This window comes from Microcoleus sp. Pol14D4 (genome assembly GCF_036701245.1).
In the GTDB taxonomy this organism is placed as follows: Bacteria; Cyanobacteriota; Cyanobacteriia; order Cyanobacteriales; family Microcoleaceae; genus Microcoleus.
Window position 1 is genome coordinate 1 of the sequence record NZ_JAUBQM010000001.1, and the last position, 115,343, is coordinate 115,343.

Sequence of the window (115,343 nt, forward strand, 5' to 3'; positions counted from 1 at the left end):
ACATCTTAACTTCTACTTAGATCCACCTCCCTCATTATACATGATTTATGATTTACAAATCATTTGCGATCGCTATAGCAATATAATTAAATCAGAATTGGCGCCAATATTTGGTTTCTGATTTGAGCGGGCTGGTTTTGTTCGGAGGTTTTGTGCTGGTTGTCTCCACAGGAACAAAACCGTTTGCAAACAGCTACAGCAACTGTCGCTGATGGCGGGGCGGCTTTAGCGACAAAAACACAACTGTGTCTCAAGCCGATAAGTTTCCGTTTTGGAAGATTTTATCAAATTGACGCCAGCCATCGGGTCAAGGCGAGCGATTGGTGCTGTTTGCCACAATTTTAAGAGGACTTACCCACGTACTACGATTTTCTGTCGGAAGATAAAGTAGTGAAGCAATCTCAAACCCTTGATTTAACGGCCTTGAGTGCGTAAGTCCTGTTTAAGTAAGGTACGATCGACAGTGGAGATCGAAGAACTGTATCCGGCTTCCGACACCCCACTACGACGATGGGGTCGATCGCGCCAATCGCCTGTCACTCAGAATCTGGCAGCATCTCAAGCACCATCTCTGTCTCGAATCTGCCAAGAATTCACCTGGAAAGCAGCACAATATTACTCAACTGCAACAACTGACAGCTAAATAGTTTAACGAACACCTGACAAGATATTGGCGGACAACAGATGACTTGGATTCCTAGCAAACTGTGCCGCATTTAAACTGTTAACTGTTGAGTTTTGACTTTCCCGCTCTCCCATTCCCCGACTCGGACACTCTCGCCTTCTCCCTTCCCCGCTCTGCCATAATGAGTCATTTATAGGCGTAGCAGCTTTATTTGTCTTCGTTCAACTCACCAAACATTAAATAATATAAATAAAACTTGACTTGCGGTACTAAAAAAGTTATATAGAGCTTTTTGGTGGAAGACAAATCAATTTTTTTGCTATATTGACCTGCAATTAAGATAATGATTGTGGTTAAGTGAGGAGTTGAACGGATGAAAAACTTGAATTGCTGGAATAAACCCGCTGCATTGCTGGGCGCGATCGCGATCGTAGCCGGAAGTGTGCAGGCGAATGCCATCGGTGTTGCCGCCCCATCAACATCCACTGTCAGTCAAGATGCTGAAAATATTTCCTTTGAAGATAGCGCCACGTTTCAAATAGCCCAGGCTGGGAACCTTTGCCGTAAAGTCACTCCCAAAGAAGGTTTGACCGTTCGCCAGAACCCAGACCCCAAATCCCCTAGAGTGGGCGGGGTAGGACTTAACACTCAGGTAACGCTCTCCCAAGGCGCTACTTCGGTTAAAGCCTCCGACGGTCGCCTCTGGATTCAAATTACCGCTCCCGTCACAGGGTATGTAGCTAGCGGCTATCCCAACGACGAAAGTAATTTAGGTTCGTGCACCATTAGTCAAACCCCTTCCCCAAGTCCCGCACCGGCACCAGCACCAGCGCCAGCACCAGCACCAGCGCCAGCACCGGCACCCGCAGCAACACCGGCACCAGCACCAGCGCCTGCACCAGCACCAGCACCAGCACCGGCACCGGCACCGGCACCGGCACCAGCGCCCGCACCAGCACCAGCACCAGCACCAGCGCCAGCGCCCGCACCAGCGCCAGCACCAGCACCAGCACCAGCACCAGCACCAGCGCCTGCACCTGCAACGGGTCCTGTAAGTCTGTGCCGCCAAGTAGAACCTCGCGTAGCGCCGAGGGGTCTAGCTATCCGCACTGAGCCTTCAAAGACTTCTGCTGTTAAAGGCGGTGTACCGGCTAACGGTCAAGTAACGCTTGTACCGAATTTCCAGTTAGTGAAAGATAAGAATGGAGAAAATCGCAATTGGGTTGAGATTTCAGCCCCTGTGGCCGGATTCATCTCGGCGGGAAATTTAATCATGTGCAAGTAAACTTCTGAGTTCGATCGCTCTTTTTGACTAAAAGAGCGATCGACACCGAAAATAGTTTTAAGATTGTCGCGCAGCCAGGGAATAACGCGGAACCCACATTGCTTCCATGACTTACCCATGAATAACTTATTGCTGGCGCGAGTCAGCGGTAGCGAATCTTTCAGGGCCTCTGTTTTTCATCATCAGTTGCGTAAAGTCCTAGCTTCCTTCCTCGCAACGAAGGCGGGGTGAAGAAATTTAAGCAAAAAGCCGATCGACCTTTCTACCTACAGCGCCCGCTTGCCCAATTTTGGTGTCCGCGATTAGGCTGACACTTCGATTGTCGGCCAATCCAGACAATTTCCCACTTATTTTGCCTGAGTCTGAGTTCGATGCGGTGCCACATTCCGGCAACAGAATCGTCAGCTAAACCGACGACGGTTTGGACAATTACGGCTGTTTATCGCGTGGGATATTCAACCGAAATTCGGTCGCTTTTTCTGCCTTCAGATTCTCGGTCACTGCTAAAGAGTTTTACTGCGATATCTTTGGGGTTGGAGACGGTAATTTTGCGATCGGCAAGGAACTGTTTAGCGCTAATTGCTTCGTAGTTCGATCGGGCGGCGGGCTGCCCCATTGCTGCGATGGGAATTTGGATGGAGGTAAAAACAGCTAGAAAAAAAGCGATCGCTTGAGAGTTGATTTGTTCATGAGGCTTCAGATTGTGCCAGAAATTTTTGTCTTCGAGATGCGTAAGCCGCCAAATCTGCCTCGGTGAATTGAGTTTGCTGCCATGAGGGACGCGACATTAGTCGATCGCACCAAGCTTTAATTTTAGGATAGCTGTCTAGGGACACACCAACCCAAGATAGCAAGGGCACGACGGTGCCGGCAACGCACTCGGCAAAGGTGACACTGTTGCTAGCGAAAAAAGGGCGATCGTCCAGCAAGCCTTCAAAGAATTTCAGCACAGTATCGACTTTTTCCTTAGCCTTTTCGATTTCCTGCGGTTGGGGAGTTCCCCGTCCCATTTTTTCACTGCTTAGGGGGTAAAGTTGCGGTATAAGTTCGTTAACCGTGACCAATTCTACCATCCTCACAACTGCCAAATCTTTCGGTTCTTTTGGCAGCATTGCCGGTTCGGGATACTTCGTTTCTAGATAGTCAAGAATTGCTAGAGACTCGACGACAGTGAAGTCATCATCGACCAAAACAGGGATGCGGTGAAAAGGATTCATTGCCCCAAATTCAGGCTGTAAGTTATCCCCGGTTAAGTGGATTTCTACTAATTCAAAGTCGAGGTTTTTTTCTAAGAGAGCGATCCACACGCGGCGGGAGTTGGGGGAAATGGGAGTATGGTAAAGTTTCATAATTGGTGGGGGTGGTTATTCAAAGGTAATAAAAGCCACATTTAGATTATGCACTTAGGCGGATCAGTTTTTGCTGCCTTCTCTCAAAGTTATTCAAGAGCTTGATATGAAATTGCTCTGATCCGTTCACAAGCCTCCTCCGCCGTCATCGCCTCGCTAGTTTCCCACTCTGCAAAAGTCTCTTCTAGGGCTTCAGATAGCGCTTGTTCATAAGCGATATCTTCTCGTTCAGTTGTATTCTGCTCTAAACCTCTCTTCATGTCTGCTAGTAGAAGCTCTAAAAATTTAATATCGTTGCCTTGATCGGCAGCCTCATCCTCATCTACATCTTCAATTACTTGCAAACGTTCTTGATAGGCATTGATTTGATGTTCAATGGCTTCTATAATAAACTTTAAATCTTTAAATGATAGATTCATGTTAGCTTACTATCCTATAAATCACCTCTACAGGTAGTATGAGGGATCGATTTCAGAGTCATCGTCAGAGGTACGTTCGGCACGAATCTCGTCCATAATTTCCTGAAAATCTGGATCGTCTTTAAACACACCCGCAAATTGCATCCAGGCGGGTTCTGAAGTTTGAATCGGGACTTCCCAGGAAAGAGTTTCAATATGCTTAAGTCGTTCTAAAAATGTGGTTTGAATTTTGGTAATTGCTTCTTCTCGACTTGCTGCTTCAACTCGACATTGGGGAAACTCAAAAATAGAAGCAGAAACCTTTCCTGAAGAGAGGGTTTCTAACAGGAGTGTTACTTTCAATTGGCTAGATGGTTGGGAGTGCAATACATTTAAGCTTGTTAACCTATTGACATTTGCTTTAGGGATTTTATTAATTTCGCAGTACATATTACATTGCTGCACCAACTCTGATTTAACAGCGCAAAACTCCTTGCACACTATGAAAATTCTGCAAGCATCTCCAAATGCTGAATGAGGTTTCATCTTATTTTTATACTTTAATGGCAATTTATAGTTAAAATTCTTTGATCCAAAGCATTTATTTTTAGCATAAAATCCGATAATCAACGATATTTTGTCAAGAGAGAAGAGATAGCCTATCTCCTTTTCAATAACAAGTTGTATGTCAATAACTTGAATATTCGATATATTGACTTTTGCCATTTTCAAAATCTTGATATCCTCCCTCCCACCAAAAAACACAATCTGGTCAACTTGATGTATCTTAAACAGGTTGTGAATGTATTCGCGTAATTCATCTAGGCATTGGGAGCGTAGCTTTCTTGCTATAACTTGATCAGACTTTTCTAACCGATAGCTCGGATCGAATACTTTCTGATACTCTCCTCTTTTAAGGTTTGCCACTCTTTCCGAAAATCCAACAGTTTTACCAATGTCATTGATAATATTTTTCCTGATAACAAGGAATACATCATAGGATAATTTTTTACTCTCAAATAAAAGCTGATGGCGCTCTACATCATATATCACGGCCCCAATTTCTGTAGGAAAATAGTTTCCTCTAAAATAACCATAAATTGGCCCAAACTCCAAATCTAAAAATAGAGTATTCATCTACCTGCTACTTGCTAACTAGCTCAATTTTTTAATCCTACTATAATTGTGCAACGCCAAAGCACTTCCCAAATATAACAAACAGGGCGGGCCCTAAAGCCCGCCCCATCAAACTAGCTATTAGTAATCAAACTATCGATTAGTAATCGAAGTCGCCGCCGCCCATGCCGCCGCCAGCGCCAGCAGCAGCAGCGCCATCCTTCGGTTCAGGCTTGTCAACGACGATGCACTCGGTTGTCAGCACCATACCAGCAATAGATGCGGCATTTTGCAGAGCAGAACGAGTCACCTTCGCAGGGTCAACGATACCAGCTTCAAACATATCGACAAACTCATTTGTCGCTGCGTTGAAACCAACGTTAAACGGCTTTTCTTTGACGCGCTCAGCAATCACAGCGCCGTTCAAACCAGCATTTTCAGCAATCCGCTTCAGAGGAGCAGCCAGAGCCCGTGCCACAATCAAAGCACCGGTCAATTCTTCGCCCTTGAGGCTGCTGTTAGCCCACTCTTCCAATTGAGGAGTCAGGTGAGCCAAAGTTGTACCGCCACCAGGAACAATTCCTTCTTCAACTGCAGCTTTGGTAGCGTTGATCGCATCTTCAAGACGCAGTTTGCGATCCTTCATTTCTGTTTCGGTAGCCGCACCGACTTTGATGACTGCGACGCCGCCAGCCAATTTGGCCAAACGTTCTTGCAGCTTCTCTTTGTCGTAGGAAGACTCGGTTTCGTCCATTTGACGGCGAATTTGTTCGCAGCGGGACTTGACCGCGGCTTCGTTACCTTCGGCAACAATTGTGGTGCTGTCTTTGGTGATGGTGATGCGGCGGGCTTTGCCGATCATGTCGAGCTTGGTGTTTTCCAGTTTCAAACCGGCATCTTCGGTGATTAGTTGACCGCCGGTCAATACGGCGATATCTTCTAACATGGCTTTGCGCCGATCGCCAAAACCGGGTGCTTTCACAGCAGTCACGTTCAACACACCGCGCAGTTTGTTGACAACGAGAGTAGCTAAAGCTTCTTTCTCAATGTCTTCTGCAATGATCAACAGCGGGCGGCCGGAACGAGCTACTTGTTCGAGCACAGGTACTAAATCTTGTACCAGAGCGATTTTCTTGTCTGTCAGCAAGATGAAGGGTTCTTCTAGAATCGCTTCCATCCGCTCAGTATCGGTGACGAAATAGGGAGAAATGTAGCCTTTGTCGAAGCGCATCCCTTCGGTGATTTCCAATTCGGTGGTCATAGACTTCCCTTCTTCTAGGGAAATCACGCCTTCTTTGCCCACCTTGTCCATTGCGTTAGCAATCATTTGACCGACTTCATCGTCGTTACCAGCAGAGATGGAGCCGACTTGAGCGATGGCTTTGGAATCTTCTACTTGTTTGGCGTGTTCGGCAATTTTTTCTACCAAAAACGTCGTTGCTTTGTCAACACCGCGCTTGAGGGCGATCGCATTTGCACCGGCTGCTACGTTACGCAGGCCTTCTTTGACCATTGCGTGAGCCAAAACGGTAGCAGTTGTGGTACCGTCGCCTGCTGCGTCGTTGGTTTTGGAAGCTGCTTGACGGATCAGGGCAACGCCTGTATTTTCTACGTGGTCTTCTAGTTCGATTTCTTTGGCGATGGTAACGCCGTCATTGACGATCTGAGGAGCTCCGAATTTCTTTTCGAGAACCACGTTACGGCCTTTGGGGCCGAGGGTTACGGCCACTGCTTCGGCCAAAATGTCCATACCGCGTTCGAGGGCGCGACGTGCATTTTCGTTGTAGATGATACGCTTAGCCATAGTTTTTGGGGATTTGAGGGTTTGAGATTTTGGATTGGGGATTATGGATTTTAGTCATTTGTCCCGTGTCATTAGTTGTTTGGCGGCGTTCGCTTTAAACTAATGACTGATGACTAAGGACTGATGACTAATGATTAATTAGTTAACGATCGCCAGAATGTCTTTTTCTGCAAGCAAGACGTATTCGTCTGTGCCGAGTTTGATGTCGGTGCCGGCGTATTTCGAGTAGAGAACTTTGTCGCCGACTTTGACTTCCATTTCAGTGCGGCTGCCGTCGTCATTGCGCTTGCCGGGGCCCACGGCCGCGACTTCGCCTACTTGGGGCTTTTCTTTTGCTGTGTCGGGCAGAAGGATGCCGCCGGCGGTTTTTTCTTCGCTAGCGCTTACTTTTACGAACACGCGCTCGCCTAACGGTTTAACGGTAGAAACACTCAGTGATACTGCTGCCATAAATAAATCTCCAGATTACAGATTGTCGTGAGTCAGTCGTCAGGGGTCACGATGAAAGCAACAGCGGACTACTTACAACTGACATATTAGCACTCTCGACTCCTGAGTGCTAATTTAGCTTTAGTCAGGGGCGATCGCAACTTAGTTGTCAGTACGGGTTCCCGAACCGAGCATGAGTTGGAGGGAAGGAGAAGGGGGAGTGGGGGCTGTGGTGATGACTTTAGAGCGCTAACCAATTACTTTTGATTGATGAAGACAATGACAGAAAATAACGAGGAATCTTGCAGCCAAGGCTTGAGTGCTTGCGTCCAAAGCCTGGGAATCGATCGAATCGAGCGGCATATTTTTATCTGTGCCGACCAAACCGTGCCCAAGTGCTGCGATCGACAAACGAGTCTGGTGGCTTGGAATTACTTAAAAAAACGCTTGCAAGAATTGGGGTTGGACAAGCCAAGTGCCACTCGGCCAACCTGCGTTTTTCGCACGAAAGCCAATTGCCTGCGAGTGTGCGCGTCTGGCCCGATTATGGTAGTCTATCCAGACGGAGTGTGGTATCGCGACGTTACTCCACCCGTCATTGAGAGAATTATTCAGGAACATCTCCTAAACTCAAAGGTGGTTCAAGAATACGCTTTCTTGACTCATCCTTTGCCTGTGCCTTCTGAGGCCCAGCCAAACATTTAAGTATAGCGCTGTTTAAAGTACAGGGTTATAGGTAAAGTGTTAAATTTAAGGTTAAGGGTGAGAATTTGAGACAGTTTGGCGTCCGGGCGATCGCACCTGCTACAGTTCAATAAAACTGTAGTTAGGTTCTTGTCTTACTTGTGCGGCTTCCCGTGTTCCTGGTGTTTCTCAAAAGGTACAGTAAAAAAAATCTATCCGAGGAACTGTGAAATTTTGTGCAAAAATTTCTCAGTGGCAGACACTAAGCAGGTTGCCAAACTACACTAAAAGAAGTTAAATACGTAAGTAGGGAGTCTGCTTAAATTTCTCTATATCAGAAGTATCATTTAAAACCGGGGCATTAACCTGAAATTGAACCGATCGAGATTAACTATTTAACTTGGGCTCTGTTAGGGAGTCTCCAATCAATCAAGGCTGATCTTGGTAGGGCGATCGTCCATTACAGGTTTGGGCTGCATTCCAGGTCGTAAGACACTGACAAACAGCCGTCAATTATAGGTTGGAAAGCGGTAATACCCGCCCCGCTTTCCCTCACCGCCATCCCTTCAGCCGACCGTCGTCCTCCACTCCCAGCCTGGTGGCGGGGGACTGACGGAAAAAACAGAAGTGAAAACAAGGAAGTGTGCGGGATACTTTAGCGGGAATAAACATGACAAAGGACAATAATTCAGGAGAGCAAAAACGGCTGATGCTGGTTGACGACGACCCCAACTTGATCTTGCTCGTCAAGGACTACTTGGAGTTTCGGGGTTACAACGTCATTACAGCAGAAAACGGCAGAGACGCTCTGGAAAAACTAGAACAAGAAGTTCCCGACTTGATTATCTGCGACGTGATGATGCCGGAAATGGACGGCTACACTTTAGTCAAACACATCAGGGAAGACCCTCGCACTAGCTGGATTCCGGTTCTTTTCTTGTCCGCAAAAGGTCAAAGTTCAGACCGAGTAAAAGGCTTGAGCACTGGGGCTGACGTTTATATAGTCAAGCCTTTTGAACCAGAAGAACTGGTAGCCCAAGTGGAATCTTCTCTGAAAGCAGCATCCCGCTTGATTCGCCACTCAAATCCCGGTATGGAGAGTGGCCCAAAAATTAAGGCGCGCCGCAATGTCGAATTGACTCCCACTGAGTTAAAGGTGGTACAGTTGCTAGCGCAGGGCATGGCAAACCGCCAGATCGCAGACGTGATGAATGTAAGCCAGCGGACTATCGAAAGCCACGTCAGCAATATGCTGGGTAAAACAGGTCTGCACAACCGGACAGAGTTAGCTCGCTGGGCCCTTGAAAGCAAAAAGGCTTGAGCGGAGGTAGTCTGCGCTATGAAATCAGGGGAGCAAAATCTACTGCTATGCGTTTCGGTATGCCTGCTTGGTGGTAGGGCGGTGGGCGCGGTAGTTTGAAGGCGCCATTAACCTTGACACGGCAGCCGGTATTGAGTTACGAGGCGTATAGTTTGTGAGGGCCCCTCGCTCAAATGCAAGCAGGGTTAAAAGAACCCTCTGGCGGTAGAGCCGAAAATATGAAATACTGGGGAGATGGAGTTTTCTGAAGTCTAATCTATTGCCTCAGTTAGCTCCATGTTGCTAAAATGTGATATTTAGATTAACTTCTTTCTACAATTATTAGGTCTAAGTTTCTATGACAAACTTAATGAACCGCCTTTCTATTTTTGTGGACGGGAACAATATGTTCTACGCTCAACAAAAGAACGGCTGGTTTTTTGATCCTCGCAGGGTGCTCGAATATTTCAAAACTTCGCAGCCGAATGTCATCTTGATCAATGCTTTCTGGTATACGGGCCTAAAAGACCCCCAAGATCAAAGGGGATTTCGAGATGCTTTAATCAGTCTAGGTTACACGGTTCGCACTAAAATTCTTAAGGAATATTACGACGATGCTTCGGGCAGATATTCTCAAAAGGCTAATTTAGACATAGAAATTGTGGTTGATATGTTTAATACCGTGGATCAATACGACCAAGTTGTGCTCTTTAGCGGGGATGGAGATTTTGAGCGGGCGATCGAACTTCTCCGCTCGAAAAATACTCATATTACTGTGGTATCAACCGAAGGAATGATTGCTAGAGAGTTACGAAATGCTACAGATAGGTATATAGACCTAAATGAAATTAGGGAACATATCGAGAAGATGGATTATTAGTCAGTAGTTATTAGTCATTAGTCAGTAGTTAGTAGTTATTAGTCATTAGTCAGTAGTTATTAGTCAGCACTTATGGGTTATGGGTTATTAATTATTCGTTATTGGCGCGAAACACGGGACTGGTGCCCCCGCCCAAAAACGCATACTTGCTTTCCGATAGGAGCCGCCAGTAGCCCAAAATTTTAGACTAAGGTTCAAGTTCCCAGATTCATCTGTGGAGTAAATCTAAAATCTAAAATCTAAAATCTAAAATCGACTGACTGGAGGCTAAAAATCCAGAAAAACGGACAAGTAAAAATCAGGAAAACACTTTTTTAGAGCTATGAAAACTCAACCAAGTCAAGACCGAATTATTATTTTCGATACGACTTTGCGCGACGGAGAACAATCTCCGGGTGCATCTCTGAATGTGGATGAAAAGCTGACGATCGCTCGCCAGTTAGCGAGATTGGGCGTGGATGTGATTGAAGCGGGTTTCCCTTTCACCAGCACGGGAGATTTTGAGGCAGTCCAAAAAATAGCCCGATCGGTTGGCACAGAAAATGGGCCGACAATTTGCGGTTTAGCGAGGGCGAGAAAGGAGGATATTAAAACAGCAGCCGAGGCTCTCAAACCCGCAGTAAATTCGCGAATTCATACGTTTCTGGCTACGTCCGATATTCACTTGGAGTATAAGCTGAAAAAGACGCGGGCTGAGGTTCTGGAAATTGTGCCGGAAATGGTGGCTTACGCTAAGTCTTTTGTGGAGGATGTGGAGTTTTCGCCGGAAGATGCTTGTCGATCGGAACCGGAGTTTTTGTATCAGGTTCTAGAACGGGCGATCGCAGCCGGTGCGACTACTGTTAATATTCCCGATACAGTCGGTTACACGACTCCGAGCGAGTTTGGGGCTTTGATTCGGGGAATTAAGGAAAATGTGCCGAATATCGATCGCGCAATTATTTCGGTGCACGGTCACAATGACTTAGGATTGGCTGTTGCTAACTTTTTGGAAGCTGTGAAAAATGGCGCCAGACAGTTAGAATGCACGATTAACGGGATTGGCGAACGGGCGGGAAATGCGGCTCTGGAAGAGTTGGTAATGGCGCTTTACGTGCGGCGCAAATATTATAATCCGTTCTTGGGCCGGGCTGCGGATTCTGAGGAACCGCTGACAAATATTGACTCGCGCCAAATTTACAAAACTTCCCGCTTGGTTTCCAATTTGACGGGGATGTTGGTGCAGCCAAATAAGGCGATTGTCGGGGCAAATGCTTTCGCTCACGAGTCGGGAATTCACCAAGATGGGGTGCTGAAAAATAAGCGGACATACGAGATTATGGACGCTGAGTCGATCGGCTTAACTGAAAACCAAATCGTCTTGGGTAAATTATCCGGCCGCCACGCATTTCACACTCGCTTGAAAGAGTTGGGTTTTGAAATGGCAGACGATGAGCTAAATAAGGCTTTTGTCAAGTTTAAGGATTTGGCAGATAAGAAAAAAGAGATTACTGATTGGGATTTAGAGGCGATCGCCAATAACGAAGCGCACCAAGCACCGGAACTGTTCCGGTTAGAATTGGTACAGGTTTCTTGCGGCGACAAATCTCGGCCCACAGCAACCGTCACTGTACGAAATCCGGCGGGCGAAGAATTGACCGATGCTGCGATCGGCACTGGGCCTGTGGATGCGATTTACAGGGCAATTAACCGGGTGGTAAACGTACCCAACGAGTTGATCGAGTTTTCTGTACAGTCGGTGACAGCGGGCATAGATGCGATCGGCGAAGTAACAATTCGCTTGCGGCACGAAGGCAAAGTATTTTCCGGTCACTCAGCCAATACTGACATTATCGTAGCGTCCGCAGAAGCATACATCAGCGCTTTAAATCGCCTGTATCAGGCATTGCAGTCTAATCCTGAAAAAGCCTCGGAACAGCCAACTGCGATCGGAAATCAAGTTGTTGCAAAAGCACAGCGCTGATAAATTTAGTGTCAGCCATTTTTCTTGAAACAAACCGCAGACGAACCCAGATCGAAGCAGATAAATCTCAATTAATCTGCCTTAATCCCGGTTTATCTGCGGTTTAAAATTACTGTTTTTACTAATAACCAACTCTTGAAAAATGCAAGACGAAACTTTAAAAAAAGAACGACAATTCCACGATGCTTGGGCATCCACAATCGATATTGACGGCATTCGAGTCAATGATTACTTTGAAGCTTGTACCGCCCCAGAAAATAGATTTATCGTCCAGCAAATGGGCGATATTACAGGCAAACGCCTGTTAGATTTAGGCTGCGGCGCGGGAGAAAATAGCGTTTATTTTGCTAAAAAAGGTGCCAAGTGTGTGGCTGCTGACTATTCTCAGGGCATGGTAGAAGTTGCTCTGAAATTGGCTGAGAAAAACGGCGTCACAATAGACGGCTGCACGGTGAATGCAATGGCAATGGATTTCCCGGACAATAGTTTTGATATTGTTTATGCTTCTAATTTGTTGCACCATTTACCGGAACCAGAAAAGGCAATTCGCGAAATGCACCGCGTCCTAAAGCCTGGGGGTAAAGCTTGTTTTTGGGACCCGATGAAGCACAATCCTGTGATTAATGTTTACCGTAGGATGGCTACTGAGGTGCGGACGGAGGATGAAACTCCTCTGGATATTAATATTGTGAATTGTGTTAAGTCTTTGTTTTCTGAGACGGCTTACGATACGTTTTGGCTGACATCGCTTTGGATCTTTTTACGCTTTTATTTGATCGAAAAAGTGCATCCCAATGAGGAGCGTTATTGGAAAAAGATTATCATTGAACAAGAGAGATTGAAACCGGAATATTCTAGGTTAGAAGGGTGGGATGGCTTTTTGAAGAAGTTGCCTTTGATGAAGCGATTAGCTTGGAACTTGGCTGTGGTGGCAACGAAGTAATTAAAAGAAGTACAATAAGTCAAAGCATTTAATTAAGAGGCTAATTATGCCAGAAACTATTACTGCTATCTACGAAAACGGGGTTTTTCGTCCCTTGAGTTCTGTGTCTTTCAAAGATGGGGAAACTGTGCAGATTCAACTCTGGCCAGATGATCCAAAAAAGCAGGCAGAATTGGCAATCCAGTTTTTAGTTGACCGAGGGTTGGTGACTCCACTACCTAACGATCCCCATAACGTCGAGGCTGTCACTGATGAAGATGTGTATGAATTGGCTAAAAGGTTAGGGGCAAAACCGGGCAAGCCTCTGTCAGAAATTATTATCGAGGATCGCGGCCCGTGGTAAACATTTATTTTTTGGATAGCAGCGCCCTCATCAAAAGATATGTGGTTGAAATTGGCAGCCCTTGGATAAAAACGCTCACGGATTCCCAGACTGGTAACTCGCTGCTTGTAGTCCGCATCACCTGGGTGGAAGTTCTTAGTGCTTTTGCACGCAGACAACGTGAAGGCGGTATAACTGCTGCGGAAGTTGCTGCACTTATTGCAAAGTTTCGCTCCGAATTCAATAGTCGGTATAGAGTTATCGAAGTTGATCTGGCACTGGTTGAAAGGGCGGGTCAATTGATTGTTCAATATCCACTGCGGGCTTATGATGCTGTGCAATTGGCCTCTGCTTTGCGCGTTCAATCTGTTTTAACATCCATGCCAGAAACTCAACTAATTTTTGTTTCGGCGGACAACAGATTGCTGGATATTGCTCAGTCGGCAGGGTTGGCGATTGATAATCCTAATAATTATCAGTAATCAAGATCTTTGTAGTGAGGAATGCAAGTCTCCCTAAAAATCATAGGACTAAAGTCCTCACTAGAAACTAATTTTAGTGCGATCGTTATTTATAGGATTTCTTTCAAAGTTTTAACCAATATTTGATTTTGTTCCTCCGTACCTAGACTAATCCGCAATTTGTCTTCTAATCGCGGCTGATTGAAGTATCGAATCAATATTCCCCGTACTTTGAGTGTTTGATAAATTCTTTCTGCATCGCCGTTTGGTGGCCTAACTAACAAAAAGTTGGCTTGCGAGGGCCAAACGTCAAAGCCTAATTCCTTGAAGCTAACGGCTAGTTTTGCTCGCGAAGCCTTAATCTTTTCGGCGTTCGCTGTTTTGTGGTCTCGATCGGCGATCGCAGCCGCCCCCACTGCATAGGCTAAAGCATCCACATTATAGCTGTCTTTGATTTTATTTAATTCTGCCAGCAGCGCCGGATTGGCTATGGCAAAACCCAGCCTCAATCCTGCTAGGGAATAACCTTTTGAAAGCGTCCTCAAAACTATAACATTACTGTACTTTTTTGCCAAGTTCAAAGCATTGTCTTCGGCGAAATCTACATAAGCTTCGTCGATGACAAGAACGCCCGATAACTCTTTAGCCAGTTTCTCCAAATCTGCAACCGATATTGCTGTTCCCGATGGACTGTTTGGCGAAGCTACAAATGTCACTGCACCCTGGGCTGCTATTAGCAAATCGACTGGTAACTTGTAGTCGTCGGGATAAGGAACTTCAACAAATTCTGCATCTTGAATTGCTGCCAAAGTGCGGTACAATACATAGGTGGGCGCAGGACAAACAATCTGTTTCCCAGATTCGCCCACAGCGCGAACTATCAAGTTTAATAAATCGTCGCTGCCGTTACCTACAACAATCCAATCGTCAGCAACTCCCAAAACTTTACTAGCAGCAATGCGGAAAAGTTTGCCAGTTGGATCTGGATAGCGCCGCAGCATTTCTCCGTCTATTTCCTGAAGCACTTTTAAGGCTTTGGGAGAAGGCGGATAGGGATTTTCATTAGAATTTAGTTTAATAACTTTTGTGCCTATCGGTGGCTGTTCCCCCGGCACATAGCCAGACATTTCGTGGATGCTTTGGCGAAAGTAATTCATCTATTATCTGCGTTTATTTGCGTTCATCTGCGGTTAAGAAATTATATCAAACAATTAGTGACTATCCGCATTATACCCAAATCAATTAACTTTTGCATATCCGCTCGATCGTCCACCGTCCAGGCCACAATGTCAACTCCCTGACTCCGGCTTTCTTGAATTAGTGCGGGGTTTTCCAGCAACACGCGGTACTGGCTGCTAATCAAATTATCCCGATGCGCCACAGCTTGAGCTAATTGAGTTTTGTATGCTTCTAGATTAGCAACAATGTGTCCGATCGCCAAATCGCCAGATAGCCGCCGCACTTGTTCCAGAAATCCATCGTTAAAAGAGGTAATAACGCATTTGTGTTGGATGTCTTCGCCCTTCAAAGTGTTGACAAAATCCGCGACATCTGCATCCGACCACTCGCAGTGAGGTTTGACATCAAAGTAAAGAAATTTGTCAACATTTTTGAGGATAGCTAATGATTCTTTTAAGGTAGGAATTTTTTCTTGGGAAAATTCATCGCTAAACCATTTTCCGGCATTAAGTGTCTGCAATTCAAACAGGGTTGTTTCCCTAACTTTGCCAGAAACTCCAGTGATTCTATCTAATGTTGCGTCGTGAAAAATCACTGGTACGTTGTCGGCGGATAGCTGGATGTCAAATTCGATCGAATGAGCTCCACGGGCGATCGCCAGCTCAAAAGCTGCTAAAGTATTCTCGGGGGCGATCGCCGAAAATCCCCGATGTGCGATAATTTCTAAATTCACTGTCTAGTGCCCTCTAAAAAACCTGCCACAGTTTGATTAAAAGTTTCCGGTTCAGTCAAAAAAGACCAGTGATTCCCCGGTACTTTTGCAACAGTAAGATTTTTCAAGTATCTCTTGTATGGCTGCATTTGCCAAGCCATGCGATTTACGCCTTTTTCCGGCTGTACAAACAAAGTCGGTATCTCAATATTTTCAGTTAAACCCGCAACTTTCATTACTTCTACAAATATCTGATTTCTGGCTGCAATCGCAAATTTACTGCCCCAACTCCCGTCGGATTTTTGTTCGATTTGCTGTTGGAATACCATTTGCTGCACGTCACTCCAATCTGCGTATTCTCCCGATTGTTTTGCTGCTGCTTCTGCTTGGGATAAAGTCGCAAACGGGCCCACACATTTGAGACAGTCTAATTTTCGGTAAACAATTGGCAAGGTGAGTTTAATGGCGGCGGGCATTTTGGTGATGAAGATGGGGTCTACTAAAATCATACTGCAAAAGCGATCGGGATTTTGCCTCGCCCAAATCGGTGCTAGTTTGCCCGTCCAAGAATGTCCTAAAATGTGGGCGTCGGGCCAGTTGAGATGTGCCATCAAAGCTTCTAAATCTGCGATCGCACTTTTAAAAGTATAGCCTGTTTTCGGTTTGCTACTTTCTCCGTGACCGCGCATATCTGGCGCTACAATATGATAGCGGTTGGACAAGTAATTGCCGAAGTTAGTCCAGACAGGCGCACTATCTGCTAAACCGTGCAGCAGCAGCAAACGCGGAACTTTTTCTTTCGCTGTTTCTGGCTGCCATTCTAGGTAGGAAAGTTCTATTTCTGGTAATTGCAAAGTCTTACGAGTTGGCATAATTAGGGTATTTTATAGTTGGATAAATGTGATTTAACTTGTTGGTGAACAGGCAAGATGCCTGTTCCACAAAGAGTGAATTTTCTTGTACTGTTTTCATAAACAGGCAATCTCACTGTTTCACAAAGAATAAATCTTCTTGTGGGGTGGGGTGGGCTTCTAGCCCGCCCTTCTAACTTAACCTTTGCCCTTCAAACTCAACAAGATAAACTGAGTTTTCTGCGCTTCATCAAAATTGTCATCGCTGACCAAAACTAGACTCTGGCTGCCATCTGGCAAGCGCGGGCCGAGGGTCATCCCCTCTAAATTGTACAGCGGAATTCCGAGTTGGCTTAAGTCTAGCAGCAACTTTTTCTTAACAGGTTCGACTGCCACTTGTCCTTTAAAACTCTGGATTCTCGAAGTATCTGTAGCCGCCCCAACCGCTACTTGATAAATCCTAGCGCCGTATCCCGACAGCCCAAAAGAACGTTCTAAACTCAGAATCTGACCGCCACCTACAGTTACTAATTCTGTTAAACCGTTCAAAACTGTCATGGGAACTTGGTCTAACTTGTAAAGATTTTCCGATACTAATTGCGGCGTTTTATCGACGATGACATAATGTAAAAGACGGATTTTCTTTTCCTGTTCCGGGTCTAAATCTTGCATTAACGGCGCTTCCGTAGCTGCGAACAAACGAAACGGATCGAGACCGCCCGGACTAAAGGTTTCTGGGTCGATGGTTAAAGATTCAAAACCTAAATTGTCCACCACTCCTTGCTGCTGTTTTTCATCGCTGGCATCGGGAATATAGCGCTTGGGTATCGGCAAATTTCCCCGCATTTGCCCTGTTTTGAGGTCAAATTCTCCGAGAAAAGGAGGGATGCCCACATGAGTAACGCCTTCGCTGGCGACAAATACTGAGTTGCGGGGAGAAAGGGCGATGCCTTCGGGATTTATGGAACCCCAAGAAAAGGTTTCACCGTCTGCTTTTTTGAGGGAGGTAACGCCTTCCACGGTAACTTTTTTCAGTCGAATATTGCCGGGGTCACTTGATGTGAGGTCGAGTCTGAGACTGTAAAATCTGGCTTCTCCGTTTTCGCTGGGGTCGTCGGAAAGAGCGTAAAAGCGATAAGCTTTGGAAGTGACTGCGCTAATACCTTTGGGGTCGTAGGTAATTGCTGACAAACCGCCGACTGGTACTCCTTCAAAATTGATTTTTGGCAATTCGTACTCTCCCAAAAATTCTAGAGACATTTCTGGAAAAGAGCGGTCTTTTGCAACTGCGGGAGGGGGGGCGCAAGCTGTGCAAACAGTTAACAGAATTAGGGCTAGACTGAATAAGTGTAAAATACGTTGGCGAAGCCCGCCCCTACGGGGGCTACGCCAACGAAGAGGATCGCCCAACGCCTTTAAATCAAAAGAATTGCTCAGTGTGGTAAGTTTTATTTTGTTGCTCTTGTTGAACAGTTTGCTTTTGTGCCATCTTTGTGACATAATTTATACCGTTTTGTAGATATGCAAAACTTGATGTTTCCAGAAAAGATGCCGAATCGCGGCAAGCAAATTTTGAGAATGAGAAGTTCTGTGCCAATTGGGTGCTTGCTTTTCTTGTGGCTGTGTGCTGGTTCTATTGCTAGCGCCCAAACTAATCCACCAGGCCTCGATCAATTTTCTCCTAATCCTCTAGAAATTACCACACCCGATCCCCTAGCTCCCGCTAACGAATCTTTGAGCAGCACTCAGCGGGATGAACTGACAGCCGCTTTGGAGGAGTTAAACTTAGAAGCAGCCGCTAAACTGCAAGCTGGAGACGGCGCGGGTGCTTTTGAAATTTGGTTCCGAGAATTGCGGCTGCGGAGGTATTTGGGGCCGGCGGCGGAAATTGCTGCTTTGAGTCGGGTGGGAAGTGTTGCTTGGAGTAACGGTAAAAACCTCGAACTACAGCTTATTACTAAACGGTTGCAAGCAATTCAAAAAGAAGTCAAATCCCAAGTACCACTTAATACTGAGTTGCTCCCTGCCTTCGCTGCGGCTTTTCAGCAGGTGCGCGCTAAAGGCCCGACTGTAGAAGTTTACCAAGAAATTCTCGAAAAGGCGCGCCAAAACCAAGATATATTGGCTGAAGGTCAGATTTTGAAGGCGATCGGGCTAATTCACATCAATTGGTTGAGTTACGATAAAGCTGCTCCCGTGTATGAGGAATTGGCTACTTTAATTCAGGAAAACCGCGATTTATTTGCTGCTAATTCTGCTGTGCAAAATTCTGCTGTTGTTGCGGGAAACGGCGCACCTCCGCAGCCTGTAACCCCTCCAACTGAGGTAGATACCCTGAGACAGTTGGCCTACGTTTACCAGCAGTCGAAACAACCCCTAAAGGCGATCGCAGCCAGGGAAAAACTAGCATCGGTGTATTTAAACCTGCAAAATCCCAGCGCTATACCACCGCTCAAAATTGCGATCGCCAGTGATTACCAAACCATAGGTCAAATAAATTTAGCCGCTCAATACTATCAGGAAGCCTACAATTTAGCCGTCCCCATTCAACAGTATGCCCAAGCTAGCGAAGCTTTGGATAAATTAGCTTTACTTTATCGAGCGCAAAAGCAATGGGAGCCGACTTTGCGGATTTATCAAATGCAGTTGCTGTTAGAAGAGCGGGCTTACAATCTCTACGGATTGATGAATGCTTACGACAATATCGGTCAAGTTTATCAAGAGATGAAGGCTTACGATAAAGCTTTGGAATCCTATCAAAAAGGGTTGGACGTGGCTAAAAAATTGGGACACAGACAAGAGTATTTTGCTAAGAAAATTCAAAAAGTTAACAAGCAATTGCAAAGGACTTCGTAATTGTCAGCAGGCAATAATGACAAATTGCAATGTGAGTAATTTAAATACAGTAAGGTGTGCAACGCACACCCTACAAAACTACTTTTGACTCGTAGGTTTCTCGCGAGATAGAGTAATAGAGTACATCGGTTTCGTAATAACGAGCATTTTTTTCATATTTCATGCCCACTTTCTGTATCACCCGCTGCGAGGCGATATTTTCGGGGCGTGCGATCGCAACTATTCTCTCCAAGTTTAATATTTGAAATCCATAGTTAAGACTAGCCAAAGATGCTTCTGTAACCAATCCTTGATTCCAATAAACTTTGTCTAGCGCATAACCCAGCTCAACTTCCGGTGTCTGGTCCAGAAAAGCCAGTCCGCAGCGACCAATCATTTTACGGTCTATTTTATGTACTAAAGCCCACATTCCGAAGTTGTTTTCTGCCCAACGTTTGAGCATATTATGAATGGCGATTTCTGTTTCTTCTCTAGTTTTAACTCCTCTCAAGTATTTCATTATTTCTGCATCACTGTAAATACGGTACAACTCATCTAAGTCCTCTGGCGTAAATTGTCTCAGATACAATCTGGCTGTCTCTATTTCTTGCATAAGTTATAAGCAAAAAGTCTAATGCACATTCTTTGGGGCAACTGTTAAATGTAAAATCAATCTCTTCAATGCAGTTCACTGCATTTTGAAAACCCAGCATTTGACACAGTAACTAAAACCAGTGGCAAACTCTATGTCTAAAGGCATAAAGTGGCAAGTAGCGGGTATTCGCTGTTGTAATAAATATGGGCGACTGAGTGCTGTCGGGAGCCAGAATTTGCTGGATCTGTAGAATATTTCCTAATTTAACTGACTCTATTTGCTACAATTGCTAGTTGGATATATTGTACAGCTTTTGTGCTCAAAGCTGAGCGAACCGATCTCGCCAGCCCGCCCTACAAGCCACGCAGCGAAAAAAAAGCTCGATATCCTCAGCAAAAGCCGCCGAATTTAGCAGCATAATAGCTTTTGCAATCTAAAATCTAAAATCTAAAATCTAAAATCGGATGACAATTTCCTCACCAGTAGCAGAAACCAAAAACAAATCCGGCCAGGAAACAGACTGGCGGTTATTTCTGAGGTTGGCATCTTACGCAACCCGCAGCAAACGCTTGCTGATTATTTCGATCGCACTATTAGTACCGCTAGCAGTCTCAGGAGCAATTCAACCGATTCTCATCGGACAGGCAATTTCGGTAATTCGCTCGGAACCTACCTACGAATTCTTGCGGGGATTGTCTCTATCTGCTGCGTTGAATATTTTGGCTATTTTGCTGATGCTAACTATAACACTTAGATTAGCACTGCAATCAGTTCAAGGCTATTTAGTCACGAAAGTAGGGCAAATAATTACTACAGATATTAGAAATGATTTGTTCGCCCACGTCACATCGCTAGCAGTGAGATTTTTCGATCGCACTCCTGTCGGTAAATTGATGACTCGCCTCACCAGCGATGTAGAAGCTTTGGGAGAGGTTTTCTCTTCTGGGGCGATCGGCATTGTCAGCGATTTATTTTCCATTTTAGTAATTGCCATTTTCATGTTTACCATGCAGTGGCAACTAGCTTTAATGTTGGTGCTGATGATGATACCAATTACGGCAGTCATAATTTATTTCCAGTACCAATATCGCATAGCAAATTACAATACCAGAGAAGAACTTTCCGATCTCAACGCCCAACTGCAAGAAAACTTGACTGGTATTGGTGTAGTGCAGCTATTCCGCCGCGAAAGATTCAACTCAGAATTGTTTCGCGTCACCAATAAACGCTACATTAAAGCAGTTGACAAAACTATATTTTACGACTCAGCCGTATCTGCGACATTAGAATGGATTGCTTTAGTAGCGATCGCAGCCGTTTTGTGGATGGGGGGTCAAAGGGTTTTAGCCGGTAATCTCAACTTCGGTACTCTCTCGGCATTCATTTTATTTGCTCAGCGTCTATTCGATCCGCTGCGGCAATTTGCTGAGAAATTCACTGCAATTCAAGCAGGATTTACCGCTGTCGAACGGATTAGCGATATTCTCAACGAACCGATCGAAATTAAAGATCCAACTAGCGGCAAGAAGGAAGAGGAAAGAGGGAAGAAGGAAGAAGGAAGAGGAAAGAGGGAAGAAGGAAGAAGGGCAAGTTATTCACCGTTGTTGATAACTGGACATCCAGAGGCAACTGCTTATAATTTGTCTCCGTTCGATCGAGAAATGGCAGATAATCATCAAAGTCCAGCAAGTTCAGAATATCGTTTATTGCCTAACAATCCCCCATCACCCCCCGCCAACTCCCCCAAGCTTCGGGGGGGAGAAAATGCCAAATCGCAGAATTCTGAATCGGGAGAAATCCAATTTGACAACGTGTGGTTTGCTTACAAACAAGACGAATATGTCCTGCAAAACCTCAATTTCACCATCAAATCCGGCGAAAAAGTAGCATTAGTTGGCCCTACCGGTGCAGGCAAAAGTTCGATTATCCGTCTCCTGTGCCGCCTTTACGAACCTAGCCGAGGACGGATTCTGGTTAATAATGTGGATATTCGGGATTTGCCTCAAGCAGAGTTACGGAGGCACATAGGCGTAATTATCCAAGATGGCTTTCTATTTGCTGGTGACGTGAAGAGCAATATCAGCCTGGGAGAAAGTTACTCGATTGAGGAAATTCAAGCAGCAGCAGAAAAGACAAATGTTGCCCGGTTGATCGAACAGTTGCCTCAAGGTTATGACACGCAATTGCGGGAACGGGGAACCAATCTTTCGGGGGGACAAAAGCAATTATTAGCGTTTGCTCGCGCGGCCATTCGCAATCCCAGTATTTTAGTTCTAGACGAGGCAACTGCTAGTTTGGATGTGGGGACGGAAGCTTTAATTCAAGAAGCTTTAGAGCGTTTGATGGCGGACAGAACGGCGATAATTATTGCCCACAGGCTCTCGACTATCCGAAATGTCGATCGCATTTTAGTGCTCAAACGCGGGCAGTTAGTAGAGTCTGGCAGCCACGAAGAATTGTTGCAGCAAGAAGGGTTGTATGCCAGTTTGTACAAGTTGCAAATGCTGGGAAGTTAATATCTGAAGGAAGAAGGAAGTTCGGCAACGAGCAATGTACGGGATGTAACGGATGTAACGGATGTCAGTCCGATGGAAGTCGGAAGAGGGAAAATTCTCGGAATCCTAAGATACCCGGCTTCTGGAAGAAGTCGGGTATCTAAAAGAATCTCAAATCTCAAATCTTAAATCGGATCACTTGCCCGAAATCATTTTACCCAGGGTTTCCGGCAAGTGAATTATATGTTGGAAAAGCTGATTTGGGCCGATGCCAAACAATAACTGCATCGCCAGCACAATTGCTGCTAAAGCAATCGCTGTCCCGATGCTAGCTTTCAACACTTTAAAAGCCCAATTAAACACCAGCCAAGATACAAGTAACGAGGCAATTAAGATAATTAGTTCTATTGGCATATAACATTTTTAACTTTATTTTAACTATACATAACTTACGCATCAATACCAAAGAAACCGGCTTTTTTATCTGTATTAAGGGCTTAAATGCAATATTTCCGTAAAAACCTGGTTTCTGCGTCCAAGACTACTCTACTTATTACTTTAAGCAATACTGCCACGTTTCCGTGTTTCCTTATAAGAAATTCCCACATTTTTTAAGCCGGCTTTAATCATTTGCTGCTCTAACAAAGCGAAAAAGCGACTTCGATCGCCCCCCGTGACTACCGCTTGATTGTGAGCTTCTGCTAGCGTCACCGGATAGCCGCCGCCTTTGTGTACTTGAGCCAGCATCATTCCTAATGCTAAATCTAGCTGTGCTGTATCTTGTGCTACCCATTCCGGCACTTCTATTCTAGCAATTTCTGTCCCCACGTGAACGTAACAGAAATAGACGGAATTAACGCCGTACAAATCTAAAATTCGAGCTTGGGATTTCCACAAAGGGCTTCTTTGTCCCGGTGAGAGGATTGTTGCCCACAATATGGCATCCCGCAAAGGTTCAAATTCTTGACAAGGTGCTTTTTCGGCGAAAGACATTGTGGCGGCAAATCCGACGTTCGGGCAATTTGTCATGCAGTCTGGTACTTCGTGGGTGCAAGCTTCAAACCGCAAAAAAGATAAACTTTCGCTGCTGCGAGAAGCGCTTAAGTATCCTAACAGCGGAATTCCTGCTAAACGCAACTTGTCCCAAGCTTCTAAAATTGGCAGCAAAATTTGATCGCGCGCATCGGTGGGTAACTGTTCCAAAAACCAATAAATCAGGGAACCGTCTACCATTGCTAAAGCTGGCGCGGGCAATTTATTGTCGTTAACTTTTGCCCAATTGCAGCCCATTTCTGCTAAGGCAATTGCTTCGGAAACTGCCCGCCGATATCCCATCCATTCTTCGGTTCTAATTCCCCACTGCCGCGAACCGTACAAGTCTTCGGGTTTGTAGAAAACCTCGGGTACGCTGTCTAAAACTGGGTGGCGGCTTTGTCCGTAGTGCAGCATGACTGTGCCGACGTTTAGCAGGTAGCAGTAGGCTATTTCGTGATGGTTGGGGGAAATTTGCGATCCGTCTGTGGCAAAGACTGTGTGAGCTGCGGGGGGTGCGGTGATGTAGGTACGATCGGACAATGGCTCGATCGGCGTGGCAGCATTGAATAAAGTGCGATCGCGCCAATTCTCTTGCAATTCCACCAATTTTTCCTGTTCGCCTGCCGCCTTTACCAGCAAATTCTGAGCCACTTCCAAACGCTGGCGAGCGGCCTGAGCTTCCACATTCAAATGTTGGCTCATTCCCTGCATTGCCTTGGCTGCTTTAGTTAAATCGAGCATGGGTTTTAAGTCTCAATATTAGAAAGCTTTCAAGCTGAGAAATTATCAAAACACTTTTCATCTTTTTGGTTACGAAGCTTAGTTTTTGTCATACACGCAGTTCGATCGACTAAAACACTTCGTGTGCGCCCGCATAAATAGTAAAATAACCTGGTTTTTGAGGTCAAGATTACCTGCAATAGTCTATGAAAAAAAACATTTTTTTTGTCGATAGCCTTGCTTTTTTGAGGAGTTTCTGTTATACTTATCTTATAATCGGATGGTGGCAAAAATATTATTTTTGCCACCATCCGATTATATTAAAATACCATGCCTACTCCACAAAAGTCAACAAAAAAGATGTAAAATTTTGTGGTTTTTTGACTTTGAAAAGCGAAAAAAAACACAAGTGTAAATAAATTTAAAATTAACATTCGAGCGGCAGCCAATCGGCAAAATCTCCAGCAAACTGGGACAGAGAAAGCAATTGAACTGGTGGATTTTGAGCCACAGATTCCCGTTCGGGCGAAGTATTGTAACCCCAATCAGCCAAAAATAACCTCACCTGAGATAAATCCGGCTGCTGCTTCACCGACAGCAAAGTTTTTAACCTATCTTCCACAAACCAGATAGTCGAGTCTTTGCCAGACGCTGCCAAAAATTCCCGCAAAATTTGGTGTTTAGGCTTGTTGTATTCCTTACCAAAAATTAACTCAGACGGCATTTGTACTCCTGCTAGCTGCAAAAGTTCCCGCACAAAACGACCTTCCTTCGTAGTGACGATCGCCACTTTCACCGAACTATCCTGCAACGAGTGCAAGCGATCGGCAACCCCTGGATAAAAGCGGTGCAAAGACAGCCACCCAGCTAAATCCTCAGCAATCCAATTATCGCGCAATCCGTCTAACATAGCACCGACAGACTGCGCTTTTAAATTATTTTCGGTCAACAAATACGGTACTATATTGGGCCAATCTAGCAAAATTTGCTCTGGGGAAATTCCTGTCAGTAGTGCGCGGATCAGCAGCGGCATTTCCCAACCAGTTTCAATGGCAGGCCGCACTCGGTAAAAACTCAAAGCTAAATCTGAATCGGGTACTGTTTCGACTGGTTTCCAGATTTGACAGTAGGTACGCCAAGCTGTTTGGAAATATTCGATTAGTCCGTCACAAATCACACCGTCAAAATCAAGAGCTAGAATTGTCGGAAAGTTATTAGCCATCAATCGATTTTAGATTTTGGATTTTGGATTTTGGATTGAAGAATTGAAGGATTTGAGAATTGAACAAAGCGATATCACTGATGAATCTGGGGACTGGTTATCGGATACTATTTTTTGATGTTGCCAGGATAAAGACGGGGGCTTGTACCCTGGCTGCTTTCGGTTACTGGATTGAAGAATTGAAAAATTGACTGTGAAAACACTCAGCAATGATTGGTGAACAGTCGTTATTAAAAAGACTGAACTAGCGGTTGAGTGGCAATCGATTCTAGTCCTTGGGACTGCAACAATTGCGTCCATTCGGTCGTCAGCCGCGAATCATCGGGTGCGAGGCGCCGCATTTCGGCTAGAGTAGCAAGAGTCTCGTACCAAATCCCATTTTTAGCATAAGCAATCACCTTAGCCATAGGGTCGGGATTTGCCAAATCCTTCTTGAGATTTGCCTGGGGTTCAATTCGCTGCATCCATCCTTTAACAATATAATCTCCAGAACGCTCCAGCGGATCGCAGGCTAGTGCAAACGACCACACATATCGCTTACCAACCTCAATATTTTTTGTCTGGTCTTTCTCAGAAAGGCTAACTCCCACAATTCCGGCTTTGTCATTTTTGATAGTAGTTTCGTAGACTACTTCTGATTCATCTGCGTTTAGCAAAACAAACTCTACTTGAGCTGCGGGTTGAGAAACATATACAAAAAATGTTGGCGATTCTGTTAGCGTTAAACCAATATTGCTTTCAGGTATTAAGGGAGTAATGAATAAACCATCCCGTAACTTACAGCCTCGATGCGTCCCCCCTTGCCGGTTGTCGGGGGCTGTTACATCTGGGGGTGTGAAATTAACATTCTGACTTAGCAGAATGGGTGCAGGCACAGCCTGCATCGGTGTAAGCAAACTGGGGAGAGTAACGGCGATCGCCAATACAGTCATCGCCAGTGCAGTAAAATGTATAAAACGTTTCATTTTCCACCCACTTGTAGAAATATTTATAGATCGCATCTCTAATGTTAACCCGGAGTTTTAGCCCCGGGCGCGATCGAGTAAATGGGTCAATTTTCACATCGCCATCGGCAGACCGACAAAACTTCAAGAAATATCGAGATTTAAAGAGGCGCAACCAGTGGTTGAGCTGCAACTGATTCGAGTCCTTGGGACTGCAATAATTGCGTCCACTTGGCTGTCAGCTTCACATCCCCCGGCGTCTGACGCCGCATTTGGGCTAAAGTAGCGAGAGTTTCGTACCAAATCCCATTTTGAGCATAAACGTTGAGCCTAGTCATCGGGTCGGGATTTGCCAAATCGCTCTTGAGAGTTGCCTGCGGTTCAATTCGCTGCACGAACCCTTTAACAACTAAATCTCCAGATCGGTCTTCGGGGTCGCAAACGAGCGAAAATGACCACACGTATCGCTTACCAACTTCAAGGGATTTGTTGTTGTCCGTAGCAGGAATGGTAACTCCAACAATCCCAGATTTGTCCAGTTTAAATGTTTTTTCGTAGACCACTTCCTCTTCCTTGTCGTTGAGGACAGTAAACTCTATTTTTGCCGAGGTTTGAGGAACATAGACAAAAATTGTGGGAGACTCTGTTAGGGTTAAACCGATATTAGTTGGAGGCACTAAAGGAGTAATAGATAAACCCGCTGGACAAAGCTTGTTGCCGCGATGTGTCCCTCCTTGTCGGTTGGTGGGGGCTGTTACGTCGGGAGGTTTGAAATTAAAATTTTGACTCAGCAGAAGCGGCTGGGATTGTGCGCGCATCGGTGCAAGTGAACTGGGTACGGTAGCTGCGATCGCAGATACGGCGACCGCAAGTGTAGCCCGATGTAGAAAACGTTTCATTTTGTTGTACCTTTCACTATAATTCCAAACACAGGCATTCGCTGATGGCGACAAATATTTTTGAGCTGCTAGTCGAGGGCGCAGATACACAATTTATACCTTGACATATCATCAATAACATTTATTAATTCGAGCGGCAAGGGATTCTCTGTCGAAAAACTCAGGTTGCCTAAACCGCAAGTATCATTAGATACAGTTGCTCGCCACGTACTGTAAATTTTTGTAACAAAGCGGTCGGAGTTTCCGAGTGTTCTAAGATGGAGGAAGTCTCCAGCAGGGGGGAAATGTGAAACAACTGCTGTTCCAGAAACGAGTCAAACTTTTATGCTGGGATAATGAGTAAAATATCTAATAAAATTCGATCGGCAGCGACTCAATTGAGTCAAATGTATAAACCATCACTAGCATTGGCTAAGTCTGTATTAATTGCCAGCGCGGCAGTAACATTATCCTTGATGGGAGCCCGACAACTAGGAATACTCGAACCATTAGAATTAAGCGCTTACGACCAAATGGTGAGGTGGCGTCCCGAAGAACAGCCAGACTCGCGTTTGCTAGTTGTGGGGATTACGGAAGCAGACATTCAGAAACTGAAACAGTGGCCGATATCCGATCGCAAAATAGCTGAAACATTACAAAAAGTTGACAAAATGCAGCCGGCAGTCATCGGTTTAGATGTACTGCGAGACGTACCTTTAGGAGACGGGCGCGAGGAATTAACCAAAATTTTACAAAAAAGCGATCGAATTATCGGGGTATGTTTAGTCACCGACGGCAGCCCGGACAATCCCGGTTCTCCGCCTGCGCCGGGGCTACCACAAAACCGGGTGGGATTTGCAGATTTCGGAGTCGATCCGGGTGGCATACTCCGCAGGGCATTATTATTTATGAAACCCCCCACAATTAAGGGCAACTCCTCGGCCCAAAAACATCTTTGCAATGACGACTCTCAAGTTTTAGCTTCCTTCAACCTCCAGCTAGCACTCCGCTACCTGCAAGGGCAAAAAATCTCTCCTCAACTTGCGCCCGATCAATCTTTATGGCTGGGAAAAACCCAATTAAAACAACTAGCAAGCAATGACGGAGGATACACAAATACCGATGTCAGGGGATATCAAATATTAATTAACTATCGTTCCAGGCGGCAAGTTGCCAACCAAGTCAGAATTACGGATGTTTTAGAGGGGAAAGTTGACCCAAATTTAGTTAAAGATAAAATAGTGCTCATCGGTTATACCACAGAAACCGTTAAAGATTTCTTTTATACTCCTTACAGTGGGGGACAGCAAAGCAATCAATTCATGCCGGGGATCGTGGCACACGCACAAGTAGTCAGCCAAATTTTGAGTGCAGTTTTAGACAACAGACCGATGTTATGGTTTTGGCCGGAATGGGCCGAAATCCTATGGATTTCGGGATGGTCAATTGTGGGAGGAACGTTGGCATCGCGGATGGCTCACCCAGCGAAGTTGACGGTGACATTCGCAGCATTGCTGTCCGGGTGTTGCGCGATCGGCTTTGGGATTTTTCTGTTGGGAGGGTGGGTGCCTGTGGCAGCGCCAGCCTTAGCATTAATCTTAACTGGGGGTAGCATTGTATCAGCAGAGAGATTTAATAAAGCCGGATACGGGAAAGCAATTAGCGATCGAGTAAAACAAGTCTTCAAAATCGAAATAGACCAAGCCAAAAAAGAACAGCAAGTCGCAGAAATCACAGAATCTGATTTCTTTAAAGAATTGCAGCAAAAGAAAGATAAACTGAGAATTAGCAAACAAGACACCTCTGAAAAAGTACCTTCCGAACCCCAAGAAATAACTGCAAGTACCGCAGACCTTCCCAAGGTCGAAAGTCAGACAGACGACTACTTAGCTCAATTGCAGGAAAAAGCCAAACTGCAGAAGCAGCGCGCCCCTGTGACTGAATCGGAAAGCAGCTCACCGACGGGTGCGTGCGAGGCGGGTGGCGGTGCTATTTCAGCCGAAACCAAACCCCATGACGAGTTCAGCGATTTGCAAGCCAAAGCCAAACAGATGCGGCACCGCAGGGGCGCAGAAAAGAGGATAAAAGATGAAAAAATTGATAGTTTAGCAGACAAGGAGGATTTGGGGGGCAAGGAAGAATGACAGAGAACTCGACTGCATAGAGAATTGCATCATAATAGGTTCTCGCCGTTTCTTACCCTCATACGCAGATCATGTCCAAAATCATCTCTGTCCACTCTTACCGGGGCGGAACTGGCAAATCGAACACGACAGCAAACTTGGCATCTATTATCGCTCGTGGCGGAAATCGGGTCGCCATTGTGGACACCGACATTCAATCGCCTGGGATTCACGTGCTGTTCGGTTTCAGCGAGAGCAACATGGCTCGCTGCCTGAACGATTACCTGTGGGGCCGGTGTCCGATCGCGGATACGGCCTACAATGTGAGTTCGCTGCTGCCAAAATTAGCCAGTAACGGCAACCTCTACCTGATTCCTTCGAGCATTAAAGCAGGGGAAATAGCGCGAGTTTTGCGCGAAGGCTACGATGTCGGACTGCTTACCGACGGCTTTCAAGAACTGATCGAGTTTCTGGAATTAGACTACCTATTTATCGACACCCACCCGGGGCTCAACGAAGAAACCCTCCTCAGCATCACCATTTCCGACATCCTGCTGCTGATTCTGCGTCCGGATCAGCAAGATTTTCAGGGAACGGCTGTCACGGTAGATGTGGCCCGCAAATTAGAAGTTCCCAAGATTTTGATGACGATCAATAAAGCCCCAGAATCCCTGGATTTCGAGGATTTGAAGCAGCAAGTAGAGAGTATTTACAACATCCCAGTGGCAGGGGTACTGCCCCACAGCGACAAGATGATGCTGCTCGCCAGCAAGGGAGTGTTTGCGCTGCACTTCCCTAACGACCCTCTAACTAAGGTTGTGGAAGGGATTGCGAAACAGATTGTGGGATAATTGGTGCAGCGAATGCCGATCGCCCGCCCAGGAGTGAGTTTCGATCTCAATTCCTGCGGAGCGATGTCCTTCTGTCTATTCGGCTGCCAGCAGAGGAACTTTCTCAGCGACAATATTTGGTTAAAGAGTCAGGAGAATGGCGACAAAATGAGATACAAATAGATTATGAGAATTTGTTAAAAAACTTTAGGAGGAGAACTCATGGATTTTGACTTCCGCATACTAATAGTATTGATGCCCGTATTGTTGGCGGGCGGCTGGGCTGCCTACAACGTCGGCGCTATAGCTCTCAAACAAGTGCAGAAATTGTTGAACAAGCAAGCTTAAACTCAGCCTTTTTTCAGGTAATCCCGCAGCCGACTGTTTTTTTAGATACAAAACAGTCGGCTGATTTGTGCATTGGCTCTGCTTAAGTGATGGCTGATTTTGGGCGGGCAATTTACGACTGCAGAGAGATGGGGCGAAAGCCAAAGAAAAGTTAGATTTAAAAATTAAGCAGAAACTGATTACGCTCCAGCAAAATATTTTCTTGCAGCAAACGAGCCTGGGTAAAAAAACCTAGCTGTGAAAGCAGGGCGATCGTGTAACTCCAGATTTTGATGTTTTGAACTCTACTCATAACTTCTGAGTAGAGTTCCATAAAAATATTGGGTAAGCACGTTATCGCAGAAAATATGAGACAATCACAAAAGTATTTGCCCTAACAATCGCCCTAAAAACTACGAAGTTTAACTGATAGGGAAGATAGGTCAAATTGTCAATGTTAAATTCCTATATCTTTAGATAGATTATGCTTTTTCCCCGATCGAGCGGCATTCTACTCCATCCCACATCCTTTCCCAGTCGATTTGGCATTGGAGACATGGGAATAGAAGCATATCGCTTTATTGACTTTTTAGTAGAGAGCGACCAGCAATACTGGCAGGTATTGCCGCTGGGGCCGACAGGATACGGCAATTCTCCTTATTCGTGCTATTCAGCAATGGCGGGAAATCCCCTGCTGATCAACCCAGAACTGCTGCGGGACGATCAATTGCTCACAGATGAAGACTTCGCTAATTTACCTGAATTTCCGCTCGATTATGTAGACTTCGAGCGGGCGATCGCCTTGAAAGTGCCTTTGCTCAAAAAAGCTTGCGAAAATTTCAAAGCCAAAGCATCTCCTATCCAGCAAAAAGAATTCTCAGCTTTTTGCGAAAGCAAAGAGAATTGGCTGGAAGATTACGCCTTATTTATGGCACTAAAAGATCACTTTGGCGGTGTTAGCTGGAACAATTGGGAAACAGAAATTGCCCGTCGAAAACCAGAGTCGGTAGAGAAGTGGCGTCAGCAGCTAAATGCTGAGATTTATTACTACAAATACGTTCAGTTTGAGTTTTTTCGCCAGTGGACGGAGTTGAAACGCTATGCTAACCTGCGGGACATTAAAATTATTGGCGACATTCCGATTTATGTAGCTCACGACAGCGCGGATGTGTGGTCTCATCCAGAAACATTCTGCTTGGATGAAGCCACCGGAGAAGCAGCTTTAATGGCAGGAGTTCCCCCAGATTACTTCAGCAATACAGGTCAATTGTGGGGCAACCCCGTATACAATTGGGAGAAGTTGCAAGCAAATAATTTCGAGTGGTGGGTGGAGCGTTTTGAAGCGATTTTCGCTTATGTAGACGTGACTCGTATCGACCACTTTCGAGGATTTGAGGCTTACTGGGCGGTGAAGCGCGGACAAGAAACTGCGATCGAGGGAGAGTGGATTAAAGCGCCGGGAATAGCTTTGTTGGATCTAATTAATGAGAAGTTTGGCAACTTGCCGATTATCGCTGAAGATTTAGGGGTAATTACTCCTGAAGTGGAAGCTTTGCGCGATCGATACGAGTTTCCAGGAATGAAGATTTTGCAGTTTGCTTTCGGCGCGGGCCCTGGCGATCCTTTTTTGCCTTTCAACTACGAGCGCAACTCCGTAGTTTACACGGGTACCCACGACAACGACACGACTGTCGGCTGGTTCAATCAACTGCAAAACTACGAAAGAGATGAGGTTTTGCGTTATTTGGGCTGCATAGATCCCCAAGGAATTCACTGGTCTTTAATCCGCATGGGCTGGATTTCTATTGCTAATTTGGCAATTGTTCCGTATCAAGATTTGTTGGGTTTGGGTACAGACGCGCGGATGAATTTTCCGGGGAAAGCAGAGGGAAATTGGGGGTGGCGATATCGACCAGAAGCTTTGAATTGGGAAGTGCGCGATCGGCTCAAAACTATGACTTACATCTCCGGGCGCGCTCCTAATAAACATTGATAATGGAGAAGGGGTAGTTGGTAATGGGTAAGGGGTAATGGGTAAGAAGTCAATAAAGACCGACATTCTAATTAAAATCTGTGGACTGCCCGCTATTACCTATTTATTACCCATTAACAATTACCAATTAACACTCAACCTTCATTCTTGGGCGGTGCTGAAGGATTGAGTTCCTTTGCTTTAAAAACAACTTCTTTGGCGACTCCAGGATCTCCGAGTGGTTCGGCTTGTCCGTTATTAACGGCAACCATTACCCCGCCGGCGTTACCTGCTACCACTACCAATTGCTTTTGAGCCCCCCAGGTGCGAACAGTCCCTGAAGGCAAAGTTCCCTCAAACTCTGTTTTACCATCGACTTCAACCTGCATCCACGATTCTGCTTTAAAAGTGACGTTAACCATCACTGGTTTATTGCCAGATTTATCTAAACGCTGACCTGTTCTTACTGCTTCGACAGCCTCGTAACTATCCGGTTTCTGATTTTGTGAGGCTCTCGATGCCTCAGCAGCTAAACGAGCTTGTTCTTGCTGCCCAAGCGCTAGTTCTTCGGCTCCCGCACCGTTTTTTGCGGTAACAGAACCGCTCATCAACTGAGATAAGACATTGACCGAACAGATAATTAGAAATGTGTAAAAGAGGTAGAGGTGCATCGGCCGCAACTGAGGCCCATCTTGCCAGGATAGCTTGGTTCTCGATCGGGGCGGCGGTTCGATCGGGAAAAAGTCGGCAAACTGAGTTCCGTCCAAACCCATTGCTTCAGCGTAGCGCTTGATCAAACCCTGAGTGTAGACTGGTTCCGGAAGTTGGTCTAGTTCACCGTCCTCGATGGCTTGCAGCAGATTCCGCCGAATCATTGTTACCACGGCTACTTTGTCCAAACAAATAGACTGCTGTTCGCGGTACTGACGGAGTTGAGTTCCAATTTCCGCTAGCTTCTTCTGAGCTGTTTCTGGCTCTTGGGAGTGCCGTTTCTGCTTAGTGGTTTTGAAGAATAAAAACAATAAATTCTTTGTCATATGCTGTGCTCCTGGGAATTTACTGGCACGCTTATTGATGTTAGGTTGACTAGATTCCATAAATAAATAATTTCCGCATCTTCTAGGGGTCGGCAGCAGCCTGGTGGCAATATTGGCGAACCGGGCCGCTGCAATTGAATCGGGCCGATGGCTGTGCGGTGCAGGCGCACCACGGGATATCCCAACTGTTCGGCAGTTCGCCGAATCTGTCGGTTTCTGCCTTCTGATAGAATGACTTCTAACAGAGTTTGGTCTTGCGCGCGATCGATAACTTTTACTTTCGCGGGCAAAGTTTTTCTGCCGGACAAGATGATGCCCTGACGCCACGTTTGTAGTATGCGTTCCGGGGGATCGCCCCGTACCCAAACCTGATAAGTTTTGGCGATCGAGTGACGCGGATGGGTCAAACAAAATGTCAGCTTACCATCATTGGTGAGCAAGAGGGCGCCGGTGGAATCTGCATCTAAGCGTCCTACGGGGTGGATGCCTTGACCGGAGCGCAGTTGTGGTGGCAGCAAGTCGAGAACTTTCGATCTGGCTCTTGGATCGCTGCAAGTAGAAACTACGCCTGCCGGTTTGTTGAGCAACAGATAGACCTTTGCGGGTCGATCCGTTGGTTGCACCGGGACTCCATCGACTTGGATGAGATCGCGATCGGGATTCGCTTTTTCTCCTAAGCGAACAATATTGCCATTAACTCGGACTCGTCCAGCTACAATCATCTGTTCTGCAAGACGGCGAGAGGCAATGCCCCACTGGGCGAGGATTTTTTGCAGCCTTTCATCAGACATGACGGGAGTGTGGAAATCCCCAACGAGCCAGCGGTGGGGAGGAAACACGACACGGTTAATTGATTAACCGTACTAGCAATGCTCAATTCCTGGTTGGGAATAAATTATAATGCTGACCAATTATTACAGGACGCCCGGCAAGAGTGCAGATTGTCCTTGTGCCCGGTGCAGATTGTCCTGATGGCATTACCCTGAATGCTGTGCAAAAACTACGACGAAAAGACTCGCTGCAGGCACAGGTTTGCACCGTTGGTTTGCGGCTGGTTTGAAAGGTGTGGGTCTGACCCGACCATAAACCAACACTACCATAAATCCCGTACTGCTGGTTAAATTTATACGCTCGATCGCGAATTTTTCATCGGGATCGCACAACTCGTGAACTATCCAAAGATCCCAAGGGGGGAAAGGTAAGAATTTTTCTGCTTCTGGCGTTGCTGATGCCAGATTTCTGCTTGATTTTCGAGTCGATCGGACTTGTATTCATCAACCCGGTTTCTAAGGAAAATCAGAGGTTGACAGCGGTCTATCTGTTCATAAACCGGGTTTTTGAGGCCGGATGTGCCTGTTCTAGTTAAATTTCTGTGCTTGAATATTAAGGTTTATATTCTGAAATTGTTTATGACTGTCGATCGAAACTCTATTCAATTTGACAATAGAGATGCCGCTGCTGGCTCTGGTGAGACTGTTAATCTCGGCGAGGAGCCGGGGAGACCTTCGCCCAGTCAAGGCAGCCGGATCGCAAGCGCAGTGCTGTCTCCGGCGGTGCAGTTGTGGCTGCGATCGCAAGTTCAGCAGGTGGACGAGTTGAAGGTGAAAATTGAGGGGAGCGATCGACAAATCTTCGGCGGTGCGATCCCCAAAGTCACGGCTGCCGCTCGCGGTGCTGTGTATAAAGGATTACACCTAACTGAAGTTGCCATAGAGGGCTGTGGCATTCGCATCAACCTCGGTCAAGCTCTCAAAGGCCAACCCCTGCGCCTCCTGGAATCCGTTCCCGTGGCAGGCGTTTTGAGGCTTAGTCAGGCGGATTTGAATGCGTCGCTGAAAGCGCCTTTGCTTGCTGATGCTTTGAACGAATTTTTGCTGCCTATGCTGCCGCTGACAGATAGGGAAAAGTCGCTGAAGTTGCAAAATTCGCAGATTAGAATTGAGGCGGGTTTGTTGACGCTTTCGGCGACAATTTTGCGCGCTGGCGGTAGGCAAATTCTTTTGGTATTGCGGACGGGTTTGCGGATAGCCAGCGGTCGCGAATTGATGTTTGAATCACCAGAAATCGAAATGGATGGAGAATTAAAGAGCAGTGATTTCAATGGTTTTAAAATTGATTTTGGGCCGGAAGTTGAGATAGAAGAGTTGATTTTGAGTCCGGGGGAGATTGTTTGTCGGGGAGGAATTACAGTTTTGCCTTAGTTCGTTAACAGTTGACAGTTGACAGTTGACAGTTGACTTTAACCTGATTCCTCGGCAGATCCTGGGAATACATACCCCACGCCCATGCCCAATTCCCAATGCCCAATTCTCAATGCCCAATGCCCAATGCCCAATTCCCAATTCCCAATTACCGATTAATTAAAAAAGAGTCGATCGCGGGCAACAGTAAAGTGACAAAATAGTAGACTAGGGGCGCGGTAAAAACATAACTGTCGGTGCGATCGAGAATGCCGCCGTGACCGGGGATCAACTGCCCCGAATCCTTAACGCCGGCGTCTCGCTTCATCATCGACTCAGTTAAATCTCCCAACAAGCTAGCAACCCCAATCAAGAGACCAAAAGCAGCCCCAGTATACGGCCACCCCGGCCAGTGCAAATACCAAGACCCAGCCGCTGCCACGGCGATGCTGCCGCAAACTCCAAATACGGCACCTTCAACGGTTTTTTTGGGGCTGATGTGGGACAGGCTAGTGCGACCGAAGAATTTGCCGACAAAATAAGCCCCAATGTCAGCGGCCCAGATGCAGAAGAAAGCCAGCAGCAGCGAAGTCAATCCTAAAGATATATGGCTAGAAGTTGTCCAAGACGGGGACGGGTAAATGTTAACCGGCAAATTGCTTGCTACTGCTTGCGAAAGTTGGGTTGTAGCAAGATTGGCTGGGTCGAGGCCGACTCGCAGCCGTACCCAATAGCTGGGCAAATAACCGCCGTAGAACAATCCTAAAACTGAGGAGGCAATATCGGCGATCGTCGATAATTTAGGTTGGAATAACAGGTAGAAACAAATTAAGGTTCCCGCTAAGGGGAACATGGCATCTACGAGTTGCGGTGCTAGGGCAGCAGTAATTAACAGGCCTTGACTGACGGCTAAGGTAGTTTTGGCAGCGGGTGCAATGCCTTTAGCCCTGGCTAATTGAAAATATTCCAATTGACCTAGGTAGACGATGACTCCAAAGCCGAGGGTGAAGTACCATCCCCCCATAATAATCATTCCCAAAGCAAGGGCGATCGCAACTATTCCACTGAGGATACGAGACCAAGGCATAAATGAATTTCTCTTGCAGACGGCGGCGGGTCATTCGATTTTAGATTTTGGATTTTGGATTTTTCAAGAGCACGAGTTTCTCACTTGCACAGCTAACCCCCATCCCCAATCGGCGATCCAAAATCTCAAGTCAGGCGGTCAATCCAGCTATGGTCGCCCCTATTCTTAAGTATGAAGGTTAAGTGAACTTAAAAAAGATTAAGAATTACATAATTAATTCGTGTATCCGTGTCAAAACTCTTGTTATGCCTTCTTTTTCCTTCTAATCCAGCTTTTCGCCGCTGAGAATAAATATGGGATTGACGGCGGCAAAGGTTTGACTCAGGCCGCGAGTCTCCAGGCGGTTGACGGCGGACTGGACTACTTCGATGTTGCGGACTTGCAACTCGGCGAACCCTTCGGAAAGGGCGTAAAGATTCTCTAAATTCGAGGCTGTGGCGACAACTCTACCGTGGGGTTGCAAGTACCGCCAGACTTCTTGGAGAATGGCTTTGATGGGGCGACCTCCTTCGATGCAGACTCGGTGGGGGGGTTGGGGCAGGTTTTCCAGGCATTCCGGGGCACTGCCTTCTATGACTTCTACGTTGTTGAGCTCGAATCGATCGCAATTTCTGCGAATCAAGCTTGCTACTTCTTCGTCCCTTTCGACGGCAATAATCCGACCTTTGGGACACAGCAAACCTGTTTCTACGGCGATCGTACCAGTACCTGCACCGATGTCCCACACGACTGAATCTGCTTGCAGCCGCAGGTGGGAGATTAACAGCAGTCGGACTTCTCGCTTACTCATGGGAATTCCCGGTAAACGTTCAAATAAGTCATCGGGAATGCCTGGAGTGACGTAGGGCCAAAGCATAGTTCTATTTTTGATTTTTGATTTTTGATTGAAGCAAGACCGAAGTTGGAACTCGCGGAAGAAGTAGAAATTCTCCGCATTTCCCCCAAGCCTTAATATTTACTGTCGCACAACCTTGAGAGTTTGGAGGCCGCGATCGCTACAACCTGTAATTTTTCCGCCGGCGCCCAGGATTTGTTGCAGGTAGTCAACGGCTGCTGGGGTAATGATTTCACCGGGCATCAGGACTGGTATTCCTGGGGGATAGGGACAGATGAGTTCGGCGCTGAGTCGATCGACTGCTTTGTCTGCGGGTACTGTTTCCGCTGGGAAAAAGAATGCCTCGCGGGGGGAGACGAGAGGGGGAGAGGGGGAGAGTGGGAGATTGGGAGATTGGGCAAATCTTCCATCGGACATCGGACTTCTTCTCTCGGACTTCTTCTTTCGGACTTCTTCCTTCTTCCTGACATCCCTTACATCCGTTACATCCGTTACAGAATCCGTTGCCGAACTTCCTTCTTCCTTCTTCCTTCTTCCTTCTAAAAGAGTACAAGCTTTAACTAAATTGTCAATATCTAATTCTGTATTTCCCAAGCTGATAATAAATGTTAGATGTTGGGGCATGGGAAGTTCTGCGGTAACGCCGAGTTGAGAGTGCAGAATTTCATCTGCTGCAAATCCTGTGATTCCTAAATCTGATACTTTTAGGGTTAGCCTGGTGCGGTCTAATGCTGCAAAACCAGGTGTATTTAACGGTTCTAAAACAGATAAGCCGGGAATTTGACTGATGCGCGATCGCGCTTTTTCTGCTAGTTGTAAAGTTTGCGCCATTAATTCTTTGCCGTGGAGTGCGATTTGTTGGCGGGCTGCGTCTAGGGATGCTAATAGTATGTAACTCGGACTGGTAGATTGTACTAACTGCAATGCTTTATTTAATTTTTGGAGATCTATGCGATCGCCCTTGATGTGCAGCATCGATGCTTGTGTCATTGCACCCAGGGTTTTGTGGATGGATTGTACTGTTAAATCGGCGCCTGCTGATAGTGCTGGTTCTGGCAAGTTTGGGTGAAAGTTAAAGTGCGCGCCGTGGGCTTCGTCTACTAATAACGGTATGTTGTATTGATGGGTAATTTGGGCGATCGCCCGCAAATCTCCGCAGACGCCGTGATAGGTTGGGTAAACCATCATTACTGCTTTGGCGTCGGGATGTTGTTCTAATGCTGCGGCTGTGGCTTCAGGGGTGATGCTGTTGGCAATATCCCATTCCGGGTTGTACTCTGGATTGACAAAAATTGGAATTGCACCGGATAAAATTAAACCAGAAATTGCTGATGAGTGGATATTTCGAGGCAAGATAATTTTATCTCCTGGGCCGCAAGTCGCTAAGATAGCCGCGATAATTCCGCAAGTCGAACCGTTGGCCAAAAAGCGAGTTGATTGGGCTCCAAATGCTGCGGCGGCTAAGTCTTGAGCTTCGGCAATTGCACCTTCTGGGTTAAAGAGATTGTCTAATTCCGGCAATTCGGGCAAATCCGATCTAAATACTGCCGCACCGAATAAGTCAATTAGGGGTTGAGAGATTCCTTGTCCGCCTTTGTGTCCGGGGGCATAAAATGGGGCGTGTGGGTGATTTGTGCGATCGCGCAAGGCATCTAATAGAGGCGTTTGTTGTTGAGAGTTGGCTGCTGACACGCTTAATCCTGATTTGATTATTTGGAATTATAGCAACCGCTGAGGTTTCACTGGACGTTATTAATTGCTGAAACCATTGCTGGAAATTCCGCGATCGCATCGACTGCTTCCTGTTTCGTTGCAATCGCCCACAAGCAACACCGTCTCAATTTCAAACTTCTCTAAAATGACTTAACATCGACTGCTTAAGTATGATACTCCAACATTTGAAAATCCTGGCTACTGCTTTACTTATGGTTTGTCTAGGGGCTGTGGTTTCAGTTACAGCACAAAATCATACCACAGTCTGCGGCTTTTTTTTCAGCCAAGACCTGCTTTCGAGTCAATACAATCTGTTCGATAATATCGGCCTTTACTCCGCCCGATCGCCCCATCGCGTCTTGGAGGGCGATCGGCCTTTGTTTATACGACTCTTGGGTTAGAGGATGTTTTAAAAGAGTCGTTTGACCTCATAGTTGGCACAAAGAAGCATCTAAGTATGGGCCCAAACCTTGATTGATCGTCTCAGCTAAGCCCAATCAGAAGGGCTAAATTATACCTTCCTGGACTTTTAAAACATCCTCTAAGGGAGATAGAGAGTGCGATCGCTATTTCTATTGGTTGTGGTTGGGAAGGGCGATCGCACTCCTGCTCGTCTCATTGGCTGGAATAATGAATGTCCCTCTTAGAAAGCTTAATATTACTCTAAGGGCGAGAATTTTCGATCCCATCACACACATGACGATCGCTGTCTGTTTCATTAAAGGTTGCTAGATATTTGCGTACTCTAGTGCAACCTTTGGTTAATAAATTGTCAAATCCTCCCAAATGCCACAACTTAGCATTACCTTTTTCGTCAATAGTAGCTATGACACTACCGTCGGGGCTAATTTCGCCAAACTTTACTTGATTAGTATTGTCATCAGAGCTAGTTTCGTTAGAACTTAAATTAAAATCAACAGACTGATTGCTTTGCAAATCCCATAAGATCATAGTCTGTCCCGCTTTAATGGCGACTAAACTGCCATCATTGTTAAAGCTAATATTGTCAATATCTCTAACTCTCAATCTTCCCAGACGTAAAATTGCCAACTGTTTACGAGAAAAGAAATCCCAAATGGCAACACTACCGTAGGTGGACATAACATCAGCCATAGCTACTAACAGTTTTTCTCCCTTGGTATCGGATTTCCAAATTGCGCTTTGAATGAAGCCTTCATCCCAATTAAATTTTTTCTCTTGTTTGCGTTTAAAATCCAACACGCGCAAAGAATTTGGCGCGTCCGAAGTTCCCTCAAAAATTGCTAATTTTGTCCCATCAGGATTAAAACTTACGCTGTTTACTGATTCATCATGTTCTAGAAGCTTTTTTTCTTGGTTTGATGACAAATCCAATAAACGAATGTCTTTAGGTTGAATGATTGCCACTTGCTTAGCGTCAGGAGCTAAAATCAATTTACTTTCTGGGCTATACTTCGGAGATAAATTTTTCAAATCTTGGCCTGATGATAAATCTCGTAGGTGAATTTTCCCCTCTTCTAAAGTTGCTAATCTCTTACCATCAGGGCTAAAACTTATTGCCTGAACTAAGTTTTGCATTTCTTGTGGTTGGCTCAATGATTCACTCTCTAGGTTCCATAGACGGATAGTATTGTCATTTCCAGCCGTGAGGAATTGCTTACCATCAGGGCTAAAACTGAAACTAGAGACTAAGCCTTGATGACCTTTTAATTCAGTTACTCGGTTGCCAAACCCATCTAACAAGCGAACAGTGCCGTCATAATCTGTGATAGCTAATTGTTCGCCATTGAGGCTATAACTCACTCTAAAAACCTGACCTAATTCTTCTTTGGGAGTGCGTTTTCCTACATTCCAAAACTGACTAATTTGTCCTACTGTTCGTTCCGACCCAAAGGTAATTACCAAGTTCTCACCATTGGGATTAATGATGACATCATCAACTGGAAACTGAGAAAACTCACCTGTGAACTTACTTGGGCCTGTGAATTTATTGTATCGATAGTTCCAGTTCCATAAAAAGAGATCCGTCCCATTGGTATCCCTGGTAGCTACCAGTAAATTGCCATCCTTTTTAAAAGTAATCCCTTGAGCCTTTACTTGTGAGTCTGTTAATGGATATAGTTGATATGGTTGTGGATTGTTCCAAGTCCACAAGTACACGACATAATTACTAATGAAAGCCAGTGTTTTGCTACCTGGACTGAAACTGATGCTTGTTACAGCACCAGGAAGCCTTGATGATTGATAAAAATGTCCGTTTTCCCAGTCCCATAGATAGATTCCTCGAAAACTCTCACTGGTTAACGCTAGTTTTGTACCATCAGGGCTAAACTTGGCATCAATCACTGAGCCAAGAGTTGTTGGTATTTTGTTGCATTGCCTATTGTTTATGTCTCCGACACAGATAGTATCTTTGTTTTTTGTAGTAGCCCACAATAGCTTGCGATTCCGGCTGACAAGGGTATCCTGTACCACTTCATCGGGAGGGAGTTGCCAACGTTCTTGCTCTTTGTTGAGATAAACAGCCCTACGTAAGGTAGCAACGATTTGACTTTGTAGCTGTGAGTCAGGTGGCGCTACTCGCAACAGCCAGTGTTTACTGGATTGGCCAGCCTGTAAACTCTGAATCAAAGTGTCTAGGGTTAGATAATTTGAGCGTAAGCCAGTTTCTGAGGATTGCCTAGCAGTGTTTATTTGACCAATTACACCTATTCTTTGCTCTCTCAAAGCCCAAACAGTTAACCAGCTCAATCCCAGAATTACTCCAGTTGCAATTCCCCAACGCAAATTAACATTTCTGCGCCTCTGCCAAATACTTTGCTGCACAAACTCAGCTTCCACTTGGTTAAACCAGTAGTCGCGAGATTTAAGAGTCTTTCTTAAGACATCAAGATAAGGATTCCCATTCCAAAGAAACTGTGCCTTCTTTTCACGCGGATTTTCTTGAGTATTTTTCTGTCTGACTTTGCTCAACCAGTCTTCAGCAAAGCCGAATGTTTGGTCTAACAAATTTAAAAAAGGTTTAGTCTTATTTAAAAAAGTTGATGGTTGTTCCTGGCTTTTGTATTCCAAGGTAGTGCTTTGTAACCGCACTCTTGCCTCTTGCAGCAGTTGTTGGATATCTTTCTCTTGGATTTGTTTTAACCAGTCTTGCGTAAGATCGATCTTCTTGTCTAAACTCGTTAAAAAAGGTTCAGTTTTTGCTAACAAACTTGGGGGCTGTTCCTTCTCTTTCCAATCCAAAGCAGCAGGTGTCAGTCGCCGTTGCAAAAGCAAATTTTCCTGCTCCTCCTCTTGCCATTTCTGTAATTTATCCCACCCTTTAACTAAGAAATCATGGGCAGGCTCTACATAAGGTTCTCCCGTTTCCTGTCCACTAACAACAAGGCGAGCTTTATCAAGAGATTCTAGGACTACTTTGACTCGCTGATTTTCTTTCTCATCTAGTTGGGTTGGCTCTTGCTTGTTGGCGTAATTCAATTCTGATAATGGCACCCGTCGCCGTACTGGTTCCCCACCTTCGATCTCCACCATCCGCAGCATTACTCGACGCATCGTATCTCTGTGAGCATTATCCGGTAAACTATTATAGATTTCATTGCCTCTGCGACTCAAAGAACCCGCAATACCACCCTGTTTGTAAAATTCTTCATCTACAGTTAAGGCACGTTCTTGCTTACCATCTTTTACCCATGCTTGATGCAGCTTAATATAAAGTTCGCTGAGGGTAAATGATAACAACGGTAAAGCTCCCGGCATTTGACTCACTTCATCAATCAGCTGATTCACTAAGTTAGCTGGCTCGAAATATAATGCCATTTCAGCTGCTGGCTGCTCAATTGCCTGCCGTAACTCATCCAAATTCATAGCTCGCACTGGGAAACGCGCTTCTGTCCAATATTCTTTAAGCGCAGATTGAATAAACCGAGGCTCAAAGTCAGAACGCAAAGTTAACACAATATGAAGTTGCGGACACTTCTTTAGAGCGTTGACAAGCAAGGCTAAAAACTGCTTCTGAATATCCTCTTTTTCTTCAGATTGGTTGTTAGCAGGATTTACCTGGCGACTCATTGTGATTAACTCTTCAAATTGGTCAATTGCCAGTAAGAGTTTGCGATTTGGATTGGTTTGGCTCCAAGTAGATAAAAACAAGCTAAGATGTTCAGGATTTTCTTTTAAGTTATCAGCTAACTTATCTTGAGTTTCCACGAGCGGAAGAATTGCTTTTGCTAAGGCATCAAAGGGGGATTCACCCGGACGCATTGGTTCTAAAATCTCCCATTGATGTGCGTAGCTTATAGGCAGAAATTTGAGAGAAATATCAGGATTAACTTCCAAAATTGCCAAAGTAATTATGCAAGCATAAATGAGAGTAATATCGAATGAGTTGGTAGCTTTTCGTAAATCAGAAATCAACCCAGCTTTTACTAAGCTCGATTTACCGGAACCCGATATTCCTAAAACAACTGTCAGTTGTTGTTCTGGTTGAGATACTGGTCGAGACACTCGAACCGATAATTGGTTAACTAGCTGTTGTCTGCCAAAAAAGAAACGTGCGTGTTGCTCGTCAAAGGATTGCAAACCTCGGTAGGGATTGTTATTTTCATCCAGTGGGGGAGCAGGCTTTAATTTTTCTCGCACAAAACCTGGTAAAGTAAAAATAAACTCCCCTCTGTCATGCTTTTGTAAAGGCCAAAGTCCAGCAGTTTGTAATTCGCTATAGCCATCTTTACCGATCAAACTATCGCGCAGATACAGATAAAGTTCTGGGGCTGTAATCACCTTATCCCCAGTTAAATCTGCCTTCATGTCTTTCAACCCATTAATTAGGGCTTTAGCAAAAGGCGAATGCAGAGAATCTTTATCTATTCCTCGCTCATCAGTATAGTCTAGGGCTTCTTGATTATGAGCAGCAGAGGTGATGGCTTGCCAAGCTGGATACCGAATAAAACGATCGTAATGCTCTCTGTGAATAGTTTCTAAAGCGGAAATAACATTTCTACTACTCGACCAGCGAAAATTCCCAGCAAAGCAACAATCTAAAATCACTAATAAATGATGACAATCGAGTTTAGAAAGTGCTTCATTCAACTTCCGCATGGGTAGATAAGTCTCCCACTTTCCTAACTTGGCATCTTGAGGAATTAAAGCTCCTGCTGGCCCATCTTCACTATTACGTGCAATGCCATGTCCAGCGAAGTAGAATAGTAAGCGATCGCCTTCCGTCAATTTAACTTCATTGGGCAGTGTTTCAAACAATAGTTTATTGATTTCTGCCAATGTAGCTTCGCCATGCTCGGAAAATAGTCTGATTACTTCTTGATACTCATATTCTTGTTCTAAAATATCTGCGATCGCTCTAACATCATTGACGGCTGTTTTCAGTGGGTGAATTCCATTTTGATAATTGTCGATGCCTATAACGACTGCTATGTTGCGATCGAAATTTGTTTTATCTGGGCTCCAACTCATTGCCTTACCTCACCTTTATTTACAAAAAAGCGAAGGTGCATCTTATAATTGATTAAATAATTTACAATTTAGATGCACTTAAAAAACAGTTTTACGTCTAAGCTTTGAAAATTATCTTTGGCTGCTTACACCTCTTTTTACAACAAGCGTTACCTGGTCTGTTGTCCATTCTTCACTGGCATAAGCCGCAGAATTGACATTTTTTGTGGGAGGAGCATCTTCGCTAGCAAAGAAAGCAGCCAAAAATTTAGCTAATGGAGTAGTCGCTCTATCTGGATTTCTACTCTCAATGGGTTTATCTAATGCGGGTAGTTCCAGCCAATCAAAGCTAGTCCCATCAATTGTGGCAAAAACTTTCAGAATATCCGTACCTTCCTGGGAACCGTTGGGAAGGCTTGTATTAATCCGCCACTTGACTTCCTTGCCAGGATCTACAGTTTGAAAGGGTGCGCCAGTTGGGTAGCCTTTTATGATACTCCAATCCGGCTGAATTGCCAGCACCGTAATGTTGAGAAATAGGGAAGATTTGTTGCGAATAATCAAATAACTGTATCGATCCACATCAAGGGTTGGTACGTTGCCAGGATTGTTAAATGGTTTTAATTCTTCCTTATCTCCAGGTACGTAGTCATCTGGTAAGGCAAATAACTCTACCTCGATCTTTCCTTTAAGAGGAGACTCCGGATCGTGGTTATCCAAATCTATAGTGGCGTGATATTTAGACAAATGCACCAAACGTTTTAATACACTAACTGCGGCATTAGGATTGTCTACTTTCAGAGTAGGTCGCAAATTAGAAATTGGTATTCCAGTGCGATCCAAAATTTCATAGTCACCTGCTGAGTTGATAGAAACTTGGTAATCAGCAGCTTCATCTCCAGATACTAACTCCACCCAACCTTTGCCTTCTGGCATTGCAGACTCAACGGCTTGCAGTGCAACTTTTGCATCTATTCCTAAAGGTTGGTCTTTTTCTTCTGGCAATACCAAATGTACTTTACTGACAAGTTGGACATGAGGATACAGCAATAAAGCGGGAGCGCCATCTTCAATATCCTCTATCTTGCTTTCTCCTAGCATTTGGGTAATAGTAGCCCAAGAATTCACCGCACCGAGTCGTGTAATTTGAACCAAAGCTAATCGCTGATTGGTTTGTGTGAAATCTGCGGTTTGAGATGGATAGACGACAAACTCTGCACCTTGACGCAAACCATGAGCTTGACCAGCATTCAACTGAACCCGATTCTCTTCTAAATTTACTTGTATTACTGGTACAGTTAACTGGGTAGATACCAAGTTATTTCCAAAGAAAGTGCCATCGCTTTTTCCCTGCAACATCGGTGTTTGTTTTTCAAACTGACTGTGGACTTTAGCGAAAATGCGATCGTGAAGTGTTTTGGAAGTAACTCCTGTTCCAAATTTCTCTAAAGACCTCAAGAGCCAGTAAGTCAGCGCTCCATTACGCTCGCCATCAAAATCTGTCTCGTAAGCATACTCATTGTCTCGACAAGCAGCTAATAAAGTGTAGCCTTTGGGTTCAGGTAGCCAACCACTACTTGTAACGTTGCGAGTATTGTGGTTGTTTTGTGCCAAGCTTTTCCACGTTTGAGCCAATTCATCCGCAGATCCCACTAAACTCTCTATGGGTCGCGGCGTTGTGTCAACAGCGCCCCCTTCTGAACGACGAATATCACAGTCATCTCCAATCTTTCGCGCAGCCCCTCCAGAATGACAACTATCCAGAGCGACTGTAACGACTAACCCCTTATCCACCATATTTTGTAGAAGTTTTGCTAACTCCATGTCGCGGAGATAGCGAGCGTTTGAATCGCCGATATCTGTGGGAACTAGCGACTCATCAATTCCATCCTCTCCTTTCAGGTTGGGGTAAATCGTCGCCGCACGTCCCCCGTGACCAGAGTAGTGAATGTACACCTGGTCTTCAGCTTGAGCCTTCTCGGTAATTTCCTTAAATTTGGCTATCATATTTTCGTAGGTTGGCCACAGTTCTTTTGGTTCCGGTGGCTCAATTGAAGCGTCAGCATTATTAGAAGCTGTTAGCTTCACAATCTGGGTTTCGGGTACTTGGAGCCTATTTTTCAGAAAAGCTTCTACGTGGTTAATATCCCGTACACATCCCTTCAAGCTTTTGTAGTAACTACCGTCAGATAATTTATTGGGTAGGTAACAATCAATTCCTATAAGTAATGCGTGGAAATTAGAGCGAGTCGAATCGGTTGCGTTAGCCATATTTTTCTTCAGTTTTTATGGTTTTTAAAGTTCTCTAGTTTATTGAGGAGGCTTAAACAACAGTTTAAAACCTAAAAAACTGTCCAATCTTCCCCTAAAAACAAAGCTCTTTCAGCCTTCCGCCTCCGTGTCAATCCTTCTAATTCTTGACTGCCTGCTTTATTCCATCGCGGGAATTGATCGCCCGCTCCCTGAAAGTCTCCTTGGTTTAAAAGCTTTAAAAGAGTTGAATCAAAAAGATTTTCAGGCCCCAGATTAAAAGTAAAAGACACTAACGCCGAAAATTGATTTTCATTGATAGAAACTTGCACAGCCTCAGACACATACCCTTCAAATTCTGCTAAATCTTTTCTCAGTAATTCTTCCGCCTGTGCTTCCGTAATTGTCATACCCTCATATACGCCTTGGGTATGTCCGTATCCAATTGTCCAAACGTCAACAGCATCAAGATAGGCTTCTAACTCCATTCCCTCAAAGGATTTAATCAAATTCACCCCGTCTTGATTGATCGTCATCCCTCCCCGCACTCCTATTTCCATAACTTGAGGAGGAATTTTATCGGGAGGAGCAATGGTAAATGTTTTAGCTAATGTGAATCGCAAAGCTTTTGAGAGCAATTTCACTTGTCCTTCCGTGGCGATCGCCTTTACCGCCACCTCGCCTTCCATTTCATAAATACTTCCATCAGGGAAGATTTCCAGCACCCGTTCCATCGTGATTTTTCCTGGCATTTTGTAGGTGGACTCAATTCTCAAATCAGAACTCTCATTGAGATTACCAACTATTCAAAAACCCTCTACAGGTGATTTGTTGAGTTTTTCTTCGGTGAGCGACCCATAAGCACCATCCTCGTCAATTTGCTCGTTGGGATTGTGCTGATTCCAAAGCCGCTGAAAAGCTAGTACAGCAGTACCGCCAATATCCCGCAAGCCATCACCAACAAAATCAAAATGAGGTCGATCCCATTCACCCAGCCACCGCCAGCCGTGAGCTTCCAAATCGGGTATCCAGGCTTCGGGGTCTTCGATATCTATTGCTAATCCACTTTGGTGATTGCTGTGACCGGGAGGTGCAGCAGCGGTAATTCCACACAGTCCTGCTTGATAGCAGTTGTAGAGAAATAGCTGTTGAGCAATGGTTCGATAAGCTGAGTTCACCATCAGTTTTTCACCCCGATCGCTAATAGCACGAGCCAGAGCTTCTTGTGCAGGCAACTGAAGAAATGGATGAACACCTTCACCCATTTCTACGTTGAGATCCGCGAAACTTACAAGGCAATTTGGCTCTATGTTGTTCATCTGTTCGATGAGTTGTTTGTCGAGCAGGCGGACTACAGCCGTCGAACAACCTGGAGCGTCCAGAAGTGTCACTGTACCGCGAGCGCCTACTTCTTCCAATGCTCGCCGTTGAGCTGGGTCATTATCTATTTGATTGATGCGATCGCACGGTTCAATGTATGTAGGCGTGGTTACTAAAAGACTATCTTGGTTCATGTTCATGCACCCTTAAAAAGTAATAAATTTGCTTTCTTGTCTCAACTCCAAGGGCAAAGCGATCGCCCTCAAATGCACCAACTTCTATCCAAGGCTATTTGCCACGGGCAGTCCCTCGCTGTTTGGCGTATCTTTTTCGTCACCTAACTTTTCTTTCCAAACTCCACAGATTGTCTCTGAAGTAGCCGAAGAAATTGTAGAAGTGGCTGAACAAAGTGTTTTGATAATCAACGTAGCAGCAATTACAGCGAGGGACAAAGCTATATTGAATTGACTCGCTAAAATCGGCGCTAAAAGTGCCACTCCTTTATCAGAGTTTTCTTTAAAGCTTGCCTGAAGTTTAGCTTTTAGTTCTTGATCGTCAAACAGTTCGCCACACATTAAGTTATAAGTTTTGACGTTTAGCTGCTTGAAATAGCGATCGCCAAAGTTGACATCAGCACGATCGGGACTTCCACCTCTCGGAGTCGCACTTAGAGCCTCATCAAGACTTTCTAAAGAAGCCGATCGCGCTGTTGGATCTCTCGCTATTTCTTGAGCTCTGATTCCAAGCTGCGCCTTGAGACTATCTTCATCAAGCTCTAACAGCTTTTGATATAATTCATCACTCTGTGTCATAAAGCTGAATTTTAGTTGTTGAATTTCAACTAAATTTTGGGGCTGGTCGTGGTTTGATTCTAAGAGAGCAACCCCCAAAAATTTCCTAGCTTTTAGTTCAGTCTTAAATTAGCCAAAAGGCCAGCTGCCAACTGGCCAAAAGTACGGGACATAACCTGTACTTTTGGCTAGGTGTCGTGCCAAACTACACGCTGGCAAGGCTTTTCGGAGGGCGATCGATTGCGCGATTGTAGATTTGAGATTTTAGAATTGCTCCCACGGGCTGCCGCGATCGCAGGTGATGAGTACGCTACGCTTTTTTCAAGGGTTCACAGCCTGTACCGGGGGGCTGTGACCAAATTGCTTTCAGTCAGCATAAAAAATCAAATACAGATCGACCCGGTTGCTTTCGTCTACTCCAAAAAGCGGATTAAAAATCGTGCAAAATATCAACTTTTATAAATTTTCACTATTTAGATAGATGCCGTATTTTTAGTTTTTTATCTACGCTAATTGTATCGAGTTATTAATAGAATTGCCGTGATTTTTCCCAACCCTACTCCATTTCCCGGCCCGCAGATTCCCAGTACCGAACCGGGGCTGCCGACTATACCCGCATCGCCACCAGTGCCGGGCCCCGTTCCCGAACCGATTCCCGGCCCAGTACCGGAGCCAGTACCTGCACCAATTCCGCAGCCAATTCCCGAACCGGTGCCGGAAACAGTACCCTCTCCGATTCCTCAAACAGTGCCGGGGCCAATTCCTCAGACAATTCCTGAACCTGTTTAAATTATGTTTTAGTCGATCGCGAAATTTAAGATTGTTTGTGAAGTCGATCGCAAAAACCGGGTTTCTCCAAAGTCCCCAGTCTTTTTGATGAATATCAGACTTGAAAAAACTCGGTTTTTGCCTAAATTATCAATTAATTGAAGTTGAGCGCAGTCTCTTTACAAAGGTCAACAGCATCCAAATCAGTCGATTTGCCGTCAGAGTATTCCGCCCTGACATCGAAAATACAGCCCGCATCCGAGCCGCCGTAGTCAGCTTGATTCCACTCAAAATCTGCCTTTTCCCGATCGGCAATCGGGGCCTCTAGCTCGTTTTCTCCCCAAGTATCCTTATCGGGAGGAGACATATAAACGGCTGTCATCGTCTTGCCGCTGTTGTTAACCACCGAAATTTTGACCATCTCAGCGAAAACGCTAGCTGCTGTCAGCGCTAACAGGGGCAGCGACAGCCCCGCAGCGATCGTTACTTTGCTTAACCACTTGTTAACCATTGAGCCATCTACCTCAAGTTAGATATTTATTCAAGCTTAGCTGTAGAAGTTAGAAGGGACAAGTCAGATATATTGCTATTGCTTATGATATTTTGAAACAGTGATATGTTTCTAAATACCTATGCTTACTGCCGGAATTGTCGGACTGCCTAATGTTGGCAAATCTACCTTGTTTAATGCTCTGGTTGCTAATGCCAAGGCGACTGCTGCTAATTTTCCTTTCTGTACGATCGAGCCAAATACGGGTATCGTGGCAGTGCCAGACGAACGGTTGAAGGTGCTGAGCAATATTTCCAATTCCGCGCAAACTGTGCCGACGCGGATTGAGTTTGTGGATATTGCGGGTTTGGTGAAGGGGGCGAGTCAGGGAGAAGGACTGGGAAATCAGTTTTTGTCTCACATTCGGGCTGTGGATGCGATCGTCCACGTTGTCCGCTGTTTTGAAAATGATGATATCATTCACGTTGCGGGTTCTGTCGATCCGATCCGAGATATTGACATTATCAATCTCGAATTAATTTTAGCAGATTTAGCTCAAATTGAACGCAGGCTCGATCGCACTCGCAAGCTGGCCCGCAACAACAAGGAAGCTCAGGCCGAAGTGGATGTACTCGAAAAATTAGTCGCAGTTTTGAATGCCGGGAAACCAGCGCGGCAGTACAATTTCACAGATGAAGAAGTTGAATTAGTTAAAGGTTTGGAATTACTGACCAACAAACCAATTATCTATGCTGCTAACGTGTCTGATGACGATTTAGCAACTGGAAATAACTATGTCGAACAAGTGCGGGAAGTAGCAGCTAAAGAAAATGCTAAAGTTGTCATAGTTTCGGCGCAAGTTGAGTCAGAATTAGTGGAGTTATCCGAGGAAGAACGAACGGATTTCCTAGAATCTCTGGGGGTCAAAGAAGGTGGCTTAAAATCTTTGATTCGAGCTACTTACGAATTATTGGGTTTGCGGACTTATTTTACTAGCGGCCCGAAGGAAACTCGCGCTTGGACGATTACCGCGGGAATGTTAGCACCGCAAGCTGCGGGGGTGATTCACTCGGACTTTGAACGGGGTTTCATCCGGGCCGAAACTGTGAGTTATGAAGATTTGGTTGCTACGGGCGCGATGAATGCAGCTAAGGAAAAAGGCTTAGTTCGCAGTGAAGGAAAAGAGTATATTGTACAAGAGGGGGATGTGCTGTTGTTCCGATTTAATGTTTAGCTTTTTTAAGGAGATGAACACATGGATATCGTTTCGCTGGCAATTGCTTGGCTGGTAACTTCCGTGAGCTTTTTTATTATTTCCAAGTTGCCCATCGGGGTGGACATTGACACTTTTGGAAAAGCAATGATTTCGGCGGCGGTTTTTGGATTGCTGAATGCTTTGGTGCGGCCGCTTTTTGTGGTTTTGGGTTTTCCTTTGGTGTTGGTAACTTTTGGTTTGTGGATAATTGTTATCAACGCTGTTATCTTTGGATTGGCGGCTTGGCTAGTGGATGGATTTCGCTTGCGGTGGGGAATTTGGAGTGCTTTGCTGGGGGCGATCGCCCTCGGTTTTATTAACTCTATTCTCTATCAGGTGTTGAGTACGCTGCCTAGTGTAAGGTAGATAAATGTAACGCGCGGGCGGAAGGAAGGGGCGGGTTTATTCATCCTGTTAGTTATCGCAAATATTTCAGGGGAAACCCGCCCCGACGGCAAATATTTGAGGTTTAATTCCTCCATATCAGGTATTTGTTTTTTGGTACTGGTTGAGTTATTAGCCTTCGCAGTAGTCGATAAATTTGTCTGGAACTAGGCGCAATTCGCCCGATCGAAAGCGCTCTATCGGCATCCAAAATGCAGTATGTTCCCCATCTCCGTCTGCAAAATCCAGACTATCCAATTCATAAAATTTGGAATCAACAAAATCGCACTGGTATAGTTGTATTAATTCATGTCCGGCTTTGCCATTATAAACAAAGAAGTTTTCCAAACAAGCCAAATATTTGATATTTGTTAACTCGGCTTTAATTTCTTCTTGAAACTCTCTTTGCAAAGCGTCGATGCTGTGCTCTCCGAATTCTATACCACCGCCCAGAACTCGGTAAAATGTGTCTTGTTTGACCGGATCTTCGCATTCTGACACGAAAATGCGATCGCCCGATCGAATTAATCCTAAAACAATTACGCGAATTGTACCTTTTTGCATAATTAGTTATCAGTCATTAGTCATCAGTCATTAGTCATCAGTTAACTGGTTCCTGGGCTCTGCCTAGGAATCAATGTCCAGAGGCTCTGCTTCGCTTTCGGAGCAGGCAAATATGAGGCAGAGCCTCCGGATATCTGTTACCAGGCAGAGCCTAGTAACGAGTAGAATCCTCCCCTAATGAGTAATCACTAATGACTAATTATCAGCAGCAAAAGACTCTCGACGGCGACTGGTGTCAACGGGCCAGTCTGTATTTTCCCCGCCAATAATTAGTTTTTCAATCGTTACGAATTCTTTGCTGAGTTGCTGGAAAACATTAATCAAGACATCGAGGCCAATTGCATCGCTAGTGCCCAAATCAAACCAGCAGCGAGCCCAAGAACCTTGATACTCCATTTCTCCCATATTGTGCATCAAAGCCATCATGCTTTGGTCGGCTAGATTAACATCGTAATTCATCTGACTGATATCTAAGCCTTCATCTTGAACTTGCAAATTTTCCGCATTAAATCCTCCGAGTTTTCCCAAGAAAAACCAAGAGTCAAACACTTCTTCAACATACTGTTTTTCACCGTTTGAAGGCACGTTGCTGAACTTCAGCCAAATCCAGAGGTCAAAGGGGTTAAACTCGCGAAACTCTACTTGCATCAATTTTATCAAAGAAAGGGAATGGAATTGCAGGAATTGAATTGCAGGAGAGAGGAAAAGTGGGAGAGAGGGAGACAGGAAAAATTTTCCTCCTGACTCCTGACTTCTGACTTCCCCTCGACTCTTTTTATAGTGGTGGTAAGGCTGCCGGCCCCCAGACTCCATCTGCATCTCTAATTTTATCGCGCATCGGGTCGCAGGCGCGAGATTTGCTGTCGAGACGGTTGCGGGTCCTGCACTGCTGAAAGAAGATTTCGGCTACTAAACTGCGCGGCAGTTGGTCGGGTTTTGCTAAGGCGGCGTCGAAGTTTTTTCTGGCTTCCTCAAGTAAGGTTTTGTTGCCGTCTTTTCCCTGGGATTGGGAAAACAGAATTTGTGCTTTTAGATAGAGAACTTCGGGATTATTTGGCGTTTCTGCTAGCGATTTGTTCGCAAATTCTAAAGCGCGATCGTACTTTTTCAAGTCTCGATAGCCTACTGCCATGCCGCGATAAGCTAAGTAGCGGGGAGAGGCTTTTTGTTCGAGTCTTTGAATGGCTTCGTTGGGGTTGGAAAAGGGCAGGTTTGTGGCTAGAATTAAGTCCATGTAGCCTTTGAGCAGGTTGAGTTCGGGGTCGTTTGGCGCTATTTTATCTGCGGCATCTAGGTATTGAAATACTACTCGCAATTTACTCAAAGCTTGGGGCGCGCCTTTGGCTGTTCCTTCTTTGGCTATAATGTTCGCCCCTTCTAGAAAGTGACCTGCTGCTGTGTAAATATTGCCGCGCAATGGATTAGTTTTAGTCAATTTTTCGCCGACTTCGCGGGTTTTTTGTGCGTAGGAATTCATCGAGTTTAAGTCCTGCTCGATGTAGGATAGAGAAGCTGCCATTGCATAGGCTAGCGGTTCGTTTGGTTCGGCTGATAGTGCTTGTTGAATTTGAGTTTTTGCTTGTTTGTAGTTTCCTTGCTGAAACATTGTTTTGAAAGCGGTTTCGGTGTTGGGTCCGATCGCCTGCGGGTTGCTGCTGCGAAAGGGATCGCCCGCTACTGCGGAGTTAATGCAGATGCTGAGGGCGATCGCTCCTGCACTGGCGATCGCCCGCACTGTCTGTTTAGAACTTAACATTTGCTTGCCCAGCGATGCTAAAGGGGTTTTCGTCATCGTCAATTCTCTCAATGGAATATACTGTAAACTAGAAACAAGAGAGTTAAATTTTCAGACTCTCGGGCCGCGACCAAAAAAAGAGTGAAATTTGCTTGATTTTTTGTGGTTGTTGAGGTATATTTTAATAATGGGAGTGTGGCTTGTAATATATTAAAGGACAGATTTCCATTATTATTAGAATATACCATGAAAAAACAGAAAAATCAAACCCCCATCCTGAAAAAAAGGAAATTTTTGTTAAGATTTATGTAAAAGAATTGTGTGCGATCGACCCAGCCAAAAACAGCCTTAACTATCAATAGCACAACCAGAAGTTCCCCGCTCCAACAATAACTATTTTTCTGATTGTTGACTGTTGAGTGTTAACAACTGCCAACTGCCCACTGCCAACTAACAACTGCCAACTAACAACTGCCGTTAATGCTTTATCTAAAAAACTTAGTATATCATCCTACCGCCTGTCCGAATCCTATTCTGAAAAATATTAACTTAGAACTGCCCTCGCAGCAAATGGGGCTGATTGTGGGTCGCAGCGGTTCTGGCAAAAGTACCCTATTAGAAATATTAGCAGGTTTAGCGGAAAAAACTAGCGGCGACATCCGTTGGCGCGAACAAGAATTAACACCGGAACACTTGCAACAATTAGGAGGTTTAGTGTTCCAGTTTCCAGAAAGGCATTTTTGCGGAGGCACAATTTTAGAAGAATTGCGACTGGGGCATCCTGAATTGGGACAAGAACAAATCAACAAAGCAATGGCAGAAGTGGGACTCGGACATTTGCCGCTGCGGGCTTCCCCCCACGCTTTGAGCGGCGGACAACAGCGCAGGGTAGCCCTGGCGGTGCAGCTAATTCGGCAGCCGCATTTGCTACTTTTGGACGAACCGACGGCGGGTTTGGATTGGTCGATGCGGCGGCAGTTGGTAAGCTTGTTGAGTAAGTTGAAAAGTCACTGGACTTTGTTGATTGTAACTCACGATGCTAGCGATTTGTTGAGCGTTGCTGACCGATTTTGGACTTTAGATCACGGGGATTTGCAGGAGGTTGATCGAGCTAAATTAGAAGCTAAGGAAACGAGTTTTGTTAGTCATTAGTCATTAGTCATTAGTTAGTGCGGGCGGGTCTACCGCATTATGAAGCATTTTTAAGTGCAGAGAATTTGCAAAGCTTACAAAAGAGTGGGAATAGAAGATGAATCAGATTACAATGCCTGTGTTGCCCCAGATGAACGAGTTGTGGCAAAAAACGCTGAATTGGCAGCCGGATGAGTCGCAGCAACAAAAATTTCAGCGGCTTTACGAGTTAATTGTCGAGGGAAATCGCTCCTTGAATTTAACTCGAATTACTGAGCCGATGGAGTTTTGGGAAAAACATTTGTGGGATTCTCTGCGGGGAATTGCCAGACTGCTGCCAACTAATCACAATTCGGCGGAAAATCCCGAATTGTCCGCCGAGTCGGTGCACAAAGCGATCGACATTGGGACTGGTGGGGGTTTTCCGGGTCTGCCGATTGCGATCGCCCTGCCGCAACTATCAGTTACTTTGCTCGATTCTACCCGCAAAAAAATTACTTTTTTGGAAACAGTTGTGCCGTCTTTAGGGATAGAAAATGCGGCGACTTTGTTGGGTAGATCTGATGAAATTGCCCGAGCGCCGCAGCACAAACAAGCTTACAATCTAGCACTTCTCAGAGCAGTTGGAGCAGCTTCTATTTGTGCTAAATACGCGCTGCCATTCCTGAAAAATGGCGGTTTAGCTGTGCTTTACCGAGGGAATTGGACGGTGGAGGAAGAAACGGAGTTGCAAAGGGCGATCGAGCATTTGGGCGGTAAAGTTGAGTCAGTCGAAGCATTCACAACGCCGACGAGTCAGGGGGCGCGGCACTGCGTTTACTTGCGGAAAGTTGTACAGCAGTTCGAGCGTCCCGTGCGCTAGCTACAGCCGTTTTTCAATACTAACTATGCTTGCCAATAAGATTGCACTTGTTACAGGTAGCTCGAAAGGAATTGGTGCTGGCATCGCCCTTGAATTAGCCAAATCGGGTGCAGATATTTGTGTCAACTATTGCGATTCTCAAACGTCGGCGCGAGAAATAGTCAACCAGATTCACTCACTCGGCCGTCGCGCTATCGCGATTCAAGCAGATGTCTCACAGCGCGACCAAGTGGAAAGGATGGTCGATACGTGCGAGCAAGAACTCGGTCAAATCGATATTCTAGTAACAAATGCGATCGCTAGCGTCCGAAACACCTTGCTAGAAACTAAATTTGAGGATTTGCAGCGGACACTAGAAATAGGGGTGTACGGTGTGTTTCACGTATGTCAAATAGTCGCCCGCCGTATGGTGGAAAGGAAGGCCAAAGGCTCGATTATCCATATCTCATCCCCGCACGCCCATTTTCCCTATAAGGGTGCGATTGACTACAACACCACCAAAGCAGCCTGTCATCACCTGGTTCTTTCTATTGCGAATGAACTGATGTGGCACAAAATTCGGGTCAACATCCTAGAGCCTGGGTGGACTGATACTCCGGGCGAGCGACGCTGGTACAGCGACGAATTGCTTGAGTCGTTCAGCAACAGAATGCCTCTCGGTAGGATGGGATTCCCGGAAGATTTAGGCCAAGCAGCAGTTTTCCTGGCATCTGATGCAGCTAGCTACATCGCGGGCAGCGTGTTAAAGGTAGATGGTGGACTGTACATTGAGGGCAGTCCGAGTTTGACAGCAGAATCAGAAAATAAGTAGGTAGGTGGAATTAAACGAACCATCTAACAGTATGTAAACATTGCTCAGTCAGCCACGCTTAATGCTCAGGATATTTTACAATCGTTGACTTACTTAATTGCGTTTTACAGCGCCTACCTACTTAAAACAGAGTTGGTTGTTGAGCTGTTTGCGCTTAGTTCAACAACAAACTTTGTGGAACTAGGCGCTCGCCTTTTCGTAGCGCTTGTTAATTTCCGCCCAATTAACAACATTCCACCAAGCTTTTAAGTAGTCGGCGCGCAAATTTTGGTATTTGAGATAATAAGCGTGTTCCCAAACATCGTTACCCATAATTGGATAGTTGCCATCTATCAAAGGCGTGTCTTGATTTGCCGTAGTTGTAATCTCCAGTTTGCCAGCTTTATTGCGGACTAGCCAAACCCAACCGCTGCCAAAACGCTTGGCGCCGGCATCGTTAAATTTTGTTTTAAAATCGTCAACACTGCCGAAAGTTTGCTTAATTGCTGTTGCAATTGCCCCTGTGGGTTCGCCACCGCCGTTGGGACCCATGATTTCCCAAAACATACTGTGATTTAGGTGTCCCCCGCCATTGTTACGCACGGTTGTGCGAATATCTTCCGGCACTTTGCTCAAATCTCGCAGCATATTTTCCGCACTCATATTTTTGAGTTGCGGGTATTTGCTGACAGCATCGTTGAGGTTTTTAACGTAGGCGGCGTGGTGTTTGTCGTGGTGAAATTGCATTGTCCGCGCATCGATGTGCGGTTCTAAAGCATTGTATTCGTAAGGCAGAGGTGGCAGCGTAAAAGGCCCGGGGGTTTGGGCTATTTTTGGGCTTTCTGCAACTGGACTTGCTTGCGATACATTATTTCCTGACGCTTGGCAAGCACCTGCGGTAATAGCTCCGACGGTGGCTGTCACTAAATACAAGAAATCTCGGCGTTTAAGAGTCATAAAAAGTACCTGAGTGAATTATTAACTGTTTTATCTCAGATTAAAGCAAAATGGGAGTGAGTTGAGAAAAAAAGTTGTATCGCCCGAATGGATGAGACGGATGGGCGATGGTTGTGAGAGTTTCTCAAGTATAGGCTAATTGTGTGCGCGTAACTAACTCACGTGCTCCGGTTCACTAATCCGGTTTCTGTCTCGAAACCGGGTTTTTTTTAGATTATTCTTGGGACAAGCGCTGGATGGCTTGACCTCCAAAAAGCCGATCGGCTGCTTGAAGAATACCGGGAATTTTAGCAGCGTGGGGACTGTGGGCGAGAGGGCGGCGCAAGTCTAATTCATCGAGGCGATCGGCTTTTTTGCCGGGGAACCAGTGGCCCCCATTACCTAAAAGGTTGTAGCGCATCTTGCAATAGTCGATCGTATCGTAAGCCTGCGCCAAATTCCACAGCCACAGAATCACATAAATATTAATGCCTCCGGGAGTATTTTCGATAGTTGGTAAACCTACGTGCCAAGTTTTAAACCAATCTTCTCCTAATTTATCAATTGCTGCTTTTTCTAATTTTTCTAATATCGGAGGCAAAATTTCATCGGCTCTATCTAACAATTTTACAGCTTTCAGATGTTCGTTAAAATCTTCAGGTTTGGCTGCGCCCAAACTCAAAGTGTGTACTTGCGGATGCGACAAACAAAACAAATCGTTAAACACCATCGGACTCAACGGATAGCACAAATCTACCAATTTTTGCGGCGGGCTGTAAAGTTGACCGCCTTTATCGGAAGGACTGATAATAAAAACGCCCATATCGTGACGTTTAGCAGCTTCAATAGCCGGCCAATTAATTTGATTGATGTAGTACCAGTGCAAGTTAAGATAATCAAATTGATTAGTTTCTATTGTTTTGACAATCACATCCGTCGGGCCGTGGGTTGAAAAACCAATAAACCGAACTTTGCCTTCTGTTTGCAACTTTTTCGCCACATCCATGCAGCCGCCCGGACGCATTGACTCCTCTAGCAATTCCCAGGTATTAATGCCGTGTAGTGACAGTAAATCGACGTATTCTAGTTGCAAATAAGCTAAGGATTTATCAAATTCTTCGCGAAACTCTTGGGAGTTTGGTTTGGGGCTAACTTTCGTTTGCACTATCAACTTTTCGCGGGGAAAGTTCGGCAAAATTCGCCCCAGTTGCATCTCGGAAGTGCCGTAACCGCGAGCAGTTTCTATATGATTGATGCCGCATTCAACCGAGTAGCTAATCGTTGCTTCTAGATTTTTTTGATTGTCTGGTGGAATTTCATTTGCTGGCACGTCTTGCCATTTGTACTGATATCTCATGCCACCGCAGGAAAAGACGGGCATGGATAATTCTGTGCGACCGAATCTGCGATATTGCATCATCATAATCTAAGTCAAAGCTATAGCAGAAGGAAGTTCGGCAACGGATTCTGTAACGGATGTCAGGAAGAAGGAAGTTCGGCAACGGATTCTGTAACGGATGTAACGGATGTCAGAAAGCCGGAAGATGTAACAATCGCAAGGGTTTCACTGATTAAGAACTTCTTAATAGTCTTGGCGGTTGCTATAGGGTAAGAAACCTTGTTTTTGGTGTTTTTGCCGGTTGTAACTGCCATATTGCAGCACCCTCCTGAACAGGCAAGATGCCTGTTGTACAAAGAGTTATTGCAGCAGCATCCTGAACAGGCAAGATGCCTGTTCCACAAAGAGTTATTGACCACCAGGGGGCAGTTTTGACTATTTAGAAATCTCCCGTACTACTGGTTTTCCGTCTTGGATTTCGCCGACTAAAACCAAATCTGTACAGTCTACAAACAAACCATTTTCTAACACACCGGGAATGTTATTCAAGCTTTTTTCCATTTCTCCGGGGTTGGCAATGTTATCAAATTGGACATCGATTACCATATTACCTTGATCGGTAATTACGGGGCCTGCTTTTTTCACACCCATGCGGAGTTCTGGTTTGCCACCCAATTTTTCAATGGCGCGCATCACTGGTGTTAATGCCATCGGTATAACTTCGATGGGCACGCGAAAAGTCGAACCCAATTTATCTACGATTTTGGAACTGTCCACTACTACAATAAACTGAGTTGCGAGGTAATCGACTACTTTTTCGCGGGTGTGGGCCGCACCACCACCTTTAATTAAGTTGAGGTGAGGATCTACTTCATCAGCGCCGTCAATAGCAACATCAATTCTGTCGATTTCATCTAGTGTTGTCAGCGGGACTCCGTACTGTTTGGCTAACACTTCTGATTGAAAAGATGTCGGTACTCCCTTGATATCTTTGAGTTGACCGGATTTTATGCGATCGCCCAATGCTTGAATAGTATAAGCTGTAGTTGACCCCGTGCCGAGTCCGACAATCATACCAGATTTTACGCGATCGGCGGCAGCAAAGCCGACTTGCTGTTTCATCAATTTTACGGGATCTTGTTCTGTGGTCATGTTCGGTACTCCTCAATAGTTTTAAGATTATACCATTTATTATGGATTTCTTTAACCGCAGAGAGCGCAGAGAACGCAGAGAGGAAGAAGAAGAAGAGAGGGAACTCGCAAATTATTTCAAGTGGGAACTTCTCTCTTTTTTCTCTGCGCCCTCTGCGTCCTCTGCGGTTAAACAAAAAAAATATAGTTCACAAATCGGCGGATAATTGCCACAATGAAAATTGGATTTCTCGATACCTACACTTGGGATTACAATATTGAAACTCCTTACCCCGAACCTTTGGGTGGCACTCAGTCGGCTATTTGTTACTTAGCTGAGGCCTTAGCTGCACAGGGAAACGAGGTATTTTTACTCAACAATACTTCCGAGTCGGGGATATGGCGCGGCGTTGATTGGAGGCGCAGGGTGGAGGACAAATCTAATTTAGAATTGCTGCGATCGCTCGATTTTTTAGTTATAGTCAATATAGTCGGCAAAGCGCTGAAAGTTAAGCCGCTTTTGGGGCATCACATTAAGTTAATTTTGTGGATTCATAACGAACCGGGCTTTGTATTTCTCCAATAGTTCCATAATCAGCGAGAAATCAATGCTTGCGATGCTTTTGTATTTGTCAGCGACTGGCAGCGCGAGCAATTTCATCGACCCTTTGGGATTGACTCCAATCGCTGTTGTGTTTGAAGAAATGCGATCGCATCTTGTTTTGCTAACATTTTCGCAGATAATCTTTATATCCTCACTCATAAATATCGACCGCCCATTCTAGCTTGCACCAGCACTCCATTTCGGGGACTCGATATTTTGTTAAAAGTCTTTCCCGAAATTCGTCAAGCTGTCCCCGGAACCAGATTAAAAGTAGTTTCAAGCATAAAAGTAAACCAAATAGACGACAATGATAACAAGCTTTTTGTAGGTCAACTTTACCGCCCGTGTCAGGCAACAGAAGGCGTCGAGTACATCGGTTCCGTACCCCCCCCCGAACTCGTCCGGCAACTGAACGCAGTTGCCGTTTTAGCTTACCTGAATACCTATTTAGAAACCTCATCTATTGCCGTGATGGAGCCAATGGCCAGCGGTTGCCGGATTGTGACGAGTGAATTGGCAGCTATGCCGGAAACAACTGCTGGATTTGCCCGTCTAGTTTCCCTGTCAGGGGTGGAAAATTTTGCATCGATAACTAATTGGAAGCGGGCGGGCTAACCAGATTGGGAGGGATATACAAGGCGGTTTTTAGAGGCCGTAGTTGGAGTTTTAAATGAGGACACGGGTGCGGGTGGCGCAACTGCTGAAAATCACCTGAGACAGCAGGTAGAATATATAAATCGAGGGTCTACTTGGTCTGTGCGATCCCGATAGTGGTTAAAATGGTTGAATATTATTAGTGTAAAAACTGTAAGAGTGGCAGAGCAAATGAGCCGGAATTCTTTAGTAGGTTTAGAGGCAGTGAGAGATTATTTTCAAAAGGGAAATTGGCTGAAAGATCGAGGCGATCTCGGTGGCGCAATCGAGAACTATCAGAAAGCTTTAGAGTTTAATCCAAAAGATGCAGAAGTTCATAAAAAGTTGGCGGAAGTTTATGTTTTGCAAGGAGAATTTGAAAAGGCGATCGCCTCTTGCAATCTCGCTCTTAAATTTCAACCCAATTTTGCTCCTGCTTACTTAACAATAGGCAATGCTTTGCAGAGTCAAGGCAAGCTGGAAATGGCAATTGAAGCTTACTTGCAAGCTTTAGAACTTCAGCCGGAATTTGCTGAAGCCAGCGCGAATATCGGCAGTATGTATTACAAGTTAGGGCAATTGGAACAGGCTGCCAATTATTACCAGAAAGCTCTGGTAATTAATCCTCAATTGTGTTCGGTCAATATGATGCTGGGCAGCGTTTTTCAGGAGCAAGGAAAGTTAGATGCAGCAATTACTTGCTATGAAAAAGTGTTGCAACAGCAACCGGGAGATGCCAGCGCTGCTGAGAAACTATCGAGTTTAATCGCACAAAAAGAGCGGCCAACTACTGACAGCAACTTTATCGAACTAGAAACAGAATCAGGCGAACAGCAACCAGTATCTGTCAACAAAGATGAAGGCTACGGCTTGCAGCCTTCGAGCATCAATTTGCCGCCAGCTCCCACCACTGAAACTTTAAATACTCCGTTTACCAACCCCGCCGAAGTTTCCGAACAAGTTACCTCGCTAAATGTTCCAGATAGCGGACAAGTTGCCAATTTTCAAGAAGTAGAACCCTACAAAAAACTGGCAGAACAGTTTTTAGTTCAAGGTAAAATTAAAGAGGCGATCGCAGCGTGCCAGCAAGCGATAAAAATCCGACCAGATTTCATCCACGCTTACGTCACTTTAGGCAATGCTTTGCAAGCAGAAGGCAAAAATGAAGCTGCGATTAGATCGTATTCTCAAGCCCTAGAATTGCAGCCAAATTTTGCAGAAGTGCGCGCCAATATCGGCAGTATGTATTTCAAAATGGGGCGTTTGGAAGAAGCGATCGCCCATTACCAGCAAGCGATTGCCCTCAGTCCAAATTTAGCGGGAGCTCACTGGAATTTAGGGAAAGTATATCAGAAACACGGCAACATCGAAGCAGCGATCGCCTGTTTTAAAAGAACATCCGAACTCAACCCGCAGCTAGTCGGTGCAGACTTCCACTTTAACTTAGGTAATCGACTTTTCAGCCAAGGAAAGCGCGAGGAAGCCATCGAAAGCTACGAAAAAGCGATCGCCATTAAACCAGATTGGGCCGAAGCTTACGGTAACATCGGCAGCGCGCGATCGCAACAAGGCAATCTCGACGCCGCCATCGCTTATTATCAGAAAGCTGTAGCTTTAAAGCCGCAATTAGAAGTTTTGCACTTCAATATAGCCAATTCTTTTTTGCAGCAAAACAAGTACGACGAAGCAATTACTAATTACCGCAATACTCTGCAAATCAAGCCCGACTGGCCGGAAGTTCACGCTAACCTCGGCAGTTGTTATTCCATGCAGGGGCGCCTCGAAGAAGCTGTAGCCAGCTATCAGCAAGCTTTGGCATTAAAACCGAATTGGGCAGAGGTTTACTGCCGGATGGGGCACATTCAAAAACAAGATAAGCCGTTGGAGGCGATCGCCAATTTTGAAAAAGCGATCCAATGCAACCCCAAATTTAGCGAAGCCTACCAACAATTGTGCGACTTGCTAAGTCATTCCACCAACCTCGCCGGAGCCCGTAGCATAGCCGACAAATACTGCGAAAACTGCGGCGAAAATGCCCCAATAATGTCAGCTACAGCCTATGTCTTTTCCTACTTGCAATCAGGTGTAAGCAAACAGGCAATTCAGAAACTCGAAGAAATCGAAAAACTCTGCTACGAAAAGGTCGAAAGCTTTAGCGTAATCGAACTAAAACTGCTCTACGAAATCTTCTTGTTTGCAGTTTCTCACCTGCGAGACAACCGCGAAAAAAATGCCAGTTTCTACAGACTCATTGCCAAAGAATACTACCAAAAAGCCGTCCCCAAGCGCCAGCAAGTTAACAGAAGCAACCTAGCCAATTACCAAACAAAAGAACAGCGTCCTTTAAAAATCGGCTTTCTTTCCAAACACTTCCGCCGCCACTCAGTAGGCTGGTGCAGTGAAGCTTTAATTCGCGAATTAAGCCACATCACCCCCCACGTTCACCTTTACGTCACCGGGAAACTCAACCGAGATGAAGTTACGCAGCGGTTTGAAGACATGGCGGGCAAGTTTTACTGGCCTAAAAAATATCCAAACGGCTTTGCTGATGGCGGTGAAATTTTCGCGGAAGTAGCGCAAGACAACTTGGATGTTTTGATAGACTTAGACTCGATGACAGTCCCAACAAATGTCGAAGTGCTGTATCAATATCCTGCGGGGATTTGCGTTTCTTGGCTAGGATTTGACGCGCCCTACATTTCAGATAATCACTACTTTCTCTGCGACGAACACACTCATCCCCCTGGTGTGGAAAAAAATTACTTAGAACAGTTAGTAAGATTGCCTGTTGGTTCGGTAGCAATTGGCGCACTGCAAAGCATTCCTGTCAATCGCGAGGCGATTAGAAACGCTCTCGGAATTGGCTTGGATCAAATGACTTATCTGTGCGTGGCGCCAGGGCGAAAAACCAATCCCGAAATGGTACGAGCTCAAGTTACAATTCTTAAGGAAGTACCCAATAGTGTGTTAATCCGCAAAGGTCAAGGCGACCCCGATATTATTCACAGCACTTACCGCGAAGAATGCGAAATTCAGGGAGTAGATTTTGGTCGAATTAAGTTTATAGGGCAAACCAGAAGTGAAGAAGAACACCGCGCTATTTATTATGTAGCCGACGTGCTTTTAGATTCCTATCCTTACAACGGCGGGACTCACAATTTAGAGGCTTTGTGGGCGAATTTGCCAGTGGTAACTCGTTCTGGCGACCAATATCTTTCGCGCATGGGTTACGCTTTTCTGAAAAGTGCAAATCTTGATGTTGGTGCGGCGTGGAGTTGGGAAGAATACACGCAGTGGGGAGTTAAGTTTGGCAGCGATGCTGGTTTCCGAAATGCGGTGAAAGAGCATTTAATAAAATCTAAGCAGCCAGAACATCTCGCACCTTTGTGGAATCCTAAAAAGTTGGCTGAGGATATGTATGAGGTGTTTCAAAAACTTTTGTCAGTTGACTGTTGACTGTTGACTGTTATCAGTTATTGGTTATTAGAAGGAAAAATTTCCGCATCTCTCACTCTTCCCCTCTTTATGTGAAGTCTTGTAACAATCTTGGTGGAAATGCGTAAATATTCCGCGCCGAGTCTGATAGATAAATAGCTGATTCATAGTACCGCGATCGCACTAACTTTATGCCAGTTAGGGCGATCGCTTTTTTTGTGGTGCCAGTTTAAAAAAACAATGCAACTGTAGACAAGCTCCAAACGACCAGCTTCATCAGTCATTCCCAAATCTCAAATCTCAAATCTCAAATCTCAAATAACCTGACTACTGACTAATCACTAATAGCCACTCGATCGCGCCCGCCAGACTTAGCTCTATAAAGCGCCTTATCCGCAGCTTCAATCAGCATTTTCGGCGAGTTTTGACCTTCAAAAATCGTCGCCACCCCCATGCTGAGTGTCACGCAATCGCTGACAACAGACTTGATGTGGGGAATTGCTAAGGCTTTGACGCGGCTGCGGATTCCCTCAGCAACAGCCTGTGCAGCCACCATATCCGTATTTGGCAAAATTACCCCAAATTCCTCGCCGCCGTATCTAGCAGCCAAATAAAGGCGTTGTGCGGGTGCGTTCGTGCAAGCATCTCCGATCACCCGCGCTACTTGCTGCAAACAAGCATCCCCGGCTTGGTGGCCGTAATTGTCGTTGTAAAGTTTAAAACAGTCAATGTCGCACATAATCAAAGATAGCGGTTCCGAAGAGCTAGACTGCTCCCATTCTCGGTTGATCACCTCATCAAAACGGCGGCGGTTAGCTAGTTGAGTTAAACTGTCCAAATTCGCCAACCCGTCCAGCCGCTGGTTGGCCGCCGCTAGCTGCTGGTAAAGTAAAGATTGTTCGATCGCGATCGCAACTTGAGTACCCAACTGACTCAGCAAATCCACATCAAACTGCTGCCACTGGCGGGGTGCCGAACAGTGGTGGGCAATCAGCAAACCCCACAACTTCGGCACTTGACAAGAACCGTTACCTTCCCTCGGTTCAATTCCCTGCTGGACAATCGGCACCACCAAATTTGCCTTCACCTGACAAGTCTCCAAAAATTTAAGGTGACACTCGCTCAAATTAGAAGCATGAATATCCTCTATGGCGCGAATGCGGCCCTTTAAATACTGTCCGATGTAAGTATTGGCAAAACAGCAATCGTCAATTCCCATCCCCTTCAGTGGAATCCATCCTTCTCCAACCGACTCCACCACCACATCTCCGTTCCAGTCGGGTCGAAAGCGGAAAACCAGCACGCGATCGGTTGCCAAAAACTCCCGAACTTCCGCTACTGTAGTGTTGAGAATATCTTGGAGATCCAGAGAAGAACGGATTCGCGATTGAATCTGCCCGATCAGGCGTTCCCGTTCTATTTGTTGCCGCAGCGCGACTTGGGCTTGCTTACTTTTAGTAATGTCCCGACCTTCCGGCAGCAACAATACTATTTTGCCCGTTTCATCCGCCACCGGTTTGAGAGAAAAATCAACAGTTGCCGTCCGATTTACACCTTGAACTTCCACTTCATAGCGGACAAATTCACCTCTTGCCGATCGAGAAATCGCCTCTTGCAATTGTTCCTGAACTTCCTCAGAATCTCCCCACCAAGGCAATAGCCAAAACGGTTTATTGGCCACATCCCGCAGCTTAATTCCCGCAAAATCCAGAGAAGTTTGGTTAGCTTCCAGCAGAGTGCCGTCCGGTTTCAATAAGCTCACAAATTGGAAAGAAGAATCAAAAATTGCCCGAAAGCGCCTTTGAGAATCTCCCAACATTGCCGTCACCTTTTCGCGAGATGTAATATCGCGGAAGCGCCACACCCTGCCAATAATATTTTGTCCGACTCGAATCGGCTGCGTGTAGCGCTCAAAAGTGCGACCGTCTTTAAATTCTAGAATATCGCAACCTTCCGACTCCGTATCACTATAAAATTCTTTAACTCTCTGCAAAAAAGCTCTCGGATCTTTAACTTGCTTAGTGAGAAATGCCAGTCGCACCGTTCTATCCATTGAGTTTCTCACTTCTTCATAAATTCCCCACATTTGAACTAACTTTTCGTTATAACTAATCATTTCTCCGGCGGTAGTAACGGCGAGAATGCCGTCTGCCGTTGCTTCTAAGGTAGCGTGCAGCAAAGACCGCGAACGCTCTAATTCTGCTGCGGTCAATTTCCGCTCTGTGAGGTCTCGGACTGCTTTCACCTGTACTAAACGACCTTCCCAAAATACGAATTTGCTGCGAACGTCAGCAGGAAAAGCAGTTCCATCTCGCTTAAGAAAAATAGTTTCACAGACTGTATTGCTGGCAGCAGAAATCATTTGCGGCGCCTGTTTGTATGATTTCGGCGACAGTAATTCCAGCAAGCTCATTCCCACCATTTCCGCAGGTTCGTAACCGAAAAGTTGGGCAAAATTACTGCTGACGCTCAAAATTGTGTCGCGGTCAGCCACGGCCACTGCTTCAAAATAAGCTTCGCATTCGAGCAAACGCGCTGCTGAGTAGCTGCTGCGATTTTCGCTCGAATAGCTGTTGTTAATTAGCTGTTGCAGTTGCGTATTGGCAGAGTACAAAGCGGTCATAGCTTGCCTGTACATAGCAGTACGTTTTTCGACTTTTTCTGCGAGGCGATCGCGATATTCTCGCAGTTCTTTTTCGACTTTAATTAAGTCAGTAATATCTACTGCAAACACGATTACACCAGCGACTTTACCTGTTTCATCGCGGTAAGGTATTTTATCTGTCCGCACCCAGCATTTTTGACCAGAAACTGTTGGTAGCAGTTCGACTTGGCCCTGCTTGGGAACGCCAGAATTGATTACTTCCAAATCTTCTAAATAATATTGCTCTGCTTCGTCTGGATAGATTTCATAAAAAGATTTACCTTCTAATTGAGCTGGGGGCAAACCTCTCGATGCAGCGGCGGCTTGATTAATTCGCAGCAGGCGACTTTCGGTATCTTTGAGCCAAATCATCGCCGGCACGGAATCAAAAATAATTTGCTGTTCTTGTTGCTGCAGGCGGAGTTCGGCTTCTGCTTGTTTTCTTTTAATTATTTCTTTTTGCAGTTTTTGGTTAGCTTTTTTGAGTTCAGCAGTGCGTCTTTCTACTCTTTCTTCTAGTTGATCGTAGTATTGGGTCAGCAAGTTTTGCTGCTGTTCGTGCCGGATTGCTTGTAATTTTAACTTTTCGCTAGCTGACAAACTTGAGGATACAAAATCTGCTAATATTTGGGTAAATTCGTGTTCTTCTTCTGTCCAATCACCGTCGGAACCCTGGCGTTCGGCGCTGACTATTCCCAACCTTTGACCTGCTAGCACAATCGGTACGTTTAACAGGGAAGTCGTGCCCTGATCGAGTAAATAAAGACCGACAAGTTCTCGCGTTCTGGGGTCATTTTCTGCTGCCACAGTAGCGATCGCACTTGCAGATTTTAAAGCTTGAAAATATCCCGGACAGTCGGCTGCTGTGATAATGATTTGTACGGAATGGAGTTTAGTATTTTTTTCGTAAAGGTCGATGCAGTGAAGCTGCGTCTTGTCTTCGCCATACAGCCAAATACTGGCTCGATCGCAGTTGACAATACTGACAGCGGTTTCTGTTACTTCACGGATGAATTCTTCTATATTGTGGCGTTCTTTAAGTTGACTTTTGGCTAATTTTGCGATCGCTAAAGTTGGACTGCGCCAATTTCCTCTCTGGTTGGGCGACGTGGGTGACTGCGAAGCAGCCTTAATTTCTTCGCAAACTAACAGTACAGCCGGCCGTTGGAAATTGGCAAGCGAGCGACCATTAGTGTTTTCCTCTATTTTCCAATCTACCGCAGGCATTGCCCGCGCGGTTGCTTTTACCCAGATAATCCTGCCGTCTTTGCAAGTCAAGCAGCCTTCCCAACAGGCAACTTTTGGAGTTTGCTTACCGTTTTCCTGCTGTGCCAATCCGGCAAATTCACTTTGCATTTTTCCTTGATATTGGCAGGAAAATATGTTAAAAATTGAATGACAAATTAATTCCTGCGATTTGTAGGCTAGTCTCGCCTCGCCGAATTGATTGAGAGAAAAAACTCTTCCCAAAGCGTCTAGAACAAAGTAAATGCCCGGAAAATTGTCGTAGAGAGTTTTATACCAATCCTGTTCGACTTGTTTGCTGCACGACTGTTTTGCTGCTGCGAGCTCGCCGTCAGTGCGGGTCAAGTGAGAATTGTTGGTTTCTGGGTTGCTTGAATTAAATTTTTTAGCAAACACTTTTGGCTTAACTCGACTGTAATTAATTTTACTTTCTGGAATTTAACTTTCTTGTGAAACTAAATTAAACCTGTTGTTTGAAAAAAGTTACAAGTTGTAACAAAATTACAACTTGTCCAGTGTGCTGGTTTTCGCTTTCCCATGCAACCACTTTGTTTGTAGTGGGTAGACCGTCTCTCGGCAATATTTCCCGCTAGTTGCAATGCCAGCAGGTTTAGCTGCAATTACCCAGTCTGTACTTTTAGCATCCTAGACAATAAAAAAATCGGCAATCAATAATTTTAAGTATATATGATAACACTCAAATACCTAGTATTGGGACTGACCTACTTGGGATTCGGTTTGGGATATTTGCCGGGGCTGCGGGTGAACCGGGCGGCGGTTGCAATTATCGGGTCAGCTTTTGCGGTGGCTTTGGGGATACTCGACCTGAAAACTGCTTGGGAGGCTATCGACCCCAATACGATCGTTTTTTTGCTCGGAATGATGATCGTTAATTCCGCTTTGGGAGCATCGGGGTTTTTTCAACTCGCTTTGGAGTTTTTAACTCGCTTTACTCGTTCTCCTTTCGGCCTTATAGTAGCCGTTACTTTTGGCAGCGGCATTCTATCGGCATTTTTTCTTAACGACACTACTGCTATTTTGCTGGCTCCTTTAACACTGAGTCTGACTCGCTCTTTGTCTCTCAATCCTATCCCTTATCTTTTGGCTTTAGCCGGAGGTACTAATTTAGGTTCGGTGGCGACGGTGAGTGGGAATCCGCAAAATATTCTCGTCGGTTCTTTTTCGGGAATTAGTTATTTGGAATTTGCTCGGTCTCTGACACCAGTAGCTTTAATTTGTTTGTTGGTTCAAGTAGCTTGGCTGTGGTTCCTTTATCCAGAAGTGCGTTCTTGCAAATCTTTGCCGGAGGTTACTCAAGTCAGGTATCGATTGTTCAAGCCTTTACTAGCAAAAAGTTTGTGGGTGACAGCAGGACTTTTAGTAGCTTTTTTGGCGGGAGCACCTTTAGCAGAATCTGCCTGGATAGCTGCCAGTATATTGTTAATTACTAGGCGCGTCAAGTCCGATCGCCTCTTGCAGGGCGTCGATTGGAATTTGCTAGTAATGTTTGGGGGATTGTTTGTGGTGACTAAAGCCACTCAACAACTGGGTTTGTTGGACAATTTAACTAATTTGACTAATACACCGCTGAGTTTGTTAGGAGTAACGGTTATTCTTTCTAACTTAATTTCTAATGTACCCGCGGTGTTAGTTCTGCAATCGGTGATTGTCAAAACAGATACACAAGCTTGGCTGTTGTTGGCGGCGGGTTCTACTCTGGCGGGGAATTTAACTTTGTTGGGTTCCGTGGCTAATTTGATTGTAGCTGAGGTTGCAGGAAAATCAGGCGATCGGCTGACTTTTAAAGAACATTTGCGGTTCGGGCTGCCACTGACTTTCGTTACTTTAGCCATAGCTTATTTTTGGCTGTACTAAAAGGCTATAATCATAACCCTATAATCCTCTTACAATAGACCTTAAAATAATTTAATGATAAGATAAGAATTTTTGCTTTACTCGATAAAATTCCAGCTCCTAACTTAATTTTCACAAATTTTTGCTATAAACAAGATAAAATGCTAAAAAGTCCTGTTTTTAGTTACACAATAACTAACTTATAAAAAATCAATTTTATCTAAATTTGAAACCTCATGAATTTAAACGTAGATTTGGTGTCAAAATACCCACCTTAAAAGCAATGGTTAATGCCTTAGATAACTTCAGGTTAGAAAATTATAAATACAGAAGAGGACGCCGCACTATTCTAACTCAAGAACAAGTCTTAGTCCCCTTGGAATATTAGCAAGAATATCGAACATATTTTCATATTGGGACAAGTTGGGGAGCGTCTGAATCAACTATTTGCCCGCTTGTAACTAACATCGAATCAACTTTAATGAAAACAAGAAAGTTCCGGATTCCGGGGAAAAAAGCATTACTCAAAAATTATGATTATCCAAAAATCGCGGTGATAGATGTCACGAAAACAGCTATTGAACAACCCAAAAATAAACAGATAAAATGTTATTCACTCAATAAAAAGTAGCAGACTATAAAAAGTTAAATTATTAATCTATCTAGAAACAAAAGAGATTATTTGCACTGCTTTTGGACAGGGCGTTGCCACGATTTCAGGTTGTTTAAAAAATAAAAAATCATTTTCATCCCGAAACAGATACCTTACAAGATAGTTGCTATCAAGGCATAAAGGACGAGCGGCAGAATAGTTATATTCCCAGAAATAAACCTAAAAATGGGCAGCCTGCTCTCTTAGCAAAAAACTATAATCTAACTCTAGCCCTGAAAAGAATAGGTAATTGAACACGTTAATCGGACTCTCAAAATTTTCTCTCATTTAGTCGAGTCGTTATCGGAATCGTCGTCGCCGTTATGGTTTGCATTATAATTTGTTGTCAGCAATTTACAATTATGAGTTAGCTCTAGGCGATTAAATTTAAAGACTTTAATTATAACATATATTTTTTTGGCAAGAGGTCTAGTGAATTAGACTTAATAAATATTTGTAATAAGTAAGTTAAGTAAATCTTATAATGCACAATGTGCTACGGGCTTTAGTCCGATAGTTTATACTTAATCTTGTCCAGCAAACGCTAAGGAGGTAAGGAAGAGTGAGTACCCAACCCGCTGCGAAACCCAGACTTAATTCTGCGTTCAAACAACTGATGTCCTTACACTGGGTAATGTCAGGTTGCTATTTAGTGCTGTTTATTGGCGGTATTTCTATGGCTCGATTGCCAGGAGAATTGTTTATTCGAGGCCCCCTTTACGATTTTCACAAATCCGTAGGAGTGCTGACAATGGCTTTACTGACTTGGCGGATTGTAACTCTGCTGCGGGTATGGTGGAAAAAATATACGAAACGCCTGCCAAAGTTTACAAAGGAATGGTACAAAAATTTTGCTCTGCACGCAAGTTTGTACGTTTTTATGTTGCTAGTTCCGGTTGCTGGTTTCTTGCTTTCTAACTCTTACAAAAGTAACAATGTCAAATTTTTCGGAATTGTTTTGCCGGATATGTTTCCCCACAATTCCGCAATAGTTGATCTGGCAAGGAGTTTGCATTTTTGGCTGGCGTACACATTTTTAGCGTTCGCGATTTTGCATATTATAGATCAGAAGAAAGTTGTGAGGGCTAATTGGCGCCGATTGGCAAATTTTGTTCGCACTAAGTTCGCAAAGTCTCAAAAGGTTGGATAAATTTGCGATGGGGTACTATTCTCAATTGGTAGTGGTAGGGTGCACGCTGCCTACCTTACATAATTAGTTGATGCGTCCACGACTATTTAGGATAAATTGACTGCAAAACTCGCTATTTTCCACGGTGATATTCTGAAACTTCTCCCATCGTCTGACTTCTGAGGCAAATTTATGGGTTGTTCTAATAAATCGACAGGCTGGCTAATCGCCAAACCAAAATCGCTCTTGAATTCCAACTTCGCCTCTTCACCATGACACTCGCAACACCGCAAAATCCAGACATTAGAATCGTCTTCCGATTGTTTGAAAGCCATCAGCACTAAATTTTCGGCGGACAAATCCAAAAACTTGCCAACTGCGGGCAGAGTCTTGTGGCTATTTTCCTCTAACTTGGGTAACACCTTTACTAGCAGTGGTAAATTCAATTCGTACCCCTGTCGAACCGTACCTGCCTCCTGCCAATTTCCGCTGTGGGGATAAACTGCACAAGTAAATTTGGAAACTGCTACATCTGCTTGTTCATCCGGCCAAGTCGAGGCGCGAAGCAAAGTCAGCCGAATGCGATTCGGTTGAAGGTCGCAACCGTATTTGCAATCGTTGAGCAAACTCACTCCAAAACCGTCATTGCTGATATCAGTCCAGCGCAAAATCGGCACTTCCCATTTGGCTTTTTCGGCGGGTGTTTGCGGCTTGGTTGTGCGTGCGATCGCACCGCCGGGAATTTCGCAAGTTGCAAAATCTGCTTCTACATTTAACCCAAAGGCTGCTTTTACTAAAACGTGCTTTTCTTGCCAATCAGCCACTGTCTTGATTTTCAGCAGCGGCGAACCTATTTCTACTATATAATCTTGGCAAAACTCCGATTTGCCAATTTGTCGGACTACGCGCAAACTCTGCCGTATTTCTCCCTGTGCTATCCAGGAAATATCTTTCAGTATCGGCGCTGGTAGTTGATGTTTTTCATAATTTGGGTCAATGTTCCAAGCATCCCAATATTGACCGCTGTCTTGAAATGCTTGCAGTTGATTGCCGCCTGCTGCATTCAGGACTTCTCGGTTATTTACTTTATCCCAAATGCTGGATAAATCCCCGGTTTGTCCGTCTATTGTTGCCCGAATAAATTCATTTTCTAAAACCATTTGTGCGGCGGCAAAAGGCGTTTCTTGACTGGCTGTGTTTTTTTGTGCTATACCGTATGTAAGTTTTGATAACTCTGTCTTTTTTTCAGTTTCTGGACTCGCGGACGCATTATCCACAGTTTGAGCGTCTTGGCGACACAGCCAAAACACCTGGTAGCCAACGGCAGGGAGATTATTTGCCCAGAATAATAGTTTAGATTCCGATTCGAGTCGATCGCCCCTGACAATCTGCGAAGCCAGTCGCCGTCGGGACAAGTCGTAAATTTGCCAAGCTGAATCAGCAGCATCGGGAAGCGGTACAGCGACAACCTCAGAGCGCGACCAATTGAGAGTATTGAAAATCAAAATCGGTTGAGCGTCGGGCTGCGGAGGATTCGGCAGAGAAATTTGAGCCGAGATGGCATCCAAAGATTTTAGGAGGATTTCGCCACAAGTGCGATCGACCTCGGTAAAGGCTATATTAGCATCCGCATAAACTTGGGCGATCGCAGAACCGGGCAAAATATCGTGAAACTGGTTAAACAAAATCTGTTTCCAAGCAGATTCTAACTCGGATTTCGGATAAACCGCACCAGTACCAATTGTTGCCAGCGAAGACAGCAACTCTGCTTGGTAGAGCAATTCTTCGCAGCGGCGGTTTTGGCGTTTTTGGTCGGCGCGAGTCGTGTAGCAACCCCGGTGGAATTCTAAATAAAGTTCGTCTTTCCAAATGGGAAGAGTTTTGAGTTCTGAGATGGAATGATTTGCATCCGAAATTGGCGATAAGTTTGACAATTCTCGCGCCCGCAAATTCCCGACGGTTTCGACAACGAGCAAATTTTCCTGATTGTCCGATTCTGAAACATCGCTTTCGGACTTAGCTGCGGAAATTGCCGACAAGTTTGACAATTCTCGCGCCCGCAAAATCTCCTGATTATCCAGTTTTGCAACATCGATTTCCTGCGAACTTTCCGTAACTTCAGGCAAAAACTGACTCTCAATCAAAGACAAATAATCAACCGCTTTCGCAAACTCCAACTTCGGGAAAAAAGGCGACATTTTCCAGCGTTTCGCCACCTCCAACATATCACGAGTCGGGCCACCGCCGTGGTCGCCAACCCCAGGCAACCACAGAGCATCTTGCAAACCCGTTTTAACTTGCCAGTCAAAAGCATAACTTGCCATTTTTACAGATTCTATGCCTTCACCAATTGGAGGAGACATCATGCTAAATATTTTAGTACCGTCCAACCCTTCCCACCAAAACGCACCGTAGGGAAATTCCGTTGTATCGTTCCACCGCAACTTTTGCGTCACAAAATAATCAACTCCACCTTGCCGCAAAATCTGAGGTAATTGCCACCCAAAACCGAAAGTATCCGGTAGCCAAGCCACCCGCATCAATTCCCCAAATTTTTCTTTTGCATAACGCTGTCCGTAAAAAACTTGCCGCACCATTGATTCAGCCGAAATCAAGTTTAAATCCGGTTCTACCCACATCCCGCCGACAACTTCCCAACAACCGGCCGCCACCTGTTTTTTAATCGCAGCAAATAAGTCCGGCCGATGTTTTTCCATCCAAGCATAAAGCGCGGGAGTAGAATGACAGAAAATCAAATCGGGAAACTCCGATTGCAATTTCAATACCGACTCAAAAGTTCGCTTTGCCGCTTCCCAAGTTTCCGGGACAGGCCACAGCCAAGCTAAGTCTAAATGAGCGTGACCCACCAAATAGATTTTACCTGTATACATAGATGTCAGCCCGCCGCTTTCTCCTATATATATAGATGTAGAATTGCTATTCTCTCCAACCTCAAAAACCTTTTTCCTTCTTCCTCTCTCTGCGACCTCTGCGCCCTCTGCGGTTCTTTCATCTAAATCCCCCGAAAAAGCCCGCAGATATCCCAGTAAATTGTGCCGCAAAACAGACAGCGATCGATCGAACTTTACGCGATCGCCCACCGCCGACCAATCAATCAAACTCATCGCCAAATCAATCTCAGATTTCAGCATTTCCCCCTTGACAAACATGGGGCGATTTGCTATTGTTTCGATGGAGAGGTATTGGGAATTTAAATTTTCTAAATTTTGAGTTAGCGAATTTTGCAAAATCTCTAATTCGGCAGCCACAAAACCCGGATCGAAACAACAAGAGTCAGCAGCTTCGTACAAACAAATCGATCGCACTAAAGCACCGTTATCGTGACCCGGACTTACCAACCGCAAAATCACTAAAAATTCATCTCCGGGATTGGCCGACGAACTCAACAAAACTCGATCGGCAAAATCAAATAAATCTCCCTGTCCGACTAACTCGCCGTTGACAAAAATTTGAGCATCTTCTGCCCACCAAGTCAAACTCAGCAGCAACCGCAAACCAACCACAGGATAGCCGTACAAATTGTCAGGAATTACAAATTGCTGGCCTAAATACAAAACTTGCTTCCCAGACGGCCAAGCAATATGTCCTTTGCTGTTAAGTTCAGCAACAGGGCTGTTACAAATATTTACCGAAGAGACAGCCGAGTCAGAATCGCAGTACCTCCAACCAGACTGAACCTCCACTTGGCTGAGGCGGCGCAACTTCTCGACAGTGGCAGAAATATTGTTGCTAGCAGGTGACACAGAAGCGCTCATATTTCGCTAAAATAGGAATTGTGTATTAATCAAAAATTGGATTGAACCGCCCCGACGCAAAGGACGCGAAGAAATAAAGGTTTCAGAGGGTTTGAAGCTGCGATTAAGATCTCGCTTTGATTTTACAGCAATATTCAGCTATTCCAGCGCGAATCAAAAATCTGAATTCAAGAATAAAACTTATGTCCAACGGTTACTACGGCCCCTACCAAAGCCGACTATTAAATTTTATATCGAAACAGTCCCGTCAAGTCGCTGACAATTGCGATCGAACTTGGCGTCAAATTAAAGAAGCAACTCTCACCGCTACCCAAATTCTGCTTTATCCAGCTTATTTGCTGGTGCAAAGTTCCCGAATGCTGGGCCGACAGTTGCGGGAATCAAGTCAAAAAGTAGATTTACCGGAACTGCAAGAATTTGGCGGGGACGAAAATCCCGATTTGCCGCCAAATTGGTATCAGGGGGAAACTTCCGAGGAAAGTTCGATCGCCGAAATTTTACACCTAGCCGAAAATTTACTAAACTCGTCGCAAACTGCGAAAACTGTAGCCAGCTTCCCGCTGTTAATTAACCAGGGAAATGTTGCTAGCGATTTACCTCCGGCAATCAATTTTAGCGGACAAATCGCCAAGCATCAAACCACTTCCGTCTTAGAACACCCGCTTGCTAAAACTGAATTAAAACCGCAACCGAAAGTTGAGGGAATTGCCAGTTTTATCCCGGCCCGCACTTTAGTATTGGTCGGAAAAGAAAATCAGATATTAGATATTTTGACACCCGAACAGCAGGAACTGCTCGAAGGTCGCATAACTTGGGAAGTAGCCAACTGCGGGCCCGAACGGCGGGAAATTACCCAAAAAGAATTAAAATTCAATCTCGGTTTGGAGTCGGCAGCCAAAAAAGCGCAGTTGCCGCCGGTGCGTCGTTTTTGGGAATTGATGGCATGGCTTCAGACCAGCCCGGTTGCTTTGAAAAGAAATCAGTTTGGAGAATCAATCCTCGCAGTTAAAAAATCGATCGACCGCAATTCAATCCTAGTCCAAACAGCCCGCGCGCAGATCGAAGCAAAAACCGCACAGCAGTCAATTGCGGCATCGAATTCGATCGACCGCAATACCCCAAAACTAGAAACTAATTTTAACAGCAAGTTCGATCGACCCCCTACTCCTCTCTCCTTTGTTACATTACTCGATCGCGCCGCCGTCAACATTGAGGAATTAACCCTGCCGCCATCGGCAAAAACAACCGCCGCACCCACAGAAGCCCCCGGAGTCAAACTTAATACATCCGGCACAGACGCCAATGTAGAATTGTCAGCCCGCGACATCCTCGAAAAATACGCTCGCAACATAGAACAAATGATTTGGTCGTCAGTAGACCACCTTTTGGGCAAAGAAACGGCAGCAAGTGATAATACGGAGAAATCAGTCGCAATTCAGTATTATTTGAAACAGCGACAAGAACTAGAAAACACACAAAATAGCCCAGAGGTCGATCGACCGTGGCTGAACTGGCAAGACTTATTCGGGGAAGCAGCACCGCAACATTTAATCGACGGCAGTTCCGAACCAGAGGCAAAAGCTCAAAGCGTCATAGCACAAGCTAGCCAAAAAGTCAAGCAGGAAATTGCAGAAGTAGGAGAATTGCCCGAAGGTCGATCGACCGCAGTCTCAATATCCCCTTACCCCGAAGCACTTCACCGCCTGCTCGGGCAGCTAAAACAGAGCTTGCTGGCAAAAAGCCCAACAAGTCAACCCCAAACAGCATCTGATTTATCTGATTTAGCAGTTACTCAAAAAAATAGCTCTGCACTCGCAGCAGAATCAACCCCAGGGCGCGCGCCGGAAACCCAAGTGCCAAAAAACACAAACCCGAACACCGCACAAAACCACCAATCCCCAGCAGCAATCACCGCGCAAACTAGCAGATACACCCCCGCAACCCCCGCAAACCGCGCTGCTGCTGAACCTAAAAATCCCAGCGCAGGCGTCCCACCGGAGGGCGAATACTTAGAAACAAAAGCAGAATCGATGGGATACATTAAGCACCCCCTAGAACAAGTGCTCGAATGGCTCGATCGAGTTATGCTGCGGCTAGAAAACATCGCCGAGCAACTCTGGAATTGGGCAAAAATCAACTTGCCAAAAATCCTCAAAAGCAAAGATAAAATTGACTAATCTTTAGCTTATGATAAAAAAGTTGCTGCAACAGCAGCAAATCAGCTCAGTATTATGCCATCTTTGGAGACTCCCACAGTGCTAACCCTCAAAATCGTAGTTAATGTAGTTGTTTTATTTTTTGTTTCCCTGTTCATATTTGGATTTTTGTCCAATGACCCAGCCCGGAACCCCAACCGCAGAGACATGGAATAAACAAGTTATCTCGGCCGCAGAGTAGGGGCGCGTCACCGCAGCCCCCCAGCTAGCCCGCAAACTCGCAAAAATTAGTCGAACAAAACTTGACCTCGCACCAGCAGCGAGGTTATCTTGTGGCGGAAGCAAGTTCTCAAAGCAGCCATATTCCGGCGCGCCAAAACCACTGCAAATTTTAGATGTCAGATTAATCTCTAAACAGTTGCCTTTTAGATGCAAAAATTTTCAATAATTTGCACCCTATAAAATCTAAAATCTAAAATCTAAAATCGGATGACTTACCTGTTGTAACTATGCCCTATCCGGTACCGCCGCCAGAACCCTCTGCCATCATCTACATCGCAAAGCCAAAGAAAGTCGCCCTCACTGTGGCGGCCGGCGATGGAGACACCCGCAGCAACCCCGCAGAAATACCGGAACCAAGCCCAGATACCGTTCAGCCACAACCCACACCAGCCCCAGCAGCAGCCGCAGCCACACTCCTCGGCACTACCCCAGCCACCGACCAGCCTCCAGCAATCGCCGACCCCCTAGCAGCAGTGGAAAGCGGCGAGGCAGTGGTGGGATTTCAGCGTCGGGCTCCTGTGGTAGAACCCCAAACTGCGGAAACTCCAAAAGATTCCTCGTTTACGGCTTACCAATTGGGTTCGGTAGAAAATGCTATTGCCATTCGCAATCGAAAACGAACCGCAGAGGCGCAGAAACAACAGGAGAAGAATGTTGTCGGAAAGCAGGAAAGTTGGTATCAAGCCCAAGGCCGGCAGTTAGAAGATAACTCTCCCGAACCTGCGGAGATTCCCGTTCCAGAACCCGCCCCGGAACCAGCACCCAGCGGGCAACAGCAGTTCGACATTCCCGCACCAGGCCCGGCCCCCGCACCCAGAACACCCGCTGCGCCGACACCGAAACCTAAACCAGCCGCGCCGGGAGTCCGCACCGCCCCTTCTGGGCGGACGGTTCCTTTTCCGGTGACTCCAGCCGATACTATTGAAGTTAAGGCTGACAGCCAAGAATTCGACGACAAGCAGCAAATTGTTACGGCGGTTGGTAATGTCGTTGTGCGGTTCCGGCAAACTGTGATTGATGCCGATCGAGCGATCGTCAACTTAGTCACCCGCCAAGTGGTAGCATCCGGCAATGTCGCCTATACCCGCGGCCAACAAGTAGTGCGCGGCCAGCGGATGGAGTTCAATCTCGGCCTCAACAGCGGCGCAGTCGAACAAGCACGCGGCGAAATATTCCTGCCCGCAGCAGGTAGCGAATTGACGCCCACACTGCCGACAGATATTAGTGCCGGGACGATTCTCGAACAGCCGCTGAGCGATCGAATTACCAGCCAGCAGCCCCTGCGCGGAGTCAAATCCCCCGGCGCTGCTACAGTGACTATCGGCGGCGGCGGACAGCTAGCAGCCCCCCAAGTTACTGGTGCGGTCAACCGCGTCCGCTTTGAAGCAGAACGCATCGAACTGCTGCCAGACGGCGCGAGGGTAGCAACCAACATTCGGCTTACTAACGACCCGTTTTCCCCCCCGGAATTTGAATACAGGGCCCGGAGGGCGACGATTAGAAGGATTTCGCCCACCGCAGAGGAATTGGTCACAACTAAACCCCGCTTGGTGTTCGACAACCGGGTGAAAATACCCGTGTATCCCCGCAGGCAAGTGTTTGACAGCAGGCAGCAAAACGGCCCGTGTTTGACCTTTGGCTACGACGGAGGCGACCGCGGCGGTTTGTATGCCGAGTGCGGTTTTGAGGTGTTGCAAAACGGGCCGGTGCGGCTGACCCTGACGCCCCAAATTTACCTGCAGCGGGTTGTGGCAGAGCACGGCGGTAATCCGTTTTCTCCCGACAGCTACGGGCTGAAAGCGAGGTTACGCGCTAGTCTCGGCCCGCGCACCAGCCTGGACGGATCGGCAATATTTCTGAGTTTTGAGAATTTCCCGAATTTGCCGGAAGACAGCTTTCGGGGAAATTTGCGCCTGCGGCAGTCGATCGGCACTCACACTCTGGCAGCAGAATACAGTTATCGCGATCGGCTGTTTAACGGTTCTCTGGGCTATCAAACCGTGCAAAGCAGCCTCGGGGCAGTCCTCACTTCCCCAGTCATCCAACTCGGAGGCACTGGCATCAATCTCAGCTACCAAGCTGGGTATCAATTTATCAATGCTGACACCGATCGACCAGAATTGCTGGAACCAGTGCGGGAAAACAACCGCGTCGATCTGGGCCGTTCCCAAGTCAGCTTCGCCTTGAGCCGCGGCTTCAACTTGTGGGAGGGCGAACCGCTGCCCCGCACTCCCACCCAAGGTTTGAGGTATACGCGGACGCCGGTGGTTCCTTTCTTGCAACTGGCCTTGGGACTCCGGGGAGTTGGTACTTATTACAGCAGCGGCGACAGACAAAATTCGCTCGCTGGCAGCGTAGGCATTCAAGGGCAGTTCGGTCATTTCTCCCGCCCTTTCCTAGATTACACTGGGTTTAACGTGACTTATACCCAGGTGGGGCGCGACGGTATATCGCCGTTTTTATTCGATCGCTTAGTAGATTTGAGAGTCCTGTCTTTTGGGCTTGTCCAGCAAGTTTACGGAGGGTTTAGAGTTGGATTTCAAAGTGCTATTAATTTAGAAAGCGGGGAAACAATCAGTACGAATTACACTTTAGAATACAGTCGCCGCAGTTACGCAATCATTTTGCGTTTTAATCCTGAGCGTCAAGTCGGCAGCCTGACTTTTAGAGTTAGCGACTTCAACTGGAATGGGACTCCCGAACCTTTTTCCGGGGACGCGCGAACTGTAGAAGGAGGCGTGCGTTTATCCGATTAATTCAATTTGGTTATTAGTTATTGATTATTAGTTATTGGTTATTAGTTATTGGTTATTGCAACCAACAATTAACAATTAGCAATTAACAACGAACCAATAACAACGAACCAATAACAGCGAACCAATAACAGCGAACCAATAACAGCGAACCAATAACAGCGAACCAATAACAAATGACAGAAGTGACCGCAATATCTGCACAAGCAGCGGCTCTGCTGGTTCACTACGGTTTTGACCTAGGTGGCAAAAAAGCCGAGAAATTGGCGGGTGAATGGCTGACCAAGTATCCCGGCTATTGGCTGCGTTTAGCAGTGGTTGAAGCCCTTTATCAAGGCCGCTACAAGGCTGTGTCTGTGGGACAGCTATTGAGTATGTGGCATCGGATAGGTCAACCTCTCTATCATTTCAATCGCGAGTTTGAACGCTTGGTATGCAATAATTTTCCTCAAAGTTTAACAGGGGAAAGTGCTGCTCAACTGCCACCGGAAGATATACTTTTATCGAACCAGGAATCGGAAGTAACTGCCGCAGAGTTAGATTTTCGCGGGCCGTCAGAGTCGCAACTTGATGTGGGGCTTCATGCAGAAGTCCCGAACACAGAGGCAGAGGAAACAGGAAAATTGCCTGCTGCCGACGATCGCACAAAAGAAAATACAGAATTTGTAGTATATGAAGATGTGGCTGTTACCGCCCTCGCAGATCGAGCCGAAGCCGAGCACAAATTAGCGGACAAACCTGTGGCAAAATCATTCCCAGTTGTCAAACACACTGATTTTCATACCAAGTTAAAAGCGATTGCCAGAGAAGGCAGAAGAAAGAAGGGAGAAAGCAGAAATAGGGTGTAATATCCTTTTGGATTGTCGATAAAAGAATTAGGAATGACTGATTAAGCTCGTGATTTGGAGCTGCCTACAGTTGCATTTTTTTGTGGAAGTGGTGTAATGTTTGGGAATTACATAGTTGTTTGTGAGAGTTAAGTTTTCGGACTTCCTCCCATCCGAATCTCCGAACAAAAAGATGCTTGTTCGGTACCGTTAGCTTGCTTAACAATGCTAGTCCGCAGCCGCAGGTTGGGCATGAGATACCACAGCCTTTCTTCGGCATGGAGGGTGTCTGATTCTGTAATCAATGTCAGCACGTCGTCGCCCATCACGTAGCGGCCGTTACCCTTGTCTTGCAACACTTTGCCAACGCTTGGATTGTCGGGATTTGGTACGATCGCTAATATTGTAGAACCAATTTGTTTAGCTTTGTCGCGATCGGGAATACCGTCCCAACTAATCCGAACCCCCTTTAGCCCCGTTGAAGCCGGGTTAATCGAGTGTTGTTGGCAAAGTTTGACGACTGCTGCATCGCTAGCTGTCAGTATTTCTATTTTGAGGTCGGATTTACCAGCCTGCAATTCGCCAGAATTGAGATTGTGTACGGTACGCTGGGAAAACCATTTGCCTGCACTTAACTCGAAAAACTCGATAACATCCATGAAATTTGTCTCTAAAGTCAATACTGCTTTATTTGCGATCGTGACTTGCGCGCTCTGGAGTCAGAAATCCGGTTTCTTCCTGCGTACCTAGCGGTCAAACCAATGATTTTGTTTAGAAACCCGGTTTAAGAGTGCAAGTCCTTTTCTATATTTTAGAGGAAGGGGGCGCACCTGCAAAGCTTTCTGAGAGCTGTGGGCGAAACAGATTGCAGATACTGTTGAGGTACAAAACCCAACCAGGGGGACATCTGCCTTGCTGATGCGGCCGACTTGACAGAAAATTAGAGCATCCGCCATCATATTTCGTTATAAAAAGTCTTTTTCGCACATTAAATAGGATTGCGATACCTGAAATTTTTTAGCTTTGACAGTGTTGATCTATCGACCATCGTCGCCCAAATACCAGCTATGTTAAGAAAAACAACGATATATGCGAACTTTTATCGATCGATCGGTAAATTGGGCGTTGCTGAGTCGAATGATATTGGCGGCGATTTATTGTAATCGCACTGCTTGAAAATTCTCAAAGCAGACTTCGACTAAAAAACCAGCAATTCATCGAACCATCACCAAACCGAGGACAGCAAGCCCGTAGCAGATAGCATTCAAATATGTCATGCTAAGTCAAGAGAAAAGATTCTCGATCGGCTTTTCGGTAGGGTGCAGCTAGCGATCGCATACATTTAAAAAACACATCCGTAAATTTATGACCGAGTTTAAACAAGGGCTGGATAAAATGCAGCCTGCAGAACAGAGGCACTACCTGGGAATCCTGCCAAGTCAGCTAGCAGCGACTTCAGACTCCGAAAAATTATACAGCTTACTAACAGATTACAATTTTATTAAAGCCAAGCTGTCAGCATCGGGAGTACAGGCGCTAATAGAAGATTACGATTTAGCAACAACTCCCGATATTATTATCTCAGACCAAAAAGCCGACCAACTCAAATTAATCCAAGAAGCAATTCGGCTGTCTGCCCACATTCTAGCCACAGATAAAAGCCAACTAGCCACCCAACTAATAGCCCGCTTGATGTGCTTTGAAAGTCCAGAAATTCAAGCACTGCTAGCACAGGCACAACACCAAACCTCCCCCTGGCTGCGACCGCTAACCCCCAGCTTTACTCCTCCCGGCGGGAGATTGCTGCGTACCCTCACCGGACATACAGACTGGGTACAAGCTGTAGCAATTACCCCCGACGGCAAGCGGGCAATTTCTGCGTCCTCCGACCACAATCTCAAAATTTGGCACTTAGAAACAGGAGAAGAACTTTCCACCCTCAAAGGTCATCTTACCTACGTCAATGCTGTAGCTGTCACCCCCGACGGCACTAAAGTAATTTCTGGTTCTTGGGACAATACCATTAAAATTTGGGATTTAGAAACTGGGAGAGAAATATTTACCTTTACAGGCGATACTTTTGCCGTAGAAGCAGTAGCAGTAACTCCCGACGGCAAGCGAGTAATTTCAGGTTCTTGGGATGGCAGTATTAAAGTTTGGGATTTGACAACTAGGGAAGTAATTTTTAACTTCAAAGGTCATAGCAGTTTTGTCCAGTCAGTAGCAGTAACTCCTGATAGCAAACGGTTGATTTCCGGGTCCGGAGACAACAGCATGAAAGTCTGGAACCTAGAAACTGGAAAAGAACTTTTTACTCTCACGGGTCATGAAGACTGGGTAAAAAGTGTAGCAGTTACTCCCGACGGCGAACAAATAATTTCCGGCAGTTACGACGGAACTGTTCAAGTCTGGAGTTTGTCAGAAAGAAAGCAACTTTTCACTTTAGGAAAACACAGCAGTTTCGTTCAAGCTGTGGCAGTCAGTCCCGACGGTAAACGGGTAATTTCAGCTTCCGGCGACAAAACGCTCAAAGTTTGGAATCTGGAAACAAAAGAAGAACTTTTCACTTTTACCAATCACATCGCCCCAGTGAATGCTGTGGCTGTTACCCCCGACGGCAAGCGGATAGTTTCTGGTTCCTCTGACAAAACTCTCAAAGTTTGGCACTTAGAAAGAGGCAAAGAAAATGTATCATTTGCACGTCACGATGACTGGGTAAATGCTGTAGCAGTGACGGCGGACGGTACGAAAGCGATTTCCGGTTCAGGAGACAACAGCATTAAAGGATGGAATCTCAAAAACGGACAGGAAATTTTTACTATTTCGGGACATCAAGATTGGGTAAAAGCGATCGCAATAACACCGGATAGCAAGCGAGTAGTTTCGGGTTCCGGCGACAAAACTGTGAAAGTTTGGGATCTAGAAACCAGAAAAGAAATCTTTACTTTCACTGGTCATACAGACTGGGTAAATTCTGTGGCAGTGACGGCGGACGGAACGATGGCGATTTCCGGTTCGGCAGACAAAACTATTAAAGTTTGGAATCTAGAAACAGGAGAGAAACTTTTTACTTTTTCAGGTCATGAAGACGGGATAAAAGCGGTGGCAGTTACTCCCGACAGCAATCGGGTAATTTCGGCTTCCGGCGACCAAACTCTGAAAGTTTGGAGTTTGGGGAAAGAAAAGAATATTTTGGCAAATTTATGGAATTTAGCCGTCAAAAATCTACTTTTCACTCTCAAAGGTCATGAGAGTTTTGTGAATGCTGTCGCAGTTACAGCGGACGGCAAATGGGCAATTTCTGGCGGGCGGGAACACAATTTGAAAGTTTGGGATTTGTCAAGTAGAAAAGAAGTTTTTACTTTGACAGGTCATGCTGATGCGGTAACATCTGTGGCGACTATGGGAACAAAGGCAATTTCTGTTTCCGACGATAATACTCTCAAAGTTTGGGATTTGTTAAGTCGAGAAGTAATTGCTACTTTCAGGGGAGATAGTGCTTTGAAAGCGTGCGCTGTTGCACCTGATGGGGTGACAATCGTAGTGGCGGAAGCTTCGGGACAGGTGCATTTTTTGAGGTTAGAAGAGGGGAAATAGTCATTGTGCCGATCGCACTTTTGCTAAAATTTAAAAGTGCGATCGCTCTTTTCCCCCATCTAGTTTACAATTGTTCCGGGTCAATTCCCATCGCTCGCAGTCTTTCTGCCAGTAAAGCAGCCCGCTGTTCGGCTTGTTCTGCCCGCAGTCGTTCTTGTTCTGCCCGCTGTTCGGCTTGTTCCAACCTGCGAGAAACACCCTCATAACTTGCAAACGGTTCGCCATCAGGGCGATAAACTTGTAACTCTTCACCCGACAAATCAAAGCGAATTCCCAGTCGGGGGCTGACCCAATTTTCGATCGCATCAATTACGTCCAAACGCCCCTGTGAACGCATCCAACCGCTAAAATCGTTGCGTTCCGGGTCGTACAGGTAATATTCCTCTACCCCGTGGCGATCGTAAAATACCTGTTTTTTATTCATTTCTGTTAGCCTGTTACCGGGAGAAAGAATTTCAAACACTACTTGCGGTGCGATATTTTCTTCTTCCCACTGCTTGTAACAACCCCTATCTCCTTTCGGTCTGCCGAAGACTACCATCACATCCGGACCCACGCGAATCTTGTTATCTCCTTCAACGGGATACCACAGCAAATCGCCGGCGACAAATACATTCGGGTCATCCGCAAATAGCCACGCTAAATTTTGTTGGATGATGAGTATCCAGCGAAATTGTTTGGTATTGTCAGACATGGGTAGACCGTCGCTGTCGGGGTAAATTACATCAGGTTTTTGAGGAGACTTGAGTTGAGTTACCATAACTGTTGTCCGGGGTTAGGGACTGTTGAATTAAATTTTAGCTTGTGGGAAGAATGAGAAGTGCGATCAACCTTTCTCAATACAATAACCTATTCCTCTTTCTGTTTTGTCTCTCTCTCTTCTCTTCCTCTGCGCCCTCTGCGCCCTCTGCGGTTCATTAAAAAAAATCTCACTCAGCATCGAAAATAGGGCGGACACCGCCCGCCCTAGAAAACTACTTCCTCAGCAACTTCACCCCGCGAATCGAATAATCCAAAAGCTCAATTGGGTGCATCAAAGTAACTTCCTTTCCCTGCAACTCCAAATGCTTCTTAATCTGCAAAGAACAACCCGGATTAGAAGAAGCAATCAACTCCGCGCCAGTATTCAGCAAATTCTCCACCTTTTGCACTCCCAATTCATCAGCAATCTCCGGCTGAAGCATATTGTAAACCCCCGCACTCCCGCAGCACAAAGCCGCATCCACAGGTTCTTTTAACTTCACCCCAGGGATTTGTTGCAGCAACTGACGCGGCTGCAAACTAATCTTTTGCCCGTGCAACAAATGACAAGCATCCTGATAAACAATTGTCAAATCTCCATCAATCAAAGGATTGAGTTTTGCCGTAATTCCCGCACTTGCCAAAAACTCTTGCACGTCCTTAACATTAGCAGCAAATTTCTCAGCTTTCTCCCGATATTGCGGGTCATCTGCTAAAATGTGACCGTATTCTTTCAAAGTATGACCGCACCCAGCAGCGTTGATAATCACAAAATCAACGCCAGTATTTTCAAAGCTATCAATCATTTGTCTTGCCAAAGCTTTCGCCTGTTCCGCTTGCCCTTGGTGTTCCGGCAAAGCAGCACAGCATCCCTGACTTTTCGGAATCACAACCTCGCAACCGTTAGCCGTCAAAACTCTCACCGTAGCTTCATTAACTGGGGAAAATAACAGCCGCTGCACGCAGCCTAAAATCACGCCGACTCGATAGCGTTTCTCCCCTTGTGCCGGAATTACCTCTGGTAAATTATCCCGGAAAGAATCGACAGTAACTTTCGGCAAAATTGATTCCATCGCCGCCAAGCGGGGAAAGACTTTTTTCAGCAAACCTGTTTTGCGGACAAGTTTTGGCAGTCCTAATTTTTGATAAATAAACAGGGGTACAAGCAAAGGCCGCAATCTGTGAGGATAAGGGAAGAGATTAAAAATCAGAGTGCGAATTACATTGTCGGAAAAAGTGCGTTCCTGATTTCTAGTAACTTGGTGGCGAGTGGCGGAAATTAATTTGTCATATTGAACTCCCGACGGACAAGCTGTAACGCAGGCCAAACAGCCCAAACAAGTATCGAAATGCTGTGAGGTTGCTTCGTTTAAAGGTGCGTCGCCTTCGTTAATTGCATCCATTAAATAAATGCGGCCTCTGGGGGAATCCATTTCTTTGCCGAGTACGCGATAACTCGGACAAGTTGACAAGCAAAAACCGCAGTGTACGCAAGTATCGATTAATTTTGGATCTGGCGGATTGTTGGCGTCGAAACCGGGGATTTCCAGGGTTTGTAAGTGGGGATTTTGTGCTAAAAAATTACTTTCTTTGGCTGGTTTAAAATCGTCGCTGGGAACTGGAGATTTTTCTGAAGTTTGCATATATATATTACCTAATTGTTTTTCTTCGTAGCAAGGACTTTAGTCAGCTTAATGGAATTTATCCTGAACCTTTATATGTAGGTTTGCAGCGCGAAATTTGCCGCTATAAGTAGCGTGTAAAACCACTTTTTACAGAAGTCCTGAACGAATCAAGTCCTGACTACAAACTTTAAACTAAATACCGCTGATAAAACGATGAGGACTCAAAAGATTATCCGGGTCAAACTGCTGTTTAATCCGGCGCATTAAATCGATCGCACTTCCAGTATAGCCCCAAACATCTAACTGTTGCTTGATGTCGGTCGGCGCTGCTAAAACAGTCAGAAAACCGCCTTTAGCTTCGCACCCTCTGCGTACCTGCAACAGCGTTTGGGCCGTCGCAGTCTCAAACCGCAAAACCCCCAAACCGCTGCCTGCATGAATCCAAGCGTCCTGTACGGGCAATTCGTTAATTGCCGTTACAGCTTCCGACGGTCGGATTCCTATTTTGCAAATAATTGCCGACTTTGTGGCAGAATCCCGCATTGTTTCTGGCAATCTTTGCCATAACTGATGCTCATCATTTTCGCAGCAGCTACTGCCTTGCAAACCCAACTTTTCGGCAACTTCCAGTAAGCGGGCTGATTGTTGTTTAACACTTTCTGCGATACTTTGAAATCTGACGATTAATCCCGTGCCCTTTCCTAAGCCTAATTTTGCAACTAATTCAGGTGAGAGCAAATCAACGGCACTTGGTGTCAAAGCAGAGGATAATAAGATTTGAGCCGTTTGGGACAAAGCATTTATTTCCCCTGTCAGCACTACGGTTCTCGATGATTCAGGCAGCGGATAAACTCGGAAAGTTACTTGAGAAATGACGCCCAAGGTGCCGTAAGCACCAGTAAGCAGTTTCATCAAGTCGTAGCCGGCGACATTTTTAACAACTCGACCCCCGGCTACCGCAATTTTACCGTCCGATCGCACAAAGGTAATTCCCAACAGCAAATCTCTCACCCCCCGATAGCGATGCCGCAAGGAACCCGCATCAGCAGTAGCGACAATGCCGCCCAAAGTGGCCTGTTGCGGATACGCCGGATCGATCGGCAAAAATTGACCTGCTGCGGCTAAAATTTCCTGCAAATCCGCAAACTTCATTCCCGCTTCTGCAGTTACGGTTAAATCGCCCACAGCGTGTTCTACAAGCCGGTTCAGACGCGCGGTGCTCGCGGCAATTTTGACTCCCTTGACTAAACCGCCCCAATCAAGTTTGCTGCCGCTGCCACAAGGCAAGACTGCACAGCGATGTTGCTGCGCCCAAGCAATAACAGCCGCCTGTTCTTCCTGAGTATTCGGGTAAACGGTACAATCTATTTTCGTGTCCGGGGCAACTGCTTTTTCTACCCGTTCTTGCCAAAATGGCTCTGTATCTTGCCAGCGACAGATGCCAGCAGCCCCGACAATACTTTCTAATTCTTGTATGCTTGCGTAATTTTCGGTAGAAAAAGATTTCATGAAGGTTATCAGACGCCCGGTAAAAAAAATTATCAAAACACTGCCTAAAACCATTAAATATTAATACGGGCCCGATCTTCAAAACATGAAAAAACAAATGTCTCAAAACCGAATTTCTCTGGGAATTACCGGTCTCAACGAAGTGATTGGCGGCGGCCTAATTTCTCAACGCTCTTATCTGGTGCGTGGTGGCCCGGGTACTGGCAAGACTACACTCGGCTTTCACTTTTTGGCTGCTGGTGTGGCTGTGGGAGAAACGCCCCTGTTTATTACTTTAGGAGAACCGGAAGCGCAATTGCGGGCCAATGCCGAAAGTCTCGGTTTTGATATGGAAGCGATGGCGTTCCTCGATTTGAGCCCATCGTCAGAATTCTTTACAGAAGTTCAGACTTATGACATTTTCTCCCCCTCCGAGGTTGAGCGAGAACCGACTACACAAAAGATTATCGAGCGAGTCGAAGCTGTCAAGCCACAACGGGTGTTTTTGGACGCGATCACTCAATTTCGCTACTTAGCTGCGGATGAGTTTCAGTTTCGCAAGCAAGTTCTGTCTTTTCTGCGGTTTTTGGTGGAAGGGGGGGCGACGGTGGTGTTCACCTCCGAAGGCACATCTAGTTCTCCCGACGACGATTTGCAATTCATCAGCGACGGAGTAATTTATTTAGAACTGCGCCCTGAAGGGCGCACCCTGTCTGTCACCAAGCTGCGAGGCTCCAACTTCCGCAACGGCCGCCATTCGCTGCGCCTGACTGAGGCTGGTATGGAGGTATTTCCGCGACTGCTTCCGGACAACTATCAACAGGATTTTATTGCTGAAGCGATTTCTGCTGGGGTTCCAGAAATGGACGAACTACTGCACGGGGGACTGGAACGGGGGACTGTCACGGTGATTAGCGGGCCTAGCGGCGTGGGTAAAACGACGGTGGGCATTCAGTTTATGAAGGAAGCTGCAGGAAGGGGGGAGCGATCGGTAGTTTACATTTTTGAGGAGTCAACTTCTACTCTGCTGCAGCGCTGCGAATCAGTTAACATCCCGGTTGGGGCGATGATTGGGCAAGGAAGTCTTTCGGTGATACCCGTGGAACCTTTGCTGTACTCGCCGGATCAGTTTGCCTGTATGGTACGGCAGGAGGTGGAGCAGGAAAAGACGCGGATTGTGATGCTTGACAGTATTTCTGGCTATCAGCTTTCGATGCAGGGGCAAGATTTGGTGAACAATTTGCACGCTTTGTGCAAGTATCTGAAGAATATGGGAGTCACCGTTATCTTGATTAATGAGGTAGAAGCCATTAGCGGAGATTTTCGGCTGACCGAGATCGGGATTAGCTATTTGGCGGATAATCTTCTGTTTATACGCTATATGGAACGCCAACTGCACAACAGGACAGAAATCCGCAAGGCGATCGGAGTAATTAAAAAACGAGTCAGCAATTTCGAGAGAACTCTGCGAGAACTTGAGATTACTCGCTACGGCATCAAAGTCAGCAAACCGATACGGGGGCTGCGCGGCATTTTGAGTTCGGCGCCGGTGTGGGTTGAGGGGGGAGCGGATGAAGATTGAATCGGGGTTTGTCCTGCTGTTTTGGGGCAAGTGCAGCTAATTTTGGAGTCGTGAATCTACTAATGAGTAGGGGGCGCACCGCGCACCTCACAACTAGCCTAAGTCCTGGAAAACTTAAATATATTGGTGAATTTGTGTATTTTTCGACTTTTATCGTAGTTTAGTTTTCAATTCTATGAAATACAGTAGGGGCACAGGACACGCGGCCGTTTCCTGTACCCCAGCATCTGTACTTCACTCAACTGAAAACCTATGTAATAGCTCGCCGAAAAGTAAGCTAATACCAGATAAAAAAAATCTAAGTTTAGGTGACCTCCCAACCCATATATAATCGCTCACTCCCCATTCTAAAATCTAAAATCTAAAATCTAAAATCTAAAATGGTATAACCCGTATTCACAGGAAGCTGATAAATGACTGGCACTTCAATAATTTTAGCCGTAGACCGCAATCAGCGAAACTTGGAACTATTAGCACAATTTCTTAATAAAGAAGGATACCAGATGATCGCAGCTTATAACTTTGAAGATGTTGCACAAGCTATCAGTCAGCCTGCTAGGATCGGGATGGCTTTAGTAGATATTTCTGGTTTCGACCGCCGGATTTGGGAGTGCTGCGAACAACTGCGAAATCACCAAATCCCTTTTCTGATACTCTCGCCCAAACAAAGCGCGGCCATTCAGCACGAAAGCCTCTGTCACGGGGCTCGGAATATGTTGGTAAAACCTTTGATCGTTAGAGATTTGCTGGGAATTGTTCACAGCTTGCTAGGAGAAAGTGCGTGAGTCAAATTTTATTGCTTGTCGAACAGAAAGAAAATCGCCGCTTGTTATTAGAATGGCTAGCAGTTTACTATGAGGTATTGCTGCCCAACTCAACAGATAGTGAGGATTTTTTACCATTTAATCAATCTTTTGACCTGGGGATAATAGACGGTCTTGCCCTGAAACGCCATTGGCAATGGGTGGCCGCCCAAAAACAGGCAGAACACCCGGTATCCTTGCCTTTTCTTTTGATTACATCCCGCTCGGATGTAGGGATGGCAACGCAATTTATTTGGCAAAGTATTGACGATTTGATTATCGCTCCGATTGAGAAGATAGAATTGCAAGCGCGGGTGGAGATTTTGCTGCGATCGCGCCAGTTGTCTTTAACTCTCAAATTGTCTCACGACCAACTCGATCGCACTTTGCAAACAGCCCAAGAACTCAACGAGATGAAAACATCTTTGCTGTACATGATTGCCCATGACGTTCGCAATCCTTTGAATTTCATCATCGGCACTACACAACTTCTTACCAAGTACAAGTTGACATTAACAGATGAGAAAACACAAGAACTGCTAGACAAAACTCAAGCAGCAGCCAAAGGCATCGATCAGTTATTAGACGATGTTCTGCTGCTGGGCCGTGTTGAGTCAGGACAAGCCGGGTTTTGCTTGGTACCGCTAGACTTAGCAAAGTTTTGTAATGAGTTGGTAGGGGAATTTCAGAGCAGCCTGAAGTTGAAACCTCCAAGCGATCAGGTGACGCTGATTTTTGTGAATCACACTCAATCGGCGATGGTGTCTTTGGAGGTAAGCTTGCTGCGGCGCATTCTGGGCAATTTGCTGTCCAATGCTATTAAGTATTCTCCCCCAAATACCGAAGTAATCTTTGAATTAAAAGTTACTGAAACCGAGGCTATTTTTTCAGTACAGGATGCAGGAATTGGCATACCTGTCGCCGACCAAGGACGGCTGTTTGAGTCATTTTACCGGGCTAAAAATGTCGGTCGAATTCCCGGTACTGGACTCGGGCTGAGCATTGTTAAAAAATGCGTGGACTTGCACGGTGGCGAAATTACTTTGATCAGTGAAGAAGGCATCGGCAGTACATTTACCGTAACGCTGCCGATCGCAAAACCTGGAAAAAAGCAAATCTCGCCTGCAACGCCTTAAACTAGATGCAGGTATTATCTTAGGATATTCATCGATGAATTTGACGCCTGGGTGAGGCTACACGTGGTAGTGTGACCATGAGATTTATCCTCAAAAAACTGAATAAAACTCTCGCAATTTTACAATGCCAGAAATGGAAGAACCCTTAACAGCCGCTAGTCAAGTGATTAAATTGAGCATCGTCGTTCTAGGAGCTATTGACGAGGGTGAGAACTGGCGATCGAGCTGCGACGAACGATCGCCATCGTAAAAAATGTTGAAGGCACCCAAAAATAATTAGATGCCATACAAAACTTATCCCGAATTGCCAGACTTTATATTTCTGAAAAAAAGCGACCTAACAGCCGTCACATCTTAGATGATATGAGGATCTTAACACTTTAAAAATGGTTAATCAACTCTTTTCTGAATTATTGTCGGACTACAATCAATCAAGAGTTGAAGAGCGATCGCCTGAGCTTTCAGGCCCAGAGTCAAACTGTTCAACTATTAATGGTTGAAACCTGATGTTTCCAGGTTCAATTGGCACTTTTCTCCACCAAGGTGGCAACAAGAGCAGCCAAAACTTACCCAAAGACACAGAACGCTGCTCGCCAACAAAAACCAAGGGCAGGAGAGCCGCCACTCGTAAGACGGCTGAGAGGGCAAACACCCCTGGCAAGCCACCGAGATTAGTCAAAGTGGCGATAAAGCCACCAAGGGTGATTCCCATTGCCCCAGTGACACCAGGAACCGCCGCCGCGATCGCAAAGTATATCGACTGATTGCGTAGCGGTGCCACCGACATCATCAGATTACCACTGCACAGGTCGATCGCCGCCCACGTGGCACCGCCGATGATGTGCAAAAGCGGGAACCACACCCATATAAAAATTGGAGCCGTTCCAGCTTCTAGCCAGAGCAGAGGGGTCAGAGCCACCAAGATTCCCACTATTATCATGATCGGGCGGTTCCCAACCCGGTCAGCCAGTTTGCCCCAAAAAACCAGCAGCAGTAAGTTAGCACCCGCTCCTAAGCTGTTGTAGAGCGTTACCACACTGACATCTATACTTAGGTTATCCAGCAGATAGAGGTTAAAGAAGGGAGCGCTGACGTTAACGGCAAAGCTCCATAGAGCAGAGTAAAGCAAAAACTTTAAAAAATTGGGTTCCTTGAGAAAGCTAAAAATTGTCCCTATGGATGATTTTTCGCCTCTATCTGAATGCGTGACGTGTACAAGCTTTGGGTTCACATCGGTCATAAAGAACTGACAACCTAGACTGATGATGCCAAGCACAATTCCTAAAACCAAGACGGCACTGTAACCTTGGAGCCTTCCACCGGGCCAGTTCGATACCACTAGAGCCAGCAACGGCACACCAATGAGATTCGTCAAGCTGACAGCACTATTGCGAAAGCCAAAATACCGCCCGCGCAACCGCTGAGGTACTAAAACCGCCAACCAGCTCAAGAAGGAAGCACGACCTAAAGATTCTAAGACTTGAGTTACCCAGATGATTGCCAATGTCAACTGCACTAGCTGATGTCCAGCGAGCTGAAATGAGCCTCCCAACCAAATAGCTGGCACGATAATCAGCCACAGCAGTCGCGACAGTCCGAAAATCCAGATGGAATACCAGTGGCGGCTCTGCAGTCGGTCTCCTATATAAGCTCCGAACGGTTGGAGCAGATTTACCAGTTGAGGAATGGAGGCGAGCATACCAATTTCGACTGGGCCAGCCCCTAAATCCAGCAAGAAATTACTGAGCAACGCGCCGCCGATGATGCTGTAAAAAAGCGTAGCGAAGACACTCTCCAAAGTTAGCGATCTGAGGCTTAACCGAGTTTCCGGTTTGGAAAATTTTAGAGGCGGATTGGTCAGAAGTACCGTCTCTGGTAAGGCTATATCCTCTTGGATTTCCTGAAGAGGGAGAGGATTCGTTCCCACTAAGGTGTAATCTTCTTCTTGTGTTTCGAGCATACTGGATAGCCAATAGATGAGCTGCTACGCAGCTTAATTGTATAATATAAGGTTAAGTATTTTAAGGAGCACAGCCATAGATGCAAGCTAAAAATCATTTCTATCAAAAGCCAAAAGAAAGATTACTTAAATAAATTATAAAAAATAAGAATGCCCAAATTACCGAAATATTAATTTTAATTATATAAATAGCTAAGTTTTTATATTTTTTTCTGCGACAGTAGGTTACTGAATTCTTCAGGATGAACCCTATAAAATAGAGAGCTTTTCAGATGGAAGAAGTCAAGGTTACTTTCGGGAACCCACCTTTTATTATGAATAAAGGTTGCTAAAAATGAGAACCCAATCAAAGTTCTAAAGGAGCAAGAACGTTAAACAAATGTTCTAGGATAAATCGCAGCAAAGATTGAGTTGCAAATATTAAACCTAATCGCGCTTGGGCGAGTTTTGGCTGTTCTATTTTAACTTCTCCCCAAATTCGGCACTGGCTGTAAAAAATCTGAAAGGCTTCGCTCAAACTATTGACTAATTTGAAATAATTGACAGGTTTTTCGCGGTTTTTTACATCAAAAGTAGGATATAAATTGTCTAGCACTGTTAACAGTTGCGATATTAAACGGCGTTCTGCTGGATGCACTAACCGCAGTCGATCGCCCTCGTCAATCCAAGGGATAGGATTTGGACTCGCCAGCGACCAAATTTCCGGCGCTGTAGTGACATCGGGCTGGGCGATCGCAATTATCCGATCGCGGTGGGCCATTCGCAGCAGGGAACAGCAGCGCGCGTGGCTGTACTGAATGGGAAACAGTCGATCGGCTGACACAACAGGAGATAATATTCGAGATTCTGGAAGTGGCAGGTTCTTTTGAGCTAAACGCTGCAACCAGACGGCTAAACCTGCATCAGTCAACTCCAACTCAATAATTCCCGTCGGCGCGACTTTAACGGCGAAATCTGGGTAGCACAGCGGTTCGAGTGTTTCGGCCAACTCGGCCGCGATTGTCTGCGGTGTCTGCTGCCAAGTTTTAGCCAATTTCAGGGCGATCGCAGACACGTACAGCAGCCGCGCGCTATCTTTACTTCGATTTAACGGAATTATTGCACCCTTCTCAATAAGCTTGTTATGGGCGGGCTGGATGCCCACCCCACAATCAAATTCACTCTTCGCTTCACAGGCATCTTGCCTGTTCTTGAAAAGGCTGCCACCTATGGGATTTAACGGAATTTCGGCCAGTGTTCCCTGCTGGGCGATCGCGCTTTGGAACATTGAAAGCAAGAAACTCTTCACTGTAACTTCCGGGCACTGTGAGATCTTTGCTGTATCCATATCAGCTCATCCTACCGTAAAAGCAACTATCAACTGTGACCGCTTGCATTTTTCTTGTACGTTAAACTGCGGATGTCAGGGATAGTCGATCGCCTCCCCCGGACGGGGCTAAATCGAATTAATCGGCTTTGTAGCGATTTTGGGGCTAAATATACAATTATTTCAGACAAATTTTTTGCTGATCTCTACCATTTTGATGTATTTTTTGCTACATTTAATTTTTCGGTAAAACACAGAAAAGTCAGCACAGGTAAGAAGCGTACAAGCTCGATCGGGGGTTGGTTATCTCACTTTGTATCGCACTGCTGGCAGAAACTGTTTGTCTCACTATTAAATATATCCCAGAGCCTCACTTATGCAATCAACTTCCACACCTCTAGAGACTATCGATCGACCTTTTATCACTTGGCAGCGAATTATCGACTGGGCCCAGGAACACTACCGCTGTCGCACTTTTAGCAAAGACGAGCGGATTCCCGCAAGACCCGGACTGCTGTATTTAGTTCAGAAAGGTTCTGTGCGGCTCGTAGGCAGCGCTCAAGTTAGCGCTGCAGCGGCGAAGTCAAAATCCGCTGACAAAACTACAGAAGAAGCTTTTTTGGGCTTCGTCGGCGCTGGCCAGCCCTTTGAACTGGTTGCTCAGTCTCCTTTTACTCTCCAAGCTTACGCTCATGCCGATCAAACTCACGTAGTGTGGATGTACTGGCATGACTTGGATAACTGGCCTCACTTTCGTAGGGAAATTTTGGATGCGTTTCGCTACCAGCACCAGCGGAAACTTCTGTGGCTGAGCACTTTGGGACAGCGCCGGACGATCGACCGACTGTTGGGATTTCTCACTTTGTTGATCGAGGAGTTCGGCGAACCTTACGTAGGTGACGGCGAACCGGATGTGGTTCGGGGCTACCGCCTGCCTTGGGCCTTGACTCACGCTCAAATTGGTAGCGCCATCGGCTCAACGCGGGTGACGGTGACGCGGCTGATGGGTAAGTTGCGATCGAAAGGTTTGATTAATACTGAGGATGATAATTTAATCTGTTTGCCGGCTAAGTCTAACCCCCAAAAGACAACAAACCAACAGCAGGACTTAGAAGATTCTCTGGAAGATTCTCTGGAAGATTCCTTGGAAGATGAAGATTCCCTGGAAGATGAAGATTCTCTGGAAGAATCTGCATAAAATCCTGCGGGAAATTGCCAACAGACAGCTGGTCACTATTAGTTTTGGGCAGTCGCGCTCGATCGCTCGACAGTGTACGATGAATTGTGTAAACTTTTCCCGTTCTCGAAAGGTGCGACTGACAATGACCGATGACAAGCAAAAATATTCAATCTCGAACAATCAGCAACGGGTGGTTTTCTGCGACTTTGACGGTACGATAACCGTTGAAGAAACTTTTGTGGCAATGCTCAAGCATTTCGCACCGGAATTGTCGTCTCAACTAATGCCTGAAATATACGCTAGAAGGCTGAGTTTGCGATCGGGAGTGCGGCAGTTACTAGAGTCTATTCCCTCTGAATGTTACGGGGAAATTGTAGAATTTTCTAGGGGAAGGCTGATGCGGCCGGGATTGTTGGAATTGCTAGATTTTTTGGACGATAAAAAGGTAGATTTTGCGATCGTGTCCGGGGGTCTTCGGATTATGGTAGAGACGGTAATGGGCGATTTGGTAAACCGGGCGAGCGTTATTTACGCTGTGGATGTGGACGCTAGTGGCCCTCGGTTGCAAGTCAATTCTGAGTTGGAAGGAGATGAGGAATTGGTGGCTAAGGTGCGGGTGATGGCGCAGCACCCGGCCGAAGAACAGGTGGCGATTGGAGATTCGCTGACGGATTTTAATATGGCTTTGCAGGCTTCGTCGGTGTTTGCGCGCGATCGGCTTGCCGAGTATCTAGACGAACAGCAAAAGCCCTATACTAAATGGGATAATTTTTTTGATATCTTGGAAAGTCTGTCCCAGAAATGGAATTGAAACTATAGCTTTTTTCAACAAAGGCTATATGCGTATTGGTAAAGTGGGCAGTATCCAGCCTAGGTTTACATAAGCCCCCGACTACTAATGTCAATAAGCCTTTCACCGGCGGGCGAAAAAGTGTTCAACCCGCAAAAAAACTACTTTTTGTGGAACAGGCATCTTGCCCGTTTTTGAAAATAGTACAAAATGTCAGTATTAACGTAAAAAGTAGATCAAAAACTGAGGATTTATAAAAAATGAGAGGCGATTTGAGATCGGATTTAATTGCAGCCGCCAAACATTTTTACGATCGCGGTTGGATGGTTGGGACTGCTGGCAATCTTTCAGCCCGCTTACCAGATGGCAGTTTTTGGATTACTGCTAGTGGCCGCGCGAAAGGGCAATTAACTGAACAAGATTTTATCAGAATGAACTCAGACGGCGCAATTGTCGAGCAACCTGTTGCCGACAGCCGCCCTTCGGCAGAAGCCAGTATTCATTTAGCCGTTTACAATTGTTTTCCAAACGCTAAAGCTTGCTATCACGTCCACTCCATCGAGGCAAATTTAGTTTCTCGGCTAACAGCAGGAGATGCAGTGCCTTTGCCCCCGATCGAAATGGTGAAAGGTTTGGGGGTGTGGGAGGAAAACCCGCAAGTGTCGATACCCCTCTTTACAAATTATTTAGAAGTCCCTAAGATAGCCAAGGAAATTTGCGAATTCTTTGCCACTTGTAGGTCCTCTGTACCCGCTTTATTAATTCGCGATCACGGCATCACAGTCTGGGCAGACTCGCCAGCCGCTGCCTACAATTACGTAGAAATTGTAGAATACATTTTTCGCTATACGATCGCAGCCCGCCAATTAAATTTAGATTAAAGATTTTGGATTTGAGATTGAGCGGTGCATAAATTCCGAGGCTTAGGGATTTGAAATTAGGAAACGAGCAAACGTCGGGAATAGACAACAATTATGGCGGCTAAATATACGAGAATTTTATCCTTAGATGGAGGCGGAATTAGAGGGATTATCCCCGCGCAAATTTTAGTTAGCGTTGAGTCAAAGCTGCAACAAAAAAGCGGCAACCCAGAGGCGAGAATAGCTGACTATTTTGATTTAATCGCGGGAACAAGTGCGGGAGGAATTTTAACTTGCATCTATTTGTGTCCCGATGCCGAAAATCCCACCCGGCCTCGGTGGTCGGCCCAAGACGCTGTTAATTTTTCGATTAAGAGCGGCCGCGACGTTTTTAAGAGTTCATTTTGGCAAAAACTCAGATCGATAGACGGTTTAATAGATGAGAAATATGCGAGCGATCGTTTAGAAAAATTATTTTTGGAAAATTTTAGAGATTGCCAACTCAGCCAACTGCTGAAACCGTGTTTAATTTCCAGCTACGATGTCGAAAGAAGAAAAGCTCACTTTTTCGATAAAATAGATGCTCAACAATCTCCAGCAGAAGACTATTTTATTAGAGATATCGCCAGAGCCACATCTGCCGCTCCATCTTATTTTGAACTTCCCAAAATCTACTCTTTGAGCAACGAATCCTACGCTTTAATTGACGGGGGAGTATTCGCAAACAATCCCGCACTTTGTGCCTATGCAGAAGTTAGGAATAAATTCCGAATTCCCGACGCTCGCCCCGACAAAGGCCCAACAGCACAAGATATGGTAATTTTATCACTCGGAACGGGACAAGCTCAGAAAAAATTCCCCTACGAAGAAGTAAAAAATTGGGGTCAAGTTGAGTGGGTTGAGCCTTTAATTAATATCATGATGACGGGAGTTGCGGAAACTGTAAATTATCAACTACTTCAAATTTATGATGCGGTTGAAAGACCGAATCAATATTTAAGAATTACTCCAGATTTGAGCCACGAACAAACGCTGCCCATTGATGATGCCTCGGAAGAGAAAATATCAGACCTGCTGAGAATTGGCAAGGATCAAGCCGACAAGAATAATGAAGAGTTGGATAAGTTTATCGACTTATTACTTGCGGAGTAGTCCTAGGGTTTTAGATTTGAGATTTTAGATTGGGAAATGAGTGATGATTACCGCAGAATCAATCACTGCCAATCTAAAGTCTAAAATGGTATAGCGAACTAACCGCAGGGCAGGCAGACTGAAAATATATGTTGACAAATCGTGCAATAATTGCTGTAGGATTGCCAAAAATCCGTAGGTGGCAGTGCTTCGCCCTGTTTGCAATTAATCGCGAGTCCTCAGTCATTGGTTAAAAAACACCAAGAAAAGCACGATCGACATTTAGATGAAACCTTCAATAACAGGTGGTTTCAGCGTTTTTTGGTGACGTTGTTCCTGGGTGGCCAAGTGCTGCTACGCATACTCCAAGGCAAAATTGACCACCGCAAAATCATGGAACATTTAGTAACAGTAGGCCTGGATTCTTTCCGATCCGTGCTGCTAATAGCCTTGTTTGGGGGCATGATTTTTACCTTTCAATCTGCCCGAGAATTGGTTCGCTTTGGGGCGGTTGAGGCGGTGGGAGGTCCTTTTGCTGTGGCATTTTGTGGGGAACTAGCACCACTTTTAACGGGGGGCGTGGTGGCGGGACAAGTAGGTTCGGCCTTTGCGGCGGAGATAGGAGAAATGCAGGTGACAGAACAAATAGACGCCCTGTATATGTTAAGAACAAATCCGGTTGATTATTTAGTAGTGCCGAGGGTGATAGCTTGCTGCATCATGCTGCCGATTTTAACAATTTTTGCGGTAGCGGTGGGGATTTTGGGCGGGCTATTGGTAGCGGTTAATTTTTATAATTTGGAACCGTCGGTATTTTTGGAATCAGTGCGGACTTTTTTGGCGCCTTGGGATTTAGTAACTGTGGCGATTAAAAGTTTTATTTTTGGGTTGATAATTGCCCTTGTCGGTTGCGGTTGGGGATTGACGACGGTGGGCGGAGGGAAAGGAGTAGGCCAAGCTGCCACGGCGGCGGTGGTAACTTCTTGGGTGTTGATTTTTATGGCGGATTTATGTTTATCGCTGTTGATGTCTCAGGAGTTGGGGATTCCTAGAACTTGATAATCTTGGCGATTATAGCAGGAGTCAGGAGTCAAGATGCTTGAATATTAAGGGTTTGAACAATCATCAACGCCCTGCGCCACCAAGGCGATTGCTATAAAAAAATTAACATGAAGATTTTTTAAACCGCAGATGAACGCAAATAAACGCTGATGCAATTTTATCAGCGTTCATCCGCTGATATCTGCGGTTTAAAACTCTCAACTTGAGATTTTAGATTGGAGAAAGGAGGGCGATACACTCGAATTGCCTCGATTGGAACTTCCCTATCTGTTTCGGGGACGATTTCAAGGGTGTGTTTGGAGTTGCTCAAATTCTGAGCCAATGTTGTAGAATACTCGCGGCTTGAATCTGCAATTTGTGGAGGAACGTATGAATCAACAAACATTGGTCGCACCTGCCAGGAAATCTCAAAGCCTTTAGGCGTGGGTTTTTTAGAGTATTCATAAGAATTTTTAAGCCACCAGTTTCTCGGTTCAATCACGACGCGGCCAGAGTTTGAGACAAACATTTCGTCGTTTGTACCGCTGCCGTCGTAACCTGTTTTAGAACCTACAACGTCAAATTTAAACTTGCTGGCGTCGCTGTTAATTTCAGTAATTACGGCTTTCCAATCTTCGACGATTAGCGGTTTTTGGCTGGATACTTGGATGATTGCCGGCCAAGGAACGCCAGCACTAGCGCTAGGTCTGGTGATACTGTAAAGTTCAGGAAATTCTGAAGGTTTTTTGCCGTCGATCGCAATTCTAGCAGACATTGCCTTGCCGTTGAAGGTTTTATCGGCAATCGCATCTATTCTATTTCCTTCAAATTCTAAAAGCAACTTGCCATCTTGCCACTTAACATCGCTGCCAACCGTATAGGTTTTCACTAAATCCTGCGGCGGTTGAGGAGAATTTGGTTTGTATCGCAGATGCGGTTTTATGAGAGCAGCTAGGAGAAAATTTCCCCAATCGTTGAGGTGAACGCTGTCGCTCAATAGCTGTTGTGGTTGCAAGCGATGGTCTTTCAAATACCTGCGCCAAGGTTCGCGAATTTCAGCGATTTCGCAGCCGTATTTATCGGCTAACTCAGGCAGCCATTTAGTAGAATGAGTGTTGTGCCATTCGTATTTTTTGACTTCTTCTGGATCGTCGCTGTTGCCTGTCGGCAGCCACTGGATGTGGTCTGAATGCAAGAGTATTTCGCTAGCAGTCCGGCTGCGGACATTGGCAACTATGGCTTCGTAATCTTCACCGCCTCCGTAGACGTGAAAAATTAGCAAGTCTGGATAAAAAGGATACAAATCGTGTTCGCTGGGACGGATTAAAATCGGGGCGTCAAATCCTCCGATTCCCCGATTTTCCACAATCAAATCTGCATAGGGAAATCGCTGTCTCAAATCCTTCACTACATCTTTCCACCAATCTTGCTGAGTGATGGATTGACCGTAGAATAGGATGCGTACTTGGCGGCGGTCTGTTGGAGTGCTAGCCGCAAGTAGCCCCATCGTCCTTTGAATCCTCGCTCCAAAAGTAGCATTATTTGCAATAGGAGCGGGTGGGGGGAATGGCGTGTCGGCAGCGATTTTTTTGATGAGCGGAACTAACAGAAAGCTCAGACATAAAAAAAGCAGCCACAAGTAGCGATAAATCTTGGATTGTCTGCTATTTCCTTGGTGTTTTGCCATTGTTTGATTTTTCCCTGTCCGTTTCACTTCGATCGAGGCGACTGTGGGATGAATGCTACGCCTCTATCAGTAGCTGTAGCGTGCTGGTGGGCGGATTTCACCAGTAGCTGTAGTTTAGCCTGTATGGAAATATATTACCAAATTGAGGGAGACAAAAAGTGATATAATGCCAGCTAATTAATTGCAGGAGATCGATCGCACGTCAAATGGATTACAAAACAGCCCGCAGTTTTCTGATCGACCAAGGAACCGCTCTGGAAACCAAGAAAAATCCCGACGCCTTCCTGATGCGTCTCAAACAAGGTCAACCGCCCGTACCCGGACAGGTGACATCGATTTTATTAGCTTTAAAAATATTGTTTGACGGGCTGCAAGAATCTCCAATGCTCGATCGACAATTAATCTCGGCACTGCATTTACTGTCAGTAGAAGGTTTGCAGCAATTTGAAGCAGGACTCCGCAGAGGAGTTTCTTGGCCACCGCTGCTCAAGGAAGACTTAAATCGAATTGCGATCGCAGTCAAGAATATTTTTTCCGGCGTCTGGCAATAATTAGCTCGGCAACCACGGCTCTCTATACCCACGGCCAGCAAACTCAATTTTTTTTATACATTTTTTTTATACATTTTTTTGTAAAATTTTATGTTAATCTTGCTACATTTACCCTCAAATTGTGGCATCTTAATATAAGAATCGCTTCTAACCAGCAATAGGAGAAATTTCTCATGAACGCGGAAGAAAAAGCTAGACAACTAATTGCACGAGAAAGGCAGCATAGCGAACACTTGCACGAATCTATGCTCAACCGTTCCTCCCACGAGCTAGAAACACATGGCGAGGGAATTGCTGAAGAAAAAGCCCGAGAATTAATGGCTCAAGAAAGGCAGCACAACGAACACCTGCACGACTCTATGTTAAGCCGTTCATCCCAAGAGGTAGAGGCATCGATCGCACCCGATGACACTAACAAATAAATTTTGTTAACACAAGACTTACGGACACAAACCAAGAAACCTGGTTTTTATACCATTTTTCATACCATGACAAAGGGCTGTAAAAATGTTTTTGTATAAACAACCAGGTTTCAGCGTCCCGGAAGAGTTTAGTACAGAAAAACTCTACTCAAATCGAGGAAGATGGTAGGTGCAATCAAAACATCCCGTGCTTGGTTGACAGCCACTATCACAAATCTCCATGTACCATATATAGCAATAGAAAATGCCAAGTTCTACTGATCGCGAAAGCTTTCGAGGGATGCCAAAAGACTTGGCAGTCCCGCAAGGGTAGCAGACACCAAAGCCTCATCTTTGTAAACTCGCGATCGGAGAATACGGGTACTTTTAGACGCAGAGGTTAAAGATCCTCGCCGTTGGGAATTTCCGGTTTCAACCCGCCCTAAATTATTTGTTTCTCCCGTCACGCAAAACATAGCAGTATCCTCTAAGTATCGTCAATTAATCCCTAAAATATGCCCGTAAATTTTCTCACGGCTTGCTGTATGTTTCTATTATTACTCAGATAGGTGACAGAGATAAAACTATGAAATAATTATTCACGATAGCTAGGGATCAACTTAAACAGCTTAACAACTTTTATTAATTGGTTACACGCCGCACGTTTGTTTGAGCCGATCGCCCACAACGACATAGACACCACGCAGGAAAAGCAAAATCACCGATTTCACAAGAGGAACCCGGATCAATGATGCTAACTCTTAGTGCAGCAACACTTATAAGTCAAATCAGGCCGACTGTCGAAAGCTTGCGCGACGGAGACTACCGCTACCGAGACTCCTTTGCGATCGATCGACCTTTCAGAGAAATCCAATTTCGGAAACAAGACAGATACATCACCGGCAGCGATTCAGACAAACGCACGGGCAAAAGTTACTGCTTCCGGGGAATCCCCCAGCAGAACAACATTATTAACATCACGGTAGCGATCGAAATTTCCCCAAAAACAGCACAGAAAACCGAGTGGAAATTAGCACCGGGAAACCCCATTAATTTCGACAGGCTTTATCCGCTGCAAGCTGGACCTGGATTAGAATTGTACAAATGTTTGACAGCATTTTTACCAAACTTGAAGGGTTAGTTATTCGTTACTTTTTAGTGGTTATTTCTTAATAGCTTTGGCTGGTTAATAACCAATAACCGGCGTTAACAGTTAACAGTCAACAGTCAACCGTCAACATTTAACTCCTTAAGAACCAGAATTTTCCAATTCTTCCCGCAGCATTTCCCGGTAGACTTTCGGCAAACGAGAACTCATAGAATTGTTCTCAATTCCATATCCCAAACTCGTCCAAGTTCCCGAAAGCATCCGCAACACGTCGGTTAATCTTTCCTGCCGCAACATCTCAGGAATATCAGCTTTCCAAAACTTGCGATCGCTCAACCAAGCATAAACCACAGCATCCTGATCTTCTGGTTCAAAACTGTAATCTTCCCAGAATAAAAAATTAGCATGACGGGCCTGATAGCGCTTAGCCTTCTCCTTCCAAGTCGTAGTCAGAAATTGATACCTGCCCGCTGCCGTAGTACACTTACCCCGATTCGGCCCATTAACAATTTTCACGCACCAGTCAGGATGGCGGCTCAAATCTAATACGTATTTTCCACCGTAAACCACGTGATAAGGTCGAGCAACATTCGACTCGCTAGCAGAAATAGTTCGCATCAGCGCCCGAATGTAAGGATCTCCGGTTTTCATAGCCAGCGGCGGCAATTTTCTCACCTCGCTTGCCGACTGCGACAACTGCTGATTTCCCCGCAAACTGTCAACCAAAAAAACACCGCCGCCAATCACCGCGCCAATTAAAAGTATAAATCCGAGGATTTGAATCTCCGATTGCCTTAGCAAACCTCTTTTTCGACGGCCCAATTTCTCAGCTTCTAGCCAAGTCATTTCCATTTCCGAAATTTCGGCTAATTTTCGAGCCACCCGCATCCGGCGCACTCGAAAATCGTATTGATATAGGGGGGCCGCTAACAGCGTTAAACTCGATAAAACCCCCGCCAATTTGCTCAGCCAGAAATCTAATTCACCGGCTATGGCAACATTTGTCAGAGTAGATATTCCTGTTAATAACTGGGCGGGATCGATCGATCGCGCCGGCCAATAAAAAATCGCAAGTTGCACCAACAGCGACAGATTAAATGCAAAAAAAATCACGACAACAGCATTCAAGCCTTCTCGCAAGTGCGATCGAATACCAGTGTGCCTGCGCTTGAACTTGCGCGCAACGCGAAAGCGCCCCGGCAGCATAATTAGTAAGGGATTTAAGATCTTGACGGCGAACAAGTGAAACACAAAAAACACAGGCAACTGAATCAGCCAAGCCGCCAGCAGTAGAGTCAGAAAGCCGATATCGTCGCTGACAAAAGGAATACCCCTGCGAAGGAAAAAACTAAAACTCTGAGCGAGAGCAAATGCCCTTAACCACGAAATCGGATAGGGGAACCAAGCTGGCCACTTGAGAGTTTTCATGCTGAGAGAGGGAAAATTTAACGGCGAATCGTAAAACTATTAAGATTTTGCCAGATTTGGCGATCGGAAAATTGTTGTAGGGTGCGTCAGCCCCAATCTTTGACCCAAATCACATCTTGCACCATTCTCGATAAGCCTTTTTTGGGCGGGCAGGATGCCCGCCCCACAAGAAAATGCACTTTTTGTGTAACAGGCATCTTGCCTGTTATTGAGAATGGTGCAACATCTCAGACCCAAATCAAATGGTTTTTTGTCTGACCGAAAGCATCCAGGATACAAGCCCCCGGATTCATCCGTCCAGAAATAAAAAACCTGTATCCGATAAAGGAGCCCCCGAATTTATCGGTGGGGTCAATGCTTCAATCTAAAATCTAAAATCTAAAATCTAAAATCGATTGACGCACCGAACCCAAGCGAGGCTAATTCAATCAAATCACACTGGCAAACAACTCCTCAAAACTCTTTTGCGGAGCCTCCGACTTCGCCACAATTTCCACAACCTTGTTGCGAGAAGTCGGCTGAAACAGCGCCTCCACGCACACTTGGGCTACCTTAGTGCGGGGAATGCTGCTCTCAAACATTTTGTCCGCACCAGTCATGACGATCGCATCTGAATTATCCTCATTTTTCAGACCGCCGGGACGGACGATCGTATAAGTCAAGCCGCTTTTTTGCAAATATTCCTCGGCTTGCTTTTTCCAAACCAAAATCAGCCAAAACAAATTCAGCGGGTGAAAAAACTGAGAGACGCACAGAGAAGTCACAAGCACAAAATGCTCAATGCCCTTAGCCTTAGCTGCATCCACCAAATTTTTAGTACCCTCAAAATCCACCTTGTAAGGCGCTGTCGGGTCCAAACCAGGGGCCGCCCCTGTCGCGCACAGCAATACCGTACTATCGCCGATGGCATCGCCCAGGGAAGTCGCATTTAATACATCCCCGGTCACTAACTCAGCCTCCGGTGGTAAAATTTGTCTAGCTGTGTCTAGATTTCGGACTAAGGCGCGCACGGGAATACCTCGCTTGACCAATTCTGCGACGATGCGGCGGCCTGTCTGACCTGTGGCTCCTGCTACAAATGCTTTCATAAGTCGAGTTATGCTGAACTAGGGTAAGTTTTGTTACTATCAATTTCTCAATTGTAGGGAGGAAACTTCCTTAACACATCCCCAACCAGATTGATTGGCGTGTATAACAGGAGAGCATACGATGAAGCAGGATTCCGCTGAATATCAAACTGTTGAAGCTTCTGACGAAAATTACTACTCAGATGCGAGTTTCCGACAGCCCGAAAGTGGAAGCGCGGATGCAGGAGAGGAAGTTGAGCCGATTTGGTTTCACACGCATTTTGAAGACAGCATGGAGATGTACGCCGATGCGGAGACGGTGGCGAAGCATTTGAACAACCACAAGACTTGGTTTTGCCAGTGCGCTTCGCCGATGAAGGCCCAGCCGCTTGGCGAAAACGGCTACGATTTATTAATAGGGCGTTTTGGGGCTTTCGGCTACCGTGTTGAAGCGAGAATTGGTTTAGAGTTGCTGCCGCCGGACGCTGAAGGCTGCTATTTAATTAAGACTATTCCGGTTCCGGATTATACCTCGCCTGGGTATGAAGTGGATTTTCGATCGGCAATGAAGCTAGTGGAGATACCGTCTCAGGAGTTTGCCGCCGATTGGCCGAGCTCGGAACGTGCTAAGCTGCCGCCTGCGATTACCAGCGCTACGTGGAAGCTGGATTTGGCTGTGGGGGTTTGTTTTCCCAAGTTTATTCGATCGATGTCTCAGCCTTTGATAGAAAAAACTGGCGATGCGCTTTTGGAAAAAATTATCAAACAAGTTAACCGGCGCTTGACTTATAAAACTCAGCTTGTTTTTCACGAAAGTTTGGGCATTCCTTTTCCGAAAAATCCTAAGAAGCATTAGAAACATGAACAATACTTGCGCTCTAACTCACATTTGTAGGGTGCGAACTGCGCGCCTTACAATTAAGCGCGATCGTAATAACTCATACCATTGTAGATTTTCGATTTCGGTGTGAGGGATCGGTCGCACAATTTTAGATTAAATTATTGGTAATAACTGATTGTGTATGGGTTGGGATCACGGGCATATAGTTGCTTTTTTGAAACTGATATCACTGTCTCCGGTTGCTCCAGGCGCGCCTTATCCCTATGTTTTTGAATCCAACACTTGCTTGAGCAGTTAATTCAAATAACCAAGTTATTGCTAATAAAAATTAAGGGTAAGGTCATGATGGCATTTGACATATAGCAATCCTTGCAGGAGTCGTATTTTTTTTGCCTCACCCCAACCCTCCCAGAACCCGCTGGGATCGAGTAAGAAATTCACCAATTATTTAGGATTGCTATATGCTGATTTCTTATCGCCGGAATTAGTTTTTATTATGATGGGTCAATTTAGCACAGGGTTGGACACAATAGTTTAAGCCAGATGCCATCAACTTCGACAGCATTGTTATTAAAAAAATCTGCTTCTGTCATAAGGATTTCCCTCCTTATTGCCTGATGGTTAAGCAATGTAGCCGACGCAATTCAAAGCGGGTTCCAATCGCCATCGGAAACCAGCAAGTGTCTCAGATCACAAGGCCGATCGATCCCCCTCACTGCCCAAAAACCTAAAATTATGTCACATTAAGTAAGGGGTTATAAAATAACTCTTGCCATATCCCTAGAAAGTTATGACAACGAAACTAAGAGCTACACACACAGAGAAAATGGAGAGAGACTTGCACCAGTTGAGGGCAGACCAAGAACTGATTCTCAACCAAGTAGACAATGCGATCGCTCTGTTCGACTCGTCTGACTGCTTAGTTTTGTTTAACAAAAAATTGGCCGGAATGTGGGAACTGTCCCCAGAATGGCTGGAAACAAAGCCGAAGTGCCACTTGCTGTTTGCGGAAATTGTCGATCGGGGTTACTTATCTGTTCAACAGTGGCAAGACTTCCAGCAAGCACTCGAAACATCTAAGCATGAAAGCTTATCATTTTATTTCGAGCAATCCAATGCCGTTTGTTTGGAGGTGTGCGCCACGATTACCAACAGCGGCGGACGGCTGTTTACCTTTCGAGACGTTACGGTATACCGAAACTCCCAAGCTAGCTTGAACGCAGAAGTCAGGCGGCTGAGCTTTCTTTTAGGTTTAACCGAACGCCTGCAGAAGTCTGACAGTTTGCAAGAAATAGGTCAGTTTGCCCTCACCTATTTAGTAGAGGCAATGAATGCAGCTTTCGGAGATGTCAAGGTGATTAACGGCAAGGGAAACGATCGCCAAGCGTCGGGGATTTGCAACCAAGTTTCTAGTCAATTTTTGGCTACTTACGGGGAACCAGTAGTCGCAGGAATGCAAGAATTGCTCGACCAAGGTATTCCCTACGGCATCGGTTTGCTGTGGGAAGTGGTGAAAACTGGTAAACCTGTGTTTGTCGAGGATTATGCCCAACATCCCAATGCCGTGCCGGAATTTCGGCATCCGGGAATTGGACAACTGGGCATTTTTCCGATCGCAGCCACCGACGGTACAATTATCGGCGTACTGACGCTGGAGTCCCGCAACGTCAAAAAACTGCAAACCGCCCTCAACCAAGAAGTGCTGGAGGCTGCTTGCCGGACTCTGGGGGCGGCGATCGAGCGGGCTCAGACACAAGAAAACCTGCGCCAAGTTAACGAACAATTAGAGTATTCTTCTCAGTTGAAATCTGAGTTTTTAGCCTCGATGTCCCACGAATTGCGGACGCCTCTGAACAGCATTCTGGGCTTTTCTGACTTGCTGCTGCGGCAAACAGCCGGACAGTTGAGCGATCGACAAATCAACTATGTAGAACTGATCGAAAAAAGCGGTCAGCACTTATTGCAGCTAATCAACGATATTCTCGATCTTTCTAAAATAGAAGCGGGTAAAGTAGAACTAAACTTACAGCCTGTTCGCGTTCAAGAACTCGCGACAGACTGCCTGAAAATGATGCAACCGCGGGCAGACAAAAAGCGAATCGGTTTGTCTTTAGAACTCGACAACCGTATTACTAAAGTTTGGCTCGACGAACGGCGAGTGCGACAAATTGTGATTAATTTACTTTCCAATGCCATCAAATTTACCCCCGAACAGGGACAAGTTAAACTCAGCGGGCGTCTGGCCTACGGCAGCGAAATAGACGGCGACTACCGACCGGATTGTTCTCCTGTAAATGCCAGCACTCCTTATTTTTGTTTTGAGGTGAAAGACTCCGGCATCGGCATTCCTCAAGACCGCTGGCACTTGTTATTTAGACCTTTTCAACAGGTGGATTCTTCCCTGACTCGGAGGCACGAAGGTACAGGTTTGGGTTTGGCTTTGACTAAGCGATTGGCAGAATTGCACGGGGGAACTGTTTCTTTTCAATCTGTTTGCGATCGGGGAAGTCTTTTCCGGGTTTGGCTGCCTTTAACGGAGATGCGTCAACAGTTGGGAAACTTTGCTTCTTGTGCTTTGGATACGAAGTTAGTTCCTGCTTCTGCGATTGCTTTACCAATTGCCAGGAAGCGGATTTTGGTTGTCGAAGACCAGCCTTTTAACCAAATGTTAATTTCTGAGGTGATGGAATTGGAGGGGTATGGGGTAGAGATACTCGCGGATGGGAAGGCGATGGCCGATCGTATTCTCGCCGCCTCTGCGGCCCCGGAGTTGCTGCCGGATTTGATTTTGATGGACATTCAGTTACCGGATGTTGATGGCTTTGAGTTGATGCGCCGAGTTAAAGCAGATCCTGTCTGGGAGTCAGTACCGATGATTGCGGTGACGGCGATGGCGATGCCTGGCGATCGCGATCGATGTTTGGAAGCTGGCGCTTGTGGTTATTTGAGTAAGCCGCTGGATCTGAATTTGACGATCGCTACTGTCCGTTCTTTTCTGGGCTAACAATAATTATTTGCAGTTCCAGCACTGCCATTTAGGATAATTGATAACAACAAAGGTTAAACTCAAGAGTAGATAAATATGTATATGACTTGCCCGCACTTGCCTCCGAAAGCCGGTTCCTACGAAAAATATCGAGTTTAGTAACGAGAAATATACGCATCAACCAGTTTTCGAGCTTCTCCACGCGCAACTCCCGAGCTAAATTCAATATATTAGATCATATTCCATGTCAAACAAGTCGCCCTGCATCATGTTGGTTGATGACGAGCCAGCTAATCTGATTTTACTGGAAGAGTTATTGCTCATGAAAGGATACGCTACAGTATCAGCGCTATCTGGTCATGAAGCGCTCTCCCTTGCCCGCGCCTCTCGACCCGATTTAATTTTACTAGATATTATGATGCCGGAGATGGACGGTTTTGATGTGTGCGAGATCCTGCGGAAGGATACGGCATTGCAAACTGTACCGGTGATTTTTTTAACTGCCCTCGATGACGATACCTCTCGCATCAAAGGGTTAGAAATGATGGCCGATGATTATTTGACAAAGCCTTTTAACAGTCGCTTGCTTCTGGCAAAAGTGGAAAATATTTTGCAGTTGAGTCAAATGCGAGCGCAAGCTGTATCTTCCCAATTCAACCAGCAGGTAAAAGAGCAAAGCAAACGCCAAATCGCCGCAGCTTGGGAAGCCAACGAATATCTTTCAGAAAAATTTCAGCTATTTGTGCCAGAGCAAATTCTCGAGCGAATTGCGCCGCAAGGAATAGAATCTATTCAGTTGGGCAATGCCACAGAAGAAGAGCTGACTGTTTTATTCTGTGACATTCGCGGGTTTACTACGATCGCCGAATCTCAACAAGCTCGCGAGACTTTTGAATGGTTGAACGCTTTTTTTACTAAAATGAACGAGTGCATAACCTCTCACAGCGGGTTTATTGACAAATACCTAGGCGATGCAATCATGGCAGTATTTGACAAGCCCCATTCTCACGCCATGGATGCGATAGAAGCCGCAGTAGCAATGCAAGAAACTTTGCAAGAATTTAATGCCAGTCGCCACAAATACAATTTAGAATCTCCAGTCAATATTGGTACAGGAATTAACACAGGTATCGGCATGATCGGCACTTTAGGTTCCGATCGCCGCATGGACTCTACAGTCATCGGCGATGTGGTAAATACAGCTTCTCGGTTAGAAAATTTAACTAAAATATACGGTTGCCAAATTATTGTTAGCGAAAATGCCATTGTTCATGCGAGAGAATTTCTAAATGGCATAAGTTCCAACTCCCACTCAAAAGAAAGTCTATTATTAAAGTGCGACTTAGAAGGGGAAACACAGCAGAGTATTATTTCTACTTCTGGGGCGACTGCTGCTGACAGCCATTTGCCCAGCAACAATTATTACTATCGCTGGATCGATCGAGTCACGCCGCGCGGCAAGCAGGGAGCTATTGAAATCTACGAAATCTGGAGTGCCTCCTGTCCCGACTCGGAGGCAAAGCAGCTTACCCAGGGTTTATTTGACAAAGGAATTAAAGGATGGCAATCCGAAAGATTTGTCGCCGCCTTGGGATATTTTCAGCAACTAATCGAACAAAACCCTGCTGATACAGTCGTCCGTTTTTATATAAATCGCTGCCAGGAAAAACTAGGTTTTATACCTGCGAGTAGCACTTCATAAAGATTTAACTTTTAGGGCGGGCTGGCGTACCCAGCCCACAATAGTTTAGACCTATTGCAAAAATTGCTAACTATCCTGCATTGCATCTACGTTGCGTCTGTGCTTTCCCTATTAATGAAAGATTTATGCAATAAGTCTACTCTAATTGGAGTTAGCATCAAACAGCAGTCAAAACTTGCTCTCTCAACTTCCCGATCAACTCATTCACACCTCCGGCATTCAAACGGTAACTCAGAGGATGACCGATCAAATAAGCTGAACTTTCAAACAAAACATCAATTTCCACCAAACCATTTTCTCGCAAAGTTTTGCCAGTCGAAACCAAATCCACAATTGCCTCAGACATACCCGTAATCGGCCCCAACTCCACAGAACCGTAAAGCGGCACAATTTCCACCGGCAAATTCAAATTGTGAAAATATTCTCTTGCACAGTGTACGAACTTAGAAGCAACTCTACCGTGAGGAGGCAAATCCACCGTTCGTCGGTAAGAACTAGATTCTTTCACTGCCACCGACAGCCGACACTTGCCAAATTTTAAATCAATTAAATTGGCAACTTTCGGCTTTTTTTCCCGCAAAACATCATAGCCAGCAATTCCCAAATCTGCTTGACCGTATTCCACATAAACCGGTACGTCATGCGTCCTTACTAGCAAAGCTTTGGCAGTGCCTGTAGGGTCATAAATTTGAAGTTGTCGGTTAGAGGAATCGAGAAAAGCACTGAAGTCTAATCCAACCGATTTAAACAGCCGAATGCTATCTCCTAACAATCCACCTTTGGGAAGTGCAACAGTAATCATGTCAATTTTTAGAGGGTAAATTTCTTAATTTGGAAAGGGGGCGATCGCGGCCTAAGCAGAAACAGCTTTTACCAAACTCAGAATAACACATAGAGTTCAGAGCGAAAAATAAATTTCGGGTATTGCTCGATCCATTGTTTGAGGATATATTATATTTAGTAATTTTTTATTGAGTCAATTTTTTAAACGGCGGTCGGTATGGAAAACCATCAAGAATTTGACGAAATTTTTCACAGTGTAGACCCGGATTCCCTGAAAAAGATTACAGTAGATGAAATCCTCTCAGGCGGTGGTGTAGAGCGGGAGGAAATGGACTATACAGTAGCTGTACCGAGCGCTAACCAGGCTAGCGTTCCCAGGGACAGAGGCTTCTCGCTCCATGTGCAATCAAGCGTTTTCGATCGCGCCCCCCGATCGCAGTTTGCAGAAAAACGCGGAACGGTGGGAGGCTGTTAATGTAAAATGCTTGCAGAGGCTGGTGCAGAAAACGGGCAGAGCGCCCGTTAGCGAAGCCCTCGAAGAGGATCGTCATTGTGTATCACACCTTTGTGTATTCAAGTCTAAAAATTAGAATTTAACTGGCGATTGCAAATAGCTGAAAGCTAAACTATGACCAAATTGACTCTGGTAATCGGCAACAAAAATTATTCCTCTTGGTCGCTGCGCGCTTGGCTGGCGATGAAACAAGCTGGACTGGAATTTGCCGAGGTGAGAATCCCCTTAGACTGGCCGACAACCAATGAAGAAATTCGGCGCTATTCTCCCTCGGGAAAAGTGCCAGTTTTAATCGACGGCGACTTAAAAGTGTGGGAATCTTTAGCAATTTGCGAATACGTTGCCGATCGCTTTGCAAATGATTTGTGGCCGACAGATGTAGCGGAACGGGCGATCGCCCGTTCCATTGCCGCCGAAATGCACGCGGGGTTCCAAAATTTGCGCGAAAATATGCCGATGGACTGCCGCAACCGCTATCCGGGAGAAGGGATGACTGCCGGTGTCGAAGCAGATATCGATCGCATCTTTACCATTTGGCGCGAATGCCGCCAAAAATTCGGGACAAGCGGCAATATGCTGTTCGGAAAATTCACAATTGTTGACGCTATGTTTGCCCCCGTTGTCATGCGTTTTGTTACCTACGGAGTCAAACTAGATTCATCAGCAAAAGCTTATGCGGATGCGATTTTGGCCTTGCCTGCCATCCAGGAATGGGTAGCAGCAGCTTGCAGCGAAACGGA

The 115,343-nt window shown here is 45.6% G+C and carries 96 protein-coding genes and 1 pseudogene (1 of these 97 running past the window's edge); 50 read left to right on the forward strand and 47 right to left on the reverse strand.

Annotated elements, in window-relative coordinates; genetic code table 11:
- The first annotated feature begins 463 nt into the window (after window positions 1-463).
- Both QUA33_RS00005 and QUA33_RS00010 read left to right on the forward strand, forming a co-directional pair.
- Window positions 464-643, forward strand: coding sequence for a hypothetical protein (locus QUA33_RS00005; protein ID WP_333145447.1), 180 nt, complete (start codon window positions 464-466; stop codon window positions 641-643).
- A gap of 355 nt (window positions 644-998) precedes the next feature.
- Window positions 999-1,910, forward strand: a complete 912-nt coding sequence (locus QUA33_RS00010) for an SH3 domain-containing protein (RefSeq protein ID WP_333145449.1) — start codon at window positions 999-1,001, stop codon at window positions 1,908-1,910.
- A 439-nt stretch (window positions 1,911-2,349) separates the two neighbouring features.
- Here the strand turns inward: QUA33_RS00010 and QUA33_RS00015 are convergent, their stop codons facing one another.
- From QUA33_RS00015 to groES, 6 genes are all read right to left on the reverse strand, one after another.
- A complete protein-coding gene (locus QUA33_RS00015) occupies window positions 2,350-2,526 on the reverse strand; it encodes a hypothetical protein (RefSeq protein WP_333145452.1) in 177 nt (58 codons plus the stop codon).
- Between the two features lie 70 nt (window positions 2,527-2,596).
- A complete protein-coding gene (locus QUA33_RS00020) occupies window positions 2,597-3,259 on the reverse strand; it encodes a glutathione S-transferase family protein (protein WP_333145455.1) in 663 nt (220 codons plus the stop codon).
- Between the two features lie 89 nt (window positions 3,260-3,348).
- Entirely contained in the window at window positions 3,349-3,678 is a 330-nt protein-coding gene (locus QUA33_RS00025; protein WP_333145458.1) for a hypothetical protein, read from the reverse strand.
- Between the two features lie 27 nt (window positions 3,679-3,705).
- The gene (locus QUA33_RS00030) at window positions 3,706-4,794 is read right to left on the reverse strand and encodes a hypothetical protein (protein WP_333145461.1); all 1,089 of its coding nucleotides are present in this window, start codon (window positions 4,792-4,794) and stop codon (window positions 3,706-3,708) included.
- Window positions 4,795-4,933: 139 nt separating this feature from the next.
- The gene (gene groL / locus QUA33_RS00035; RefSeq protein WP_015174510.1) at window positions 4,934-6,577 is read right to left on the reverse strand and encodes a chaperonin GroEL; all 1,644 of its coding nucleotides are present in this window, start codon (window positions 6,575-6,577) and stop codon (window positions 4,934-4,936) included.
- 138 nt (window positions 6,578-6,715) lie between these two features.
- Window positions 6,716-7,027, reverse strand: a complete 312-nt coding sequence (gene groES / locus QUA33_RS00040; RefSeq protein WP_006633072.1) for a co-chaperone GroES — start codon at window positions 7,025-7,027, stop codon at window positions 6,716-6,718.
- Window positions 7,028-7,285: 258 nt separating this feature from the next.
- Here groES and QUA33_RS00045 point away from each other — a divergent pair, with 258 nt between their 5' ends.
- The 7 genes from QUA33_RS00045 (at window position 7,286) to QUA33_RS00075 (ending at window position 13,580) form a co-directional block, all read left to right on the forward strand.
- On the forward strand, window positions 7,286-7,711 hold the full coding sequence (locus QUA33_RS00045) for a ferredoxin (protein WP_333145463.1): 426 nt from the start codon (window positions 7,286-7,288) through the stop codon (window positions 7,709-7,711).
- 649 nt (window positions 7,712-8,360) lie between these two features.
- Window positions 8,361-9,011, forward strand: a complete 651-nt coding sequence (locus tag QUA33_RS00050; protein ID WP_333038438.1) for a response regulator transcription factor — start codon at window positions 8,361-8,363, stop codon at window positions 9,009-9,011.
- A 337-nt stretch (window positions 9,012-9,348) separates the two neighbouring features.
- A complete protein-coding gene (locus QUA33_RS00055) occupies window positions 9,349-9,870 on the forward strand; it encodes a LabA-like NYN domain-containing protein (protein WP_006633075.1) in 522 nt (173 codons plus the stop codon).
- A 322-nt stretch (window positions 9,871-10,192) separates the two neighbouring features.
- Window positions 10,193-11,833 carry a 2-isopropylmalate synthase gene (locus tag QUA33_RS00060; RefSeq protein ID WP_333145465.1) on the forward strand — a complete coding sequence of 547 codons (1,641 nt, stop codon included), beginning with the start codon at window positions 10,193-10,195 and terminating at the stop codon, window positions 11,831-11,833.
- A 142-nt stretch (window positions 11,834-11,975) separates the two neighbouring features.
- Window positions 11,976-12,776, forward strand: coding sequence for a class I SAM-dependent methyltransferase (locus QUA33_RS00065; protein WP_333145466.1), 801 nt, complete (start codon window positions 11,976-11,978; stop codon window positions 12,774-12,776).
- Between the two features lie 46 nt (window positions 12,777-12,822).
- Window positions 12,823-13,119, forward strand: coding sequence for an antitoxin family protein (locus QUA33_RS00070; protein ID WP_333145468.1), 297 nt, complete (start codon window positions 12,823-12,825; stop codon window positions 13,117-13,119).
- Window positions 13,113-13,580: a type II toxin-antitoxin system VapC family toxin gene (locus QUA33_RS00075; RefSeq protein WP_333145470.1), complete on the forward strand. Its 468-nt coding sequence runs from the start codon at window positions 13,113-13,115 to the stop codon at window positions 13,578-13,580. The genes QUA33_RS00070 and QUA33_RS00075 overlap by 7 nt, the downstream gene beginning before the upstream one ends.
- Window positions 13,581-13,669: 89 nt before the next feature.
- Here QUA33_RS00075 and hisC read toward each other — a convergent pair whose 3' ends face one another.
- The 4 genes from hisC to QUA33_RS00095 all read right to left on the reverse strand — a co-directional run bounded on the left by hisC (window position 13,670) and on the right by QUA33_RS00095 (window position 17,561).
- Complete coding sequence (gene hisC, locus QUA33_RS00080; RefSeq protein ID WP_333145472.1) at window positions 13,670-14,716, reverse strand: histidinol-phosphate transaminase; 1,047 nt, start codon at window positions 14,714-14,716, stop codon at window positions 13,670-13,672.
- Window positions 14,717-14,757: 41 nt separating this feature from the next.
- Complete coding sequence (locus QUA33_RS00085; protein ID WP_333145474.1) at window positions 14,758-15,471, reverse strand: glycerophosphodiester phosphodiesterase family protein; 714 nt, start codon at window positions 15,469-15,471, stop codon at window positions 14,758-14,760.
- Window positions 15,468-16,322, reverse strand: coding sequence for an alpha/beta hydrolase (locus tag QUA33_RS00090; RefSeq protein WP_333145476.1), 855 nt, complete (start codon window positions 16,320-16,322; stop codon window positions 15,468-15,470). Before QUA33_RS00090 ends, QUA33_RS00085 begins: the two co-directional genes overlap by 4 nt.
- Window positions 16,323-16,499: 177 nt before the next feature.
- A complete protein-coding gene (locus QUA33_RS00095; protein WP_333145479.1) occupies window positions 16,500-17,561 on the reverse strand; it encodes an esterase-like activity of phytase family protein in 1,062 nt (353 codons plus the stop codon).
- 273 nt (window positions 17,562-17,834) lie between these two features.
- On the opposite strand from QUA33_RS00095, the gene QUA33_RS00100 reads away from it, so the two are divergent.
- Entirely contained in the window at window positions 17,835-19,157 is a 1,323-nt protein-coding gene (locus QUA33_RS00100) for a tetratricopeptide repeat protein (protein ID WP_333145481.1), read from the forward strand.
- A 70-nt stretch (window positions 19,158-19,227) separates the two neighbouring features.
- On the opposite strand, the gene QUA33_RS00105 is transcribed toward QUA33_RS00100, so the two are convergent.
- Window positions 19,228-19,749 carry a GNAT family N-acetyltransferase gene (locus QUA33_RS00105; protein ID WP_333145483.1) on the reverse strand — a complete coding sequence of 174 codons (522 nt, stop codon included), beginning with the start codon at window positions 19,747-19,749 and terminating at the stop codon, window positions 19,228-19,230.
- A gap of 446 nt (window positions 19,750-20,195) precedes the next feature.
- Between QUA33_RS00105 and QUA33_RS00110 the strand changes: the two genes are divergently transcribed.
- Window positions 20,196-22,247 (forward strand): ABC transporter ATP-binding protein, encoded by a 2,052-nt coding sequence (locus QUA33_RS00110; RefSeq protein WP_333145485.1) that lies wholly within the window; start codon window positions 20,196-20,198, stop codon window positions 22,245-22,247.
- A gap of 174 nt (window positions 22,248-22,421) precedes the next feature.
- Here QUA33_RS00110 and QUA33_RS00115 read toward each other — a convergent pair whose 3' ends face one another.
- From QUA33_RS00115 to QUA33_RS00135, 5 genes are all read right to left on the reverse strand, one after another.
- Entirely contained in the window at window positions 22,422-22,640 is a 219-nt protein-coding gene (locus QUA33_RS00115; RefSeq protein ID WP_172184703.1) for a hypothetical protein, read from the reverse strand.
- A 144-nt stretch (window positions 22,641-22,784) separates the two neighbouring features.
- Window positions 22,785-24,002: a DNA double-strand break repair nuclease NurA gene (locus QUA33_RS00120; protein ID WP_333145487.1), complete on the reverse strand. Its 1,218-nt coding sequence runs from the start codon at window positions 24,000-24,002 to the stop codon at window positions 22,785-22,787.
- 406 nt (window positions 24,003-24,408) lie between these two features.
- Window positions 24,409-25,203 carry an HAD family hydrolase gene (locus QUA33_RS00125; protein WP_333145489.1) on the reverse strand — a complete coding sequence of 265 codons (795 nt, stop codon included), beginning with the start codon at window positions 25,201-25,203 and terminating at the stop codon, window positions 24,409-24,411.
- 230 nt (window positions 25,204-25,433) lie between these two features.
- Complete coding sequence (locus tag QUA33_RS00130; protein ID WP_333099987.1) at window positions 25,434-26,168, reverse strand: DUF928 domain-containing protein; 735 nt, start codon at window positions 26,166-26,168, stop codon at window positions 25,434-25,436.
- Between the two features lie 140 nt (window positions 26,169-26,308).
- Entirely contained in the window at window positions 26,309-27,046 is a 738-nt protein-coding gene (locus tag QUA33_RS00135; RefSeq protein WP_333076689.1) for a DUF928 domain-containing protein, read from the reverse strand.
- Between the two features lie 335 nt (window positions 27,047-27,381).
- On the opposite strand from QUA33_RS00135, the gene QUA33_RS00140 reads away from it, so the two are divergent.
- The 3 genes from QUA33_RS00140 to QUA33_RS00150 all read left to right on the forward strand — a co-directional run bounded on the left by QUA33_RS00140 (window position 27,382) and on the right by QUA33_RS00150 (window position 30,326).
- Window positions 27,382-29,169, forward strand: a complete 1,788-nt coding sequence (locus QUA33_RS00140) for a CHASE2 domain-containing protein (protein ID WP_333145491.1) — start codon at window positions 27,382-27,384, stop codon at window positions 29,167-29,169.
- A gap of 71 nt (window positions 29,170-29,240) precedes the next feature.
- The gene (locus QUA33_RS00145) at window positions 29,241-29,999 is read left to right on the forward strand and encodes a MinD/ParA family protein (protein WP_333099982.1); all 759 of its coding nucleotides are present in this window, start codon (window positions 29,241-29,243) and stop codon (window positions 29,997-29,999) included.
- A 201-nt stretch (window positions 30,000-30,200) separates the two neighbouring features.
- The gene (locus QUA33_RS00150; RefSeq protein ID WP_333053037.1) at window positions 30,201-30,326 is read left to right on the forward strand and encodes a photosystem II protein Y; all 126 of its coding nucleotides are present in this window, start codon (window positions 30,201-30,203) and stop codon (window positions 30,324-30,326) included.
- 157 nt (window positions 30,327-30,483) lie between these two features.
- Here QUA33_RS00150 and QUA33_RS00155 read toward each other — a convergent pair whose 3' ends face one another.
- Window positions 30,484-30,618 (reverse strand): hypothetical protein, encoded by a 135-nt coding sequence (locus tag QUA33_RS00155; protein WP_333145494.1) that lies wholly within the window; start codon window positions 30,616-30,618, stop codon window positions 30,484-30,486.
- Window positions 30,619-30,789: 171 nt separating this feature from the next.
- Between QUA33_RS00155 and malQ the strand changes: the two genes are divergently transcribed.
- Complete coding sequence (gene malQ, locus QUA33_RS00160; RefSeq protein WP_333145496.1) at window positions 30,790-32,298, forward strand: 4-alpha-glucanotransferase; 1,509 nt, start codon at window positions 30,790-30,792, stop codon at window positions 32,296-32,298.
- Window positions 32,299-32,432: 134 nt separating this feature from the next.
- Here the strand turns inward: malQ and QUA33_RS00165 are convergent, their stop codons facing one another.
- Together QUA33_RS00165 and QUA33_RS00170 are read right to left on the reverse strand one after the other, a co-directional pair.
- A complete protein-coding gene (locus QUA33_RS00165; protein WP_333145498.1) occupies window positions 32,433-33,314 on the reverse strand; it encodes a RodZ domain-containing protein in 882 nt (293 codons plus the stop codon).
- Window positions 33,311-34,105 carry a pseudouridine synthase gene (locus QUA33_RS00170; RefSeq protein ID WP_333100021.1) on the reverse strand — a complete coding sequence of 265 codons (795 nt, stop codon included), beginning with the start codon at window positions 34,103-34,105 and terminating at the stop codon, window positions 33,311-33,313. Before QUA33_RS00170 ends, QUA33_RS00165 begins: the two co-directional genes overlap by 4 nt.
- Before the next feature lie 618 nt (window positions 34,106-34,723).
- On the opposite strand from QUA33_RS00170, the gene QUA33_RS00175 reads away from it, so the two are divergent.
- Window positions 34,724-35,515 carry a DUF2993 domain-containing protein gene (locus QUA33_RS00175; protein ID WP_333145500.1) on the forward strand — a complete coding sequence of 264 codons (792 nt, stop codon included), beginning with the start codon at window positions 34,724-34,726 and terminating at the stop codon, window positions 35,513-35,515.
- 148 nt (window positions 35,516-35,663) lie between these two features.
- Here QUA33_RS00175 and QUA33_RS00180 read toward each other — a convergent pair whose 3' ends face one another.
- The 8 genes from QUA33_RS00180 to QUA33_RS00215 form a co-directional block, all read right to left on the reverse strand.
- Window positions 35,664-36,581, reverse strand: a complete 918-nt coding sequence (locus QUA33_RS00180; protein ID WP_333145502.1) for a phosphatidate cytidylyltransferase — start codon at window positions 36,579-36,581, stop codon at window positions 35,664-35,666.
- 262 nt (window positions 36,582-36,843) lie between these two features.
- Window positions 36,844-37,437 (reverse strand): precorrin-6Y C5,15-methyltransferase subunit CbiT, encoded by a 594-nt coding sequence (gene cbiT / locus QUA33_RS00185; RefSeq protein WP_172184729.1) that lies wholly within the window; start codon window positions 37,435-37,437, stop codon window positions 36,844-36,846.
- Window positions 37,438-37,536: 99 nt separating this feature from the next.
- Complete coding sequence (locus tag QUA33_RS00190; protein WP_333145504.1) at window positions 37,537-39,108, reverse strand: aminotransferase class I/II-fold pyridoxal phosphate-dependent enzyme; 1,572 nt, start codon at window positions 39,106-39,108, stop codon at window positions 37,537-37,539.
- Window positions 39,109-39,792: 684 nt separating this feature from the next.
- Window positions 39,793-44,580 carry an nSTAND1 domain-containing NTPase gene (locus tag QUA33_RS00195; protein WP_333145506.1) on the reverse strand — a complete coding sequence of 1,596 codons (4,788 nt, stop codon included), beginning with the start codon at window positions 44,578-44,580 and terminating at the stop codon, window positions 39,793-39,795.
- Between the two features lie 111 nt (window positions 44,581-44,691).
- Window positions 44,692-46,830, reverse strand: coding sequence for a caspase family protein (locus tag QUA33_RS00200; RefSeq protein WP_333145508.1), 2,139 nt, complete (start codon window positions 46,828-46,830; stop codon window positions 44,692-44,694).
- Between the two features lie 71 nt (window positions 46,831-46,901).
- On the reverse strand, window positions 46,902-47,561 hold the full coding sequence (locus QUA33_RS00205; RefSeq protein WP_333145511.1) for a lysozyme: 660 nt from the start codon (window positions 47,559-47,561) through the stop codon (window positions 46,902-46,904).
- 54 nt (window positions 47,562-47,615) lie between these two features.
- Window positions 47,616-48,323, reverse strand: coding sequence for a M15 family metallopeptidase (locus tag QUA33_RS00210; RefSeq protein WP_333145513.1), 708 nt, complete (start codon window positions 48,321-48,323; stop codon window positions 47,616-47,618).
- A gap of 84 nt (window positions 48,324-48,407) precedes the next feature.
- Window positions 48,408-48,941, reverse strand: coding sequence for a hypothetical protein (locus QUA33_RS00215; RefSeq protein WP_333145515.1), 534 nt, complete (start codon window positions 48,939-48,941; stop codon window positions 48,408-48,410).
- A 519-nt stretch (window positions 48,942-49,460) separates the two neighbouring features.
- Here QUA33_RS00215 and QUA33_RS00220 point away from each other — a divergent pair.
- Window positions 49,461-49,709 (forward strand): gamma-aminobutyric acid A receptor, epsilon-like protein, encoded by a 249-nt coding sequence (locus tag QUA33_RS00220; RefSeq protein WP_333094435.1) that lies wholly within the window; start codon window positions 49,461-49,463, stop codon window positions 49,707-49,709.
- Window positions 49,710-49,842: 133 nt separating this feature from the next.
- On the opposite strand, the gene QUA33_RS00225 is transcribed toward QUA33_RS00220, so the two are convergent.
- A complete protein-coding gene (locus QUA33_RS00225) occupies window positions 49,843-50,199 on the reverse strand; it encodes a hypothetical protein (RefSeq protein WP_333145517.1) in 357 nt (118 codons plus the stop codon).
- 121 nt (window positions 50,200-50,320) lie between these two features.
- Here QUA33_RS00225 and ychF point away from each other — a divergent pair, with 121 nt between their 5' ends.
- Window positions 50,321-51,412, forward strand: a complete 1,092-nt coding sequence (gene ychF, locus QUA33_RS00230; RefSeq protein WP_333145519.1) for a redox-regulated ATPase YchF — start codon at window positions 50,321-50,323, stop codon at window positions 51,410-51,412.
- 21 nt (window positions 51,413-51,433) lie between these two features.
- Window positions 51,434-51,799, forward strand: a complete 366-nt coding sequence (locus tag QUA33_RS00235) for a phage holin family protein (protein ID WP_333145521.1) — start codon at window positions 51,434-51,436, stop codon at window positions 51,797-51,799.
- Window positions 51,800-51,949: 150 nt separating this feature from the next.
- On the opposite strand, the gene QUA33_RS00240 is transcribed toward QUA33_RS00235, so the two are convergent.
- The 3 genes from QUA33_RS00240 to QUA33_RS00250 form a co-directional block, all read right to left on the reverse strand.
- On the reverse strand, window positions 51,950-52,381 hold the full coding sequence (locus tag QUA33_RS00240) for an NUDIX hydrolase (RefSeq protein WP_333145523.1): 432 nt from the start codon (window positions 52,379-52,381) through the stop codon (window positions 51,950-51,952).
- A 195-nt stretch (window positions 52,382-52,576) separates the two neighbouring features.
- Window positions 52,577-53,029 carry a DUF3531 family protein gene (locus QUA33_RS00245; RefSeq protein WP_333145525.1) on the reverse strand — a complete coding sequence of 151 codons (453 nt, stop codon included), beginning with the start codon at window positions 53,027-53,029 and terminating at the stop codon, window positions 52,577-52,579.
- 127 nt (window positions 53,030-53,156) lie between these two features.
- Window positions 53,157-54,173 (reverse strand): Sll0314/Alr1548 family TPR repeat-containing protein, encoded by a 1,017-nt coding sequence (locus tag QUA33_RS00250; protein WP_333145527.1) that lies wholly within the window; start codon window positions 54,171-54,173, stop codon window positions 53,157-53,159.
- Between the two features lie 423 nt (window positions 54,174-54,596).
- Between QUA33_RS00250 and QUA33_RS00255 the strand changes: the two genes are divergently transcribed.
- From QUA33_RS00255 to QUA33_RS00265, 3 genes are all read left to right on the forward strand, one after another.
- Window positions 54,597-55,268: an energy-coupling factor ABC transporter ATP-binding protein gene (locus tag QUA33_RS00255; RefSeq protein WP_333145528.1), complete on the forward strand. Its 672-nt coding sequence runs from the start codon at window positions 54,597-54,599 to the stop codon at window positions 55,266-55,268.
- A gap of 97 nt (window positions 55,269-55,365) precedes the next feature.
- A complete protein-coding gene (gene rsmG, locus QUA33_RS00260; RefSeq protein ID WP_333145531.1) occupies window positions 55,366-56,109 on the forward strand; it encodes a 16S rRNA (guanine(527)-N(7))-methyltransferase RsmG in 744 nt (247 codons plus the stop codon).
- 25 nt (window positions 56,110-56,134) lie between these two features.
- Window positions 56,135-56,920: an SDR family oxidoreductase gene (locus QUA33_RS00265; RefSeq protein WP_333145534.1), complete on the forward strand. Its 786-nt coding sequence runs from the start codon at window positions 56,135-56,137 to the stop codon at window positions 56,918-56,920.
- Window positions 56,921-57,100: 180 nt separating this feature from the next.
- On the opposite strand, the gene QUA33_RS00270 is transcribed toward QUA33_RS00265, so the two are convergent.
- The 4 genes from QUA33_RS00270 to rpiA form a co-directional block, all read right to left on the reverse strand.
- On the reverse strand, window positions 57,101-57,856 hold the full coding sequence (locus QUA33_RS00270; RefSeq protein WP_333094427.1) for a Fe-Mn family superoxide dismutase: 756 nt from the start codon (window positions 57,854-57,856) through the stop codon (window positions 57,101-57,103).
- Window positions 57,857-58,070: 214 nt separating this feature from the next.
- Complete coding sequence (locus QUA33_RS00275) at window positions 58,071-59,255, reverse strand: aldo/keto reductase (protein WP_445243207.1); 1,185 nt, start codon at window positions 59,253-59,255, stop codon at window positions 58,071-58,073.
- A gap of 59 nt (window positions 59,256-59,314) precedes the next feature.
- Window positions 59,315-59,488 (reverse strand): hypothetical protein, encoded by a 174-nt coding sequence (locus tag QUA33_RS00280; protein ID WP_333145537.1) that lies wholly within the window; start codon window positions 59,486-59,488, stop codon window positions 59,315-59,317.
- A 121-nt stretch (window positions 59,489-59,609) separates the two neighbouring features.
- Window positions 59,610-60,326, reverse strand: coding sequence for a ribose-5-phosphate isomerase RpiA (rpiA, locus tag QUA33_RS00285; RefSeq protein WP_333145540.1), 717 nt, complete (start codon window positions 60,324-60,326; stop codon window positions 59,610-59,612).
- Between the two features lie 214 nt (window positions 60,327-60,540).
- Here rpiA and QUA33_RS00290 point away from each other — a divergent pair, with 214 nt between their 5' ends.
- The 3 genes from QUA33_RS00290 (at window position 60,541) to QUA33_RS00300 (ending at window position 64,998) form a co-directional block, all read left to right on the forward strand.
- The gene (locus QUA33_RS00290) at window positions 60,541-60,891 is read left to right on the forward strand and encodes a hypothetical protein (protein ID WP_333145543.1); all 351 of its coding nucleotides are present in this window, start codon (window positions 60,541-60,543) and stop codon (window positions 60,889-60,891) included.
- 192 nt (window positions 60,892-61,083) lie between these two features.
- On the forward strand, window positions 61,084-61,524 hold the full coding sequence (locus tag QUA33_RS00295) for a glycosyltransferase (protein WP_333145804.1): 441 nt from the start codon (window positions 61,084-61,086) through the stop codon (window positions 61,522-61,524).
- Window positions 61,525-61,734: 210 nt separating this feature from the next.
- A complete protein-coding gene (locus tag QUA33_RS00300) occupies window positions 61,735-64,998 on the forward strand; it encodes a tetratricopeptide repeat protein (RefSeq protein ID WP_333145546.1) in 3,264 nt (1,087 codons plus the stop codon).
- A gap of 313 nt (window positions 64,999-65,311) precedes the next feature.
- On the opposite strand, the gene QUA33_RS00305 is transcribed toward QUA33_RS00300, so the two are convergent.
- Window positions 65,312-69,262 (reverse strand): PAS domain S-box protein, encoded by a 3,951-nt coding sequence (locus QUA33_RS00305; protein WP_333145548.1) that lies wholly within the window; start codon window positions 69,260-69,262, stop codon window positions 65,312-65,314.
- Between the two features lie 291 nt (window positions 69,263-69,553).
- Between QUA33_RS00305 and QUA33_RS00310 the strand changes: the two genes are divergently transcribed.
- The 3 genes and pseudogenes from QUA33_RS00310 to QUA33_RS00320 all read left to right on the forward strand — a co-directional run bounded on the left by QUA33_RS00310 (window position 69,554) and on the right by QUA33_RS00320 (window position 72,522).
- Window positions 69,554-70,741, forward strand: a complete 1,188-nt coding sequence (locus tag QUA33_RS00310; protein WP_333145551.1) for an anion transporter — start codon at window positions 69,554-69,556, stop codon at window positions 70,739-70,741.
- Window positions 70,742-70,922: 181 nt separating this feature from the next.
- Window positions 70,923-71,757 (forward strand): annotated as a pseudogene (locus QUA33_RS00315) (transposase family protein).
- A 177-nt stretch (window positions 71,758-71,934) separates the two neighbouring features.
- Window positions 71,935-72,522, forward strand: coding sequence for a cytochrome b (locus QUA33_RS00320; RefSeq protein WP_333145553.1), 588 nt, complete (start codon window positions 71,935-71,937; stop codon window positions 72,520-72,522).
- Window positions 72,523-72,608: 86 nt separating this feature from the next.
- Here QUA33_RS00320 and QUA33_RS00325 read toward each other — a convergent pair whose 3' ends face one another.
- On the reverse strand, window positions 72,609-76,277 hold the full coding sequence (locus QUA33_RS00325) for an alpha-mannosidase (RefSeq protein ID WP_333145555.1): 3,669 nt from the start codon (window positions 76,275-76,277) through the stop codon (window positions 72,609-72,611).
- 182 nt (window positions 76,278-76,459) lie between these two features.
- Here QUA33_RS00325 and QUA33_RS00330 point away from each other — a divergent pair, with 182 nt between their 5' ends.
- From QUA33_RS00330 to QUA33_RS00345, 4 genes are all read left to right on the forward strand, one after another.
- Entirely contained in the window at window positions 76,460-78,454 is a 1,995-nt protein-coding gene (locus tag QUA33_RS00330) for a hypothetical protein (protein WP_333145558.1), read from the forward strand.
- Between the two features lie 78 nt (window positions 78,455-78,532).
- A complete protein-coding gene (locus tag QUA33_RS00335) occupies window positions 78,533-78,649 on the forward strand; it encodes a photosystem II reaction center protein I (RefSeq protein WP_039887172.1) in 117 nt (38 codons plus the stop codon).
- A 293-nt stretch (window positions 78,650-78,942) separates the two neighbouring features.
- Window positions 78,943-81,471, forward strand: a complete 2,529-nt coding sequence (locus QUA33_RS00340; protein ID WP_333145560.1) for a DUF3769 domain-containing protein — start codon at window positions 78,943-78,945, stop codon at window positions 81,469-81,471.
- Between the two features lie 173 nt (window positions 81,472-81,644).
- A complete protein-coding gene (locus QUA33_RS00345) occupies window positions 81,645-82,316 on the forward strand; it encodes a hypothetical protein (RefSeq protein WP_333145562.1) in 672 nt (223 codons plus the stop codon).
- Window positions 82,317-82,444: 128 nt separating this feature from the next.
- On the opposite strand, the gene QUA33_RS00350 is transcribed toward QUA33_RS00345, so the two are convergent.
- A complete protein-coding gene (locus QUA33_RS00350; protein ID WP_333145564.1) occupies window positions 82,445-82,954 on the reverse strand; it encodes a phycobiliprotein lyase in 510 nt (169 codons plus the stop codon).
- A gap of 694 nt (window positions 82,955-83,648) precedes the next feature.
- Here QUA33_RS00350 and QUA33_RS00355 point away from each other — a divergent pair.
- A complete protein-coding gene (locus QUA33_RS00355) occupies window positions 83,649-85,892 on the forward strand; it encodes a hypothetical protein (protein WP_333145806.1) in 2,244 nt (747 codons plus the stop codon).
- Between the two features lie 64 nt (window positions 85,893-85,956).
- On the opposite strand, the gene QUA33_RS00360 is transcribed toward QUA33_RS00355, so the two are convergent.
- The 3 genes from QUA33_RS00360 to QUA33_RS00370 all read right to left on the reverse strand — a co-directional run bounded on the left by QUA33_RS00360 (window position 85,957) and on the right by QUA33_RS00370 (window position 89,767).
- Window positions 85,957-86,652, reverse strand: a complete 696-nt coding sequence (locus QUA33_RS00360; RefSeq protein ID WP_333145566.1) for a Uma2 family endonuclease — start codon at window positions 86,650-86,652, stop codon at window positions 85,957-85,959.
- A 214-nt stretch (window positions 86,653-86,866) separates the two neighbouring features.
- Window positions 86,867-88,276, reverse strand: coding sequence for a heterodisulfide reductase-related iron-sulfur binding cluster (locus QUA33_RS00365; RefSeq protein WP_333145568.1), 1,410 nt, complete (start codon window positions 88,274-88,276; stop codon window positions 86,867-86,869).
- Window positions 88,277-88,450: 174 nt separating this feature from the next.
- Complete coding sequence (locus QUA33_RS00370) at window positions 88,451-89,767, reverse strand: FAD-binding oxidoreductase (RefSeq protein WP_333145569.1); 1,317 nt, start codon at window positions 89,765-89,767, stop codon at window positions 88,451-88,453.
- A gap of 97 nt (window positions 89,768-89,864) precedes the next feature.
- Here QUA33_RS00370 and QUA33_RS00375 point away from each other — a divergent pair, with 97 nt between their 5' ends.
- The 4 genes from QUA33_RS00375 to QUA33_RS00390 all read left to right on the forward strand — a co-directional run bounded on the left by QUA33_RS00375 (window position 89,865) and on the right by QUA33_RS00390 (window position 93,517).
- Window positions 89,865-91,328, forward strand: coding sequence for an ATPase domain-containing protein (locus QUA33_RS00375; RefSeq protein WP_333145570.1), 1,464 nt, complete (start codon window positions 89,865-89,867; stop codon window positions 91,326-91,328).
- Window positions 91,329-91,741: 413 nt separating this feature from the next.
- Window positions 91,742-92,113 carry a response regulator gene (locus tag QUA33_RS00380; RefSeq protein ID WP_333145572.1) on the forward strand — a complete coding sequence of 124 codons (372 nt, stop codon included), beginning with the start codon at window positions 91,742-91,744 and terminating at the stop codon, window positions 92,111-92,113.
- The gene (locus tag QUA33_RS00385; RefSeq protein ID WP_333145574.1) at window positions 92,110-93,267 is read left to right on the forward strand and encodes an ATP-binding protein; all 1,158 of its coding nucleotides are present in this window, start codon (window positions 92,110-92,112) and stop codon (window positions 93,265-93,267) included. The genes QUA33_RS00380 and QUA33_RS00385 overlap by 4 nt, the downstream gene beginning before the upstream one ends.
- Before the next feature lie 124 nt (window positions 93,268-93,391).
- Window positions 93,392-93,517, forward strand: a complete 126-nt coding sequence (locus QUA33_RS00390) for a hypothetical protein (RefSeq protein WP_333145576.1) — start codon at window positions 93,392-93,394, stop codon at window positions 93,515-93,517.
- Between the two features lie 177 nt (window positions 93,518-93,694).
- Here QUA33_RS00390 and QUA33_RS00395 read toward each other — a convergent pair whose 3' ends face one another.
- A complete protein-coding gene (locus QUA33_RS00395; protein WP_333145578.1) occupies window positions 93,695-95,227 on the reverse strand; it encodes an MFS transporter in 1,533 nt (510 codons plus the stop codon).
- Window positions 95,228-95,573: 346 nt separating this feature from the next.
- On the reverse strand, window positions 95,574-96,554 hold the full coding sequence (locus QUA33_RS00400) for a DALR anticodon-binding domain-containing protein (protein WP_333145580.1): 981 nt from the start codon (window positions 96,552-96,554) through the stop codon (window positions 95,574-95,576).
- Window positions 96,555-96,909: 355 nt separating this feature from the next.
- Here QUA33_RS00400 and QUA33_RS00405 point away from each other — a divergent pair, with 355 nt between their 5' ends.
- The 5 genes from QUA33_RS00405 (at window position 96,910) to QUA33_RS00425 (ending at window position 101,553) form a co-directional block, all read left to right on the forward strand.
- Window positions 96,910-97,731, forward strand: coding sequence for a Crp/Fnr family transcriptional regulator (locus QUA33_RS00405; RefSeq protein WP_333071270.1), 822 nt, complete (start codon window positions 96,910-96,912; stop codon window positions 97,729-97,731).
- On the forward strand, window positions 97,685-98,524 hold the full coding sequence (locus QUA33_RS00410; protein ID WP_333145582.1) for an HAD-IB family phosphatase: 840 nt from the start codon (window positions 97,685-97,687) through the stop codon (window positions 98,522-98,524). Before QUA33_RS00405 ends, QUA33_RS00410 begins: the two co-directional genes overlap by 47 nt.
- A 239-nt stretch (window positions 98,525-98,763) precedes the next feature.
- On the forward strand, window positions 98,764-99,384 hold the full coding sequence (mtnB, locus tag QUA33_RS00415) for a methylthioribulose 1-phosphate dehydratase (RefSeq protein ID WP_333145584.1): 621 nt from the start codon (window positions 98,764-98,766) through the stop codon (window positions 99,382-99,384).
- 93 nt (window positions 99,385-99,477) lie between these two features.
- On the forward strand, window positions 99,478-100,515 hold the full coding sequence (locus QUA33_RS00420; RefSeq protein ID WP_333145585.1) for a patatin-like phospholipase family protein: 1,038 nt from the start codon (window positions 99,478-99,480) through the stop codon (window positions 100,513-100,515).
- 225 nt (window positions 100,516-100,740) lie between these two features.
- Window positions 100,741-101,553, forward strand: a complete 813-nt coding sequence (locus QUA33_RS00425) for an MlaE family lipid ABC transporter permease subunit (protein WP_333145588.1) — start codon at window positions 100,741-100,743, stop codon at window positions 101,551-101,553.
- Between the two features lie 163 nt (window positions 101,554-101,716).
- Here the strand turns inward: QUA33_RS00425 and QUA33_RS00430 are convergent, their stop codons facing one another.
- On the reverse strand, window positions 101,717-103,222 hold the full coding sequence (locus QUA33_RS00430) for an SGNH/GDSL hydrolase family protein (RefSeq protein WP_333145590.1): 1,506 nt from the start codon (window positions 103,220-103,222) through the stop codon (window positions 101,717-101,719).
- 206 nt (window positions 103,223-103,428) lie between these two features.
- On the opposite strand from QUA33_RS00430, the gene QUA33_RS00435 reads away from it, so the two are divergent.
- From QUA33_RS00435 to QUA33_RS00445, 3 genes are all read left to right on the forward strand, one after another.
- Window positions 103,429-103,773, forward strand: coding sequence for a Dethiobiotin synthetase (locus QUA33_RS00435; RefSeq protein WP_333071279.1), 345 nt, complete (start codon window positions 103,429-103,431; stop codon window positions 103,771-103,773).
- A gap of 173 nt (window positions 103,774-103,946) precedes the next feature.
- The gene (locus QUA33_RS00440; RefSeq protein ID WP_333145591.1) at window positions 103,947-104,195 is read left to right on the forward strand and encodes a hypothetical protein; all 249 of its coding nucleotides are present in this window, start codon (window positions 103,947-103,949) and stop codon (window positions 104,193-104,195) included.
- 727 nt (window positions 104,196-104,922) lie between these two features.
- The gene (locus QUA33_RS00445; RefSeq protein WP_333099834.1) at window positions 104,923-105,315 is read left to right on the forward strand and encodes a hypothetical protein; all 393 of its coding nucleotides are present in this window, start codon (window positions 104,923-104,925) and stop codon (window positions 105,313-105,315) included.
- Window positions 105,316-105,423: 108 nt separating this feature from the next.
- Here the strand turns inward: QUA33_RS00445 and QUA33_RS00450 are convergent, their stop codons facing one another.
- A complete protein-coding gene (locus tag QUA33_RS00450; RefSeq protein ID WP_333145593.1) occupies window positions 105,424-106,710 on the reverse strand; it encodes a glycoside hydrolase family protein in 1,287 nt (428 codons plus the stop codon).
- 428 nt (window positions 106,711-107,138) lie between these two features.
- Window positions 107,139-107,798: an NAD(P)H-binding protein gene (locus QUA33_RS00455; RefSeq protein WP_333145595.1), complete on the reverse strand. Its 660-nt coding sequence runs from the start codon at window positions 107,796-107,798 to the stop codon at window positions 107,139-107,141.
- A gap of 121 nt (window positions 107,799-107,919) precedes the next feature.
- Between QUA33_RS00455 and QUA33_RS00460 the strand changes: the two genes are divergently transcribed.
- From QUA33_RS00460 to QUA33_RS00470, 3 genes are all read left to right on the forward strand, one after another.
- On the forward strand, window positions 107,920-108,633 hold the full coding sequence (locus QUA33_RS00460; RefSeq protein ID WP_333145597.1) for a DUF1997 domain-containing protein: 714 nt from the start codon (window positions 107,920-107,922) through the stop codon (window positions 108,631-108,633).
- 775 nt (window positions 108,634-109,408) lie between these two features.
- Window positions 109,409-111,622, forward strand: coding sequence for an ATP-binding protein (locus tag QUA33_RS00465; protein WP_333145599.1), 2,214 nt, complete (start codon window positions 109,409-109,411; stop codon window positions 111,620-111,622).
- A gap of 226 nt (window positions 111,623-111,848) precedes the next feature.
- Entirely contained in the window at window positions 111,849-113,306 is a 1,458-nt protein-coding gene (locus QUA33_RS00470; RefSeq protein WP_333145600.1) for a response regulator, read from the forward strand.
- 157 nt (window positions 113,307-113,463) lie between these two features.
- Here QUA33_RS00470 and hisG read toward each other — a convergent pair whose 3' ends face one another.
- The gene (gene hisG / locus QUA33_RS00475) at window positions 113,464-114,108 is read right to left on the reverse strand and encodes an ATP phosphoribosyltransferase (RefSeq protein WP_015174599.1); all 645 of its coding nucleotides are present in this window, start codon (window positions 114,106-114,108) and stop codon (window positions 113,464-113,466) included.
- A 198-nt stretch (window positions 114,109-114,306) separates the two neighbouring features.
- Here hisG and QUA33_RS00480 point away from each other — a divergent pair, with 198 nt between their 5' ends.
- Window positions 114,307-114,564, forward strand: coding sequence for a hypothetical protein (locus QUA33_RS00480; RefSeq protein WP_333145602.1), 258 nt, complete (start codon window positions 114,307-114,309; stop codon window positions 114,562-114,564).
- A gap of 153 nt (window positions 114,565-114,717) precedes the next feature.
- Window positions 114,718-115,343, forward strand: the 5' portion of a protein-coding gene (locus tag QUA33_RS00485; RefSeq protein WP_333145604.1) for a glutathione S-transferase family protein. Its footprint extends 25 nt past the window's final position; 626 of the gene's 651 nt are visible here — the first part of the coding sequence; its start codon is at window positions 114,718-114,720; the stop codon falls past the right edge of the window.

Bases quoted from the DNA above. Each gene is read 5' to 3' on its own strand.
- QUA33_RS00010 (WP_333145449.1), top strand. From the start codon at position 999: ATGAAAAACTTGAATTGCTGGAATAAACCCGCTGCATTGCTGGGCGCG.
- QUA33_RS00410 (WP_333145582.1), top strand. From the start codon at position 97,685: ATGAAGATTCCCTGGAAGATGAAGATTCTCTGGAAGAATCTGCATAAA.
- QUA33_RS00280 (WP_333145537.1), bottom strand. From the start codon at position 59,488: ATGGCAGTTACAACCGGCAAAAACACCAAAAACAAGGTTTCTTACCCT.
- QUA33_RS00275 (WP_445243207.1), bottom strand. From the start codon at position 59,255: ATGATGCAATATCGCAGATTCGGTCGCACAGAATTATCCATGCCCGTC.
- QUA33_RS00405 (WP_333071270.1), top strand. From the start codon at position 96,910: ATGCAATCAACTTCCACACCTCTAGAGACTATCGATCGACCTTTTATC.
- groES (WP_006633072.1), bottom strand. From the start codon at position 7,027: ATGGCAGCAGTATCACTGAGTGTTTCTACCGTTAAACCGTTAGGCGAG.
- QUA33_RS00370 (WP_333145569.1), bottom strand. From the start codon at position 89,767: ATGAAATCTTTTTCTACCGAAAATTACGCAAGCATACAAGAATTAGAA.
- QUA33_RS00225 (WP_333145517.1), bottom strand. From the start codon at position 50,199: ATGGTTAACAAGTGGTTAAGCAAAGTAACGATCGCTGCGGGGCTGTCG.
- QUA33_RS00290 (WP_333145543.1), top strand. From the start codon at position 60,541: ATGAAAATTGGATTTCTCGATACCTACACTTGGGATTACAATATTGAA.
- QUA33_RS00145 (WP_333099982.1), top strand. From the start codon at position 29,241: ATGTCCAAAATCATCTCTGTCCACTCTTACCGGGGCGGAACTGGCAAA.
- QUA33_RS00100 (WP_333145481.1), top strand. From the start codon at position 17,835: ATGTTTCCAGAAAAGATGCCGAATCGCGGCAAGCAAATTTTGAGAATG.
- QUA33_RS00255 (WP_333145528.1), top strand. From the start codon at position 54,597: ATGCTTTATCTAAAAAACTTAGTATATCATCCTACCGCCTGTCCGAAT.
- QUA33_RS00465 (WP_333145599.1), top strand. From the start codon at position 109,409: ATGACAACGAAACTAAGAGCTACACACACAGAGAAAATGGAGAGAGAC.
- malQ (WP_333145496.1), top strand. From the start codon at position 30,790: ATGCTTTTTCCCCGATCGAGCGGCATTCTACTCCATCCCACATCCTTT.
- QUA33_RS00105 (WP_333145483.1), bottom strand. From the start codon at position 19,749: ATGCAAGAAATAGAGACAGCCAGATTGTATCTGAGACAATTTACGCCA.
- QUA33_RS00265 (WP_333145534.1), top strand. From the start codon at position 56,135: ATGCTTGCCAATAAGATTGCACTTGTTACAGGTAGCTCGAAAGGAATT.
- QUA33_RS00120 (WP_333145487.1), bottom strand. From the start codon at position 24,002: ATGCTCGATTTAACTAAAGCAGCCAAGGCAATGCAGGGAATGAGCCAA.
- hisC (WP_333145472.1), bottom strand. From the start codon at position 14,716: ATGAATTACTTTCGCCAAAGCATCCACGAAATGTCTGGCTATGTGCCG.
- QUA33_RS00140 (WP_333145491.1), top strand. From the start codon at position 27,382: ATGAGTAAAATATCTAATAAAATTCGATCGGCAGCGACTCAATTGAGT.
- QUA33_RS00330 (WP_333145558.1), top strand. From the start codon at position 76,460: ATGTCCAACGGTTACTACGGCCCCTACCAAAGCCGACTATTAAATTTT.
- QUA33_RS00345 (WP_333145562.1), top strand. From the start codon at position 81,645: ATGACAGAAGTGACCGCAATATCTGCACAAGCAGCGGCTCTGCTGGTT.
- cbiT (WP_172184729.1), bottom strand. From the start codon at position 37,437: ATGCTTTGGCCCTACGTCACTCCAGGCATTCCCGATGACTTATTTGAA.
- ychF (WP_333145519.1), top strand. From the start codon at position 50,321: ATGCTTACTGCCGGAATTGTCGGACTGCCTAATGTTGGCAAATCTACC.
- groL (WP_015174510.1), bottom strand. From the start codon at position 6,577: ATGGCTAAGCGTATCATCTACAACGAAAATGCACGTCGCGCCCTCGAA.
- QUA33_RS00440 (WP_333145591.1), top strand. From the start codon at position 103,947: ATGAACGCGGAAGAAAAAGCTAGACAACTAATTGCACGAGAAAGGCAG.
- QUA33_RS00340 (WP_333145560.1), top strand. From the start codon at position 78,943: ATGCCCTATCCGGTACCGCCGCCAGAACCCTCTGCCATCATCTACATC.
- QUA33_RS00175 (WP_333145500.1), top strand. From the start codon at position 34,724: ATGACTGTCGATCGAAACTCTATTCAATTTGACAATAGAGATGCCGCT.
- QUA33_RS00170 (WP_333100021.1), bottom strand. From the start codon at position 34,105: ATGTCTGATGAAAGGCTGCAAAAAATCCTCGCCCAGTGGGGCATTGCC.
- QUA33_RS00470 (WP_333145600.1), top strand. From the start codon at position 111,849: ATGTCAAACAAGTCGCCCTGCATCATGTTGGTTGATGACGAGCCAGCT.
- QUA33_RS00095 (WP_333145479.1), bottom strand. From the start codon at position 17,561: ATGTCTCTAGAATTTTTGGGAGAGTACGAATTGCCAAAAATCAATTTT.
- QUA33_RS00250 (WP_333145527.1), bottom strand. From the start codon at position 54,173: ATGACGAAAACCCCTTTAGCATCGCTGGGCAAGCAAATGTTAAGTTCT.
- QUA33_RS00240 (WP_333145523.1), bottom strand. From the start codon at position 52,381: ATGCAAAAAGGTACAATTCGCGTAATTGTTTTAGGATTAATTCGATCG.
- rpiA (WP_333145540.1), bottom strand. From the start codon at position 60,326: ATGACCACAGAACAAGATCCCGTAAAATTGATGAAACAGCAAGTCGGC.
- QUA33_RS00155 (WP_333145494.1), bottom strand. From the start codon at position 30,618: ATGAGTAGAGTTCAAAACATCAAAATCTGGAGTTACACGATCGCCCTG.
- QUA33_RS00310 (WP_333145551.1), top strand. From the start codon at position 69,554: ATGATAACACTCAAATACCTAGTATTGGGACTGACCTACTTGGGATTC.
- QUA33_RS00460 (WP_333145597.1), top strand. From the start codon at position 107,920: ATGAAGCAGGATTCCGCTGAATATCAAACTGTTGAAGCTTCTGACGAA.
- QUA33_RS00235 (WP_333145521.1), top strand. From the start codon at position 51,434: ATGGATATCGTTTCGCTGGCAATTGCTTGGCTGGTAACTTCCGTGAGC.
- QUA33_RS00400 (WP_333145580.1), bottom strand. From the start codon at position 96,554: ATGGATACAGCAAAGATCTCACAGTGCCCGGAAGTTACAGTGAAGAGT.
- QUA33_RS00125 (WP_333145489.1), bottom strand. From the start codon at position 25,203: ATGGCTAATAACTTTCCGACAATTCTAGCTCTTGATTTTGACGGTGTG.
- QUA33_RS00270 (WP_333094427.1), bottom strand. From the start codon at position 57,856: ATGACTCTTAAACGCCGAGATTTCTTGTATTTAGTGACAGCCACCGTC.
- QUA33_RS00045 (WP_333145463.1), top strand. From the start codon at position 7,286: ATGACAGAAAATAACGAGGAATCTTGCAGCCAAGGCTTGAGTGCTTGC.
- QUA33_RS00365 (WP_333145568.1), bottom strand. From the start codon at position 88,276: ATGCAAACTTCAGAAAAATCTCCAGTTCCCAGCGACGATTTTAAACCA.
- QUA33_RS00090 (WP_333145476.1), bottom strand. From the start codon at position 16,322: ATGCCAACTCGTAAGACTTTGCAATTACCAGAAATAGAACTTTCCTAC.
- QUA33_RS00180 (WP_333145502.1), bottom strand. From the start codon at position 36,581: ATGCCTTGGTCTCGTATCCTCAGTGGAATAGTTGCGATCGCCCTTGCT.
- QUA33_RS00060 (WP_333145465.1), top strand. From the start codon at position 10,193: ATGAAAACTCAACCAAGTCAAGACCGAATTATTATTTTCGATACGACT.
- mtnB (WP_333145584.1), top strand. From the start codon at position 98,764: ATGAGAGGCGATTTGAGATCGGATTTAATTGCAGCCGCCAAACATTTT.
- QUA33_RS00195 (WP_333145506.1), bottom strand. From the start codon at position 44,580: ATGAGTTGGAGCCCAGATAAAACAAATTTCGATCGCAACATAGCAGTC.
- QUA33_RS00150 (WP_333053037.1), top strand. From the start codon at position 30,201: ATGGATTTTGACTTCCGCATACTAATAGTATTGATGCCCGTATTGTTG.
- QUA33_RS00245 (WP_333145525.1), bottom strand. From the start codon at position 53,029: ATGCAAGTAGAGTTTCGCGAGTTTAACCCCTTTGACCTCTGGATTTGG.
- QUA33_RS00325 (WP_333145555.1), bottom strand. From the start codon at position 76,277: ATGAGCGCTTCTGTGTCACCTGCTAGCAACAATATTTCTGCCACTGTC.
- rsmG (WP_333145531.1), top strand. From the start codon at position 55,366: ATGAATCAGATTACAATGCCTGTGTTGCCCCAGATGAACGAGTTGTGG.
- QUA33_RS00050 (WP_333038438.1), top strand. From the start codon at position 8,361: ATGACAAAGGACAATAATTCAGGAGAGCAAAAACGGCTGATGCTGGTT.
- QUA33_RS00130 (WP_333099987.1), bottom strand. From the start codon at position 26,168: ATGAAACGTTTTATACATTTTACTGCACTGGCGATGACTGTATTGGCG.
- QUA33_RS00200 (WP_333145508.1), bottom strand. From the start codon at position 46,830: ATGGCTAACGCAACCGATTCGACTCGCTCTAATTTCCACGCATTACTT.
- QUA33_RS00430 (WP_333145590.1), bottom strand. From the start codon at position 103,222: ATGGCAAAACACCAAGGAAATAGCAGACAATCCAAGATTTATCGCTAC.
- QUA33_RS00380 (WP_333145572.1), top strand. From the start codon at position 91,742: ATGACTGGCACTTCAATAATTTTAGCCGTAGACCGCAATCAGCGAAAC.
- QUA33_RS00015 (WP_333145452.1), bottom strand. From the start codon at position 2,526: ATGGGGCAGCCCGCCGCCCGATCGAACTACGAAGCAATTAGCGCTAAA.
- QUA33_RS00115 (WP_172184703.1), bottom strand. From the start codon at position 22,640: ATGCCAATAGAACTAATTATCTTAATTGCCTCGTTACTTGTATCTTGG.
- QUA33_RS00215 (WP_333145515.1), bottom strand. From the start codon at position 48,941: ATGACACAGAGTGATGAATTATATCAAAAGCTGTTAGAGCTTGATGAA.
- QUA33_RS00435 (WP_333071279.1), top strand. From the start codon at position 103,429: ATGGATTACAAAACAGCCCGCAGTTTTCTGATCGACCAAGGAACCGCT.
- hisG (WP_015174599.1), bottom strand. From the start codon at position 114,108: ATGATTACTGTTGCACTTCCCAAAGGTGGATTGTTAGGAGATAGCATT.
- QUA33_RS00020 (WP_333145455.1), bottom strand. From the start codon at position 3,259: ATGAAACTTTACCATACTCCCATTTCCCCCAACTCCCGCCGCGTGTGG.
- QUA33_RS00070 (WP_333145468.1), top strand. From the start codon at position 12,823: ATGCCAGAAACTATTACTGCTATCTACGAAAACGGGGTTTTTCGTCCC.
- QUA33_RS00390 (WP_333145576.1), top strand. From the start codon at position 93,392: ATGCCAGAAATGGAAGAACCCTTAACAGCCGCTAGTCAAGTGATTAAA.
- QUA33_RS00025 (WP_333145458.1), bottom strand. From the start codon at position 3,678: ATGAATCTATCATTTAAAGATTTAAAGTTTATTATAGAAGCCATTGAA.
- QUA33_RS00055 (WP_006633075.1), top strand. From the start codon at position 9,349: ATGACAAACTTAATGAACCGCCTTTCTATTTTTGTGGACGGGAACAAT.
- QUA33_RS00480 (WP_333145602.1), top strand. From the start codon at position 114,307: ATGGAAAACCATCAAGAATTTGACGAAATTTTTCACAGTGTAGACCCG.
- QUA33_RS00455 (WP_333145595.1), bottom strand. From the start codon at position 107,798: ATGAAAGCATTTGTAGCAGGAGCCACAGGTCAGACAGGCCGCCGCATC.
- QUA33_RS00450 (WP_333145593.1), bottom strand. From the start codon at position 106,710: ATGAAAACTCTCAAGTGGCCAGCTTGGTTCCCCTATCCGATTTCGTGG.
- QUA33_RS00205 (WP_333145511.1), bottom strand. From the start codon at position 47,561: ATGCCAGGAAAAATCACGATGGAACGGGTGCTGGAAATCTTCCCTGAT.
- QUA33_RS00110 (WP_333145485.1), top strand. From the start codon at position 20,196: ATGACAATTTCCTCACCAGTAGCAGAAACCAAAAACAAATCCGGCCAG.
- QUA33_RS00210 (WP_333145513.1), bottom strand. From the start codon at position 48,323: ATGAACCAAGATAGTCTTTTAGTAACCACGCCTACATACATTGAACCG.
- QUA33_RS00395 (WP_333145578.1), bottom strand. From the start codon at position 95,227: ATGCTCGAAACACAAGAAGAAGATTACACCTTAGTGGGAACGAATCCT.
- QUA33_RS00135 (WP_333076689.1), bottom strand. From the start codon at position 27,046: ATGAAACGTTTTCTACATCGGGCTACACTTGCGGTCGCCGTATCTGCG.
- QUA33_RS00360 (WP_333145566.1), bottom strand. From the start codon at position 86,652: ATGGTAACTCAACTCAAGTCTCCTCAAAAACCTGATGTAATTTACCCC.
- QUA33_RS00300 (WP_333145546.1), top strand. From the start codon at position 61,735: ATGAGCCGGAATTCTTTAGTAGGTTTAGAGGCAGTGAGAGATTATTTT.
- QUA33_RS00030 (WP_333145461.1), bottom strand. From the start codon at position 4,794: ATGAATACTCTATTTTTAGATTTGGAGTTTGGGCCAATTTATGGTTAT.
- QUA33_RS00350 (WP_333145564.1), bottom strand. From the start codon at position 82,954: ATGGATGTTATCGAGTTTTTCGAGTTAAGTGCAGGCAAATGGTTTTCC.
- QUA33_RS00375 (WP_333145570.1), top strand. From the start codon at position 89,865: ATGTCTCAAAACCGAATTTCTCTGGGAATTACCGGTCTCAACGAAGTG.
- QUA33_RS00445 (WP_333099834.1), top strand. From the start codon at position 104,923: ATGATGCTAACTCTTAGTGCAGCAACACTTATAAGTCAAATCAGGCCG.
- QUA33_RS00065 (WP_333145466.1), top strand. From the start codon at position 11,976: ATGCAAGACGAAACTTTAAAAAAAGAACGACAATTCCACGATGCTTGG.
- QUA33_RS00165 (WP_333145498.1), bottom strand. From the start codon at position 33,314: ATGACAAAGAATTTATTGTTTTTATTCTTCAAAACCACTAAGCAGAAA.
- QUA33_RS00420 (WP_333145585.1), top strand. From the start codon at position 99,478: ATGGCGGCTAAATATACGAGAATTTTATCCTTAGATGGAGGCGGAATT.